The sequence below is a fragment of the Microbacterium sp. NPDC077663 genome (assembly GCF_044542795.1).
Lineage (GTDB): Bacteria > Actinomycetota > Actinomycetes > Actinomycetales > Microbacteriaceae > Microbacterium.
In genome coordinates, this window is record NZ_JBITVE010000004.1 from 1 (window position 1) to 115,343 (window position 115,343).

Consider the following 115,343-nt stretch of genomic DNA (forward strand, 5'->3'; position numbering starts at 1 on the left):
CGGTACTTCAGCACGAGACTGCTGGCACGGTTCACCCAGATCGACACTCGCCCGCTGCCCTCGACCGGCTCCACACCGATCGTCAACATGAACGCCTCACCCCGCCGCAACTTCGCGGTCACCACCGCCTCTACGTGTGACAGCATCCGGTCATCCATCTCGAACACATGGACACGGTGATAGATCAAACGCCCCACAAGGGCACCTCCGGTACGTCAAAGACTCCACCGGGACCCGCGGACCGGGCACAGCAGAGACAGTCGAAACGCAACGGGGCAGTCGAGAAAGCGACCCAGACAGCCTATAGAGACCCTCAGACATCGCGTGCGCGCCGCGAGGTTCAGACATCGACGATGGCGTACAGCGGGAAGATCGACGCAACTCGCAAATGCGTGAGCATACTCCCAATAACCGATGGCCCCACCAGAGGGACTAGTGGGGCCATCTGAGCGGCAACGAACCGCCTATGAGCAACCTATCCGGCTGGGCTATCTCCTCCGGCGAGGCGCCGACTCAGAACGCGAGGCCGATCGAACGAAGTAGCGGCTCGAGGACGGGCGAGTTGCCGATCTGGCCGAAACCTCCCGCCGAGCCGATCGACAGGATCGAGCCATAGGACCCGATCGACAGGAATGAACCGGCGGAGCCAATGCAGAGGGCGGAGGCGAAGGACCCAAACGATGCGAACGAGAAGCCGCTCAACGCCGATAGGGCGGACGCTCCGCTCAGGACAGAGCCGGCACTGAAGAGCGGACCCAGGGAGCGGAACGAGAACAGCGACAGGCGCGAGCGCGAGCTGGTCTTGGAGAAGCTGGTCTGCAGGGCCGAGGCGATGGTGGTCATGGTGTCCTCCGACCGAGATCCCCTTCCAGGTCTCCGACCAGGTCAGTTTCGGAGTGGACGTCGCGACGGGCAATCTGCGTGTGTTTACCCAAACGCTGTCCCTCGTAGGTGTGACCGGTCAGGTGGGTATCGGGCAGACGTACAACTCGTTGAGCACCATCGCGGGCGCGTCGAACACTGCGGCCGCGAACCGGTGGGTTTTCGCCGCGCAGGGTGTGGGGTTCCTCGCGGCCTCGTATGGCGGGGGAGGGTTGACCTACACCTCCGGTGACGGGTCGACCTGGAAGTACACCACCGGCACCGGCAGCGCGTTCACGAGCCCCGCCGGCGCGAAGGCGGACCTGATGTCGATCACGGGTGGGTACAAGCTCACCGACCGGCAGTCGCGTCAGGTGATCACGTTCAACAGCGACGGCCGTGCGACCTCGGTCGCGGACCGTAACGGCAACACCACCACTCTCACCTACGACCCGTACGGGACCGTCGCGACGGTGGTCAGCAGTGCCGGCCCGACCGCGGCCCGCACCGCGACGTTCGCGTACTCGAGCACGACCCGCACCTTGACCGCGTCGCAGAGCTCGGGTGCGTTGTCGCGGTCGGTGAAGTGGGTGAAGGATTCCTCGCAGAACTTGACCTCGATCGTGGATGGGGAGAACAAGACCACCTCGTTCGGGTACACGGGTCAGCAGCTGACGAGCATCACCGGCCCCACCGGCGCGGTCGTCACGATCGGGTACGAGTCGTCGACGTCGTCGCGGGTGGTGTCGGTGTCGCAGGCGAACACGACCGCGGGTCGCCGGGGACGAGCGTGACGCGGTTCGCGTACCCGTCGTCAACGAGCCGGTACCTGGCCCGCCCGAACACAGATCAGGCGTCCGCTGTCGCGTCGGTTCCGCACATCACGTACACGATCAACAGCTCCACCCGTCTGGTGACCAAATCGGTGGATGAGATGGGTCGGGAGAATGCGAAAACCTACACCCCCAACGGGGACACCGCCACGGCAACCTCCGGCACCGGCGCCACCGCCGGCACCACGACCGCAACGTACGGCGAACGGGGGAGACTCGCTCACCTCCCTGCAGGCACCGGGCGGGCAGACCAGCTCGCAGGCGTTCTCCAACACCGCGGCGTCGACGCAGTACCTCGCGTCGTCGTCGACCGACAGTGCGGGGAACACGTCGACGTACACGTACAACGGGTCGGGTAACCAGCTCACCAGCACCGACGCGAACGCGGCGATCGCGACGTTGACGTACGACGCGGACGGGACGGTGGCGACGGCGCTGGCGCCGGGGAACGGGTCCAACAAGACCCTCTACGGGTACAACACGAACAAGCAGCTCACCTCGATGACCCCCGTCACCGGCTCCTCGCTCGGGGCGCGCGCGTTCACGTACGACGACTTGGGCGGCTGAAAACCGCGACCGACGGGGACGGGACGACCACCACGTACACGGACGACAAGCAGGACCGGCTCCTCACGACGGCGTTCTCCGACGGGACCGCGACGGTCACCAACACCTACACCGACCGGGGCCTCCCCGCCACACGTGTCGACGGGAACGGAACCACCACCTCCACCTACGACCAGCTCGGGCGTCTCATCGCCCGGGTGAACAGCTTTTTCGGCGGGACGATCAGCTACGGCTACGACAAGTCCTCGAACCTCGTCACCGTCACCGACAGCCGCGGCACCACCACCAACGCTTTCGACGACGCGGGGGTGCCCACCCAGATCACCTACGGCGCTGGAGACGTTCTTCGGTTCGCCGTCGACGATCAGGGCCGCCGCACGGACTCGTGGCTGCGGACCGATGCGACCAACACCACCTGGACTGCGCACACCCGTCAGGTGTACGACACGTCGGGGCGTGTGTCCCGGGCGATCGGTGAAACCCGGGTCAGCAACGGGACGGTCACCGTCCAGTTCGACACGTCCTACTGCTACAACACCGCCAGCACCTCCTCGTGCGGGACTGCCACGGCGAGCGACCGGGCGAAGCTGCACTGGTCCAAGGACAACCTCACCGGGCAGGTCAACGTCTACGGGTATGACACCTCTGGGCGGCTGACCAGCGTCACCCAGACTGGCGGCAGCAACCCCGCGACCTACACGTACACGTACGACGCGCGTGGGAACAGGCTCACCGCCAACGTCACCGGCGGCACGTCACCGTCGAGCCAGACCCTGACCTTCAACGCGGGCAACCAGCTCACCACGACGGGGTACACGTACGACGGGACCGGGAACCTCACCGCCGACACCGCCGGGACGTATACGTATAACGGTGCACAGCAGATGACGAAGGTCACCAAGCCCGGCGGGAACCAGTACAACTACAAGTACGCCGGGACCAGCCAGGTCGAAGTCCTCCAGCAGGAGTACAGCGCCCGCGACTACAAACTCGTCTACGGCCGCACCAACCAAGTCGGCCTCCCTGTCGTCGAACAAGTCCAAGCCGGGACCACGATGGCGTGGATCGACAACGACCCCGTCACCGGTGAACCGCTCATGCTCACCACCGCCGGAGGCGTCCAAACCCTCTACGTCTACGACGGACTCGGCACCCCCGTCGGGATGCTCACCGACTACGCCACCGTCGCCTACGTCAACACGTTCGACCCCTACGGGACCGGGGTCCTCACTGGCGGCGGGCAAGGCAACGGGTTCCTCTCCAACCCGTTCATGTTCAAGGGCGGCATCCAAGACCGCGCCACCGGGTGGGTCCACTACGGCAACCGGTGGTACAACCCCACCCTCGGCCGCTGGACCCAACAAGACACCCTCGACGCGCCCCTCGACCCCGCAAACGCCAACCGATACGCCTACGCCGGCGCCGACCCCATCAACAACATCGACCTACTGGGACTGGCAATAGGCTGCCTCGAACAGGCGGGGGATGTGATCTTCAACGTCGGCAAAGCCTTCCTTGGCGCCCTGACCCTCGTTGGCGCGATCGTCGCGATCGGGGATCTCATCGCGTACAACCAAGAGATGGTCGATTCAGGTCAGGTCAGCGAGGATGGGTACCTGGTGTGTGACCCCGAGTGGAAGTAGTCCGCGTGTCCTTGATCCAGTTACGTATGCGTATCCGACGCACCATTCTGTGGGGCAGGTTCCTCAGCGTTGCCGGCGCCCTGTTTGGTGTCGGCGGGCTCCTGAACACCTTCTTGACGCCCGGGCGTGAAAATCTCTGGTCTATCATCCTGAGTCTCTACTTCTTGGGCATGGCGGTCTACGGGATCTACCTCTGGCGAAGAGGGCGAGCGCGGCTCATCGCTTTCGAGGCAGAGAACGGCAAGGATGCAGGTCGCCAGACTCCTGTGTAAACGCCGTTCCGTCGCGGATAGGCGCGGTTAGATGGGCGTCAAGCTGCTCGATGTCCGTCCTTGCAATTCTCTTGCTCCTCGCGTCAATGGTCGGAATGGTCATCACCCTGCGTCCGCGCTGAGCCTCGTCAGCTGGGGAGCCGCACAAGGCGACTCCACAGGCGCCGGAGCTGCTTTCGGAACCGGATGTGCAATTGAAAGGTCGATACGTGGCGACTACAACTGAAGATTTCGAGCGGGCTAGCAACCGCCTTCTCACCATCACCGTCACCGGAGTGATTCTTGGAGGTATCGGGATGGGTTTGGTCGGCGGGCTAGCCGACCTGCCGACAGGTGTTGCAATGCTCATCTTCCTGTCGTACGCGATCGGATGCTTACCAGGAGCCATCGCCCTGTACCTGCTCACACAACGGCGCTCAAAAACATCCGACCCTCTGAACTCTTCGGGCACGAACGCGGTATGAGCGCATCCCAGTTTTAGGGGAAGCTCGGACACTTCGCCGGTCAGATTAGGAGTCGGCGGAGGTGACCGGGAGAAGACCTTGTGAGTCGACCCCCGCACGCCCGTGGCGCGACCTAGGGCCGATCAGCGGGTTTGGAGGCCGAGCTATAGACGCCTTAAACCCTGCACACAGCTAACCGATAATCGACGTTATGTCATAGCTCATGCGTGAGCGGCGTGCGGATATCGCAGGATGCGTCAGGCGGCGGTGCCGGAGCGGCGCCTATGGATGCTGCGGAACAGGAACGCGCAGCCGTAGGCGCCGACGGAGAAGCCGATCGTCGCGACGAGGAAGATCGTCGGCGGGAAGACGATCACGAGGCACAGCACGGTGACCGGGATGACGAGCAGGACGAGGGTGCGCAGGGGCTCCGCGGCGGGGAGCAGCAGCGCGTTCTTCAACGTTTGGCGGAACGACGCGCGGTAGGCCGCGACGAGTCCCATCGCGTGCAGGAACGCCGCGACGGCGTAGGCCGCGGCGGCGAACCCGAGCACTGCGAGCCCGGTGAACAGCGGCTCGGGCGACGAGAGCCAGAAGAGTCCGCTGAAGGTGAGGGCGACGGCCGCCGCGAGCAGGACCAGGCTGAGCCCGGTCGCGGGGAGGAAGTTCCGCGCGAATGCGGGGAAGAAGTCGCGCACCGGCCTCCCGCTCTCCTCGTCGGAGTACCGTCGCGTGACCTCGAAGAGCGCGCTCGTCGCGGCGCCGATCGTCACGATCGGGACGCAGCACAGCAGGAACAAGATGTTGAGGACCACGAACTCCACGAAGGAGCTCAGCCCCTGAACGGCGCGGTTCTCCGGGTCGATCCGCATCATCCACCCGTCGGATCGGCGAAGTGCGGCGCGATGAGTTCGGCTCCCGGTCCGCGCGTGCCTCCGATGGCGGCGAGCAGCGCTCGCGCGCCCCGCGCGCCGAGGGTCTCGGCGGGGAGGTCGATGACGTCCGAGACGCCCGGAACGTGCAGGGCGAGTTCGGCTGGGCTGAGAGCGAGGATCTCGACGGGGGCCGCAGCGGCCGCACCCATCAGTCTCGCGGCGATGAAGGGGAGTGCCGCCTCGTTGTGGACGAACAGCGCCGTCGTGTCGGGCGACTCGGCCAGCACCTGGTCGACGACCTCGGTCGCCCCCGCTCCCGACGGGCAGGGGAGGGCCCGCGCGGTGAGGCCGACCGCCTCGCTCGCGGCGAGGAATCCCCGCATGAGCCGGTCGGAGTACGAGGTGTGCCGAGCCTGAACCTGCGGTGGAGCACCCAGGAGGGCTACGGTCCGGTGGCCGCGCTCAGCGAGCCGCTCGGCGGCGAGACGGCCGGCCGCCTCGAAGTCGAAGTCGACGCACACGAGGTCGTCCGCGGCATCCGGCAGTCCGATCAGCACGGCGGGGATGCTCAGCTCCGCCAGCGCGCCCACGCGAGGGTCGCTCGTCTCGACGTCGAGGATCAGCACGCCGTCGACCATGCCCGCCCGAGCGGCACGCTCGACCCCGGCGGCGTCGTCGCTGGTCAGCAGGAGGATGTCGTGGTGATGCGCGCGCGCCTCCTTGAGGGCGCCCGCGACGATCTGCATGACGACGTGCACGTCGACACCGGCGCGGATGGGGGCCTGCAGCCCGAGCACGCTGGTCGAGCGTGACGCGAGGGAACGGGCGCTGGCCTGCGGGCTGTACGAAAGGTCAGCCATCGCCCGCTCGACGCGATCCCGCGTCTCCTGCGAGATGGTGCGCTTGCCGCTCATCACGTACGACACCGTCGAGATCGAGACCCCCGCGGCCTGAGCCACATCCGCGATCGTGGTCATGGACACTCCTTTCCGGGGTCGGCCTCGACACCCGGGTGGGTCGAGCGTATCGGCTCGTCATGAGCGGAGATCGCAGCCCGACCGACCGATGGACACGGTCGTGATCGCTAGTATAGATTGAAATTGTTGAAGCGCTTCGACACCGTCGTCCATATCGCTGAAAGGCCCCCGGTCATGACTTCTGCCGCCGCTGCGTCCTTCGCGGGCCTCACGGCCGACCGCGGCATCCTCTTCGGAGGCGACTACAACCCCGAGCAGTGGCACAGCGACGTCTGGCGCGAGGACGTAGCGCTCATGCAACGGGCCGGGGTGAATCTCGTCACGGTCGGCGTCTTCAGCTGGGCGGAGCTCGAACCGACCCCCGGTGCGCGCGAGTTCGGCTGGCTCGACGAGGTACTCGACCTGCTGCACGCGGGCGGCATCGCGGTGGACCTCGCGACACCGACGGCCTCGCCGCCGCCCTGGCTCGGCGTGCGGCATCCCGAGACGCTCCCGGTCGACCGTGACGGCGTGCGCCTGGTCGCCGGTTCCCGCAACCAGTTCTCCCCCTCCTCGCGTGTCTACCGCGAGGCGGCGCGCGCGATCACGGCGGACCTGGCGGCGCGGTACGCGCAGCATCCCGCCGTCCGGATGTGGCACGTCGGCAACGAGTACGGCCAGATCGACCACGGCGACGAGGCTGCGCGGGCGTTCCGCGAGTGGCTGCTGCGCCGGTACGGATCGATCGAGGGGATCAACGAGGCGTGGGGGACCGCCTTCTGGGCGCAACGCTACGCCGATGTGTCCGAGATCCTTCCGCCGCGACGCGCCCCGTACCTCATCAACCCGACCCAGTCGCTCGACTTCCGACGGTTCACCTCTGACGAGCTGCGCGACTGCTACCGCGAGCTGCGCGACACCATTCGCGCCGCCGGTGCGACGCAGCCGATCACGACGAACTTCATGGGGCCGTTCGCGCACGCCGACTACTGGTCGTGGGCGGGCGACGTCGACGTCGTGAGCGACGACCAGTACCCCGACCCCGCCGACCCGGACAGTCCCGCCGGCATCGCGTTCGCGCAGGACCTCATGCGCGGGCTCGGCGGCGGGGCGCCGTGGCTGCTCATGGAGCAGGCCATCAGCGCCGTGCAGTGGCGCCCGCACAACCTGCCCAAGACGCCCGGGCGCGCGCGGCTCGATTCGCTCCAAGCCGTCGCGCGCGGCGCGGATGGTGTCTGCTTCTTCCAGTGGCGCCAGTCGACCGCCGGCGCCGAGCGGTTCCATTCCGCGATGCTGCCCCACGCGGGCGCCGACACCGAGGTGTTCGCGGGCGTCTGCCGGCAGGGCGCCGACCTGCAGCGGCTGCGCCCGGTCGTCGGGGGGCGTGTCGCCGCCCGCACGGCACTGCTGTTCGACTGGTCGTCGTGGTGGGCCGCCGACGAGCCCGCCCGGCCGACGAGCCGCTTCGACAGCCTCGAGCAGGTGCACCGGTGGTACCGCGCGCTCTGGCGGCGAAACGTGCCCGTCGATGTGGTGCGGTTCGACGCCGACCTCACCGGTTACGACGTCGTCGTGCTGCCGCACGGCTACGTGCTGCGTCCCGGTGACGCCGACCGTCTCGCGGCTGCCGCGGCAGCCGGAGCCCAGGTCGTCGTCGGACCCTTCAGCGGCGTCGCCGACGAGCGAGGTCACATCCTGACCGGTCGCTCCCCGGCGCTCCTGCGCGATCTGATCGGCGCGAGCGGCGAGGAATGGGTCGGGCTGCCGGACGACGAGGTCGCCGTCGCCTGGGCGGACGGGCGACGCCCGGCATCCGTCGCCTCGGTCCTGGCCGAGAAGATGCGCTCCGACGGCGCCGAGACCGTGGTGTCCTTCGCCGAGGGCGACCTGGCGGGCAGGCCGGTCGTCACGCGCCACGGCGACGCCTGGTACGTGGCCGCGGTCGTGGCCGACGACCTGCTCGACGCGATCCTCGGCGACGTGCTCGCGGCGGCCGGGGTCACCGGCGCGGTGGCCGACCCGGTTCCGGATGTCGAGGCGGTGCGCCGTGGCGACGCGCTGTTCCTGCTGAACCGAGGACCTGCGGATGCGACGATCGCACTCCCCGGTGCCTGGGTCGATCTGTTGACGGATGAAGAGATGGACGAGCACGTGACGGTCCCGAGGGGGGACGCGCGGGTCGTGACGGAAAGGCGTGAGACATGAAGTTCACCGACGGCTACTGGCTCATGCGACCGGGGGTGACCGGCCTGTACGCGAGCAGCGTGGACGATGTCCGTGCCGACGCGGCGGCGGGAACCCTCACGGTCTTCGCGCCCACCGCGCAGATCCAGCACCGCGGCGACACGCTCAACCGGCCGCTGATCACCACGACGTTCTCGACGCCGGCGCCCGGCGTCATCCGGGTGCGGGTGCAGCGGCACGCCGGTACGCGGCACCGTGGCCCCGACTTCGCGCTGAACACGGAGGAGGGGTACGTGCCGGCCGTGTCGGTCGACGATGCCGAAGCGGTGCTGGATGCCGGTGACCTCCGCGTCCGTGTGTCGCGCGACGGGGCGTGGCGGGTCGCCTTCGAGCAAGGCGACCGCGTGCTCACGACGTCGCTCCCGCGCTCGATCGGTCACATGAGCGGGCCGGACGGCACCTTCGTGCACCAGCAGCTCTCGATCGAGCCGGGGGAGCGGGTGTACGGCTTCGGCGAGCGATTCGGGGCGTTCACCAAGAACGGGCAGTCGATCGACACGTGGAACGCCGACGGTGGCACCTCGAGCGAGCAGGCCTACAAGTCGGTGCCGTTCTACCTGACGAGTCGCGGGTACGGCGTCTTCGTCGACAGCCCCGACGCCGTCTCGTTCGAAGTGGGCTCCGAGATCAACTCGCGGGTGCAGTTCTCCGTCCCCGGCGAGACGCTCGACTACTACGTGATCGCCGGCCCCGAGCCCAAGGACGTGCTGCGCCGGTACACGGCGCTCACCGGTCGCCCCGCGCGCGTGCCCGCCTGGTCGTTCGGCCTGTGGCTGACGACGTCGTTCACAGCGGCGTACGACGAGGCGAGCGTGACGGAATTCGTCGACGGGATGCGGGAGCGCGAGCTGCCGCTGTCGGTCTTCCACTTCGACTGCTTCTGGATGCGGGAGTTCCAGTGGACCGACTTCACGTGGGATCCGCGCATGTTCCCCGATCCCGACGGCCAGCTCGCGCGGCTGCGGGAGCGCGGTCTGAAGGTCTCGCTGTGGATCAATCCGTACATCGCGCAGCGCTCGGCGCTGTTCGCGGAGGCGGCCGAGAAGGGGTACCTCCTCAAGACCACGGCCGGCGACGTCTGGCAGTGGGACATGTGGCAGGCCGGCATGGCGATCGTCGACTTCACCAACCCCGAGGCATCCGAATGGTTCGCCGAGCACCTGCGCCGACTCGTCCGGCAGGGGGCGGACAGTTTCAAGACCGACTTCGGCGAGCGGATCCCCACCGAGGGCGTCGCCTGGCACGACGGCTCCGATCCGCAGCGCATGCACAACTACTACCCGCAGCTGTACAACGCGGTCGTCTTCCGCGTGCTCGAGGAGGAGCACGGCGTCGGAGAGGCGGTGCTCTATGCCCGCTCGGCGACGGCCGGGGGCCAGCAGTTCCCGGTGCACTGGGGCGGCGACAACGACTCGACCCTGCTGTCGATGGCCGAGACGCTCCGTGGCGGGCTGTCGCTCGCGATGAGCGGATTCGGCTACTGGAGCCACGACATCGGCGGGTTCGAGGGGACCCCGGATGCCGGAGTCTTCAAGCGCTGGCTGGCGTTCGGTCTGCTGTCGTCGCACTCGCGGCTGCACGGGTCGGGCAGTGTGCGTGTGCCGTGGGCGTTCGACGAGGAGGCCGTCGAGGTCACTCGCCTGTTCACGCGGCTGAAGCTCCGCCTCATGCCCTACCTCGCGCGGGTCGCGGAGGAGGCGCACACCGACGGCATCCCGATGATGCGCCCGCTCGTGCTGGAGTTCCCCGAGGACCGCACGACCCACGACGCCGACGTGCAGTACCTGCTGGGCGACGCGCTCATGGTCGCACCGGTGTTCTCCGAGGACGGCGGGGTCGAGTACTATCTGCCCGCGGGGCGGTGGACGTCGCTCCTGACCGGTGACGTGGCCGACGGTCGCCGGTGGCACGCGGAGCGCCATGGCTACGACTCCGTCCCGCTGCGGGTGCGCCCCGGCACGGTGCTGCCGTGGGGTGCCCGTGAGGACCGGCCCGACTATGACTGGGCCGACGGTGTCACGCTGCGCTGCTTCGAACTGCCCGACGGCTACGACGCCGAGACGGTCGTCCCGGGTCACGACGGGGCGCCCGCGACCGTGTTCCGTGTGCGCCGCGAGGGCGGACGCATCACGGCGGACTCCGCCGACGCCCGCGCGCCGTGGAGCCTGCAGGTCGGCGACCGCACGGCATCCGCGACCGGCGCGGGAAGCCTCAGCGTGGAGGCGGCCGGGTGAGCGCCGGGGCGTTCCGTCGCGTCGATCTGCCCCTCGCCGAACGTGCCCGCGACCTGCTCGACCGGCTGAGCCCGGACGAGCGTCTCGCGATGCTGCATCAGGCGATGCCGGCCGTCGAGCGTCTCGGCATCCGTCCCTTCCACACCGGATGCGAGGCGTTGCACGGGCTCGCGTGGGTCGGGGTGGCGACGGTGTTCCCGCAGCCGGTGGGCCTCGCCGCGACCTGGGACACCGAGCTGATCGAGCGGATCGGCGACCTCGTCGCCACCGAGGTGCGCGCCAAGCGCGCGTCGGGTGCCGATGTCGACCTCAACGTGTGGGCGCCCGTCGTGAACACGCTCCGCCACCCCGCGTGGGGGCGCAACGAGGAGGGCTACTCCGAGGACCCGCACCTCACCGGGCAGTTCGGCACGGCCTACAGTCGGGGGCTGCGCGGCGACCATCCGCGCGTGTGGAAGACGGTGCCCTCGCTCAAGCACTTCCTCGGCTACAGCAACGAGACCGATCGGTCGGCGACCTCGTCGGAGATGTCGCTGCGCACCCTCCACGAGGAGGAGCTGCCGGCATTCCGGCCCGCGATCGAGCAGAAGGCCGCCGGGGCGATGATGCTCGCCTACAACCGCGTCAACGGGGTGCCCGCGCACACGCAGCCCGAGCTCGTGGCCGAGGCGCGCACCTGGAGCGACGAGTCGATCGCCGTCGTGTCGGATGCCGGGGCTCCCACGTTCCTCGTCTCGATCCAGCGCGCGCAGCCCGACAAGGTGCACGGCGCCGCAGCCCTCGTGACGAGCGGGATGGACTCCTTCACCGACGACGGACCCGACCCCGCGCCGACCCTCGAGGCCGTCCGCGGTGCGCTCGCCGACGGTCTGTTGACCGACGCGGATGTGGACGCCGCCGTCCTGCGCCTGCTGGAGATGCGGCTGCGCACCGGCGAGTTCGACGGCGACGACGACCCGTACGCCGGCATCGCGCCCGAGGAGATCGACACTCCGGCGGCGCGGGAGCTCGCCCGGGTCGCGGCGGCGCGGCAGGTCGTCCTGCTGCGCAACGACGCCGGCATCCTTCCCCTGGCCTCCCCGTCGGCGGTCGCCGTCGTCGGTCCGATGGCCGACCTCGTCCTCACCGACTGGTACTCGGGAACGCCTCCCTACGAGATCGGGATCGCCCAGGGTGTGCGTGACCGCTACCCGGCCGCGCGCGTCGAGACGGCCACCGGCGCCGACACCGTCGCACTGCGCGCGCCCTCGGGCTACGTCGCGGCGACGACCGACGGTGCCTTCGTCGACGCGACCACCGAGACCCGCACCGATGCGACGCTCTTCGACGTGACGGATTGGGGCGACGGCGTCCTGACGCTGCGCTCGCACGCGAGCGGCCGACTGCTGACCGGTGCCGGCTGGCCGATGCGCGCCGATGCCGTGCGCGTGGGCGGCTGGGTCGTGCAGGAGAGCTTCCGCCGTCACCTCCACGAGGACGGCACGTGGTCGCTCCTGCACCTCGGCTCGGGCCGCTGGGTGCGCGTCGTCCGCGACATCGGGCAGCTCGCGGCCGAGGCCGTCACGCTCGACGAGGCGGCGCGCTTCGAGATCGAGACCGTCGTCTCGGGCCGCGACGAGGTCGCGCGCGCGGCAGCGGCGGCGGACGTCGTGATCGTCGCGGTCGGCAACGACCCGCACCTGTCGGGTCGCGAGACCGCGGACCGCCCGCACCTGCTGCTGCCGACGGCCGCGACCGAGGTGTGGCGCGCCGCCCGCGCGGCGAACCCGCGCAGCATCCTCACGATCGTCTCGAGCTTCCCTTACGTCCTCGTGGACGCCGACGACGCCGAGACGGTCGTGTGGTCGAGCCACGCCGGACAGGAGCTCGGTCACGGTCTGCTCGACGTCCTCAGCGGCGACCGCGAGCCGACCGGCCGCCTCGCCCAGTCGTGGCCCGCGCACCCCGACCAGGCGGGCGACCTGTTCGACTACGACACGCAGCGGCAGCAGGCGACGTACCGGCACCAGCCCGAGCCCTACGCCTTCGCGTTCGGCCACGGTCTGGGCTATGGCGAGGTCGCCTACACGGCGGTGACGGTGGATGCCGCCGAGCTGGCGGCGCCGGCGCCGGGCCACCGGCATCCTGCCCTCGACCCTCGGATCGACGAGAGCGTCGTCGTCGCCACGGTCACGGTCGCGAACACGTCGGCGCGGGCCGTCGAGGAGCTCGTGCAGGTGTACGCCGTCGCTCCGGAGCTGCCCATCGCCGCGCCGCGCCGCCTGCTGCTCGGCTACGCCCGCGTGCGGGTGCAGCCGGGGACGACCCGCACGGTGCAGGTGCCCTTCGCCGTCGAACGTCTCGCGGTCTGGGACGACGAGGTCCGCATCGACGGCGCGCCGACGGACTGGCTGCACGAAGGTGCGCTGCGGGTGCAGCCGGGGGAGTACCGGATCGCCGCGGGGGGCTCGGCGGATCGGCTCGTCGTCGACGCGACGCTGACCGTCACGAGCTGAGCGACGCACCCTCGAGGACGGATGCCGTCGCCAGCCGCGCGTCCTCCGGTCCGATCGCGTACGCCTCGCCGGTGAACTCGATCGACCCCGTCGCATGGCGCTCGGCGCTGGATCCGACCCACAGGTCGACGCGCCCCGGTTCCACCGCGCGCACCCCGTCGCGGCCGGTGTAGGCGAGCCGCGTCGGCGGCACGCGGAACTCCACGGTCGCCGTCTCACCCCCGCCGAGAAGCACGCGCTGGTACGCGAGCAGCTGTGCCACGGGCCGCGTCGTCGTCCCCACGACGTCGTGCCCGTAGAGCTGCACGACATCGGTCGCCGCGACCGCGCCGGTGTTGCGCACCGTGACCGTGGCCGTGATGCCGTCGCCGGTCGCCGCGTGCGAGGCGACCCGCAGGTCCTCGTACGCGAACGTCGAGTAGGTCAGCCCGAACCCGAACGGCCGCACCGGCGTCGGGTCGGCGCTCGTGATGTCGCTCGGTCCGCCCAGCCGCGGATGCAGGTACGTGAACGGTTGCGCACCCGCCGAGCGCGGCAGCGAGACGGGCAGACGGCCGGACGGCACGATGCGACCCGAGACGATCCCCGCCAGCGCGTCCGCGCCCTCCTCGCCCGGGAAGAAGGACTGCACGACGGATGCTGGGCGCACGGCGCCGTCGAGCGCCCATCCGATCGCGTAGGGACGCCCCGACAGGATGAGCAGGACGACGGGCGTGCCCGACGAGACGACCTCCTCGACCAGGCGGCGTTGCACGCCGGGCAGCTCCAGGTCGTCGACGTCGTTGCCCTCGCCCACGGTGCCGCGGCCGAAGAGGCCCGCGCGGTCGCCGACCACGACGATCGCGAGGTCGGCGCGGGATGCCGCGGCCACGGCATCCGCGATCCCGGAGTCGTCGTCACCCTCGACGTGGCAGCCGCGGACCGCCTCGATCCCGGCGGCCGGGTACTCGGCGCGCAGGGCGTCGAGCACCGTCGGGAGCTCGATGCCCGCCGGCGTGCCCGGGTGGTGGGCGAGGACGTGGTTGACGAACGAGTAGCAGCCCATGAGCGCCTCGGACGAGTCCGCATTCGGACCGACGACGGCGATCCGCGCGGGTGCCGCCGCCGGGAGGGTGCCGTCGTTGGAGAGCAGCACCGCGGACTCGGCGGCGAGACGGCGAGCGAGGTCGCGGTGCCGCGGGCCGTCGAGGTCGACGCTCGTGGGCGGCTGCGAGAAGTCCTCGTCGAGCAGGCCGAGGCGCTCCTTCTGCGCGAGCACGCGCAGCACCGCGCGATCGAGGATGCCTTCCGGAGCGACCCCGGAGCGGATGCGGTCGAGCAGGGGACCGGCGAAGGCGTCGAGGGTCGGCAGCTCGACATCGATCCCCGCGCGCAGGGCGAGTTCGGCGGCCTCGCCCAGGTCGGCGGCGACACCGTGGGTGGTCTGCAGGAAGGCGACCGAGAAGTAGTCCGACACGACCGGTCCCTCGAATCCGAGCCGCCCGCGGAGCACCTCGTCGAGGTGGTGCGCACTCGCGCCGACGGGCTCGCCGTCGATCTCGGCGTACGAGTTCATGACCGAGCGCGCGTCGCCGTCGCGGATCGCCATCTCGAACGGCGGCAGGAAGACGTCCGCCAGCTCTCGCGGCCCGGCGTGCACGGGGGCGTGGTTGCGCCCGGCCTGCGAGCCCGAGTACCCGACGAAGTGCTTGAGCGTGGCATCCACCCCGGTCGACTGCAGTCCACGCACGTAGGAGGTCCCGATCGATCCGACGAGGTAGGGGTCCTCGCCGATGCACTCGTCGACCCGCCCCCAGCGGGGGTCGCGGATGACGTCGAGCACGGGCGCGAGCCCCTGGTGGATCCCGAGCTCCCGCATCGACTCGCCGATCGCGGCGCCCACCTCGGCCACGAGGTCGGGGTCGAACGACGCCCCCCACGCGAGCGGCGTCGGGTAGGTCGCCGCCTGCCAGGCCGCGAGCCCGGTGAGGCACTCCTCGTGGACGATGGCGGGGATGCCGAGACGCGTCTCGGTCTGCAGGCGCCGCTGCTCCCGCCAGAGCCACTCCGCCCGCTCGACCGGGTCGACCGGGCGGGTGCCGTAGACCCGGGTGAGGTGGCCGAGGCCGTGGACCGTGGCATCCGCGTACTTCGTCGACGTCGCCATCTCGTCCGCCAGCGGGGCGACGACCTCGCCGCCCTGGTCGACCCAGTAGCCGACCAGCTGCGCCGCCTTCTCTTCGAGGGTCATCTGCGCCAGCAGCTCGCGTACGCGCGCCGAAGCGTGCACCGTCGTGTCGGTCATGTCAGCCCTTCACGGCTCCGGTGAGGCCGCCGACGATGCGCCGCTCGAACAGGCTGAAGAACAGCAGCGCCGGGAGCATCGAGAGCGAGGTGAAAGCGAGCACACGCGCCGTGTCGACGGAGTACTGCGACGAGAACGCCTGCACGCCCAGGGGCAGCGTGAACGAGGCTTCGTTGTTCAGGATGAACAGCGGCAGCAGGTACGCGTTCCAGCTGCCGATGAAGGCGAGGATGCCGACGGTGATCACACCCGGCACCGCGAGCGGCAGCACCATCCGCCAGAAGAACCCGAGTGGGCTGCAGCCGTCGATCGATGCCGCCTCCTGGATCTCGTCGGGGATCGCCCGCAGGAACGGGACGAGGATGATGATGGTCGTCGGCAGCGCGAACGCGATCTGCGGGAGGATGATGCCCGGCAGCGAGTTCATGAGCCCGAGCGAGCGGATCACGATGTACAGCGGCGTGATCGCGACCGTGATGGGGAACATGAGACCCGACGCGAACAGCGCGTAAAGCGCGCCGCGCCCGCGGAAGCTGTAGCGCGCGATCACGTAGCTCGCGGCGAGCCCGAGGGCGACGGCGCCGACCGTCGTGGCGAGGGCGACCATGGTCGAGTTGCCGACCTGGCCCCAGAACTGTCCGCTCGTGACGACGCCCACGTAGTTCTCGAGGTTCCACGGGTCGGGGAAGCCGGCCGGGTCGACCGTGATGGCAGAGTTCGACCGGAAGCCGCCCAGGATGATGTAGATCACCGGCCCGAGCATGAGGGCGATGACGACGAGGGCCACGAAGTAGACGGCGGGCGAGCCCCACGGCAGGGCCTTCCGCGGCGCGCGGCGGGGACGGGTGTCGACCGGCGGCGCCGTGACGAGGGTCATGGTGGCGCTCACTGCACGCCCCTCTCTGTGATCGCTCCGGCCGTGTCGCGGCGGAGCACGACGCGCTGGTAGACGAGCGCGACGATGAGCGAGATGACGAAGATGACGACGGCGACGGCGTTGCCGTAGCCGAAGTTGCCGGCGTTGCGGCCGGTGACGACCATGTAGATCGCCATCGTGTTAGTGCCGGCGACCGACGAGACGTACTGACCCCAGATGATGTAGACGAGGTCGAACAGCTGCAGGGCGCCGATGATCGACAGGAACGCCCAGATGCGCAGCGTCGGGGCGAGCAGTGGCAGCGCGATGCGGCGCTGGATCTGCCAGTACGACGCGCCGTCGATCGCCGCCGCTTCGTAGAGCTCCTCGGGGATGCCCTGGAGCCCCGCGAGGAAGAGGATGACGGCGAAGCCCACGTACTTCCAGGTGAGGATCGCCATGAGGGTCCAGATGGCGATCGCCGGGTCGGCGAGCCAGTCCTGCGCGAGTGCGCCGAGCCCCACCTTGTCGAGCACACCGTTGGCGGCGCCGTTCGTCGACAGCAGCAGGCTGAACCCGGTGCCGACGACCACCTCGGCGATCACGTACGGGACGAAGATGAGGACGCGGATGACGGACTGTCCCCGCATCTTGCGGTTGAGCAGCAGCGCCAGCAGGATCGCGATCGGTCCCTGCAGGACGATCGACATGACGACGATGAAGGCGTTGTGCAGCAGCGCGCTCTGGAAGTTCGGGTCGCTGAAGATCGTGATGTAGTTCTTCAACCCCACGAACTCGGTGGCGGGCCCGAACCCGGACCAGCGGAAGAAGCCGTAGTACGCGGCCATCAGTACCGGCAGGATCACGAACCCGACGAAGAAGACGACGGCGGGTCCGGCGAGCAGGAGCACCTCGAGGCGGCCCGACCAGCCGAGGCCCCGCCGACGGCGGGACCGCGGCAGTGCCGGGGGCGGCGAGTCGCCGCCCCCGGCGTGCGCCGCGAGAGCAGGGGTGTCCGAAGCGGACATCTCGCGAACGGTCATGCTCAGCCCTGCGCGCCTGCGGCGTTGACGGCGGCGATGAACTTCTCGGGGTCGCTGCCTCCCGCGAGCATGTCGACGACCGCGACGTTCAGCGCGTTGCCGACGTTCTGCCCGAGGACGGTGTCGAGCCACTGCGAGACGAACGGAGCGTTGTTGTACGCCTCGAGGATCTGCTGCAGGTAGGGCTCGGTCACGGCCTCCTGTGCGACGGAGTTGACCGGCGGCGACTGGAAGGCCTCGTAGTACTTCGTCTGCTGCTCGGAGCCGGCGATGAAGTTCAGGAAGTCGGCGCACTCCTTCGGAGCCTGCGCCGCGCACGAGTAGCCGTCGACCCCGCCCATCATGGAGCCCGGCTCGCCGTCACCGCCCGATATCTCGGGGAAGGGGAACCAGGCGAGGTCGGGGAGGGGCTTCTCGTCGGGGGTGAGCGACGCGATCACACCCGGGTCCCACGCGCCCATGAGCTCCATCGCGGCCTTGCGGTTGGCGACGAGGCCGGCGGAGCTGCCCGCACCCTGCTGGGCGGCGGTGGTGAGGAAGCCCTCGTTGAACGGGTTGATCGAGGCGAAGTCGGTGAGGTCCTCGGCGGCGCGCGTCCAGCACTCGTCGCTGAAGTCCTTGGAGTCCCCGGTCTCCTCGATCACCTGGGGGCTGCACTCCCGGATGGCGAAGAAGTAGTACCAGTGCGCGGCGGGCCAGGCATCCTTCGCCCCGAGCGCGATCGGCGCGATCCCCGTGCCCTTGAGTGCCTCGACGTCGCTCTTGAGGTCGTCGATCGTGGCGGGGGTGTCGGTGATGCCGGCCGCGTCGAAGGCGTCCTGGCTGTAGAAGAAGCCGCCGGGCAGCACCGACAGCGGCATCGCCCACACCTTGTCCTGGTAGGTCTCCGCGGCGAAGGAGCCCTCCGACACCTCGCTGCGGACGTCGTCCGAGATGAGGTCGGTCAGGTCCATGAGCTGGCCCGCGTTGGCCATCGCGGTCATCTTGCCGCCGCCGCGCTGCAGGAAGATGTCGGGCGGGTCGCCCGCGTTGAGCGCGGTCTGGAGCTTGCCGTCCATGTCCTCGTTCTGGACGGACTGCATCGTGATCGTGACGCCCTCGTTCTCCGCCTCGAAGGCCGCGATCGCGTCCTTCCAGAACTGCTGGCCGGGGCCCGTGGTCGAGTTCTGCCACAGCGTCATCTCGACGTCGCCGCCCTCGCTTCCGCCGCCGGTGCCTGCCGAACACGCGCTGAGCGCGAGGGTCGCTGCCGCGAAGGCCGCGAGTCCCACTGCGAACCGTCTGGTCCTCATGTGATCACCAATCTCCTCATTGAGTGCACGCTCGGTCGTCGAGGTGCGGGTGGTCCCGGCGGTGCGTGCCGGGCTGGCTCCAGTGTCGGAATTGTTGCCGCTGGCGTCAAACGTTTTCGAAAATGTTTTCCATGGGGCTACGCTTCGAGTCATGCGCAGGCGCACCACCATCCACGACGTCGCCGCCGCGGCCGGCGTCTCGGTGGCCACGGTGTCGAAAGCCGTCAACGGTCGCTACGGTGTCGCGCCCGCCACGGTGCAGCGGGTGCTCGGCGCGGTGGAGGAACTCGGATACGAGTCGAGCCTCGTCGCGAGCAGCATGCGGGCACGTCGCACGGGAGTCGTGGGCGTTCTCGTCGCGGATTTCGAACCGTTCTCGGCCGAGGTGCTGAAGGGTGTCGGAGCCGCGCTGCGCGACTCGCGCCTGGACCTGCTCGCGTACAGCGGCTCACGGCAGGTGTCGAGCCAGGGGTGGGAGCGGCGCTCGCTCAGTCGCCTCAGCGGCACGCTCGTCGACGGCGTGATCATGGTGACGCCCACCGTCGTCAACGTCACCGCCGAGGTGCCGGTGGTGGCGATCGACCCGCACACGGGGCCGGCGGATCTGCCCACCGTCGAGTCCGACAGCTTCGCAGGCGCCCGCCACGCGGTGGCCTACCTCGTCTCGCTCGGGCATCGACGCATCGGGTTCGTCGCGGGGCGTCCCGATCTGCGGTCCTCGATGCTGCGCGAGGGCGGGTACCGCCGCGCTCTCGAGGACGCCCGCATCCCGTTCGATCCGAGCCTGGTCGGGGTGGGGGAGTACGTGGAGGACATCTCGCGCGAAGCGGCGACCCGGCTCCTGCGTCGCACGGACCGGCCGACGGCCGTGTTCGCCGCCAACGACGTGTCGGCCCTCACCGTCATCCGCGTCGCGCACGAACACGGCCTGTCGGTGCCCGGGGACCTCTCGGTCATCGGGTTCGACGACGTCCCGGACGCGTCGCAATCGGAGCCGGCGCTCTCGACGGTGCGCCAGCCCATGCAGCGCCTGGGCGCTGAGGCGGTCACGATGCTGCTCGAGCTCATGGGAGGTGCGACCCCGGCGGCGACGCACCTGCGGCTGCCGACGGCGCTCGTGCCGCGGGCGACGACGGCGCCGCCCTCACAGCACGCTCAGAGTGGTTCCCGATAGCGTCGCACCATGTCCACTCCGCTCGAAGAGCAGATCACGGTGTCGGCGTCCTCCCTCCGAGCGATGCGCGACGAGTTCCAGCGGTTCCTCATGGAGTACCGGTTCGGGCTGCAGGAGATCGAGACCAAGATCTCGATCCTCCGCGAGGAGTTCCACGAGATGCACGACTACAACCCGATCGAGCACGTCTCGAGCCGGGTGAAGTCGCCCGACAGCCTGGTCGAGAAGATCCAGCGCCGAGGCATCGACCCCGACTTCGACTCGGTGCGCGCGCACATCACCGACATCGCCGGCATCCGCATCACCTGCAGCTTCGTCAGCGACGTGTACCGGCTGTTCGACCTGCTCACCGCGCAGGACGACATCACGGTGCGCGAGGTCGAGGACTACATCGCGACGCCCAAGGGCAACGGCTACAAGAGCCTGCACGCGATCCTCGAGGTGCCCGTCTACCTCTCGACCGGGCGGGTCGACGTCCCCGTCGAGGTGCAGTTCCGCACGATCGCGATGGACTTCTGGGCGAGCCTCGAGCACAAGATCTACTACAAGTACGAGCGGCAGGTGCCCGAGCACCTGCTGGACCAGTTGAAGGATGCCGCCGACGCGGCCGCCGAGCTCGATGCCCGCATGGCGCGGCTGCACAAGCAGATCCGCGGCGGCGCCGTGTCGGCACCGACCCGACTCGTCTGACGACGATGTCGGAGGCGGCGACCACGGTCGGCCTGCTCGACGCGGCGCGCGCGCGTCTGGCCGGGTCGCCACGGGAGCGTCTGGGCGATTGGGCGGCGAACCGCCGCATCCTCGGGATCGGTCGAGCGCCCCGCATCCTGCCGGTGACCGAGGCGTGGCACGTCGGCGTGCTGCTCATCGGCGACGAGCGCGTCTTCGCCACGGGCGAGGTGCTGCGCGCCCGCCACGACGCGGTCCGCGGGTACACCGCCGAGGCGCAGCGGGCCCGCTCCGAGCGGGCTGCCGCAGCGTTCCGGGGCGGGTTCGCCGAGGGCGAGGTGCTGCACCTGGGCTGGACGGAGATGGATGCCGCCGCCGTCGACCGCGGCGAGAGCTCCGGCATCCTGTCGCCCGTAGGCGGCGTGCCGCACGTCGCGTGGAGCACGACGGGCCCGCCGCGGCCGCTCGCGGACTACCTCGACGACATGCTGTCGCTGCGCTGACCTGTCAAGGGCCCGAGGCTGGAAACCTCGCCTGGGTACTGTTGCCTTCCACCTATCACGGGAGCACGCATGCAGGTTTGGCCCGGTTCCGCTTACCCCCTGGGAGCGACCTTCGACGGCAATGGGACGAACTTCGCCCTGTTCAGTGAGGGCGCTGAGAAGGTCGAGCTCTGCCTGTTCGACGAGGGCGGTGAGGAGACGCGCGTCGAGCTCATCGACGTCGACGCGTTCGTCTGGCACGCCTACCTGCCGTCGGTGCAGCCGGGACAGCGCTACGGCTACCGCGTGTACGGTCCGTACGATCCCGAGAACGGATGCCGCTTCAACCCGAACAAGCTGCTGCTCGACCCCTACGCGAAGGCCGTCGACGGCCAGATCCAGTGGGACCAGTCCGTCTTCAGCTACACCTTCGGCGACCCCGATTCGACGAACGACGACGACTCCGCGGCCGCTATGATGAAGGGCGTCGTCGTGAACCCCTACTTCGACTGGCAGGGCGACCGCCAGCCGAAGACGCCGTACGCCGAGAGCGTCATCTACGAAGCCCACGTCAAGGGCCTCACCATGACGCACCCCGACATCCCCGAGGACATCCGCGGGACCTACAGTGCGATCGCGCACCCGGTCGTCATCGAGCACCTCAAGAAGATCGGCGTCACGGCGCTCGAGCTCATGCCGGTGCACCAGTTCGTCAACGACTCGACCCTGCAGGAGAAGGACCTCTCCAACTACTGGGGCTACAACACGATCGCCTTCTTCGCGCCGCAGAACACCTACTCGTCGGCCGGTGGCGTCGGTCAGCAGGTCCAGGAGTTCAAGGCCATGGTCCGCGCCCTTCACGCGGCGGGCATCGAGGTCATCCTCGACGTGGTCTACAACCACACTGCCGAGGGCAACCACATGGGCCCGACGCTCTCGATGCGCGGCATCGACAACCTCGCGTACTACCGGCTCGAGGACGACGACAAGCGCTACTACACGGACTACACCGGCACGGGCAACAGCCTCAACGTGGGCAACCCGCACACGCTGCAGCTCATCATGGATTCTCTCCGCTACTGGGTGCTCGAGATGCACGTCGACGGCTTCCGTTTCGACCTCGCCTCGACGCTCGCCCGCGAGTTCTACGACGTCGATCGGCTGTCGGCGTTCTTCGAGCTCGTGCAGCAGGATCCGGTGGTGAGCCAGGTCAAGCTGATCGCCGAGCCGTGGGACATCGGCCCCGGCGGGTATCAGGTCGGCAACTTCCCGCCGCAGTGGACGGAGTGGAACGGCAAGTACCGCGACACGGTCCGCGACTTCTGGCGCGGTGAGCCGTCGACGCTCGGCGAGTTCGCGCTGCGCCTCACGGGCTCCGCCGACCTCTACGAGCAGGACGGACGGTGGCCGGTGGCATCCATCAACTTCGTCACGGCACACGACGGTTTCACGCTCCGCGACCTCGTCTCGTACAACGAGAAGCACAACGAGGCCAACGGAGAGGACAACAACGACGGCGAATCGCACAACCGGTCGTACAACCACGGCGTCGAGGGCCCGACCGACGATCCTGACGTCCTGCGGGTGCGGGCGCGGCAGCAGCGGAACTTCCTCGCGACGATGCTGCTGAGCCAGGGTGTGCCCATGATCTCGCACGGCGACGAGCTCGGCCGCACGCAGAACGGCAACAACAACGGCTATGCGCAGGACAACGAGCTGACCTGGATCGACTGGTCCTCGATCGACCAGCCGCTCATCGAGTTCACCTCGGTGCTCGCGCGCCTGCGTCGCGACCACCCCACGTTCCGGCGGCGGCGGTTCTTCGACGGGCGCCCGGTGCGGCGCGAAGAGGGGGCCCCGCTCCCCGACATCGCGTGGATCCGTCCCGACGGCTCCGAGATGCAGCCCGAGGACTGGGACTCCGGCTTCGGACGAGCGGTCGGGGTGTTCCTCAACGGCGACGGCATCCGGGAGCGCGACCGCCGAGGTGAGGAGATCCACGATCGGCACTTCATCGTGTTCTTCAATGCCGGCGACGAGACGATCGACTTCACCCTCCCCGCGGCGACCGCGAGCCCGCGGTGGGAGGTCCTCGTCGACACCGCCGGTGGCGTCGACGAGATCCCGATCGTGGATCCCGGCGGCACCGTCTCGGTCGGAGGCCGCGCGCTCGTCGTCCTGCGCGACCACGAGGAGGAGACCGTCGAGGTCGATTCGTCCGTGTCCGCCTCGCTCTCGGCGATGACCGGGGCGATCGACGTTCCCGGCCAGTCGCAGCAGAGCGAGCTCCCGCACTCATGACCGAGCGGAAGGACACGCCCCGGTCGACCTACCGGCTGCAGATCCGCGCGGGATTCGACCTGGATGCCGCGGCCGAGCTCACCGACTACCTGCGCGACCTCGGGGTCGACTGGGCGTACCTGTCGCCGCTCCTGCAGGCAACGAGCGGCTCGGACCACGGGTACGACGTGACCGATCCGACCGTCGTCGACCCCGAGCGCGGGGGACCGGAGGGGCTGCAGCGGTTCGCCGCCGCCGCCCGCGCGGCCGGTCTCGGCATCCTCATCGACATCGTGCCCAACCACCAGGGCGTCTCGGCGCCGCGAGAGAACCCGTGGTGGTGGGACGTGCTCCGACGTGGTCAGGACTCGCCCCACGCGGCGGCGTTCGACGTCAACTGGGCCCTCGGCGGACGGCTGCGGCTGCCCGTGCTGGGGCGCGAGCTCGAGCAGGCGATCGACGACGGCGAGATCGAGGTCGACGCCGAGGCAGGCGTCGTGCGCTACTTCGACCACGAGTTCCCGCTCGCGGACGGCACGGCCGCGGGCGATGTCCGCGATGTGCTCGCCCGACAGCACTACGAGCTGCTGTTCTGGCGGCGCGGCGACGCCGAACTGAACTACCGGCGCTTCTTCGCCGTCACCACGCTTGCCGGGGTGCGCGTCGAGGACCCGGCGGTCTTCGACCGCTCGCACGTCGAGATCGTGCGGTGGATCCGCGAGGGACTCGCCGACGGGCTGCGTGTCGACCACCCGGACGGCCTGTCCGACCCGGGCGGATACCTCGACCTGCTGGCGGATGCCACCGACGGCGCGTACGTGCTCGTCGAGAAGATCCTCGAGCACGGTGAGGAACTGCCCGCGTGGTGGGCGACGGCGGGCACGACCGGCTACGACGCGATGGCGGCGCTCGACCGGGTGCTGATCGATCCCGCCGGGGAGGAAGGGCTCACCGCCCTCGACACCCGACTGCGCCACGGCGATCCGGGCGACTACGCGGACATGATGCACGAGGCGAAGCTCGCGTGGGCGACGACGGGCTTCCGCGCAGAGGTGGACCGGCTCGCCGCGCTCGTTCCGGACGCGGAGCGGGGCGGTGCCTCCCACGGACAGTGGCTCGACGCGCTCGCCGATCTGCTCGCCGCGTTCCCGGTCTACCGGGCGTACCTCCCGGCCGGCGCCGAGCACGTCGACGCGGCGGTCGCCGCGGCCACGGCGCGCCGGCCGCACCTCGCCGGCGCCTTCGACACCATCGCCGCGCGCCTGAAGGCCGAGCCGGCCTCCGAGTTCACGCGCCGCTTCATGCAGACGACAGGCCCCGTGATGGCGAAGGGTGTCGAGGACACGACGTTCTACCGCTTCACCCGGCTCGGCACGCTCACCGAGGTGGGCGGCGACCCGACGGAGTGGGCGGTCGACGCCGACGGGTTCCATGCGGCATCCGCTCATCGTCAGGCGGCGTGGCCGGCGGCGATGACGTCGCTGTCGACGCACGACACGAAGCGCAGTGAGGACGTGCGGGCACGGCTATCGGTGCTGGCCGAGATGCCGGAGCGGTGGTCCGAGGTGCTCGGAGCCCTGCGCGAGGTCTCCTCGACCGGTGACGGACCGTTCGACAACCTGCTCTGGCAGGCGATCGTCGGTGCGTGGCCCGCGTCGCGCGAGCGGCTGCACGCGTACGCCGAGAAGGCCGCGCGCGAAGCCGGGAACAGCACGACCTGGTCGGAGCCCGACGAGGCGTTCGAAGCGAAGATGCACCACCTCGTCGACGCCGCCTTCGGCGACGCGCGGGTGATCGTCGAAGGGTTCGTCGACGAGATCGCGCAGCTCGGACGGTCCAACTCGCTGTCGCTCAAAGTGCTGCAGCTGGCAGGCCCGGGCGTGCCGGACGTCTACCAGGGGACCGAGCTCTGGGACCACTCGCTCGTCGACCCCGACAACCGGCGCGAGGTCGACTTCGCCGAGCGGCGCCGACTGCTGGCCCGCCTCGACGACGGGTGGATGCCGACGGTCGACGGCTCCGGCGCGGCGAAGCTCCTGGTCGTCTCGCGCGCGCTGCGCCTGAAGCGCGATCACCCGGAGCTGTTCACGCGTTACACGCCGATGACGGCCGCAGGCGAGGCCGCGGGCCACGCGATCGCCTTCGACCGGGGCGGGGTCGTCGCGGTGGCGACCCGTCTCCCCGCAGGACTGGCAGGGCGAGGCGGCTGGGGTGACACCGAACTCCTGACGCGCGCCGGAGCGATGGTCGACGTGCTGACCGGCCGGCGCATCGAGGGCGGCCTCGTGCGCCTGGCGGATCTGCTGGACACCTATCCCGTCGCGCTGCTCGCGCCGGCGGATGACATCGAGGGGGACGCATCGTGATCGAGGTCTGGGCTCCGCGAGTCGAGCGGGTGCGGCTGCGCCGTCCGGGGGCGGACGACGTCGCGCTGATCGAGTCGGGCGACGGCTGGTGGCGTGCGGACGTCGAGCTCGCGGACGGTGAGGAGTACGGCTTCGTCCTCGGTGACGGCGACGATCTGCGGCCCGATCCGCGGTCGCGGCGGCAGCCGCGCGGGGTGCATGCGGCGTCGGCGTGGTTCGACGCGGCATCCTTCCCGTGGACGGATCAGGGGTGGACGGGCCGCCAGCTCGCGGGCGGGCTGATCTACGAGCTGCACCTCGGGACGTTCACTCCCCAGGGCACGCTGGATGCCGCGATCGAGCGGTTCGACCACCTGCTCGACATCGGCGTGACACACATCGAGCTGCTGCCGGTGAACGCCTTCAACGGCACGCACAACTGGGGCTACGACGGTGTGCTCTGGTACGCCGTGCAAGAGACCTACGGCGGCCCCGCCGCGTATCAGCGATTCGTGGATGCCGCGCACGCCGCGGGCCTCGCGGTGATCCAGGACGTCGTCTACAACCACCTGGGTCCGAGCGGCAACTACCTGCCCGAGTACGGGCCGTATCTCCGGGACGGCTCGCGCAACACGTGGGGCGACAGCCTCAACCTCGACGAGTCGGCGGTGCGCTCGTTCATCGTCGAGAACGCGCTCATGTGGATGCGGGACTTCCACGTCGACGGGCTGCGGCTGGACGCCGTGCACGCGTTGCATGAGTCCGGGTCGCAGCCGACGCACATCCTGCAGGAGATCGCCGAGCGGACGGACGCGCTGAGTGCGCACGTCGGACGGCCGTTGACGCTCATCGCCGAGAGCGACATGAACGACCCGGTGATGTTCCTGCCGAGGGAGGCGGGCGGATACGGCCTCACGGCGCAGTGGTCGGACGACTGGCATCACGCGGTGCACGTCGCCCTGACGGGCGAGACGGTCGGCTACTACGAGGACTTCGCCGATCCGCAGGCGCTGCCGAAGGTGTGGACGAAGGGCTTCTTCCACGACGGGACGTACTCGTCGTTCCGCGAGCGCGACCACGGCAAGCCGGTGCCTGAGCAATCGGCATCCTGGCGGCTCGTCACCTATGCGCAGGATCACGATCAAATCGGAAACCGTGCGGCCGGCGACCGTCTGACGGCGACGCTGTCGACGGATCGCCTGGCGGTGGCGGCGGTGCTGACGCTGACGGCGCCGGGCACGCCGATGCTGTTCATGGGGGAGGAGTGGGGCGCGTCTACGCCGTGGCAGTTCTTCACGTCGCACCCCGAACCCGAGCTCGCCGAGGCGACCGCGAAGGGCCGGATCGAGGAGTTCGTGAAGATGGGGTGGGACGAGAGCATCGTGCCGCATCCGAACGATTCCGCGACCTTCGAGCGGTCCAAGCTGGACTGGTCGGAGGTCGAGGTCGGCGATCATGCGCGACTGCTGGATCTGTACCGGCGTCTCGCACGGCTCCGGCGGGATCGGCCGGAGCTGACGCACCCGGGTCCGGGCGGGCGGGATGCCGAGGTGCTGCCGACCGCGTCGGGCCACCGCTACGTGCTGCGCCGAGGTGGGGCGCGCGTGGTCGTGAACCTGTCGTCGGAGCCGTGGGACGTGCCCGGCGGCGAGGTCTGGGTCGCGTCGTCCGAACCCGCCCGCGACGGCGACCGGCTGGTCGTCGCGCCGGACTCGGCGGTCGTCGTCGGGGAGTGATGCCGCGGGGCCGGGCGTCCCGGCATCCGTCTGTCAAGAGCTCGTCGCGGCTCCGCGGTGCGACGTACCGTGGCCGCATGACGAGCTCCACCTCATCCCGCTCCTCCGACCTCACCCGTCAGATCGTCGTCATCTCGGCGGTGACGTTCATGATCATCGCAGCCCTGTTCGGCTCGGGTGTGTTCGGCGGAACGCCGGTGCAGGATCTGCAGGACGGCGCCCTCTCCGCGACGTCGACCGTGCTCGCGCCGGCGAGTTCCGCGTTCTCGATCTGGAGCGTCATCTACACCTTCATGATCGCGTACACGATCTGGCAGGCGCTGCCTTCGCAGCGTGGCAGTGAACGTCAGCGCCGCGTCGGCTACGCGATCGCCCTCACCGCCGTCCTCAACGGGCTGTGGCTGCTCGCGGCGCAGTACACGACGCTCCTGCTCACCGTCGTGACGATCGTCGCGCTGCTCGCCGCGCTCGGCTGGACCATCCGCCTGCTGGTGCTGAACCCGCCGCGCACGCTCGCCGAGACGATCTTCACGGACGTCACCGTCGGCCTCCACCTCGGCTGGGTGACCCTCGCCACGGTCGCCAACACGACGGCCTGGCTGACCGCCGAGGTCGCACCCGAGTCCTGGGGTCAGGCGGCGAACGCGTGGGGTGTCGCCGTCCTCATCGTCGTCGCCCTCATCGCCGCGGCCAGCGCGATCGGCACGGGAGGCCGCCTCGCACCGGCTCTCGCCTCGGCGTGGGGCCTGCTCTGGATCGGCGTCGGCCGCACCGTGAGCGAGCCGCAGTCCACTCCGATCGCCGTCGCTGCCTTCATCGCGGCCGCCGTCGTGCTGCTCGTCCCGATCGCGCTCTGGATCCGCGGTCGCCGGGGCGAACTCGCCCTCGCCCGCGCCTGACGTTCGCACGACCGGCGGGGCCGGTGTCGCCTCAGGCGGCCCGGGAGTGCACACGCGTACCAGGCGTCGTGCAGATGTCGCGCGGTCCGGTCAGAACGACGCGGCGAACCGGCGCAGCAGGCGCTGCGGCTCGTCGAGGTCTGCGGCGAGCACCCGCGCCGCGACGGCGTCGTACTCGTCGGCGTCGAAGTAGCCGTGATTGCGGTAGATCGTCATCCGCTCGGTGAAGGCGACCCCCGTCGGCTCGGGGTGGAACTGCGTCGCGTAGAGCCGATCGCCCAAGCGGTACGCCTGCACGGGACAGTCGTCGTTCGTGGCCAGCAGCACGGCGCCCTCCGGCAACCGCGAGATGCCCTCCTTGTGCGCCGTCAGCGCAGGGAACACCGGCGCGAGGCCGCCGAACAGCGGATCGCGCCGCCCCTCCTCGGTGAGACGGATGCCGGTGGGCCCCGTCCCCTCCGGGTAGTCCCGCGTCACCTCGCCGCCCAATGCGCGTGAGGCGACCCCGATCCCGAAACAGGTGAACAGCGCGGTCGTCACGCCGGACGCCGCGGCCCGTGCGACGGCACCGAGCCCGGCCTCGATCCGCCGCTGCTCGGCCGGTTTGGTCGCGTCCGGATCGGTCGTGTTGAACGGGCTCCCGCCCACGACGAACCCGCGCCAGCGGTGGAAGGCGTCGTCGGGCAGATCGTCCGTGACGAGGTTCCAGCGCTCGAGCCCTGCCTCGTCGACACCCATGGCGTGCTGGAACGACGCGTACTCGCCGTCCGCGGCATCCACCTGCGGGCGCACGCAGAGGTAGACGAGCGGGGCCATCCTCCCAGTCTAAATGCCCGGTCGGAGGCGGAACGTCGTGCGTCAGCGCGACGAGTTGGCAGTGCGGCCCCGCACGATGCCCACGAACGCGTCGACGAGCTCCGTGGTCGCGTCCGCGGGCCAGGCGAGCGCGACAGCGGATGCTGGGGCCCCTGCGAGCGGGCGGGACGTCACATCCTTGCGGTGATGCAGGCGAGCGAGCGACATGGGGACGATGACGATCCCGACCCCGGTCGCGACGGTCTCGATCGCCTGCCCGGTCGTCTCGGGCGGGGCGAAACGCGGCGACTCGGTGCCGGGCACGTCGAACGCCAGCACGTCGTCGAGCGGCACGATCCGCACCTCTCCGGCCAGGTCGTCGGCAGTGAGTTCGTCCGCGGCGGTCAGGTGAGAGTCCGCCGCGCACACGACGACCGTCGTCTCCTCGTAGAGCGGGATCACGTGCAGTCCGTCACGGTCGATCGGCAGTCGCACGATCGCGGCGTCGACCTCGCCGCGCACGAACGCGGTGCGCTGGTGCGCGGCGATCAGCGGCACGAGCTCGAGGGGCGTGCGCGGCATCCGCGTTTTCCACGTGTCGATCCACTTGCCGGGGGTCGCCCCGGCGACCGCCCCCAGGCGGAACGGTCCCGCCGGAGGCGGCGGCACGGGAGCAGGCTTCGGCGTCGGGCGCTGCCGCGCCGGTGCGGGACGGGCGCCCTTGCGCTGGGGTCCGCCGCGTGTCGCCATGCCTGTCAGCGTAGCCGCGCGGCTCTCAGCACGATCCCCATCGGCCGAGCGCCTGCGCCTTCGCGGTCCGCTCGGCGTCGGCGAGCGCGGCCGCGTAGCGGGTGTTGGGCGGGATCCGGAGGGTCTCGGCGTGCCCCTCGGCCACGAGCGCCTCGTTCACGAACATCCCGTCAGGGGTCCACAGGTAACGCAGCGCCCGGTCGTAGCGATCGACGGGTTCACGGTCGCCGATCATCCAGATCCGGCCCCCGTCCGGGGCGAGCTCGCGCAGTCGGGAGGTGGCGGCATCCGCCCCGCACTCGGCTTCGGGCCGGGCCTCGGGGGTGTCGATACCGATGAGGCGCACGCGCACGTCGTCGTCGCCGTCCCGCACGACCAGGGTGTCGCCGTCCACGACGCGCTCCACCGTGTAGGCGACAGCCCCTTCGGGCACACCCGCAGGATCCGGTTCTCGCAGGGATGACGACGCGAGCCACAACCCCGCGATCAGCAGCCCCACGATCGCTGCACCCAGGAGGATGCGACGCGGCCGGGGAACACTCACACGCCGAGGCTAACCGCCCGCGACGACAGACGACCCGGCCGGTGAGGGTCGGGTCGTGTGATCGGGTCAGGCCGCCAGGCGCAGTCCGCGTCGGTCGGTCGCCACGCGCTCGCCGTCGCCGATGCTCTCGTCGTCGCCGATGAGCGACTCGCTCGCCACTCGGGCGCCGGCTCCGACGAAGCAGCGCACGCCGATCTTCGCGCCGGCGCCGATCGCGGCTCCCGGACCGATGTGCGCGTGGGGGGCGATCTCGGCGTTCGGGCCGATCACGGCGTCGGGTTCGATCCAGACGCCGCGTCCGATCCGCGCCCCGGCGGCGATCTGCGCTCCGGGTTCGACGTAGGCGCCCGCTTCGACGACCGCGCTCGGGTGCACCTTGGCTCCGTTCGCGATCAAGCCACGTCCGTTGGCGTGCTTGCGGTAACGCAGCGTCTCGCCTCGGTCGTTCTCGATGTCGATGTAGTTCTTACCCACGGGTCCTCCTTGACGGATACAACGTCCCACAAGGCATTTCATTCCCCCGACAGCACCGAAATCATGGGGTTGACCTCTGCTGGGTAACCTGATTCGGTGACCGTGCCCGCAGACCCGATCGACTCCGACGCCCCTGAGACCGGTCCATCGCTCGTGTTCGAGCAGAAGGCCGCGCCGCATTCGTGGATCGATGACGTCGTGGGGCTGGCGACGGGCACCTTCACCGTCTCGCTCGGCCTGTTCCTGCTGCACCTCAGCACGGCGGTCACGGGCGGCACCGCGGGCCTCTCGCTGCTGCTGAACTACGCCGTCTCGTGGCCCTTCTGGGCGTTGTTCTCCGTCGTCAACCTGCCCTTCGGCATCCTCGCCGTCTGGAAGCGCGGCTGGGACTTCGCGCTGCGGACGCTTGTCTGCATCGGTGCGGTCTCGGGATTCTCGGTTCTCATCGAGCACCTCTTCGTGGTCGAGCGGATCGATCCGATCTTCGGCACCGTGGCGGGGAACCTCCTCGCCGGAATCGGGCTGCTCATCGTCTTCCGCCACGGAGCGAGTCTCGGCGGCGTCAACGTCGTGGCCCTGATCATCCAGGATGCGACCGGTATCCGTGTCGGGTGGACCATGATGGTCTTCGATGTCCTCGTCATCCTGCTCGCCCTCCTCGTCGTCCCGTGGCAGAACGTCCTGCTCAGCGCTGCGGGGGCCGTCGTGCTGAATCTGGTGCTCGCCCTCAACCACCGGCCCGGCCGGTACATCGGTCACTGATGGTCGACATCGGAGGCGTCCGCCTGTCGGGTCGCATGATCTGTCACACGCAAGAAGAAGCGGATGCTGTGCGTCACCACCTCGACGCGCACATCGAGCGCACGCGGGCCGAGCCCGGGTGCCTGCTGTTCGAGATCACCCCGCTCGGCGGGGGGCGCGCGTGGTCGGTGGAGGAGCTCTGGGCCGACGCCCCGACGTTCCGCGAGCACCAGCGGCGCGCCGCCGACAGCGTGTGGGGCCGTGCCACTGCCGGGATCGAGCGTCGCTACCGCGTCGAGGGCCTGCGGCCGGAGGAGTGAGCTCAGACGGTCAGGGCTGGCACACGGGGCACCAGAAGACGATCCGCTCGCTGGTCGCACGGGCGCCGAGCTCGGACCCCTGGATGAGGGTGCCGCACCGACGGCACGGCTTGCCGCCGCGCCCGTAGACCCAGGTCTGCTGGCCGGGGCGGTTGTCGCCCGTGAACGTGCGCCCCTGCCGGTCGCGGTTCGCGCGGATCATGCGCACACCGGTGTCGATGAGCCCGGCGACGTCCACGTCGCGGGCGAGGGCGGTGGGGCGGATGCCGCGCACGAATAGCAGCTCGTTGGCGTACTCATTGCCGAACCCGGCCACGTTCCGCTGGTCGAGCAGCGCGACATGGATGGCGCGCTCGTCCGCGGTGACACGGTGGACGGCCTCGGCGGCGTCCCAGTCCGCGGCGAGTGGGTCGGGCCCGAGATGACCGACGACGCGGCATTCGTCGGCGGTCGGCAGGACCTCGACCATGGCGAGCTCGAAGCCGACGGCATCCGCGGGTCGCGTTCCGACGATCGCACGCGCCTGGAAGGCGGGCGCCCGCCACTTCTGCCCGGGCCGGTAGACGTGCCAGCGACCCTCCATCTTCAGATGCGAGTGCAGGGTCTGCTCGCCGATCCGCATCAGCAGGTGCTTGCCCCTGGGAACGACCTCGCGCACGGTCTCGCCGCGCAGGTCTTCTGTCGCGCTGCGCGGCACGCGCACGTCGAAGCGGATCACCTCGTGACCCGCCAGCGCCTCGTGGAGCTTCCGCGCGGCGCGGAAGACAGTGTCGCCCTCGGGCATCCGCGCCTCCCTACGCCCGCTGCGGCTCGCGGGCGCCACGACGCAGCGTGAGGCCCTTCGGGGACTCGACGAAGCCGGCGTCGCGCAGCGCTCGGCCGGCGGCGGTCGTGTAGACGAAGGCGCCACTCACCTGCTCGATCGTCAGCGTGTCGAGCTTTCGTGCGCGGGACGTCTCGACGAGGCTGCGGGCGGCCGCGGCGAGCACGTCCTCGTCGTCGGTGAAGGCGAGCGCGGTGCGGCCGCCGCGCTCGAGGTAGAGCACGAGGGCGCCGTCGACGAGGACCACGAGGCCGCCGGCCTTGCGACCCGGTCGGTGGTTCACGCCCTCCAGCGACGGCCAGTTCAGCGCCGCCCCATAGGGGTTGGCGGGGTCGGTCGCGGCGAGGGTCCGTGCCGTGAGCGGGGCGGGCTCGGCGACGGAGGCGAACTCTCGCAGCCGGTCGACGGTGGCGGAGGTGGCGAACTGCGCGGCGCCCAGCTTCTCGACGAAGTAGCCGCGGCGGCAGTGCCCGGCATCCTCGAATCCGGCGAGGATCCGGTAGACCTGCGCGAACCCACCGGGCACCCCTTCGGACTGCACCGAGCCGCGCGTGACGACGCCGTAGCGCTCGAGCAGCAGACCCGCCGTGGCGGTCGCCCGCAGCGTGGCGTCGGTGTCGGGGGCCGGCAGCAGAGACCACCGGCCGCCCACCATCGCGGGCCGCTGCGGCGCAGGACGCGCGGTCGCGGCGATCGGGGTGCCGCGGAACATCCGCGTCCGCGGGGTGCGCCGGGTCACGCGGTGAGCCTGCGACCCGCCGCCGAGCAGGCCGCGGACCGGCGCGAAGGTGTCGTTCGTCACGCGCCCCGACCAGGTGAGGTTCCACAGGGCGTCGATGACGGACTGCTCGTTCGGGGAGTCGACCATGCCGGCGAGCTGCGACGCGAAGTACGCGCCGCCCGCGCCGAGCGCGTCGAGGATCGACTGCTCGAAGGGGGTCGGCTCGTCCTCGGGAACCTGCAGGGTGAGAGACGCGACGTCCGCGGGGTGCAGCGCGATCCAGCCGTCGCGGCCGGGCAGCGAGCCGTGACCGGACCACAGGACCTCCCCGGTCGCGGTCAGCTCGTCGAGCAGCGCGGGGGAGTAGTCGCGCACGCGCGAGGGGAGGATGAGCGACTCCCAGGCGCTCGCGGGCAGCGGGACGCCCGCGAGTTGCTCGACGACGGCGAGGACGCCGTCGACACCCTCGAGCGGCCGGGTCAGATGCTGCCAGACCGGCAGGAAGCGGCCGAGCGCGTCGGGTGCGACCGGCTCGACGCTCCCGCGGATCGCGGCGAGCGACCGCATCCGGATGCGCCGCAGCACCTCGCTGTCGCACCATTCGAGGTCGTCGGTGTGGGAGGAGTCGGCGGGCAGGAAGAACCCGCTCGCGAGTCGGCCCTGCGCCTCGAGGCGCTGCAGCGTCTGCCGGGCGACCGCGGCGCCGACCCCGAGCCTGGCCGCGACGTCCGACGTGCGGAACGGGCCGTGGGTGCGGGCGTACCGCGCGACGAGATCGGCCAGCGGGTCGGCGACGGGGTCGAGGAAGGCGGTGGGGATGCCGACGGGCAGCGCCGCCCCCAGGGCATCGCGCAGGCGCCCGGCGTCCTCGATGCCGGCCACGCGGGACGCGCCGCCGAAGGTGACCCGGATGGCGCGGCGCGCCTCGACGAGCTCATCGAGGAGGGCGGCGGCATCCGCCTCGGTCGCCGCCGGTGCGGGCGCGTCGAGGCCCGCGGATGCACCCTCGAGGCGCTCGGCGACCTCCGCCGGCGAGAGCGGGCCGAGCAGGCGCAGCAGGTCGGCGACCCCCTCGACGCCCCGGACCCGTCGGGTCGGGTCGAGCCGCTGCAACTCACGCGCGTACTGCTCGATGACGCCGGGGTCGAGAAGCTCGCGCATCTCGATCTTGCCGAGCAGCTCGCTCAGCAGTGCCGGGTCGACCGACAGTGCGGCGGCGCGACGCTCTGCGAGGGGCGAGTCGCCCTCGTACATGAACGCACCGACATATCCGAAGAGCAGGTCGCGCGCGTACGGCGAGGGCGAACTGGTCGTCGTCTCGACGAGTCGGATGCGGCGGTCAGCGATGCTCCGTGCGATGCGCAGCAGGGCGGGCAGGTCGTAGACGTCCTGCAGCACCTCGCGGAGGGTCTCGAGGATGATCGGGAAGGTCGGGTGCTCCTTGGCGACCTCGAGCAGCTGCGCCGAGCGCTGCCGCTGCTGCCAGAGCGGCGATCGCTTGTTCGGATTGAGGCGGGGCAGGAGCAGCGCCCTCGCGGCGCATTCGCGGAAGCGGGAGGCGAACAGTGCGGATCCGCCGACCTCGGAGGTCACGAGCTGCTCGAGCTCGTCCGCATCGAACACGAACAGCTCCGCGCCCGGCGGTTCGGCGTCGGTGTCGGGCACGCGGGCGATGATCCCGTCGTCGCTCGCGACGGCGGCCCCCTCGACCCCGAGACGTTCGCGGATGCGCGCGTTAACGGCCAGCGCCCATGGGGCGTGCACATGCATGCCGTACGGGGAATGGAGGATGACGCGCCAGTCGCCGACCTCGTCGCGTGAGCGCTCGACGGTGAGCGTCTTGTCCGTCGGAAGGCTGCCGGTCGCCTCGCGCTGCTCGCCGATGTAGGCGAGCAGGTTGCCGATCGCGTTGTCGTCGAGCCCCGACTCGCGCAGCCGTGCGGTCGCCTTCTCGGGCTTCGCCGTCGACAGCTCACGGGAGAACTTGCCCAGCGCCTCGCCGAGCTCGGCGGGGCGACCGAGGCCGTCGCCGTGCCAGAAGGGCAGTTTGCCCGGCTGCCCGTACGCCGGCAGGACGTTGACCCGGTCGTGGGTGATCTCCACGATGCGCCAGCTCGTGGTTCCCAGCGTGAAGACGTCGCCGACCCGGGATTCGTAGACCATCTCCTCGTCGAGCTCGCCGACACGCGCGTTGCGGGCCTCGCCCGAGATGAACACCCCGAACAGTCCGCGATCGGGGATCGTGCCGCCGCTGGTCACCGCGATCCGTTGCGCTCCCGGACGGCCGGTGATCGTGCCGGCATCCCGATCCCAGACCACGCGAGGACGCAGTTCGGCGAACGCGTCGGAAGGATAACGCCCGGCGAGCAGATCCAGCGTCGCCTCGTAGGCCGAACGCGGCAGGGAGCGGAAGGGCGCGGACCGCTTGACGGTCTCGAACCAGCCCTCGACGTCGAGAACGGCCACCGCCGAAGCGGCGATCGTCTGCTGCGCGAGGATGTCGAGCGGGTTCTGCGGCACGGCGATCGCCTCGATCTGGCCCGCCAGCATCCGCTCGGTCACGACGGCGGTGTGGAGCACGTCGCCCCGGTGCTTCGGGAAGAGGGCGGCGCGGCTCACCTCGCCCACCTGGTGCCCGGCGCGGCCGACGCGCTGCAGACCGGATGCCGCCGAGGGCGGCGCCTCGACCTGGATCACGAGGTCCACGGCCCCCATGTCGATGCCGAGCTCGAGGCTGCTCGTCGCGACGACGCAGCGGAGGGCGCCGGACTTCAGCTCGTCTTCGACCTGTGCGCGCTGCTCCTTCGACACCGACCCGTGGTGCGCCTTCGCGAGGATCGCCTCGACTCCGGCGGACGCTCCCGCCTGCGCCATCATCGCCGCCGGAACGGTCGGGTCGGGCACGTCGATCCCGACGCGCTCGGCGTAGATCTCGTTGAGGCGCCCGGTGAGACGCTCCGCGAGGCGACGGGAGTTCGAGAACACGATCGTCGATCGGTGCGCGAGGATGCGGTCGACGATGGCCTCCTCGACGTGCGGCCACACCGATCCCGTCATCTCCGACGACTGCGGCGGCGTGTACCAGTTGCCGCCATCGCCGTCACCGTCATCGTCGTCGGTCGCGACGGGCTGCTCCTCCTCGGGCGCACCGGGCGGGGGAGGCGGGTTCGTGAGGTCGTCGATCGGCACGACGACCGAGAGGTCGAACGCCTTGGTCGCCTTCGGCGCGACGATGTCGACCGGGGCCGCTCCGCCGAGGAAGCGTGCCACCTCGTCGATGGGGCGCACCGTGGCCGACAGCCCGATCCGCTGCGCCGGGGTGTCGAGCAGGGCGTCGAGCCGCTCGAGGCTGACGGCCAGGTGCGCGCCGCGCTTGGTCGCGGCGACGGCGTGGACCTCGTCGACGATGACCGTGTGGATGCCGCGCAGCGTCTCGGCCGCCTGCGAGGTCAGCATCAGGTAGAGCGACTCGGGCGTCGTGATCAGGATGTCCGGCGGGTCGGCGAGCAGGCGGCGCCGGTCCGCGGAGGGCGTGTCGCCCGAGCGGACGCCGACCGTGACGTCCGGGGCCGGCATCCCGAGCCGCCGCGCCGACTGGCCGATGCCGACCAGCGGGGAGCGGAGGTTGCGCTCGACGTCGACGCCGAGGGCCTTGAGGGGCGAGACATACAGGACGCGCGTGCGGGGGGAGGCGGCATCCGCCCGCTTCTTCTTCGGCTTCGCCCCCTCGGGCGGCGGCGCCGAGGCGACGCGGTCGCGGAAGATCCGGTCGAGCGCCCACAGGAAGGCCGACAGCGTCTTTCCCGAGCCGGTGGGGGCGACCACGAGGGCGTGCTTGCCCGCCGAGATCGCCTGCCATGCGCCGGCTTGCGCAGCGGTGGGCGCATGGAAGGCGCCCCGGAACCAGTCCTGCGTCGCAGGGCTGAACCGCTCGAGGACGTCCGCCATCCTCCTATCATCACGCGGACCACCGACATCGGGCCGGGGCTTGCGCCCCGGCCCGTGCGTCACAGCTCCGTCAGGAGCCCGTCCCGCAGCTCGAGGGTGAGGTCCGGGGCGATCCGCTCGAGGAACACGTCGTCGTGACTGACCACGAGCACCGCGCCCCGATAGGCCGAGATCGCGCCGACGAGCTGATCGACCGTGTCGAGGTCGAGGTTGTTCGTCGGCTCGTCGAGCACCAGCAGGTGCGGGGCCGGGTCGGCCAGCAGCAGCCGGGCGAGCGCGACGCGGAACCGCTCGCCACCCGACAGCGCCGACACCGGCCGGAGCACCGTGTCGCCGCGGATGAGGAACCGGGCGAGCCGGTTCCGCAGCTCGACGTCGCCGACCCCCGGCGCTCCGGCGCGGATGTTCGCCAGCACCGACGCGGCCTCGTCGAGGCCGTCGACCCGCTGCGAGAGGTAGCCGATCCGGTCGGTGTGCGCCTCGGTGGTGACGAGGTCGGGTGCCGAGTGCAGGGGCAATGCGGCATCCGACCGCGTTTCGCCGCCTTCGCCGCCGGCTGAACCTGCGTTCGGCACCTGCGGTGCAGGCCCCGCCGACCCGACGAGACGCTCGAGCAGGGTCGTCTTCCCCGCGCCGTTCGGCCCCACGAGCGCGACTCGTTCCGGCCCCTGGATCGTCCAGGACCGCTCGCGGTCGCCGATCGTGGCGATGCGGCGGCCGGTGCCGACGCCGGGGTCGGGCAGGTCGATGTGCACGGTGTCGTCGTCGCGCACGCGCCGCCCGGCGGTGTCGACGGCGGCTCGTGCGGCCTCGACCTTCTCGTTCGCCTCGACACGCAGCTTGCCCGCGGTGACTTCGGCCGAACGCTTCATCGCGCCCAGCACGATCTTCGGCGCCGCCTTTTTCGCGGCGAGCTTCTTGCCGTGCGCATTCCGCATGGCGATCGCCGACTCGACCTGCTGCCGGTCGCGCTTCTCGCGCCGCAGCAGCTGCCGGGCCGCGGTCTCGGCCTGGGCGGCGGCGGCCTGCTCGGTGTCGAGCCAGGCGCGCCACGCGGAGTACGGCCCGCCGAACACCGACAGCTCGTGCTCGTAGAGCTCGGCGGTGTCGTCGAGCTCCTCGAGCAGCGCGATGTCGTGGCTTACCACGATCAGCGTGCCCCGCCACGCGCGCACGAGTTCGTGCACGCGCCTCCGGGCATCCCGATCGAGATTGTTCGTCGGCTCGTCGAGCAGGGCGATCTCCGCTCCCCGCAGACGGACGCCCACGAGCGCGGCGAGCACCGCCTCACCGCCGGACAGTTCGCCCACGCGACGGTCGAGCGCACCGTCCGGCAGGCCGACCTCGGCGAGGGCGGCCGTCGCACGTGCCTCGACGTCCCAGTCGTCGCCGACCGTGTCGAAGTGGCGCTCGTCCACGTCGCCGGCTTCGATCGCCCGGACGGCGTCGAGTACCGGCGCGATGCCGAGCACATCGGCGACCCGTCGCCCGGTGTCGAGCGTCACCTGCTGCGGCAGCAGGTCGACGGTCCCGGCCGTCGTGATCGATCCGGATGCCGGGTGGAGAGTCCCGGCGATGAGCTTGAGCAGCGTCGACTTGCCGCTGCCGTTGCGGCCGACGAGTCCGGTCCGTCCGCCGCCGAAGGCCCCGGACACGTCACTCAGTGCGACGGTGCCGTCGGGCCAGGTGAAGGTGACGCGGTCGAGGGTGACCGCGGAGGTGAGAGTGGTGGGCATGAGCGCCTCCCTGAAGAGGGGTGCGCGGACGCCTGCGTCGACCTTTCGGGTGCAGCGCTTCATGCATCCGGGCAGCACGAGGTGCCGTGGTCGAAGGAGGACGGTCCGCGCCGGTCGGTGAATCGATCACCGGGCGGACCGTCGGAATCGTCCTCGAGGAGGGTCGACGGGTCAGCGCGGGATCACAGCGCGATCGCGTCGACAGCCTTCAACGGCTCTTCCTCACACTCGGGACGGGGACCCGCCCATGGTAGCCACGAAAACGAGCGGATGCCAGAGGGCATCAGCCCGCGCGCTTCGCGACCTGCTTCTCGAGGAACACGCGCACGTCGGCGAGCTCCTCGGCCGACACGCTGTGCGCGAGGTCCGGGTAGACGCGTCCGCTGAGGTCGACGTGCCCGGGGAGCCACTGCGCGGTGTGGTCGATGAACCGGGGCGGGATGACCTCGTCGCGGGCGCCGCGCCCCCAGAACACCGGCGGGCGCACCTCGGCGAGCTGAGCGTCGCCGTCCGCCGGCTCGGGGAACGCGTAGCCCGCGAGGTTCACCGCGAACGCCGCGTCGCGCGGCCGCATCCGCAGCATCTGCAGCGCGATGACGCCGCCCTGCGAGAAGCCCAGAAGACCGACGGATGCCGCCGCCCCCCGCACGGCGTCGACCCAGTCCCAGACCGCCTCGGCCGACGCGACGACCTCGTCGTGATCGCGGCTCTCGACGCCGTCGATCGTGAACCAGGAGTAGCCGGGCATCGGAAAGCGCGGTGCGAGCGGGGCGCGCACCGCCGCCGCCACGAACTCCGGCGGCAGGTGCGGCACGAGCCCGAAGAGATCGCCCTCGTGCGAGCCGTAGCCGTGCAGCAGCACGAGCAGCGGCCGCTCGCCGCGCTCCTCGGCGGGCGCGGACCACAGCACGGCGTCGGGATCGAGCGGGGAGGCGGCGACCATGCGTCCATCCTGCACCAGGGCGCCGACACCCGCGCGGGTCGGCGAGGGCGCGCGCCGGGCGGCGCGGCATCCGCTCGGGTATACATGGAGGCATGGCCGTCCGCACTCCCGACCCCGACCCGAACGAGCAGGGCGACGAGGGCGCCGCGCGCGATCCGCTCCGCGGGCTCGGCGCGTCGATGGGCCGCCCCGGCTCCGCGGGGAACCCCGCGTGGTTGAGCGACGTCGAACTCGCCGAGGCGCGGCGCCGCCTGCCGATGCTGTACGTCGAGGCCGTCCCGGTGCGACTGGACGGCATGGGCGCGGTGACCGAGGTCGGCATCCTGCTGCGGGCGACACCGATGGGCGAGATCTCGCGCACGATCGTGTCGGGACGCGTCCGCTACGGCGAGACCGTGCGCGACGCCCTGTTCCGCCACCTCGAGAACGACCTGGGGCCGATGGCCTTCCCGCTGCTCCCGCCGCAGCCGGCGCCCTTCACGGTCGCCGAGTACTTCCCCATCCCCGGGGTGAGCGCGTTCCACGACGACCGCCAGCACGCCGTGTCGCTCGCCTTCGTCGTGCCCGTGACGGGCACGTGCGAGCCGCGTCAGGACGCGCTCGAGGTCACCTGGATGTCCCCCGAAGAAGCAGCATCCGACGCCCTCGCCGCCGAGATGGAGGGCGGCCGCTCGACGCTCGTGCGCCAGGCGCTCGCCTCGGTCGGCGCCCTGCGCTGACCCCGCGCGAGCCTCAGTCGCGCGTCAGGCGCGACAGTTCGGCGACGAACGCGTCGACGTCGGACTCGGCGGTGTCGAACGAGCACATCCAGCGCACCTCGTTCTTCGAGGCATCCCAGTCGTAGAAGCGGAACGACTCGCGCAGGCGGTCGGCGACGCCGTCGGGCAGGATCGCGAAGACGCCGTTCGCCTGGGTCGGCTGGCTGAACCGCACCCCTGAGATCGACCCGTCCGCGAGTCCCGCCTCGACGGCCGACCGCAGCCGCGCCGCCATCGCGTTGGCGTGCCGCGCGTTGCGCAGGTAGAGGTCGTCCTCGTAGAGCGCGATCAGCTGCGCCGAGACGAACCGCATCTTCGAGGACAGCTGCATGTTGAGCTTGCGCAGGAAGGGGAGCCCGGTGGATGCCGCGGGGTCGAGCACGACGATCGCCTCGGCCGCGAGCGCGCCGTTCTTCGTGCCGCCGGCGCTCACGACGTCGACACCCGCATCGCGCGTGAAGGCCCGGATCGGCAGGTCGAGCGCGGCAGCGGCGTTCGAGAGCCGCGCGCCGTCGAGGTGCAGTCGCATGCCGCGCGCGTGCGCGTGGTCGGCGAGGGCGCGGATCTCGTCGGGCGTGTAGAGCGTGCCGAGCTCGGTCGACTGGGTGATCGAGACGACGAGGGGCTGCGCCCGGTGCTCGTCGCCCCACCCCCACGCCTCGCGGTCGACGAGTTCGGGAGTGAGCTTGCCGTCCTCGGTGGGCACGTTCAGGATCTTGATGCCCGCGACCTTCTCGGGAGCGCCGCCCTCGTCGACGTTGATGTGGGCGGTGGATGCCGCCACCACCGCACCCCATCGCGGCAGCATCGACTGGAGCCCCGTGACGTTCGCCCCGGTGCCGTTGAACACGGGGAACGCCTGCGCGGCGTCGCCGAAGTGACGCGCGAACACGTGCTGCAGGCGCTCGGTGTAGACGTCCTCGCCGTAGGCGATCTGGTGCCCGTCGTTCGCCGCGGCGAGCGCGGTGAGGACCTCGGGGTGGACCCCGGAGTAGTTGTCGCTGGCGAAGGAACGGACCGTCGGGTCGTGGAGCGTCGTCACCCCTCCAGCCTAGGTCGCCGAGGCGCCCCTTTCCCGTGTCGGGGGTCGGCGATACCCTCGCCGCATGAGCGACGCGACGCCGGCATCCCGCACCGTCCCGCCGGGCGGCATGCGGACCTTCCTGCACGTGCTGGTGAACACGGCCGTCGCGAACATCACGACGAGCTTCCTCTGGTTCGCTCTGACCTTCTGGGTGTACCTGCAGACGGAGTCGGTGCTGGCGACCGGCATCATCGGCGGCGCGTACATGCTGCTGCTCGCGATCTTCGGCATGGTGTTCGGCACGCTCGTCGACCGCTTTCGCAAGCACGCCGTCATGGTCTTCTCCGGCGTCTTCACCCTGGCCGCCTTCCTCGCCGCCGGCGCGATCTACCTCGCGCAGCCCGAGTCCGCGATCCTCGACCTCGGCGGGCCCTGGTTCTGGATGTTCTCCGGCATCATCCTGATCGGCGCGGTGGTGGAGAACCTCCGCAACATCGCGCTGTCCACGACGGTGACCCTCCTGGTGCCGACGGAGCGCCACGCGAACGCGAACGGGCTCGTCGGCACCGTCCAGGGCATCGCGTTCATCGTGACGAGCGCGCTGTCGGGCCTCGCGATCGGGCTGGTCGGCATGGGGTGGACGCTCGCCGTGGCGATCGCCTTCACCGCCGTGCCCCTCGTCCACCTGCTGTTCGTCCGCATCGCCGAGGACGCGCCCGTGCCGGATCCGGGCTCGAAGATCCTCGACATCCGGGGTGCCGCCGCGGCCATCCGCGCCGTTCCCGGGCTGTTCGCGCTCATCCTCTTCTCGACGTTCAACAACCTCATCGGCGGCCTCTACATGGCGCTGATGGATCCGTACGGCCTGGATCTGTTCGACGTCAAGCTCTGGGGCGTCGTGCTGGCCGTGACCGCGACAGGCTTCCTCATCGGCGGCGGCATCGTCGCGGCGAAGGGCCTCGGCAAGAACCCGATCCGCACCCTCCCTCCTGGCCGTCGCCGTCATGGGTCTCCTGGGCGCGGTCTTCACACTCAGAGAGTGGTGGTGGCTCTACGCGGTCGGAATCTGGGCATACATGACGCTCGTCCCGGTGATCGAGTCGGCCGAGCAGACCGTCATCCAGAAGGTCGTTCCGTTCGAGCGGCAGGGGCGGGTGTTCGGCGCCGCGACGGCCCTCGAGGTGTCGACCGGCCCGATCACGTCCTTCGCGATCGCGCCGATCGCCGAGTTCTGGGTCATCCCCTACCTGCGCACCGACGAGGGCCGGCGCACCTGGTCGTGGCTGCTGGGAGAGGGGGAGATGCGCGGGATCGCGCTCATCTTCCTCGTCGGAGGGCTGATCATGGTGGCTGCGGCGCTCGCCGCGTTCCTCACGCGCTCCTACCGGACGCTGTCGGCGGAGTACCGCCAGGCGCCCGAGACGACCGAAGCGGATGCCGGGGGTCCCGGCATCCCGTCCTCGTCCCGCGAAGCCGCCGGCGGCGTCGCGGGGGACTGACGACGCCGCGGTGCACTGACCCGCGGCGACCGGCATCCCCCCGACGCCGGCCGCCGGCGGGTCAGGCGTCGGTGGCCCGGATGCCGGCGACGCCGGCGATCACGGGGCGCATCTTCTTCTCGAGGGCCTCGAAGAACATCGAGAGCGGGAACTCGTCGTCCATCACCGCGTCGGTGTATCCCTTCGGCGGTCCCGCGAGGATCTCGTCGGGCAGACCGCGCGCCCACTGCGAGGCGGGGTGGGGCGTGACCGTCTGGCGCACGAGGTCGTAGGCGGCGAGCCAGTGCGCGACCTTCGGGCGGTCGATGGACTCCCAGTAGAGGCGGTCGATCGCGTCGCTCAGTGCGATGACGGCGTCTGCGACGCGGTCCCACTCGAAGGCGAGCGAGGTGTCGGTCCAGTGGAGCACGCCGCGCTGGTGCAGCCACGCGAACAGCAGCTGCCCGCCGAGGCCGTCGTAGTTGCGTACCCGGGTGCCGGTGATCGCGAAGCGGAAGATCCGGTCGAAGATGACGGCGTACTGCACGAGGCCGGCGTGCTCGAGCATCTCGGTCTCGGCATCCGTCAGCTGCGCCTTCGCCGACAGGTCCTTCTCGATCGCGACGCACTCGCGGAATGCGGTGAGGTCGCACCGCAGCTCTTCGAGCGAGTACAGGAAGAACGGCATCCGCTGCTTGATCATGAACGGGTCGAACGGCAGGTCGCCCCGCATGTGGGTGCGGTCGTGGATGAGGTCCCACATGACGAACGTCTTCTCGGCCAGGCGCTGGTCGTCGAGGAGTCGTGCGGCGGCGTCGGGCAGCTCGAGTCGGGTGATCTCGGATGCCGCGCGCACGACGCGCCGGTAGCGCGCCGCTTCGCGGTCCTGGAAGATCGCGCCCCACGTGAAGGTCGGAACCTCGCGCATCGCGACCGTCTCGGGGAAGAGGACCGCCGAGTTGGTGTCGTAGCCGGGGGTGAAGTCGAGCAGGCGGAACGAGACGAACAAGCGGTTCGTGTAGGTCTGCTCGAGCTCTGCGATGAACTCCGGCCAGATCGTCTCGACGAGCACCGCCTCGACTTTGCGGTCGCGCGTGCCGTTCTGCGTGTACATCGGGAAGACGACCAGGTGTCGCAGCCCGTCGATGCGGTGCTGCTGCGGCTGGAAGGCGACGAGCGAGTCGAGGAAGTCGGGCACGCCGAACCCATCCGAAACCCAGCGGTCGAAGTCGGCGACGCTCGCGTCGAGGTAGGCGGCGTCGTGCGGGAACGCGGGGGCGAGGGCGCGGATGCCGGCCGTGATCGCCTCGACGTGTGCACGGGCGGTGTCGTGGTCGGCGGCATCGGGCACCGAGCCGTCGGTGACTTGCAGGTCCTGGAGGGCGGTCGCGGCATCCCGCAGCATCGTCCATGCGGTGGAGGTCTCGGCCTGGCGGGCGTCTTCGACGACCTCGGGCATTCCGATGATCGTCGACGTGCTGACGGTGCTCATGGTGGACCTCCTATCGGTTCCTCACGGTTTCCTCGCGATACGGCGAGAATATTTCCTGTGATATCAGCCTAAGGCCGTAAGGATCGCGTGTGCAAGACGGCTGCGGTAGCGTCGGAGCGTGCCCGCAGACGAGACCGACCCCGCCGATTCCGCGATCATCACCGCGCTGTCGGCCAACGCCCGCGCCACGCTGGCCGAGCTGTCGGGCGTCGCGGGGCTCTCGGTCTCGGCGACGCAGGCGCGGGTGCGTCGCCTCGAGGCGAGGGGTCTGATCTCCGGCTACCGCGCGGTGATCGACCCGGAGGTCGCGGGCAAGCCGCTCGCGGCTTTCGTCGAGATCACGCCGCTCGACCCGGGCCAGCCCGACAACGCTCCTGAGCTGATCGCACACCTCGACGAGATCGAGGCCTGCCACTCGATCGCGGGGGATGCCGCCTACATGCTGTTCGTGCGCGTGGCCACCCCGCGCGACCTCGAGCGGCTGATCCGCGACATCCGTTCCGCCGCCTCGGTGAACACGCGCACGACCGTCGTCCTGCAGACCTTCTTCGAGCACCGCCCCCTCTCTCCGGCCTGACCCGCCCCGCGCGCGGGGGGGTGTCAAGGGGAGGCGGCCGGCGCGGTCGCCGCCTACCGTGGCAGGATGAGCGACCACCCGATCGGTTCCGAGGTCTTCGTCGTCGCCAACGCCCGCTCGGGCGCCTCGCTGGGGCGACCCGACCGCGTCCCCGATGTGCAGCGGCGGATGCCGGGCGCCACCGTCCATCGCCTCGGTGAGGACGAGACCCTCGACGAGGTCGTGGCGGCGGCTGTGGCCGGTGACACCCCGCCGCAAGTCCTTGCGATCCTCGGCGGCGACGGGTCCGTCTCGCGAGCCGCGCACCTGGCACGACGCCACGACCTCACGCTGCTCGTCCTGCCGAACGGCACGTTCAACCACTTCGCGCGCTCGGCGGGCATCGACGACGTCGACGCGGGGCTCCATGCGTATGCCGCGGGACACGTGCGGCCCGTCGCGGTCGCCGAGGTCTCGGTCGACGACGGCGACGCGATCACCGTGCTCAATGCCGTCTCGCTCGGCGCCTATCCGGAGTTCCTCGCCGAGCGCGAGCGCCGCACAAGCCTCGGCAAGTGGTGGGGCGGCGCCGTGGCCGCGTGGCGCGAGGTCCACGGCGCGCACCCCGTCGACGTCGCGCGCGGCGGTAAACGAGCCCGGGTGTGGTCGGTGTTCGCCGGGGTGGGCCGCAACGACCCCGGTCGGATCGCGACGATGCAGCGGGCGACGCTGCACGACGCCGTCATCGACGTCCGCGTGCACCACGCGCGTGGCTCCCGGCTGCGCGCCGTCGCCTCGCTCGCCTTCGGGAAGAACACCGTGAAGGTCCTCCGCGCCCTCCGGGTGATGCCCCCGGCATCCGATCTGGAACGCATCCTCGACGACGACTTCGTCCTCGAGGTAGGCGCCGGGAGCGCACCCGACATCTGGGTCCACGACGGCGAGCTCGAGGAGGTCGGCAGCGACGGGTTCCGGATGCGGGTGCGCGCGGTCCACGGCGGGCTGCGCGTCTACCTCCCCGCCGCACGCGACTGACCCCGGGATACATCCTGCGGCGGATGCCGCGGCCCGCCCGACCGCGTAGCGTCGGGGGAGTGTTCCGCCCGCTCCGTCCCTACCAGGCCGCCGTCGACGCGGCTCTGGCGGTGCTGTTCGCGCTGGTGTCGCTGCCCTACGAGCTGAACAGTGCGACGGGTCCGTCGCTTATCGGCGGATGGTCGGCGATCCCCGTCGTCTTCCTCATGTCGATCGCGCTCGGCCTGCGTCGGTACTCGCCGGGCCTCGCCCTCGCCGTGGCGTGGATCGGTGCCATCACGCAGATGGGCTTCGGTCGCGGCCCCGGGTTCTCCGACATCGCGATCTTCGCCGTGCTCTACGCCACGGCGGCCTACGGCTCCCGCCTCGTCTTCTGGCTCGGGCTGTCGTCCGTGGTCGTCGGGTCCGGCACGATCACGATCTACCTGTTCCGGTGGGCGTTCCTCGGTTCGGGATCGCTGTCCGACGTCCCGACGCTGATCTTCGTGCTGCTCGCCGCGCTGTTCGCCCTCGGGCTCAGCTGGACGGCCGGCGCCCTCGTCCGCACCGCCCTCCGGGCGCGGGCCACGCGCGTGGCTCAGACCCGGGCCGAGGCCGAGACCGCCGCCGAGCAGGAGCGCACCCGTATCGCCCGCGACATGCACGACATCGTCGCGCACTCGCTCGCCGTGATCATCGCGCAGTCCGACGGGGCGCGGTACGCCGCGGCATCCGATCCGCAGGCCCAGTCCGAGGCGCTCGGGACGATCTCGGCGACGGCGCGTGCCGCGCTGTCGGACGTGCGCCTGCTCCTGACCCAGATGCGCCATTCGCAGGCCGAAGGGCCGCAGCCGACCCTCGCCGACCTCGAGCAGTTGTACGCGCAGGTGCGGGCTGCCGGCACCCCGCTGCGGGTCGACGTCGACCCGGCACCGCGGGCCGAGATCCCCGCCTCGGTCCAGCTCGCGGTGTACCGCATCCTGCAAGAGGCGCTCACCAACGCCCTCCGCCACGGCGGGCCCGGCGGCGTCGACGTCTCGCTCTCGTGGCACGCCGATCGTGTCGACTTCTCGGTCCGCAACGACCTGCCCCCCGATCCGTCGAGCGAGAAGCGCGCCCCCGGGCACGGCCTCATCGGCATGCGCGAGCGGGCGCAGCTGATCGGCGGCCGCGTGGACGCCGCCCCGGCCGGGTCGTCGTTCCTCGTGTCCGGATCGCTGCCGATCGGCGCGCCCGCCGCATGACCCCCTCTGGAGACCCCGCATGACCCCGATCCGCGTCGTCCTCGTCGACGACCAGGCCCTGTTCCGCGCCGGCATCCGCATGGTCGTCGCCTCGCAGCCCGATCTCGAGGTCGTCGGCGAGGCGTCCGACGGGGCGCAGGCGATCGAGGTCGTCCGCGCGACGCATCCCGACGTGGTCATGATGGACATCCGGATGCCGGTGATGGACGGCCTGGCTGCGACCGAGGCCCTGCTGGCCGACCCCGACCCGCCCAAGGTGGTCATGCTGACGACGTTCGACCTCGACGAGGCGGCCGCCCGTGCCATCCAGCGCGGCGCGAGCGGGTTCCTCCTGAAGGACGCCGATCCCGAGTTCCTGCTCGCCGCGATCCGCACCGTCCACGCCGGATCGTCCGTCATCGCCGCCGCCGCGACCCGCGACCTGTTCGCCTCGCTGGGCGAGCCCGCCCGTCCCGTCCCGCCCGCCTTCGGTGCGCTCACCGACCGCGAGCGGGAGATCTTCGCGCTCGCCGCGCGAGGGCTGTCCAACGCCGAGATCGCGGCGCGGGAGTTCCTCTCCGAGGCCACCGTGAAGACGCACGTCAGCCGCATCCTCGCCAAGCTGAGCCTGCGCGACCGGGTGCAGCTCGTGGTCTTCGCCTTCGAGCACGGGCTGGCCTGACCGCACGCCCCGCGAGGGTGGATGCCGGATCATCCTCGCGATGTACGCGGAGGCGCCGTCAGGCCGACGCGGCGGTGGGGGCCTGCTTCGTAGCGTCGAAGGCATGGAGATCACGACCACCGACCTGGGCCTCGCCGCCCGCGTCCAGCACCTGACCAAGACCTACGGCGGAGGCGAGTCCGCCGTCCGCGCGCTCGACGACGTGACCGTCGGCATCCGCCGCGGCGAGTTCACCGCGATCATGGGCCCGTCGGGCTCGGGCAAGTCCACCCTCATGCACATCATGGCGGGACTCGACGCCCCCGCCGCCGGCCGCGTCTGGATCGGCGACACCGACATCACGACGCTCTCGGACGTCGAGCTCACCATCCTGCGCCGGCGTCGAGTGGGCTTCGTCTTCCAGTCCTTCAACCTGGTTCCGACCCTCGACGCGATCGGCAACATCCTGCTGCCCTTCGACCTCGACGGCCGACGTCCCACGTCGCAGGAGCGCACCCGCATCGACGGCCTCGTCGAGACGTTGGGTCTCGGTCCGCGCCTGCGGCATCGGCCCCACCAGCTCTCGGGCGGTCAGCAGCAGCGCGTCGCGATCGCCCGGGCGCTCGCCACCGCCCCCGACCTCGTCTTCGCCGACGAGCCGACCGGCAACCTCGACTCGCGGAGCGGACGCGAGGTGCTCTCCCTTCTCGCTGCGGCGAGCAGGGAGCACGGGCAGTCCATCGCGATGGTCACGCACGACCCGGTCGCCGCCTCGTACGCCGACCGCGTGCTCTTCCTCGGCGACGGCCGCATCGTCGCCGACAAGCCCCGTCAGAGCGCCGAGCAGATCTCGGCCCACATGCTCAGCGCGGAGGTGACCGCATGACCACCCTGACCGCTCCGGTCGCGCCCGCACCCGCCGTGCCCGACACCGCTCGCTCGTCCCGCCTCGCGTGGCTGCGCGAGCGGGGGATGGGGGCGACGATCCTCATCTCGGCCATCTCGACCGCCTTCGGTGTCGTCCTGCTCTCGGCGACCGGCTACATCTCCGCGGTGCTCAGCGCCAACCCGATGTACGGGTCGTCCGACACGATGACCGCCGTGCTGGTGCTGCTGAGCGGCATCCTGCTCGCGGTGGCCGTCTACGTCGCCGCCATCGTGACGGCCAACACGTTCTCGACGATCATCGCCGGCCGAACCCGGCGGATCGCCCTTCTGCGCCTCATCGGCGCGACCGCACGTTCGCAGCGCAGCGAGGTCGCGCGGCAGGGACTGATCGTCGGTGCGATCGGCGCCCTCCTCGGGCTCGTCGTGACGACCCTCGCGATGGTCCCCGCGATTCCCTTCCTCGATCGGGCCCTCGGGGTCACCTCGGACTGGTCGCCCCTGCAGCCGGTGCTGCTCCTGCCGACGATCGCGGTCGCCCTGACGACGTGGGTCGCCGCCTGGTCGGGGTCGCGTCGTGTGCTCACCGTCACGCCGCTCGAGGCCCTCGGCGGATCCGTCGAGCGCTCCCGCGAGCAGATCGCCGAGGGTCGGGGGCGGAAGGCCGCGGCCATCGTGCTGGGTGCGCTCGGCGCCGTCCTCCTCGGCGGGGGACTGCTGCTCGGTCTGCTCAGTCCGGTCGGCGTGCTCGTCGCGTTCTTCGGCGGGCTGTTCAGCTTCACGGCCGTCGCGATCAGCGCGGTCTCGATCATGCCCCCGCTCCTGCGGGCGACGGGTCGGTTCTTCGGACGGTCGGTCACCGCGCGTCTGGCCGCGGAGAACGCGGTCCGCTATCCGGAACGTTCGAGCCGCATGGCCATCGGTGTGGTCATGGGCGTCGCCCTCGTCGTGATGTTCGCCGTCGCCGCCGAGTCGGTGAAGGCCCTCGTCACCGCCTCGGGCGGCGGCGAGCCCGACCCGGCCTTCAACGAGATGATGGACGTGTTCTCGACGGTCATGATGTGCCTCGTCGCCGTCAGTGCGATCATCGCCGCCGTCGGCCTGGTCAACCTCCTCACGATCGGTGTCGTGCAGCGCAAGCGAGAGCTGGGTCTCCTGCGTGCGCTGGGCCTGACGTCAGCGCAGATCCGCCGGATGGTGCTCATCGAGGCTGCGCACGTCACGATCACGGCGCTGCTGTTCGGGCTCACCCTGGGCGTGCTCTACGGCTGGGTCGCGGCGCAGTCGCTGCTCGGATCGGTCGCCGTGCCGCCGCTGTGGATGTCGCCGACCTTCGTCGCGCCGGCCGTGCCCTGGCTCCCGGTGGTGATCGTCGTCGTCGCGACGGCCGCTCTGACCCTGGCCGCCGCGGTCGCCCCCACGCGGATCGCGACGCGCACCGCTCCCGTCGAGGCGCTGTCGGAGTGAGACCGCCGCCCCTCCGCGTGACCTGTCCGGGTCACGCGGAGGGGCGGCATCCGTTCGTCACGCCTCGTCGGCGGCGGGTGGGTCGTACGACCAGGTGGGCGCGAGCGCACGCAGGCGGATGCCGCGGTACTGCCACGCCGCCCACAGCAGCGGCCACAGGGGCACGGCCGCGGCGCCGCCGATCGTGAGGCGGTCGCGCCACAGCGTCTTCGACGGATCGCCCGGCAGGGCACTCACCGCCATCTGGTGGTCCCAGACGTCGAGCGCCGCGAGCGGGCCGGTGAGCGGGATGCCGCTGTCGCGGAAGATCCGCACGGGTCCGTTGGCATCCTCGGTCTGGCGGTCGCTGGCGTGGATGAGCTGCTGGCCGACCGGGATGAGGCCCAGTGCGCGGATCTCGACGGGCACGTCGGCTCCCGCCTCGAACGAGGTCGGCAGCGCGGCGGCCATGGGTCCCATCTCGAGGAGCGGGCCGTACAGTTCGGTCACCGCGCGGGGGGAGTGCAGCGCGCGCCAGGCGGCGTCGGCGGTGCAGTCGAGCTCGAGCTTGAGGAGGATCCGCATGCGTCCACTCTCGCATTCCTCGAGGGCGGACAGGCGCGGTTCCGCGCTCGCGGCCCTCTCGTCACGCGACGTCACGCCCGTCGGCGACGCTCGTACGCTGGAAGGATGACCGCGAGCCCTTTCGATCAGTCCCGCTACCAGCTGCGCTTCGACTGGGGGCAGGAGGGCCTGCGCCGACTCGCCCCGGCCGACGTCGTCGTGGTCGTCGACGTGCTGCGGTTCTCGTCGACGGTGTCCGCGCAGGTCGCGGGCGGCGACGCCGTGCCGCACGACGAGGCCGCGCACGCCGTCTCCCGAAACGGCGCCGCCGTCGCGTCCGCTGCGGCGGAGGCCGGCGCCGTCGTCCTCCTCGGGTGCCTCCGAAATGCGACCGCGGTCGCCCGCGCGGTGCTCGCCGAGCAGAACCGTCGTGCGGCGCGGACGAGCGTCAACGTCATCGCCGCCGGCGAGCTGTCCGGGCCGGCGGATGCCGCGCTCCTCCGCTTCTCCGTCGAGGACCAGCTCGGTGCCGGCGCGGTGTTCGCCGCCCTCGAGGCGCTCGGGCTCGACCATTCGTCGCCGGAGGCGGCCGCGGCATCCGAGTCGTTCCGCGGGCTGCGATCCGCCGTCCGTCACCTGCTGACGGCCAGCGGATCGGGTCAGGAGCTTCTCGAGGTCGACCGTCGTGCCGAGGTGCTCGCCGCTGCGGTGCACGACGCCGACGACGCGGTCCCGGTCCTGCGAGACGGCGCGTGGCGCGCGTACGAGGCGGTCAGCGCGGGGTGAGGGCCGCCCGCCGGGTCTCGGCGGTGATCTCGCGGCGGCGCCACGTGATGAGGTGGCGCTCGTCGAACGTGGGCGCGCAGCGCGCGCACGAGGTCGCCCGGGTCGCCTTGCGGTGACGGTAGGCGACGTGGCCGGCCGGGCAGACACCGACCCAGGGCGCGAGCTCCGTGGCCGTCTCGCCGCGGTGCGTCACCCCGCCGGTGTAGCCGAGCGAGCGCGCGACGCGCTTCCAGTCCGCGCCGTGACCGGCGGCGGCGCCGGCGATGGCGTGCGCGATCTCGTGCAGGATCGTCTGCCGGTTCGTCTCGGCGTCGTAGCGTGCAGCCAGGTAGCGCGACAGGGTGATGCGCTTGCGCAGGTAGTCGCACGCGCCCGCGCGACGCTTGGCGTTGTCGAACGAGAAGCTCCACGAGTCGTCGAGCAGCTGCCGCAGCAGGGCTTCCGCCTCGCGGCGGACGTCGATCAGATCGCTCATGGCAGCACGATAGAACGCATGTACGACACTCGCCGGTAACGGCTCAGCTGGCGACCGTGGATCGGTTGCGGCGCCGGTCGACGGCATCGATCGCCAGCAGCGTGGACTCCAGCTGCTCCTCGGGCGCGCCCGCCTCCTGGCGCAGGAAGAGGGCCTTCTTGAAATCCGCGCGCGCGGCGGCGTCGTCACCCGCGTCGAAGTGCACCTTGCCGCGGTGCTGGCAGCCGAAGGCGGCGACCGCGGCCCAGCCCTGGCCCTCGGCCTCCTCGACGCACGTGTTGAGCTCGTGGATCGCCGCGGCGTAGGCGCCGCGGAACTGCTGGACGGTGGCGTGCAGCATCCGAGCCCGCAGCAGGTCCTTGCGGGTGCCCGCCATCCGCGCAAGGCGGACCGACTCCTCCGAGACGACGAGTGCGTCGTCGAGACGCCCGGTCACCTTGAGGAGCCACACCTTCTCGAGCATCGCCGCGAGGCTGCGCTGCTCGCCGAGCTCGACGAGCCGAGCCTGGCATTCGTCGAGGTCGACGATCTCTCGGAGTGTCTCCGGGTCGTATCCCTTGATGAAGCCCACGGCCAATCCTTCCCACCCAGCGACGTGTGCCTCCAGTGTCGCCGCGCTGTGCCCGGAATCGGCTGAGGGCGCGCCGTGCGTCGTGGCCTCAGCGGTCGAAGACGGATGCCGCGGGCTTCGGCGAGGGGGTGGCGTCGGCATCCGTCATGATCCGCGCGTCGCGCGCGAACGCCTCGAGCTCCGCACCGTGGGCGACCTTCGCGGGGTGCGGGCCCGCCGCCATGAGACGCGGCAGCCAGTCCATCGGCAGGGGCGCGGGGGAGGCGGCGATGACGATGTTGCCGAATCGGCCGCTCTTGAGCGTGCCGACCTCGGCGAGGATCACGACGTGCTCGAGCACTGACCGCACGGTCGCGACCTGGCGCCTCGCGAAGGCGAGCCCGCTGCCGTCGGCGATGTTCACAAGCAGGATGCCGGTGGGGGCGAGGAGTCCCGCGAGGATGCGGTAGTACTCGACGCTCGTGATGTGCGCCGGGGTCTGCGCGCCCGCGAAGACGTCCGAGACGACGAGGTCGACGTTGCCCACGATGCCCGCCGGCAGGCGTGCCGCGACGTCGCGCGCGTCGCCGATGCGCACCCGCAGCTGACCCGTGCGCGGGAGCGGCAGGTGCTCGCGGACGAGGTCCACGAGCGCCTGCTCGAGCTCGATGACCTGCTGGCGCGATCCCGGTCGGGTGTGCTCGACGTAGCGGGGGAGGGTCAGGGCGCCCGCACCCAGATGCACCGCCGTGAGGGGCTCGCCCGGCATCCCGATCTGGTCGATGACGGCACCCATGCGGGCGATGTACTCGAAGTGCAGGTGCGACGGATCGTCGAGATCGACGTGCGACTGCGGGGTGGTGTCGACGATCAGTTCCCAGCCGCCGGCGAAGCGCCCCGGCACGATGCGTGCCTGCCGCCCGTCGGACAGTCTCGCGACAGGCGGATCGATCGGGTCGCGGGAGCGGGCCATTCGTCTACGGTAGCCCGCAGGAAGAAACACGATCGAGATGCAGATGTAACCGCTTGCCCGCAGTGCGGCAGGTAGCGTCAGCGGCATCCCTTCGGCAGCGCCGCCCACCAGGCGTGCTGCCGACGAGCCTCATCGGAAGGTGCACAGCAATGCTCCCCATTTCCAGGAAGCGGGTGGTCGCGGGCGCCGCGGCCCTCGTCATCGGTGCGCTCGCGCTCAGCGCGTGCGCCAGTCAGCGCGGCGAAAGCGGCGAAGGCGAAGGCGCGGCCGACGTCGACGGCACGTTCGTCTTCGGCGCGTCGGCCGACCCGGCCAGCCTCGACCCCGCCTTCGCCCAGGACGGCGAGACCTTCCGTGTCTCGCGCCAGATCTTCGAAGGCCTGGTCGGCACCGAGCCCGGCACCGCCGACCCCGCACCGCTGCTCGCGGAGTCGTGGGAAGCCTCCGACGACTCGCTGAGCTACACGTTCGCCCTCAAGGAGGGTGTCACCTTCCACGACGGCACCCCGTTCAACGCCGAGGCCGTCTGCTTCAACTTCGACCGCTGGTACAACTGGGAGGGCCTGGCCGCCAGCGAGGCGCTCGGCTACTACTACAACAAGCTCTTCAAGGGCTACGCGTCGAGCCCCGACACCGCGGTCTACGACTCCTGCACCCCTGATGGAGACACCTCGGTCACCATCGCCCTGAAGAAGCCGTTCGCCGGCTTCGTGGCGGCGCTCTCGCTCCCGGCCTTCGGGATGCAGTCGCCGACCGCCCTCGAGGAGTACAGCGCCGACGAGGTCGGCGGCACCGCCGAGGCTCCGACCCTCAGCGAGTACGCGATGGGCCACCCCGTCGGCACGGGCCCCTACAAGTTCGACGAGTGGGCGCCGGGCGAGCAGCTCACGCTGAGCTCGTACGAGGACTACTGGGGCGACGCGGGCCAGATCGACGAGATCATCTTCCGCGTCATCGACGACCCGACCGCACGCCGCCAGGCGCTCGAGTCCGGCTCGATCGACGGCTACGACCTCGTCGGCCCCGCCGACACGGCCGCCCTCGAAGAGGACGGCTACACCATGGTGTCGCGCCCTCCCTTCACGATCCTCTACCTCGCCTTCAACCAGGCGGTCCCCGAGCTGCAGGACCCGAAGGTCCGCGAGGCGCTCTCGTACGCGGTCGACAAGGACGCGCTGATCTCGCAGGTCCTCCCCGAGGGCACCGAGAAGGCAACGCAGTTCATGCCGCCGACCGTGAACGGCTGGAACGCCGACGTCACGACGTACGACTACGACCCCGAGAAGGCGAAGGAGCTCCTCGCCGAGGCCGGCTACGACGAGTCGAACCCGCTGACGCTGACCTTCAACTACCCGGTCAACGTCTCGCGTCCGTACATGCCGGACCCCGAGCAGATCTTCACGGTCCTGTCGTCGCAGCTGAACGAGGTCGGCGTCGAGACCACCCCGCAGTCGAACGAGTGGGGCGAGTACCTCGACCTCATCACCGGCGGCACGGACCACGGCATCCACCTGCTCGGGTGGACGGGTGACTACAACGACACCGACAACTTCCTGGGCGTCTTCTTCGGCCAGAAGTCGGCGGAGTGGGGCTTCGACAACCCCGAGCTGTTCGAGGCGCTGACCGATGCCCGCGGTATCGCCGACCTCGATGAGCAGACCCAGGTCTACTCCGACATCAACGAGCAGGTCGCCGAGTTCATCCCCGGTGTCCCGCTCGCCCACCCGGCTCCCACCCTGGCCTTCGACCCCCGCGTCGAGAGCTACCCGGCGAGCCCGGTGAACGATGAGGTGTTCAGCGAGATCGTCCTCACGAAGTAAGCCGATCGAGGTGGCTTCGGCCGCCTGACCGGTGCGGGGCGGGAGATCCTCCCGCCCCGCACCGACCTCCACGAAAGCGACACCCGTGCTGCGAACCATCGGCAAGAGACTTCTGCTGCTGATCCCCACCCTCCTCGGCCTGAGCATCCTCCTGTTCTGGTGGGTCCGAACCCTCCCCGGCGGGCCCGCGCAAGCCCTGCTCGGCGAGAAGTCGACCCCCGAGGCGGTCGCCCGCATCAACGAGCTCTACGGCTTCGACCGGCCGCTCCTCGAGCAGTACTTCACCTGGATCGGCAGGCTCCTCTCCGGTGACTTCGGCAGCTCGCTGCAGACCAGTCGTCCGGTGCTCGAGGAGTTCCTGCGCCGCTTCCCCGCGACGATCGAGCTCTCGATCGCCGCTCTCATCATCGCCGTCGGCGTCGGTGTGCCCCTGGGTTACTGGGCGGCCCGCCGTCACGGCAAGGCGGCCGACAGTGCCGCGGTCGTGTTCAGCCTGCTCGGCATCGTCGTGCCGGTGTTCTTCCTGGCCTTCATCCTCAAGTACGTCTTCGCGGTCCAATTGGGCTGGCTGCCCTCGGACGGGCGGCAGAGCCCCCGCATCGACGCGACGCACTACACGAACTTCTACGTGCTCGACGGTCTCATCACGGGGGAGCTCGACGCCGCGTGGGATGCCGTCCTGCACCTGATCCTGCCCGCGATCGCGCTCGGCACGATCCCCCTCGCCATCATCGTGCGCATCACCCGGGCATCCGTCCTCGAAGTCCAGAACGCCGACTACGTGCGCACCGGCAAGGCGAAGGGCGTGCCCGGGGCGCTGCTGCGCAACCGCTTCATCCTGCGCAACGCGATGCTCCCTGTCATCACGACGATCGGCCTGCAGGCGGGCCTGCTGCTGTCGGGGGCCATCCTCACCGAGACCGTCTTCGCGTTCCCGGGCATCGGGTCGTTCCTCGCCGGTGCGATCTTCAACCGCGACTTCCCCGTGCTGCAGGGCTTCATCATCTTCATCGCGATCGTCTACGCGCTCATCAACCTGCTCGTCGACGTGTCGTACAGCCTGATCGACCCGAGAGTGAGGGTCTCATGAGCACCGTCCTTCCCCCCGCCGCCGGCGGCAGCCCCGCCGAAGACGCCACCGCCGTCGACCTGAAGGCCGGCAGCGGCGGCGCGCCGCGCGGCGGCTTCTGGCACGACGTCTTCCGCCGTCTGCGCCGCAGCCCCACCGCCTGGGCGGGCCTGGCCATCGTGCTGCTGTTCGTGATCGTCGCACTGGCGGCGCCCCTGCTCGCGCCCTACCCCGAGACGGCCCTCCCGGGTGCGCGCGAGATCACCCCCACCTTCATCCCCGGACCGGGCGAGATCGCGTCGTTCCCCCTCGGCCTCGACCGCTTCGGCGGCGACGTGCTGTCCAAGCTCATCTGGGGAGCGCAGTCGTCACTTCTGATCGGAGTCGTCTCGACGGCCTACGGACTGATCGGCGGGATGCTGCTGGGCCTCATCGCCGGCACGTTCGGCGGCTGGGTCGACAACGTCATCATGCGGCTCGTCGATATCCTGCTCTCGGTGCCGAGCCTGCTGCTCGCCGTCTCGATCGCCGCGATCCTCGGGCAGAACCAGAACTCGGTCATGATCGCGATCGGTGTCGCGCAGGTGCCGATCTTCGCGCGCCTGTTGCGCGCCTCGATGCTGCAGCAGCGCTCGGCGGACTACGTGCTGTCGGCGCAGACCCTCGGCCTCGGCCGCGGGCGCATCACCATGACCCACGTGCTGCCCAACGCGGTCGGCCCGGTCATCGTGCAGGGCACGCTGTCGCTCGCGACCGCCGTCATCGACGCCGCTGCACTGTCGTTCCTCGGCCTCGGCGGCGGCCGCCCCGAGACGGCGGAGTGGGGGCGCATGCTCACCTACGCGCAGGCGGAACTCGCCATCGCACCGTGGCTCGCCTTCCTCCCGGGCATCTGCATCGCGATCACCGCGCTCGGGTTCACGCTCTTCGGCGAGGCCCTGCGCGAAGCCATGGACCCCCGGACCCGCGGGCGCTGAGCATGACCCGGCGGGTCCTGATCGCCGTGATCGTGCTGCTCGTCGTCGTGGTCGCGGGGCTCGTCGCGGGGTACCTGCTCGGCGGGTTGGGCAACGCGGCGGTTCCCTGACTGCTCGGGGGTACCGCTGCGCGATCCCGGCGGGTCGGACAACAGGGCCCCTTCCCCGTCTGTCCGGCCCACCAGGATCGCTTCGCTGCCCGGGCGCGCGGGCGGCGGCGGCTCGAATTCAGTCTGCGAGGGGTGCGGTGTGCGGGATTCCGCGCCCTGGGGTCCTGAGAGGCTCTCGCGAGACTGAATACGGAACGCGGGGGCGGCTCAGCGAGGCGTCGAAGGGTCGCCGGCGGGCGGGTCAGACGGCGATGTCGAGCTCGTTGCCGGGGATCGAGGCGAGGAGGTTGCGCGTGTACGGGTCGCGCGGGTTGGTGAAGATCTCCTCGCTCGAGGCGGCCTCGACCAGCGCACCGTCCTTCATGACGCAGACGTAGTCGCTGATCAGCCGCACGACGGCGAGGTCGTGCGAGATGAAGAGGTAGCTCAGGCCGTACTCGGTCTGCAGGTCGCGCAACAGGGTGAGGATCTGATCCTGCACGAGCACGTCGAGCGCCGACACCGGCTCGTCGCAGACGATGAGCTCCGGCGAGAGGGCGAGGGCGCGGGCGATCGCGACGCGCTGACGCTGACCGCCCGAGAGCTCCGACGGGTAGCGCCGGAGCGTCGACTCCGGCAGGGCGACGTCGTCGAGCAGCTTCCGCACGCGTGCGGCGCGGTCCTTCGCGGAGCCGCGGTTGTAGAAGTCGAGAGGCTCCTGCACGATCCGTTCGATCGTGAACATGGGGTTCAGCGACGAGTACGGGTCCTGGAAGATCGGCTGCACCTTCTGCCGGAACTCCCGCAGCTGACGACCCTTGAGGGATGCCACGTCGGTGCCGTCGAAGCGCATCGTGCCCTCCGTCGGGTCGACGACCTTGAGCAGCATCCGCGCGGTCGTCGTCTTGCCCGAGCCCGACTCGCCTACGATCGCGACCGTCTCGCCCCGCGGGATCGAGAACGACACGTCGCGGACGGCGGCGAAGTCCTCCTTCTGCCCGCGGACCTTGTAGAGCTTGGTGAGCCCCTCGACCTCGACGATGTTGTCGACCGGCTTCGGCGCGGCATCCGGTGTCGACGCCGTGAACGCCTCGGGGCGCAATCGCGCGACGGCGACGGACGGCGCCGCCTTGACGAGGGACTGCGTGTACGGATGCTGCGGCTGTTCGAGGATCTGCCGGGCGGGGCCCTGCTCGACGATGCGGCCGCGGTGCATGACGACGACGCGGGCGGCGCGTTCGGCGGCGAGCCCGAGGTCGTGCGTGATGAGGAGGACGGAGGTGCCGAGCTCGGTCGTCATCCGGCCGAGCTGGTCGAGGATCGTCTTCTGCACCGTCACGTCGAGCGCGCTCGTGGGCTCGTCGGCGATGAGCAGGCGGGGGTTGCAGGCGAGGCCGATCGCGATGAGGGCCCGCTGGCGCATGCCGCCCGAGAACTCGTGCGGGTACTGCTTCGCCCGCTCCTCGGCGTTCGGCAGACCCGCCGCGGCGAGGGTCTCGACGACCTTGCGGTCGACGTCCTTCTTGGTCGCGAGCCCGTGCGCCAGCAGGGTCTCGGCGACCTGCGTGCCGATCTTCGACGTCGGGTTGAGGTTCGACATCGGGTCCTGCGGGACGAGTCCGATCTGGGCTCCGCGGATGCCGCGCATCGTCGCCTCGGACGCTCCGACGAGCTCCTGCCCGTCGAGGCGGATGCTGCCCTCCGCGACCTTGCCGTTGCCGGCCAGCAGGCCGACAACGGCCATCGCGGTCGTCGACTTGCCCGAGCCGGATTCGCCGACGATCGCGACCGTCTCACCCGCGGCGAGGTCGAGGTCGACGCCCTCCACGGCGCGCACCGGTCCGTCGATGGTCTGGAACTCGACCGCGAGGTCGCGCACCTGGAGCAGGGGCGCGCCGGCGGCGGGGGTGGTGGCGAAGGGCATGGGTCCATCCTGCCCTCCACCCGCCGCGGGTGCACGGGTGGATCGCCGGCTTTACCGAGCCGTAACGCCGGTCAGCCGTCGCGGCGGGCGCCCTCGGACGGTCGCACGGTGAAGACGTGCGGCTCGGTGTAGCCGGCGGAGGCGAACGCCGCGAGCACCGCGTCGCGCACAGCCGGCACGGCGGAGCGCTCGACGAGCGCGATCGCCGAACCGCCGAAGCCGCCGCCCGTCATCCGTGCGCCGATCGCGCGGTGCTCGCGCGCCGTCTCGACGGCGAGGTCGAGCTCGGGCACCGAGATCTCGAAGTCGTCGCGCATCGAGGCGTGCGAGGCGTAGAGCAGCTCGCCGATGGCGCGCGGTCCGTGCTCCCGCAGCGTGCGGACGGTGTCGAGCACGCGCTGGTTCTCGGTCACGATGTGGCGCACACGACGGTAGGTCACCTCGTCCACGAGCTGTTCGACCTGCGGCAGCTGGTCGACGCGCACGTCGCGCAGGGCGGGAACGCCCATCGCCGCGGCTCCGCGCTCACACGCCTCCCGGCGTTCGCGGTAGCCGCCGGTCGAGTGTGCGTGGGCGACGCGAGTGTCGATCACCATCAGCTCGAGCCCCGCGGCGTCGAAGCCGAGGGTGACCACCTGCGCGTCGAGGCTGCGGCAGTCGAGAAAGGTCCCGGCATCCGTCTCACCGAGCATCGACGCCATCTGGTCCATGATCCCGGTCGGGGCGCCGACGGCCTCGTTCTCGGCGCGGCGTCCGGCCTGCGCGAGGGTGACTCGGTCGAGACCGAGCCCCCACACGTCGTTCAGGGCGGAGCCGGTCGCGCCCTCGATGGCGGCGGAGGACGACAGGCCGGCGCCGACGGGCACGTCGGAGGCGAACACGAGATCGACGCCGGTGACGGATGCGGCATCCGTCCCGGTCGCCTGCAGCAGCGCCCATGCGACGCCGAGCGGGTAGCGCGCCCACTCGACGACCTCGCCGCGGCGCTCCGGGAAGAGCGCGTCGAGGTCGGCGAGGGCCACCTCGACCGGTGCGGTGTCGAAGGTCGACACCACGCGGATGCGGCCGTCGGAGCGACGGCCGAGCGCGATGTGCGTGCGGTGGGGGGTTGCGAACGGGAAGACGAAGCCGTCGTTGTAGTCGGTGTGCTCGCCGATCAGGTTGACGCGCCCCGGCGCCGACCAGAGTCCGACCGGCTCGCTGCCGGTGAGGGTGGAGAAGAGGCCGTGGGCCTCGCCGGCAGCGGTCACAGGGTGATCCCTTCGATGGCGGTGCGGAGGCGCGCGGCGGCGTCCTCCGGCGGGACGTCGCCGATCCAGGCGCCCATGGCGGCCTCGGATCCGGCGAGGAACTTGAGCTTGTCGGCGGCGCGGCGGGGGCTCGTGAGCTGCAGGCTCAGGCGGACGGTGTCGCGGCCGACGCGGACCGGCGCCTGGTGCCAGGCGGCGATGTAGGGGGTCTCGGACTCGTAGAGCGCGTCGACGCCGCGCAGCAGGCGCAGGTAGAGCGGCGCGAGCTCGTCCTTCTCGGGCTCCGAGAGCGTCGCGAAGTCGGCGACGTGACGGTGCGGGAGCAGGTGGATCTCGAGAGGCCAGCGCGCGGCGAACGGCACGAAGGCCGTCCAGTGCTCGCCGCGCAGCAGAACGCGGGGGCCGGCCTGCTCGAACTCGAGGATGCGCTGGAACAGGTCGGGCGCCGTCCGGTCGATCGAGTCCAGCAGGCGGGTGGTGCGCGGGGTCACGTAGGGGTAGGCGTAGATCTGACCGTGCGGATGCTGCAGCGTCACCCCGATCGCCTCGCCGCGGTTCTCGAAGGGGAAGACCTGTTCGATGCCGGGCAGGGCCGACAGGGCGGCGGTGCGGTCGGCCCACGCCTCGATGACGGTGCGGGCGCGGGTGACGGTCTGGGTGCCGAAAGAGCCGGTGCGCTCGGGCGAGAAGCAGACGACTTCGGTGCGGCCGACGCTCGTGCGGGTGCGGCCGAGGCCGAGGTGCGCGATGTCGTCGAGCCCGCGCGGCGGGTCGATCGCGGCGGGGACGTCGTCGGTCGCCTCGGCGAGGGCGGGCCCGAACGAGGGCGACTTGTTCTCGAAGACGGCGACGTCGTACACCGAGGGGATCTCGGACGGGTTCGACGGCGACTGCGGGGCGAGCGGGTCGAGCTCGGCGGGCGGGAGGAACGCGCGGTTCTGGCGATTCGCGGCGACCGAGACCCAGTCGCCCGTCAGGACGTCCTGCCGCATCGTCGCCGTCTCGGGGCGGGGGTCGAGGTCGCGGGTGTCGACGGCGCGCGCGGTGCCGAGGGCCGTCCCGGGGTCGTCGAAGTAGATCAGCTCGCGGCCGTCGGCCAAGCGCGTGCGGCGCTTGACGACGCCGGCACCGAGCTCGGTCGTCTCGGCGGGGGTGGGCTCGAACTCCGTCGTGTTCACGTCAACACGGTAGCTGAGAGGCGTGTTATCGTCAACATCACGCGGATCTCCGGAGTGATGCCGGGGCCGCACCGGGGGAGGATGCCGTGCAGCGACGCGTCTCGATGGCCGACGTGGCCGCGGCCGCGGGTGTGTCCGGCCAGACCGTGTCGCGTGTCGTCAACGGCAGCCCGCGGGTCGATCCCGAAACCCGGGCCCGCATCGAGGCCGCGATGGCCGAGCTCGGCTACCGGCCGCACCGCGCCGCGCGCGCCCTGCGGACGGGGCGCTCCGGCACGATCGGCGTCATCGTCGCGACCCTTTCGACCGTCGGCAATTCGAGGATGCTCGAGGCCGTGGCATCCGCCGCCGCCCGGCGCGACCTCGCGGTCACCCTCATCTCGCTCGCCGAGCGCGCGGACATCGCCGACGCGTTCGACCGTCTGCACGACCTCGGCGTGGACGGGGCGATCGTCCTCAACGAGGCGACCGCGATCGCCGAGGGGGCCACCCCGCCGCCGGATCTCGCGCTCGTCGCGGTCGACTCGCCCGGTGGAGCATTCGCGACCGTCCAGTCCGACCACGCGGGCGGGGCCGAGGCGGCCACGCGCCGGCTGCGGGATGCCGGTCGCCGCGCGATCGCGCACGTCGCCGGCCCGGTGGGCTCGTTCGCCGCCGCGGAGCGGGAGCGGGGCTGGCGTGCGGCGCACGACGGCTCGACGTCGCGGGAACCGCTGCGCGGGGACTGGGGCGCGGCATCCGGCCACGCGGCGGGCGTCGTCCTCGCCGCCGAGCCCGACGTGGACGCCGTGTTCGCCGCGAACGACCAGATGGCGCTCGGTGTCCTGCGCGCGCTCGCCGAGGCGGGCCGCGACGACGTCGCCGTCATCGGGTTCGACGATGTGGCGGATGCCGCCGACTACCGCCCGCCGCTGACCACCGTCCGACAGGACTTCGCCGCCCTCGGCGAGGCCGCGGTGGCCGCGCTCACCGCGACGCTCGACGGCGCCGCGCCCACGCGCACCGTGGTCCCGACGACGCTCGTCGCCCGCGCGTCCGGCTGACGCGCGCGCCGTCGCCCGCGGGCCGTCGCCCGCGCGAAGCGCCCTCTCCTGGCGAGAGCGCCCGTCCGAGCGCGGCAGCAGGCGGCGCTTTCGGCACGAACGCACGCTCTCGCGAACACGGGCGCAGCGCGCCCAGGCGGCTCAGCCCGCGGTGCGGCGGGCGTCCCAGCCGGTGCGCACCATCTCGTCGACGGTGTAGCGCATCTTCCAGTCGAGGTCGCGGGCGGCGAGCTCGCCGGTCGCGACGATGCGGTCGGGGTCGCCTGCCCGGCGCGGTGCGATCTCGGGGGTGAACGGGATGCCGGTCACGCGAGCGACGGCATCCATGATCTCGCGCACCGAGAGGCCGTTCTGCGAGCCCAGGTTGTACGCCGGTTCGACCGACTCGCCGGCGAGCAGGCGCTGCGCCGCGACGACGTGGGCCGCGGCGATGTCGGCGACGTGGACGTAGTCGCGGACGTTGGTGCCGTCGGGGGTGTCGTAGTCGTCGCCGTTGATCCGCGGGGTCTCGCCCTTCAGCAGCATCTCGAAGACGATCGGGAACAGGTTGTGGGGGCTCGTGTCGTAGACCGTCGGGTCGCCCGACCCGACGACGTTGAAGTAGCGCAGCGAGGTGTGACGCAGGGGCGCATCGGATGCCGCGGTCGCGACGCCCTGCGCCGCGATGAGCCACTCGCCGATGAGCTTCGACTCGCCGTAGGGCGACGCGGGGCGCTTGGGCAGGTCCTCCGTGACGAGCGGGACGTCGGGAGTGCCGTAGACGGCAGCGCTCGAGGAGAACACGATGTTCGTGACCCCGGCATCCGCCATCGCAGCGAGGACGACGCGCGTGCCTTCGACGTTCTGCTCGTAGGTGTGGAGGGGGCGCTGCACCGAGACGCCGGCGTACTTGAAGCCGGCGACGTGGATGACGCCCTCGACACCGTGGCTCCGAAGGGTTTCCGCGACGAGCGCCTGGTCGAGGATCGTGCCCTGCACGAAGGGAACGCCCTCGGGGACGAACGGCGCGTGCCCGCTCGACAGGTCGTCGAGGACCACCGGGTCGAGTCCCGCCTCGGCGAGAGCGCGGACGATGTGCGCGCCGATGTACCCGGCGCCTCCGGTGACGAGCCAACTCATGGTCCCGAGCCTACTGGCGTGGAACCGGCCGACCCGACCGACGGCGTCTCAGGACCCCAGCGCCGCGGCGACGACCTTGCGGGCCTCCTCCTGCACCTGCGCGAGGTGCTCGGGGCCCTTGAGGCTCTCGGCGTAGAGCTTGTACACGTCCTCGGTGCCCGAGGGGCGGGCGGCGAACCAGGCGTACTCGGTCTGCACCTTGAGTCCGCCGATCGCCGCGCCGTTGCCGGGCGCGTGCGACAGCTTCGCCGTCACCGGGTCGCCGGCCAGTTCGCTCGCCGAGACGGCGTCGCCCGACAGCTTCGACAGCGCGGCCTTCTGCTCGGGCGAGGCGGGCGCGTCGACGCGCTGGTAGGCGGATGCCCCGAACTCCGCTTCGAGCTCGGCGTACCGCTGCGAGGGGGTCTTGCCCGTCACGGCGAGGATCTCGGCGGCGAGCAGGCACAGGAGGATGCCGTCCTTGTCCGTCGTCCAGACCGTGCCGTCGGTGCGGAGGAACGAGGCGCCTGCCGACTCCTCGCCGCCGAAGGCGACGGAGCCGTCGAGCAGGCCCGGCACGAACCACTTGAACCCCACGGGGACCTCGAGCAGGGTGCGACCGAGCGACGCCGCGACGCGGTCGATGATCATCGACGACACGAGGGTCTTGCCGATGGCGGCATCCGCCGGCCACTGCGGTCGGTGCGCGTAGAGGTAGTCGATCGCCACGGCGAGGAAGTGGTTCGGGTTCATCAGGCCCGCATCCGGGGTGACGATGCCGTGGCGGTCGGCGTCGGCGTCGTTGCCCGTGAGGATGTCGAACTCGTCTCGGCGGGCGACCAGGGCGGCCATCGCCGAGGGGGAGGAGGGATCCATGCGGATCTTCTCGTCCCAGTCGAGCGTCATGAACTTCCAGGTCGGGTCGACCTCGGGGTTCACGACCGTGAGGTCGAGGCCGTAGCGCTCGCCGATGAGGGCCCAGTACTCGACCGAGGCGCCACCGAGCGGGTCGGCACCGATGCGCACGCCCGAGCGCGCGATCGCGTCGACGTCGATGATGGACGCGAGGTCGGCGACGTATCCCTCGCGGAAGTCGTACTGGCCGAGCGTCGCGTCGTCGATGTCCGCGTGACGGACGCGCTTCACGCCCTCGAGCCCGGCCTCGATCAGCTGGTTCGCGCGGTCGGCGATCCAGCCGGTCGCATCGGTGTCGGCGGGGCCGCCGTGCGGCGGGTTGTACTTGAACCCGCCGTCGCGCGGCGGGTTGTGCGAAGGGGTCACGACGATGCCGTCGGCACGACCGGCATCCGACTCGTCGCGCCCCTTGTTGTAGGTGAGGATCGCGTGGCTGAGCGCCGGCGTCGGCACCCACGAGTCGCGGCTGTCGACGCGCACGTCGACACCGTTCGCGACCAGGACCTCGATCGCGGTGTGCTCCGCGGGCAGCGACAGTCCGTGCGTGTCGCGACCGAGGAACAGCGGACCGGTGATGCCCTGCGCCGCGCGGTAGTCGACGATCGCCTGCGTCGTCGCGAGGATGTGGTCCTCGTTGAAGCTGCGCGACAGCGACGAGCCGCGATGGCCGCTCGTCCCGAAGGCGACCCGCTGCGATGCGACGGCGGGATCGGGCTTCAGGTCGTAGTAGGCGCCGATGAGGGCGTCCACGTCGACGAGGTCAGAGGCTTCGGCTGGCTGTCCTGCGCGGCTCATTCGCCCAGTCTGCCAGGGAACACCGCCGTCGGCGGCCGCGTGTCGCGGATCGACGGGGAGCGCTCAGGCGGGCAGGCGTCCCGTGTCGGTGACCATGTCTCCGGCGCGCTCGGTGAGGGCGTCAAGAACCGCGCGCAGCGCCGGCGAATCCGACATCGTGCGCCGATGGATGACCGAGACCGCCCGCGTCGATTCGGGCGAGGCGGTGGGCACGGCGACGAGGTCGGGGCCGAGCGGCGGGCGGCCGAGCCGCGGCACGAGGGCGACGGCGATGCCCGCGCGAGCGATCTCGAGGTGGTTCTCGAACTCCATCGACTCGTGCACGATCCGCGGGGCCCCGCCGACGCCGTCGAACAGCCGCCGCAACCACTGCCGACAGATCGTGGACTCGAAGGTCGCGACCCACGGTTCTCCGCCGATGTCCTCCGGGCGCAGTTCGGCGCGGCCCGCCAGCGGGTGATCGCGGTGCAGGATCACGTCGGCGACGTCGGTGAACAGCGGCACCTCGACGAGGTGGTCCGGGATCGCCAGGGCGACGTTGCCCCAGCGGTGCACGAGTCCCACGTCCCGCTGCCCCGAGGCGACGAGGGCGATGGTCTCCCAGGGTTCGCTCTCGCGCAGCGGCAGTCGCAGATCCGGATGCCGTTGGCCGAGGTCCGCGAGGACCGGGACCATGACCCCGCGCACCACGGTCGAAAATGCGGCGATGTGGATCTCGCCCGAGACGCGGCCCGGATCCGCGCCGCCGTGCAGGTCGGCGCGCACCCGCTCGAGGTCGGCGAGGATCGGCGTCGCCGAGACGACCAGCCTGGTCGCCGCCTCTGTCAGCACGACACCGCGTCCGACCCGTTCGAGCAGGGCGACGCCCGTGTCGCGTTCGAGCCGCTTGATCTGCTGCGACACGGCCGACGGCGTGTACCCGAGGGCGTTCGCGGCGGCGGCGACGCTGCCCTCCGTGGCGACACTGCGCAGCGAGACGACGGCCTCGAGATCGATCATGAAGCGATGCTACCGAGTCATGTCATCGAATGATCGCTTGTCCTTCATGGATGCCGCGCGCTGGACTGATCCCGTGACCCGACGTGACATGCTCCTCGCCGCCCTTGTCGCCTCGCTGTGGGGCCTGAACTTCGTCGTGATCGACTGGGGGATGAGCGGCATCCCGCCCCTGCTGTTCGTCGCGATCCGCTTCGCCGTCGTGGCGCTCGCCGCCGTCGTGGTGCCACGACCCGCGACCGGCTGGCGCGTCGTGGTCGGTGTCGGGCTCTTCATGAGCCTCGGCCAGTTCGCGCTGCTCTACTCCGCGCTCGCGCTCGGACTCAGCCCGGGGCTGGCGGCTCTGCTGCTGCAGGCGCAGGCCGTGTTCACGATCGTGCTGGCCGCGGCCGCCCTGCGCGAGCGCCCGTCGGTGCCTCAGGCGGTGGGCGTGACCCTCGGCGTCGTCGGTCTCGCGATCGTCGCGGTGTTCCGCGGCGGCGACGCGCCCGTGGTCGCCGTCTGCTTCGCGCTGGCGGCGGCGCTGTCGTGGGCGGTCGGCAATGTCATCTCGCGCCGCGCGGGCGTCGTGACCGGGGTCGGGCGCGGCGGCACGCTCTCGCTGACGGTCTGGTCCTCGCTCGTGGTGCCGGTCCCGGCCGTCGCGCTGTCACTGGTGGTCGACGGTCCCGCCGCGATCACCGCGGGTCTTGCCGCCATCGGCCCCGCGGCGGTCGTGTCGACGGTCTACACCGCCGGACTCTGCACCCTGTTCGGGTACGCCGTCTTCAACGGACTGCTCGGCCGCAACCCGTCGGCCGCAGTCGTCCCCTGGATCCTCCTCGCCCCCGTCGTCGCGATGGCTTCCGCCGCTGTGCTTCTGGGCGAGACGCCGAGCGTCGGTGAGGTCGTCGGCGGAGCCGTGCTCGTCGCGGGCGTGCTGGTCACCGGCATCCGTCGTCGGGCCCAGACGGCGCGGCCGGTGTCGAAAGGGGCGCCCATTAGGCTGTCGGCGTGACACCCGAGCCCCCGGCCACTCCCACTCGTCGCACGTACAGCTTCCTGGGACCCGCCGGAACCTTCACCGAGGCCGCCCTCGCGCAGGTCCCCGAAGCCCGCGACCAGAACTGGCGCCCCGTCCGCAACGTCGGCGAGGCGCTCGCCGACGTCGTCGAGGGCAGGTCGGATGCCGCGATGATCGCGATCGAGAACTCGGTCGACGGCGGCGTCTCGACCACGCAGGACGCCCTCGCGACGGTGCCGGGTCTGCGCATCGTGGGGGAGTACCTCGTCCCCGTCGAGTTCGTGCTGGTCGCCAAGCCCGGCGTGCGGCTCGAAGACGTCTCGCTGATCGCCGCGCACCCCGTCGCCTACGCGCAGTGCCTCACGTGGCTCACGCAGGCGCTGCCCGAGCACGCGCACATCCCGGCCTCGAGCAACGTCGCCGCCGCGGTGGGTCTCATCGACGGCGGGATCACCGCGGATGCCGCGATCGCGCCCCCGGGCATCCTGAAGCTCCACGATCTCGACCTGCTCGCCGAGAAGATCGGCGACAACCCGCACGCCGTGACGCGGTTCGTCCTCGTCAGCCGGACGGCGCCGCCGCCCGCGCCGACCGGGGCCGACAAGACCTCGCTCATCGTCGAGCTGCCCGAGGACCACCCGGGCGCCCTGCTCGAACTGCTCGAGCAGTTCGCCACCCGCGGCATCAACCTCTCGTTGCTCGCCTCGCGCCCGATCGGCGACGAGCTCGGCCGGTACCGCTTCGTCATCGACGCCGACGGGCACATCGAGGACGAGCGGATGGCCGACGCCCTCCTGGGGCTCCGCCGCTTCTCGCCGCGGGTGCTGTACCTCGGCTCCTACCCGCGTGCGGACCGCGCGATCGTCCGCTACCCCGAGCGATACTCCGACGAGGTCTTCGTCGAGGCGCGCGACTGGTTGCGCGGCCTCGTCTCGGGCGAGCCCGAGGCCTGACCCGCCTCCCGCGCGGTCAGGCGGCCAGCAGCTCCAGCGTGCGGATGCGGGAGGGCGCGGCATCCATCGGCTCGTCCTCGGTCGCGGCCGCGACGGGCGAGACCATGACTTCGTCGACGCCGTGACGGGCCGCGAACGCGGCGAGCTCGGCGCGCACCTCGGACCCGGTGCCCACGAACCAGCGGGAGAGCATCGCGTCGAGGAGGGGACCGGCGAGCCCGTCGGATGCCTCGGCCGTCGCGGCCTGCTCGACGGTCTCCAGTGCGGTGAGGGGCTGTCCCGACCGCAGTCGGGACATCATCCGAGCCTGCGGCAGGGCCGCGGCGCGCGCCTGCTCGTCGGTCTCGGCGACGACGGCGTTCGCCGTGACGAACGTGCGCGGCTCGGCGAGGGTCTCGGACGGCTGGAACTGCCCGCGGTACAGCTCGAGCGCCCGCTCGAGGCCGTCGCCGGAGAAGTGGTTCGCGAAGACGTAGGGCAGGCCCATCCCCGCCGCGAGCTGCGCGGAGTAGTCGCTCGACCCGAGCAGCCAGACCTCGGGGGCTCCCGTCGATGCGGGGGTCGCGCGCACGTCGTACGTGCCGCCCGACGTGAACCGCAGCGTCGCGCCCTCGGCGGACACGAGCGAGCGGATGTCGGTGATGTGGTTCGGGAACCGTTCCACGTCGCTGGTGGTGCCCGACTGCCGCAGCAGTTGGGTGATCACGGGGTCGGATCCGGGCGCGCGCCCGATGCCGAGGTCGATGCGACCCGGGGCGAGCGCCTCGAGGGCCGCGAACTGCTCGGCGACCACGAGCGGCGAGTGATTGGGCAGCATGACGCCGCCCGATCCGACGCGGATGCGGCGGGTGCGTGCGGCGGCGGCGGCGATCAGCACGGGGGGAGTGGTCGAGGCGACCGCGGGCATGTTGTGGTGCTCCGCGAACCAGTAGCGGAGGTAGCCGAGTTCGTCGGCGCGCTGGGCGACGGCGAGCGAGGCGGCGATCGCCTGGCTGCTGGTCTGCCCCGTGCGGACGGGGACGAGGTCGAGGACGGACAGTGCCGGGATCGCGGTGCTCATATCGCACACTGCAACCGGCGCGGCTCGCCGCGCATTCCGAGCTGCGGTCGATCAGGCCGAGTCGCGCCAGACGACCGGGCACGCAAGGACCGTCCCGCCGGCATCGGGATCCTCGCCGCGCAGCTGTCGCAGCACCGACTCCGCCGCGGCGCGGCCGAGGTCGCCGGCCGGCTGGTGCACGGTCGACAGCGGCGGATCGCAGCGCAGCGCCCAGGAGCTGTCGTCGAAACCGACGATGCCGATGTCCTCGGGGATGCGCCGACCGGCGGCCTGGAGGACGTCCATCGCGCCGGCCGCGACGGCGTCGCTGGAGGCGAACACCCCGTCGATGTCCGGGGCGCGATCGAGGAGAGCCCGCATCCCGGCCTGTCCGTCGGAGTAGGAGTACAGCGGTACCGATTCGACGAGGCTCGGCTCGAAGCGGGAACCGAGGGCGTCGACGAATCCGGCGAGGCGGTCGGACCCCGAGTCGCGGTCGAGGGCGGAGGCGATCATGCCGATGCGCTTGCGGCCGGTGGCCGCCAGGCGCGTCGTGATCTCGCGCGCGGCTCCGCGGTTGTCGATCGCGACGTAGGCGGCGTCGCCGATGTCGCGGGGATGGCCGACGAAGGCGGCCGGCAGTCCCAGGTCGGCGACCGCGCGCGTGATGGGGTCGCCCACCCGGGCCGAGACGATGATGACCCCGTCGATGAGACCACCGCTGAGGTAGCGGGCGAGGCGTTCGATGTCGCGGGTGGTGTCGGCGATCATGAACGACAGCTGGTAGTCCGCCTCCGAGAGGGCGGCATTCGCGCCGAGCAGGATCGACCCGATGTTCGGGTCCTCGACGAAGAGCGAATGCGGCTCGTGGACGATGAGGCCGATCGCCTGCGAGCTCTGCATCACGAGGCTCCGCGCGGCGCGGTTCGGAACGAACCCGACCTTTGCGATCGCCGCCTCGATGGCTTCACGCGCTTCGTCCGAAACGTAGGGCTGACCGTTGAGCACACGGCTGACCGTGCCGCGCGAGACGCCCGCCTCGGTCGCGACGTCCTTGACCGTCGCACGCCGGCGTCGTCCCACGGTGTCTGTGCGATCGATGCTCACGCGTTCATCGTATGTGCACGCACACAACGCCGATATCCCCGGCGATGTCGTAATTGACAGGCATCCACCGGCGATCTACTCTGTACACGTTCACAGAGCCTCAACGCGGAGGAACACCGCGCAGACCTGTGCACGTTCACAGGATCCAGAGGAGAACATGTCGGTCCCGGCCCGCCCCTTCGAGCACGACGGCATCGCGTTCGGTTGCGACTACAACCCCGAACAGTGGACGCCGGACGTCTGGGACGAGGACATCGCGCTCATGCGCGAGGCCGGCGTCGACCTGGTCGCGATCAACATCTTCGGGTGGGCGCACATCCAGCCGCGCGCGGGGGAGTACGACTTCGCCCGCCTCGACGACATCATCGCCAGACTGCACGCCGCCGGCATCCGCATCAACCTCGGCACCGGCACCGCATCGACGCCCGCGTGGCTGACCACGGCGCACCCCGAGATCCTCCCCGTCGTCGACGACGGCACGCGGCGCTACCCCGGCGGTCGCCAGGCCTGGTGCCCGAGCTCGCCCCGCTACCGTGAGGCGGCCCTCGCCCTCGTCGACGCCGTCGCCGCGCGCTACGGCTCGCACCCGGCCGTCGCGCTGTGGCACGTCTCGAACGAACTCGGATGCCACAACGCGCTGTGCCACTGCGACGAGAGCGCCGGCGCCTTCCGCACCTGGCTGCAGGCGCGGTACGGCACGGTCGCCGAGGTCAACCGCGCGTGGGGCACCGCGTTCTGGAGCCAGACCTACTACGAGTGGGACGAGATCCTCACCCCGCGGGCGACCCTCTCGAGCCGCAACCCCGGTCAGGTCCTCGACTTCCACCGATTCAGCAGCGACGCCCTGCTCGAGCACTACCGCGCCGAGGCCGACGCCATCCGTGCGCACAGCGACGTGCCGATCACGACCAACTTCATGGTCACGGCGCACATCGAGAACCTCGACTACTGGTCGTGGGCGGACGAGATGGATATCGTCGCGAACGACCACTACCTCGACCACCGCCTCGGCGACCCGCGCTCCGAGCTCGCGTTCGCGGCCGACCTGTCGCGCGGTCTCGGCCAGGGGGCTCCGTGGATCCTCATGGAGCACTCCACCGGCGCCGTCAACTGGCAGCCGCTCAACAAGCCCAAGGCGCCGGGCGAGATGATCCGCAACTCGCTCACCCACGTCGCGCGCGGCGCCGACGGCGTCTGCTTCTTCCAGTGGCGCGCCTCGGTGCAGGGCAGCGAGAAGTTCCACTCCGCAATGCTGCCTCACGCCGGCACCGACTCCGCGGTCTGGCGCGAAGTGGTCGAGCTCGGCGGCATCGTCGACCGGATCGGCGAGATCGCGGGCTCGCGCGTCGAGAGCGACGTCGCGCTCCTCTTCTCGTGGGAGTCCTGGTGGGCGAGCCAGAGCGAGACCCGTCCGACCCAGTCGCTCGGCTACCTCGACCAGGTGCACGCCTCGTACCGCGCCCTCCACGCGAACGGTCTGACCGTCGACGTGGTCGCCCCCGGCGCCGACCTGTCCGCGTACCGTTTCGTCGTCGTTCCGGGCCTGCACCTGATGGCAGAGGCGGATGCCGCGGTCCTCACCTCCTGGATCGCCGCCGGTGGCACGGCCCTCATCACGTTCTCGACCGCCATCGTCGACCATAACGACCGCGTCTACACCGGCGGCTACAGCGGACCGCTGCGCGAGGCCCTCGGCCTGCACATCGAGGAGTTCGCCCCGGTCGCACCCGAGGCCGCGCTCACCCTGAGCGACGGGTCCACCGCGCGGCTGTGGTCCGAGCGCTCGCGCGCGACGACCGCCGAGGTCGCGGCATCCTTCACCGACGGCCCCGCCGCGGGGATGCCGGCGCTCACCCGCAACGCCTGGGGCGGCGGGACCGCGCACTACCTCGCGACCCTTCTCAGCGACGCCGACTACCGTGACCTGGTGTCGCGCCTCGCCGCCGACGCAGGCGTGGCGCCCGCCGCTCCCGCCCAGTCCGGCACCGGCGATCTCGAGATCGTCCGGCGCCGCGGTGAGAGCGCGTCCTATCTCTTCGTGATCAATCACGGCGAGACCGATGTCCACGTCGACTCCGACGGCGTGGACCTCGTGACCGGCGCAGACGTCGCCGGCCACGTCACCGTGCCCGCGGGCGCGGTGCGCATCATCAGAGAGGAGGCGGCCGCATGACCGCCACGGAACTCCTCGTGACGCGTTCGTCGGCGAAGCCGTCGCGCGCGAAGCGGATCCCGCGGGCGAAGACCCCGCACAAGGGGGCTATCGCGGTCTTCACCGGACCGTTCGGCATCCTCTTCCTGCTCTTCTACCTGATCCCGATCGGCTATGCGATCTGGCAGTCGCTCCTGGTCGTCCAGCGCGACGGGCTCTACGGCGAGCCCACCGAGGTGTTCGGCGGGCTGACGCAGTACATCCAGGTATTCCAGAACGCGCCGTTCTGGGAGTCGGTCGGCCGCGTGCTGCTGTTCGGCGTCGTGCAGGTCCCGGTCATGCTCGGCCTCGCGTTGCTGTTCGCGCTGCTGCTCGACTCGCCGGTCCTGAAGGGCAAGCGCTTCTTCCGCCTCGCGTTCTTCGCGCCCTACGCCGTGCCCGGCGTCATCGCGGCGATCATGTGGGGCTTCCTGTACTCGCCGAACCTGTCGCCGTTCACCGACGTGACGCGCAGCGTCGACTTCCTCTCGCCCGAGATGGTGCTCTGGTCGATCGCGAACGTCGTGACCTGGGTCTTCGTCGGCTACAACATGCTGATCATCTACTCGGCGCTGCTGGCGATCCCCGCCGAGGTGTACGAGGCGGCACGCCTCGACGGTGCCGGTCAGATCCGCATCGCCTGGTCGATCAAGATCCCGATGGTCGCCCCCGCGATCATCCTGACCGCAGTGTTCTCGATCATCGGCACCCTGCAGCTGCTCGCAGAGCCCCAGGTGTTCCGTTCGTTCAGCTCGGCGGTCTCGTCGACCTACACCCCGAACATGACGATCTACGCGACCAGCGCCGTCCCGAACCCGTACCTCGCAGCGGCCTTCTCGGTCGTGCTGGCGCTGGCCACCTGCATCCTGTCGTTCGCGTTCTTGAAGCTCACCCAGCGGAAGGCCGAGCAATGAGCCTCCTCACCCGTACGAACGGCGCACTGGCGACGGACCTGCCGAAGAGCCGGGGGCCGCGCGAGAGCATCCTGTCGCGCACCGCCGCACTGCTGGTCATGGGCGTGTTCACGCTCTACTTCCTCGTGCCGATCTGGTGGCTGTTCATCGCCTCGACCAAGGACCGCGGTCAGCTCCTCACGACCAACGCGCTCTGGTTCGCCGATGGGAACCTGTTCGCCAACATCGGCGACCTCGTCTCGTACAACAACGGCATCTACTTCCGGTGGCTGCTGAACAGCCTCGCCTACGCCGGTCTCGGGGCGCTGCTGGCCACCGTCTTCGCCGGCATGGCCGGATACGCGCTCGGCAAGTACAACTTCCGCGGCCGGGAGGCGTTCTTCAACATCGTGCTCGGCGGTGTCCTGGTCCCCGCGACCGCCCTCGCCCTCCCGCTGTTCCTGCTGTTCAGCCAGGTGAACCTGACCAACACGTTCTGGTCGGTGCTGCTGCCCAGCGTCGTCAGCCCGTTCGGGGTGTACCTCGCCCGCATCTACGCGTCGTCGTCGGTGCCGGACGAGCTGATCGAGGCCGCCCGCTTGGACGGCTCCGGCGAGGTGCGGACGTTCTTCACGGTCTCGTCGCGTCTCATGGCGCCCGCGCTCGTGACGATCTTCCTCTTCCAGTTCGTCTCCATCTGGAACAACTTCTTCCTGCCGCTGATCATGCTGCGCAGCCAGGAGCTGTTCCCGGTCACCTACGGCCTCTACACGTGGAACACGCAGCTCAACCAGATCCCCGAGCTGCGCACCTACGTCCTGGTCGGCGCGTTCCTGTCGATCGTGCCGCTCATCGTCGCCTTCCTCTTGCTTCAGCGCTTCTGGCGCAACGGACTCGGCACCGGTTCCGTGAAGTGAGTTCCCGCCGCGGGCGGACCCCGCGGCATCCCTGCAGTACCTGTTCCTGTCACACCCGATCAACGATCAGATTGGAAATCCCATGCAGCACACCAAGAAGGCAGTCGTCGCCGGCGTCGCACTGCTCACGGCGTTCACCCTGGCCGGCTGCGCCGGCGGCAACGGCGGCTCCGGCACCGGCAACGGCGGCGCTGCCGACCCCGCGGCCTGCGCCCCGTCGGACGGCGAGGTCACTCTCGACTTCACCTCGTGGATCCCCGGCATCGAGGACGTCGTGAAGATGTGGAACGACGAGAACCCCGACATCCAGGTCAAGGTCCAGACCGGCCCGAACGGCAACTCCGGCACCTACTCGAGCTTCTTCAGCCAGCTCGAGGCCGGCAATGCGCCCGACCTCGGTCAGATCGAGTACGACGCGCTGTCGAGCTTCCGCGTGCAGGACGGTCTCGAGGACCTCTCCGCGTGCGAGGATGTCGCCGCCGCAAAGGACGAGTTCATCCCGTGGACCTGGAACCAGGTCACCCTCGGCACCGACGGCGTCTACGGCATCCCGCAGGACTCCGGCCCCATGGCGCTGTTCTACCGCTCCGACCTGTTCGAGCAGAACGGCATCGACGTCCCGACCACGTGGGACGAGTACAAGGAGGCCGCCAAGAAGGTCCGCGAGGCCGGTGGCTACATCACCAACTTCTCGACCGCCGACATCAACCAGTTCGCCGGCTTCGTCTGGCAGACCGGCGGCGACTGGTTCTCCAACGACGGCAGCTCGTGGAAGGTCAACCTGACCGGTGACCAGTCCAAGACGGTCGCGGACTACTGGCAGGAGCTCATCGACGAGGACCTCGTCTCGACCTACCCGGCCTGGACCGAGGAGTGGAACAACGCCTACAACTCGGGCGAGGTCTGGACCTGGAACTCGGCCGTGTGGGGTGCCAACTCCATCTCGTCCGGCGCTCCCGACACCGCCGGCAAGTGGTCGGTCGCCCCGTCGCCGCAGTGGGAGGCGGGCGAGAAGGCCGCCGGCAACTGGGGCGGATCGTCGATCGCCGTCTTCAAGGGCACCGAGCACCCGTACGAGGCCGCGAAGTTCGCGCTGTGGCTGAACACGTCGGACGAGGCGCTCACCGCCCTCAACGAGTCGGCGAACATCTACCCCGCCACGACGAAGGGTCTGACCCTCCCGTCGCTGCAGGAGGGTGTCGAGTTCTACGGTGGCCAGAAGATCTACGACGTCTTCGCCGAGGCCGCGGCTCAGGTCAACCCCGACTTCGTGTGGGGCCCGACCATGACGCAGACCTACGCCGACGTCTCGGACGGCTTCCAGAAGGCCGCCACCGGCCAGGGCACGCTGTTCGAAGCGCTCGAGGGGGCGCAGACCAAGACGGTCGACGCCCTCAAGGCGCAGTCCATCCCCGTCTCCGAGTGACCGCTCGCTGACACAGGTTCACGGACACCACGCATCCGCGCCGCGGGTCGGGCCTTCGGGCTCCGATCCGCGGCGCGGTCGCGTGCAGGCTCAGGACTCGCGCGAAGCCTGCTTGACCTTCTCGTAGGCGTCGAGCGCGTTCTGCCGGGTCGCCTTCAGATCGACGATCGGCTGCGGCGGCTGCCCGTCGGCATCCCGGTACTCCGGAGCCCACCGGCCGATGTACTCGCGCTGCTTGTCGAACTTGTCGGCCTGCAGCTCCGGGTTGAAGACGCGGAAGTATGGCGCCGCGTCGGCACCCGAGCCGGCGACCCACTGCCAGTTGAAGGGGTTGCTCGCCTCGTCGGCGTCGACGAGGCAGTCCCAGAACCACTCCTCGCCGCGGCGCCAGTCGATCATCAGGTTCTTGATGAGGAAGGATGCCGTGACCATCCGCACGCGGTTGTGCATGTAGCCCGTCTCCCAGAGCTCCCGCATCCCGGCATCCACCATCGCGTACCCCGTCCGGCCCTTCTGCCACGCCTCCAGCGCGGTCGGCTTCAGACGCGGCCAGGGGAAGGCGTCGAACTCCCGTCGCAGGTTCTTCGTCGCGAGGTCGGGGAAGTGGTACAGCGTGTGCCAGGCGAACTCGCGCCAGCCGATCTCCGACAGGAACTGCGACGACCCCGACGTCTCCACGGCGGCGTGCCAGACGGTGTGAGGGCTCAGCTCGCCCCAGCGCAGCCGAGGCGAGAGCATCGAGGTCGCGCCCGCGGCCGGGCGGTCCCGCGCCGAGCCGTAGTGGCCCAGGTCTTCGTCGAGGAACTCCCGCAGACGGCGTCGTGCCGCAGGTTCCCCCGGCTCCCAGGTGTCGCGCAGTCCCTGCGCCCAGTCCGGGGCGGTCGGCAGCAGCTGCCAGTCGTCGAGGTCGTCCGAGGCCGGGTAGCGCGAGGGCCCGGGCACCTCGCGCGGCTCGGGAAGGGGAGCGCGCGGGGCGGGCTGCGCGAGGCACGCCCGCCAGAAGGGACTGTAGACCGAGAAGTGCCGGCCCGATCCGGTCTGGATGGTCCACGGCTCGAACAGGACGGATGCCGCGAACGACGCGGCCTCGACGTCACCCTCCCGCAGGTCCGACTTCAGCCGGGCGTCGATCTCCCGTTCGGAGCCGCCGTAGCGCCGATTCCAGAAGACGGCGCCCGCTCCGATGTCGCCGACGACGTCGCGGACGACCCGATCGGCGGGTCCGCGGCGGAGGATCAGCCGCGACCCGCGCTCCGACAGACGCTCCGAGAGCGACGCGAGCGAATGGTGCAGCCACCAGCGCGCCGCTCCGCCGAGGGGACGGATGCCGTCGGACTCCTCGTCGAGCACGTAGAGGCCCACGACGGGCTCGCCGCGGTCCAGTGCGGCACGGAGAGCGGGGTGATCCGCGAGCCGCAGATCGTCGCGGAACCAGACGAGGGAGGGGGACGCCATGCCTTCATCCTGGTCACCCCGGGCAGGCCGCCGCCGCCCCTTGCATTCCGGCGCGGAATGTCTCAGACGGCCTCGACGGAGTGCCCGCTCGGGATGGCGAGGGTGAGGCCGCCCGCGATGACGCGGACCGCGATCCGGGTCGCCTCGCCGAACTCGTCGCCGTCCAGCTGCACCGGGTGTGCTTCCTCGGCGGCCAGGTCGATGCCCTTGCCGCGGGAGTAGCGGACCGAGTTGTCGGCGGTCCGCAGCGAGAGGATCTTGCGGCCGGTGCGGAACTTGCGGAGCACACTGTTGTCCCACGCCAGGCGCCGCCAGACGAGCAGCCAGCCGAACGCGGACCGCGGCTGCAGGATGGCGACGTCGAGCTCGCCGTCGGTGATGGATGCCTCGGGGATGAGTTCGAGTCCCGCCTGCAGCGAGCCGCAGTTGGCGAAGAGCACACTCTGCACGTCGGCGCGGTGGATCCGGTGCCCCGGCACCTGATAGACGACGGGGAACGGTTTGGCCTGTGCGATCGACCGCGCGGCGCCGTCGACGTAGGCGACCCAGCCGACCTTCTTCTTGAGGTCGCTGTTGGTGTTGGCGATCATCGCGGCGTCGAGGCCCATGCCGCCCATGACGACGAACGCGTGCTCCGCGGTCTCGCCGTCGGGTCGGCGCAGCTGGGCGAGACCCACGTCGATGGCCAGGGTGTCCCCGTCGAAGGTGGCGGCGATCATCGCGGCGGGGTCGTCGAGGGGGAGGCGGAGGTTCCGGGCGAGGAGGTTGCCGGTCCCGCTGGGGACGATCGTGAGCGGAACGGGCGAGCCGGTCATCGCTTCGCTCACCGCGCGGACGGTGCCGTCGCCCCCGGCGACGAGGACCGCATCGACCCCTTCCTTCAGGGCCTGGCGGGCGACGTCGTCGCCCAGGTCGTCGACGGTGGTCTCGTAGAAGAGGGGCTCGGACCAGTCGGCATCCTTCGCCATCTGCGCGACCTGCTCGCGCAGGGCGTCGCCGTCGACCTTGATGGGGTTGTAGACGAGCGCCGCCTTGGGGCTCGGGCGTCCCTCCTCGTCGGGCATGGGCTCGGTCGACCCACGGCGATCGACACGGCGGGCCTCGCCCGACTCGTCGCTGTCGGTGTCGGCCGGGATGTCCTCGGGCTGTCGGATGACGCCGTCGGGTTCGGCCGCAGCCGCCGGGTCGTGCGCGTCGTCGGAACCGTGCGTCGTGCCGGGGTCGGTCGCCATGCGTACAGGATAGGGCCCCGCGCCCATGCGCCCGTGCCCCCTTGCGCTCGCACGATCCCCGCACCAGGACAGGGCTCGCGGACCCCACGACTAGACTCGAGGGGTGATCGATCTCGCACTTCTCCGTGACGCCCCGGACCTCGTCAAGCGCTCGCAGGAAGCCCGTGGCGAGTCTCCCGACACCGTCGACGCCGCCCTCGCTGCCGACCGCGAGCGCCGTGCCGCGATCACCGCCTTCGAAGAGCTGCGTGCGGAACAGAATGCGCACGGCAAGCGCGTCGCGAAGGCGCCGAAGGAGGAGAAGGCCGCCCTCGTCGCCCAGGCGAAGGATCTCAGCGAGCGGGTCAAGGCCGCGCAGCAGGCGGTCACCGTCGCCGAGGAGGCAGCCTCGGCCGCCCTCGCACGCATCGAGAACATCGTCATCGACGGCGTGCCCGCCGGGGGTGAGGACGACTTCGTCACCCTCCGAACGCACGGCGAGCCCGTGACGTTCGACTTCGAACCGCGCGATCACCTCGCCCTCGGCGAGATGCTCGGCGCGATCGACACCGAGCGCGGCGCGAAGGTGTCTGGCGCGCGGTTCACGTTCCTCACCGGCATCGGTGCACGCCTCGAGCTCGCCCTCATGAACCTCGGCCTGCAGCGTGCGCTCGAGGCCGGTTTCATCCCGATGATCCCGCCGACGCTCGTGCGCGCCGAGGTCATGCGCGGCACCGGATTCCTCGGCCAGCACGCCGACGAGGTCTACCACCTCGACGACGACGACCTCTACCTCGTCGGCACCAGCGAGGTGCCCCTCGCGGGGTACCACATGGACGAGATCCTCGACCTCGAGAAGGGCGCGAAGCGCTACGCCGGCTGGTCGACGTGCTACCGCCGCGAGGCGGGCTCCTACGGCAAGGACACCCGCGGCATCATCCGCCTGCACCAGTTCAACAAGCTCGAGATGTTCGTCTACACGACACCCGACGACGCCGAGGCGGAGCACGTGCGTCTCGTCGAGATGCAGGAGCGGATGCTGCAGGACCTCGGGCTCTCCTACCGCGTGATCGACGTCGCCGCCGGCGACCTCGGCTCCTCGGCCGCCCGCAAGTACGACGTCGAGGCGTGGGTCCCGACGCAGGGCGCCTACCGCGAGCTCACGTCGACGTCGAACTGCACCACGTATCAGGCGCGTCGCCTGGACATCCGCTACCGCCCCGAGGGCGGACGCACCGCTCCCGTGGCGACTCTGAACGGCACCCTCGCGACGACCCGCTGGATCGTCGCCCTGCTCGAGACGCACCAGCGCGAAGACGGCTCGGTCGTCATCCCCGAGGTCCTGCGCCCCTACCTGGGCGGCCTCGAGGTGGCGGAGCCGATCGCGTGAGTGCGGACGACGCCCCGCTCACCGGCGAGGTCAGCGCGGTTCCCGCTGAGGACGCCGCCGACGTCGTCGACCAAATCGCGACGGATGCCGCCGAGCCCCCGCGCGAGCGACTGCTCATCGCGCTCGATGTCGACGGGACCATCCTGCTCGAGGACGAGACCTACAGCCCGGGCGTGATCGACGCGGTCGCCGACGCGCAGCGTGCCGGACACGAGGTCATGCTCGCGACGGGACGCTCGTGGGAGGGCACCCGTCACGTCCTGGAGGCACTGGCGCTGACGCCCGAATACGTCGTGTGCTCCAACGGTGCCCTCATCCTGCGCCGCACCGGGCCCGCCGGGAGCATGGCGTACGAGCGGTTCCACACCGAGGAGTTCGACGCGACCGAGGTCCTGACCCTCTTGCGCGACCACCTCCCGACCGCCCGCTACATGGTCGAGCTGCCCGACGGGCGACGGCTCTACACCGACCGGATGGACGAGTGGAACGTCTCGCGCGCCGAGCAGGTCCCGTTCGAGGAGCTGTCCGCGCAGCCCGTCTCGCGCGTCGTGGTGGTGTCCGAGAAGGGCACCGACCAGGACTTCCTCGACCTCGTGTCGCGGATCGGCCTGAACGAGGTCTCCTACGCCGTGGGGTGGTCGGCGTGGCTCGACATCGCGCCGCAGGGCGTCGACAAGGCGACGGGTCTCGAGATGGTGCGCGGCTGGCTCGGCGTCGCGCCGTCGAACGTCGTCGTCATCGGCGACGGGCGCAACGACATCGGCATGTTCCGCTGGGCACGGGCCCACGGCGGCCGCGCGATCGCGATGGGGCAAGGCCCCGACGAGGTGACCTCAGAGGCGTCGGAGCTCACGGCATCCGTCACCGAGGGCGGCGTCACGGCGGTGCTGAAGGCCCTCTGACCGGCCCGTTCAGGCCCTATCCAGGCGCGCCCGCGAGAATGGACGGGTTCTGGGGTCGGTTAGACTCGGCCTGTTCGACCGAGGCCAGCTGCGCGGTCGGGAGGGTTGTCCGAGCGGCCGAAGGATCCGGTCTTGAAAACCGGTGGGCAGCAATGTCCCGTGGGTTCGAATCCCACACCCTCCGCACTGTCCGAAAGGTGATCCGTGAGCGCAAGGCATGACGCGAAGGCGACGAAGTTCCGCCGTCAACCCGTCGCCCGTCACGGAGCGCTCACCTCACCGCATCCGCTGCGCCAGGTCTTCACGATCCTCGCCGCGTTCGTCGCCGTCGTGCTGGTCAGCACCGTTGCGATCGGCGGGTTCTACGTCTGGGATGCCGCGCGCAGCCTCGACGAGAACGGCGTGACGATCGGCGACGACGCGCCGCTGCCGCCCCACATCGGTGAGATCGAGGGCGGCGTCAACATGCTCATCGTCGGCACCGACTCGTGCGAGGGTCAGGACCTGAAGCTCTTCCCGCGCTGTGCGCACGACGACGGCGGCGAGCGCAACGACGTCACGATGCTCGTGCACATCAGCGACGCTCCTCGCCGCGTGACCGTCGTGTCGTTCCCGCGCGACATGATCGTGCCGATCCCGGCGTGCGAGCAGCCGGACGGCAGTTCGTCCTCCCCGATGAGTGCGCAGATGATCAACACGTCGTACAGCTACGGCGGGCTGAGCTGCTCGGTGGCGACGGTCGAGGAGCTGACCGGCGTCGACATCCAATTCGCCGGCGCCATCCGCTGGACCGGTGTGATCAACATGTCCGACGCGATCGGTGGTGTCGATGTGTGCCTCAGCGACGACATCAAGGACAGCCACACCGGCCTGGATCTCGCGGCCGGTGAGCACACCCTCGTGGGCGCCGAGGCGTTGCAGTTCCTCCGCATCCGTCACGGCATCGGCGACGGATCGGACCTCGGTCGCATCTCGAACCAGCAGCAGTTCATGAGCTCGCTCGTGCGCAAGCTGCAGTCGGGCGAGGTGCTCTCGAACTACCCGGCCCTTCTGAACCTCGCCAACACCGCGCTGCGTCAGGTCAATGAGAAGCAGCTGATCCTCAGCGAGTCGCTCACCAACCCGCAGCGGATGGTCCAGATCGCGATGGCCGTGGCGGACGTGCCGTACAAGGACATCGTGTTCGTGCAATACCCGACCGTGTACGCACCCGGCGGTGCCCGCGTGCTGCCGGTGACGTCGGCAGCCGACGTGCTCTTCACGGCGCTCGCCGAGAACAAGCCGATCCGCATCACGGGTGCGGCGAGCGGCGGGAACGGCGTGGAGGTCGTCGGCGAGGCCGGCGATCCGAACGCGACACCCGACCCGACGGGTACGGCGACCCCTGGTGCGACGGAGACCCCGCCCGCGGGCGAGGACGGCACCGTCGACCTGCCCGGCGAGATCACGGGCCAGTCGGCCAACGAGGTCACCTGCACCGTTGCGCAGCGCTGAGCCCGGTTCGGCGGCGCGTCGCGGAGCGGTTATGCTTGCGTGGTGCATCCGCGCCGCCCGCGGTCGGATGCCTGGAGACGTCGCATAGTCAGGCCTAGTGCACCACCCTGCTAAGGTGGAGTCCCCTTTAGGGGACCGAGGGTTCAAATCCCTCCGTCTCCGCCACGATTTTCGGCCAGAGATCGTTGATTTTCCGCGGTTCTCAGTTCGGCCATCATGGCGAGTATGGCGCTTATGCCCACGTTTTGCCCACATTTGGGTAACTCCGAGCTGATCTGGCTGATGTTCTGGCCGGCATCTCCCGCATTCTTTGACCTGTCCGGCTGTCGAGGATACTTCGGCTCCACGTCGGGCCAACGGCTTTCGCGGCATGTCCTCCCTCGCCGCGCTCACTCTGACCGGCCCCTGGGGTGCAGCCGAGAGGAAAGCCGCGATGCGCACGTGACGGTCGCCGGCCTTCCAGGCTGCATTGGCGCAGCTTCGGCGACCGCGGCGGCGGCCGCAGCGACGGCGGCAGCCGCGTCGACCTCGGCGGCGGTCGAATCGGTGCGCTAGTCATCACGCGCCGAAGAGGCCCGCAATGAGCTCGACGATGCGCGCGGCCGTCTCGATGCTCTCCACGATGCTCGTCGTGGCCGCCTTGAGGTCGCTCAGCGTCGTCTGGACCTGGCGCATAGTGTCCCTCAGGAGTGCGGCCGCCTGCGGTGCCATGAGGATGAGCGCAGGGACAGTCCAGCGGGAGTGCCGCGGGTCTCCGTCCCGGCGTTAGTTAGGACGTTCGTTGGGGTTCAGGTTCGTAGTCGTCGAGGCCCCTATGCGCGAGGTCTCAGAAACCGTGAACGAAGGGCTCGGTGTCCCAGGGTGGGACAGTTGGCCCGCTGCGCACCGAGGAAGGGAACGCAACCGAAAAGGATCGTTTTCGAGCGCACAGCGAGACTGACAGTGAATCGCACGCCAAAACGTCGGTCAGAATCCGGTTTCGGCGTGGGTTATCGGCGGGGAACTGAGGCGACAAAATGACTACGCTGTGGCTTGGCTGACGGACTAAGGCCTGGGTCGTCGTAGGTGCCCCGCGGTGACGTTTAGGACGCTGATGCGTAGCCGCGGTTGAGAACGAATCGCTGTAGTGCCGGGACCGCGGCACCGCGGCACCATTCTTCGTTCGAGTCGGTGGCAATGGTCACAGGGACGTGGGATGCTCGGGGGTCCCGGTGCTGGAGGATTCCTGCTTCGACAGTAGGGAGAGTGGCTTTGATGAGCCCAACTCCCTCACCTCCGACTATGACAAGCTCCGGTGCCGTGAGGTTCGCGACAGCCGCGACGAGTTTGCCGAAGGCCAGCGCGGCGCGCGCGAAGATGGTCCTGACTGCCTCGTCATGTTGGTTATGGAGTTCGAGCAGGCTGTGCCAGGGCTGATGTTGTCCGAGAGCTTCCGCTGCTTGGCGCTCAATGAACGGCGTGGTCAACATCGATTCGGCACACCCACGGTGTCCGTGACTGCAGATGGGGCCGAGGGGATCCAATGGCCAATGGCCGACGAGGCCGACCCCCGAGTCGGGGGAGAGAAGCGGAGCGCCGTTCGCGACGCACCCGTAGCCCACGCCGACGCCCAGAGTCAGGACGGCGAAGCTATTGTGTCCCGAGCCTTCTCCGAACCAGTGCATCGCACGCGTGTAGGCCTCCAGGTCGTTCGCACACGCGGTTCGCAGTCCGCTTGCATCCTCGACCATGGCGGCGAGGGGAACTGCGCTCCACTTCAAGAACGGCGCGGATTCGATGAGGTCATCGTCCCCCACCACCCCGCCGACGGCGATCCCGACGCCATCGAGCACAAACTCGTTAGAGAAGTCTGAGGCGAGACCGACGACGCCGTCCGCGACCTCCTGAGGGTCACCGTTGTGCTTCAGGATCCGTATCGGGGTCACCGATTCCCCTCGTAAATTCACCACCACCGCGGTCAACGTGTCCACAGACACCTTGACGCCCAAGAAGTGATGTGAGCCGGCAACCACGTCGAGGAGCGTGGACGGCCTTCCTCGACCCTCCACGATCTGACCAGACTCCACCAGCAACCCCCCGGCGATCAGCTCTGAGCTCGCCCGCGTCAGGGTGGCCGGCGCAAAGTTCAACCGCCGGGCAATGTCGGTTCGGCTGAGCGGGCCATGGAGAAGCACCTCTAGGGCGACTTCCTGTGCTGCTCTATCGCGCGGGTCCCAGACCATCGTTTCTTCGTCCGTGAAGCAAATGTTGTCGAAGCCGACGATACATCAGGTACTTGCGTAGCTTTAACTTCATATGTTCAAATAATTGAGCGGTCCAGTAACCGCCCGAAATGGAGACTGCAATGAGGCAAACACGTTTCGCTTCCGCCGGCGCGCTCGTCGCTGTGGGAGGCATCATCCTCGCTGGATGTTCGTCTGCGAACGCGCCGTCTGAAGACATCACGCTCACGTTCTGGGGGACGTACGGCAACGGAGGCAACAGCGCTCAGACGGAGGTGTTGGAGAACGAGCTGATTCCCGCGTTCGAGGAAGCCAACCCGGGCGTGTCGGTGAACTATGTCGACATGCCGTACGACGGTCTCAAGCAAAAGCTGACGACCAGCGCAGCCGGGGGAGAGCTACCGGATCTGATCCGCTCTGACATCGGCTGGGTGTCCCAGTTCGCCGAGCTCGGCGTATACCGCAAGCTCAATGGCGAGATGCCGGACTTCGAGAAGCTGGCCGCCGAGGTCTATCCAGGCACGCTTGAAACGACAGCGTGGAACGGCGACTACTACGGCCTCCCGCTAAACACCAACACCCGCGTCCTGGTCACCGACAAGTCCGCGCTCGAGGCCGCCGGGATCGATGCACCCCCGGCGACCTTCGACGACCTCCGCGAGATGGCAAAGGCTCTGGAAGGAACGGACGTCGCCGCGTTCGCGGACAGCGGGCTCAGCGCGTGGAACGTCATGCCATGGATCTGGTCCGCCGGGGGAGACATCGCCGATCCCGACCTGACCAAAGCAACCGGCTACCTGGACAGCCCCGAAAGCGTGTCGGGTGTGCAGCTCTTGGTGGACCTGTACCAAGCAGGACAGATCCCCAACCTGATCACCGGCAACACAGGTGCAACGTCCACCAGCGACGGGCTCCCGACGAACGCCTACGCGAGCATTCTGGACGGTCCTTGGATGCAGGACATCTGGGCAGGACAGTACCCCGACTTCGAGCCGATCTACGCGCCCGTGCCCGCAGGCGACGGGGGATCCATCAGCGTCGTTGGCGGCGAGAGCATCGTCGTGACGGAAGGCACAGCCCATGCTGACGCGGCGTACGATTTCGTCGCCTTCACCCAGTCGGAGGAGTATCAGCTCGGGATGGCTCAGGCGGGCCAGATGTCGGTCAAGCCGTCGCTGGCGGAGAAGCAGGCCGAACTCGTGCCCTACTTTGACGCATTCGCGGACCAGCTTGAAACCGCACGGGCTCGACTCCCGATCCCGCAGGCCGGGGAAGTAGACACCATCCTCAACACGGAACTCGTCCCCGCCTTCGAAGGAACGACCACAGTGGAGGCGGCCCTCGCCTCGGCCGCGGCGCGAATCGATGAGCTACTCGCGGAGAACCAGAACTAGTGACCGCTCTCACCGCTGAGCGGGAGGCGCGCGTCGCCTCCCGCTCAGTTCCCACAAGGCATCGTCGACGACGCTTCGACGCTACGCCGTGGCTGTTCATCCTGCCGGGCGCGATTCTGTTCGCTGTCTTCATCGTCTATCCGATGATCCAGGCCGCCCAGATGAGCCTCTACGACTGGAACATCCTCCGCGGAGCTGCGAGCGAGTTCGTCGGCTTCGACAACTACATCCGCGCCTTCGACGACGACCGGTTCTGGTTGAGCCTGGCGAACAGCGGGATCTACATGCTGTTCACCGTGCCACCCCAGATCATTCTCGGGCTGGCGATCGCCATGCTGCTGCGATCCAAAGCACCAGCACAGCCTCTCTTCCGTGTGCTGTTCTACCTCCCGGTGGTGACGAGCTGGGTCGTCGTGTCTTTGCTGTTCAAGTACCTGTTCGCCGACCAGGGACTAGTGAACTTCGTGCTCGGGTCCGACACCTCGTGGCTCTCGAACCGGTGGACTGCGCTCGTCGCCATCTGCGCGCTGGGCGTATGGAAGGGCATCGGCTGGTCGATGATGATCTTCCTAGCAGCGCTCCAGGGTGTCCCGCAGTCGCTGGAGGAAGCGGCAGCGCTTGACGGTGCGAACTGGTGGCAGCGGTTCCGAGCGGTCACCGTACCTGCCATCTGGCCGGCGATGCTGTTTGTCATCGTCATGCTCGTCATCGGAGGATTCAACGTCTTCACATCCGTCCTGCTGATGACCGCAGGGGGCCCGGGCGGCCAGACGGAGGTCCTGCTCACCTTCATGTACCAGCAAGCCTTCTCGAACCTCGACTTTGGCTACGGAGCAGCTCTGGCAGTTCTCCTCACCCTCCTCGTCTTCATCTTCTCCGTCATCCAGCTGAGGGTCTTCCGTGACCGAACCGACGAGGAACTGTCATGAGCCGCCGGCAACAGGGGGCCCGTGCGCTCACAGCCCTTCGCGTCGCTGCGCTGATCGCGGGTGCGACGGTGATGACAACGCCGTTCCTGTACATGCTGTCGACGTCCTTCAAGCCGCAAGCATTCGTGCTCACGACACCGCCGCAATTCATCCCGGACCCCTTCACCTGGGGCAACTACGCGCAGGCATGGACGACGCAGGACTTCGCTCGCTACGCCGCCAACTCCGTCATCGTCGCCGTGGTCTCGACGGCACTGTCCGTGCTGATCAGCTCGATGATGGCCTACGGATTCGCACGATTTGAGTTCCGGGGCCGCGAAGTGCTGTTCCGGGTCCTCCTGATAGGACTCATGGTCCCGGCGATGATGCTCATCATCCCGCAGTTCGTGCTGGCGAAGTACTTCAACCTTCTCGACTCCCTCGCGGGGCTCATCGTGTTCTACGTCGCAGGGTCCCTTGCCCTCAACGTGTTCCTCCTTCGAGGATTCTTCGCCGCGCTTCCTGGAGAACTCGATCAAGCAATGCAGATCGACGGCGCGAACGCGTGGACTCGCTACTGGCGGCTCGCGATCCCGCTCGCGCGACCGGCGCTAGCAACCGCGACGATCTTCACGTTCCTGGCGAGCTGGGACGAATTCGCGTGGGCTCTCACAATCATCAACAACCCCGACAACCGGACGTTGCCGATAGCGATTCAACTTTTCCAGGGACAGAACGCCACCCAGTGGGGCCTCGTCTTCGCAGCTTCGGTGATCGCCATCGTCCCTGTGATCGTCGTCTACCTCGTGTTCCAACGCCACTTCGTACAAGGCCTCACCTCGGGGGCCGTCAAAGGATGACCATGTCAGACATCACCCTGCTGCCCACACGGGCAACCTATGCTCCGAGCCAGGGCATCACTATCGATATCGAGCGGCCCGAGTCCGGCCGTTACTCGGGCGAGGTCTCCGTGTGGAAGCTCGGTGAGATGGTCTCGCGCTCTCCCGTCGCGAACGTCTCTCGCTGGGAAGGGCCAACACTGCCCGAGGGCTCCTACGGCATCGAATTGACGATCGATGGTGAGCTCTGTGCTCGAACGGCGGTAGAGGTCACTTCCACTCCCCGCGCTCGGCTGCGGTACGGCTTCGTTGCGAGCTATCTCCCCGAGAAAGATCCGACTGCCTGCGCCAAACTCGCCCGACGTCTGCACCTCAACGGCATCCAGTTCTATGACTGGGCCTACCGGCATGCCGATCTCATGGGTGGGGGGGAGAGCTACGCGGATGCCCTCGACCAGACGATCAGCCTGGACACCGTCCGAAGCCTGATCGCGGCTTACCGCGACGTCGGCACTGACTCGATCGGATACGCAGCCGTCTACGCGGCCGGCCCAGAAGAATGGCCGACCTGGAAACAGCACGCTCTTCTCCGACCGACCGGAGAACCTTACGCACTCGGTGACTTCCTGTTCATTCTCGACCCCGCCGCGCCGGAGTGGCTCTCTCATTTCCGTGCCGAACTCAGCCGCACGAGCATCGCGCTCGGCTTCGACGGGTACCACCTGGATCAGTACGGCTACCCCAAGTTCGCGGCCACACCAGGCGGGACTGCGGTAGACGTCGCCGAGTCGTTCGCCACACTCATCACCCAGGTCCGTGACGAACTACCTGACGCCCGACTCATCTTCAACAACGTCAACGACTTCCCAACCTGGCGCACCGCATCGCTCCCTCAAGACGCCGTCTACATCGAGCCGTGGGAGCCCAACCTCACGCTCGAGTCCCTCGCCCACATCACGAGCCGCGCGCGGTCTACTTCGGCTGGGCAACCGATCGTGCTCGCCGCCTACCAGCACATTTATGACAGCGTCGACGCCCAGACAGGCGACCGTTCAGCGGCATTCACGATGGCCACCCTCTTCTCCCACGGTGCGACTCAATTGCTCGTCGGGGAGGGTGGGAATTTGCTCGTCGACCCGTACTACGTGCGCAATCAGGAAGCGTCGGAGGAGACCTTGTCCTTCTTGGCTCGATGGTACGACTTCCTCGTCGAGCACGACGAGATCCTCATGGGCTCCGACCTGCACGAGGTGACATCGTCGTACGTGGGGGAGTACAACGGTGACCTCGACGTCACCTACCCCTCGGCCCCCGTGGCATCAGACCCGACGAGCGGCGCGGTTTGGCGTCGAGTGGTGTCGTACGGGTCCGACCTGATCGTCCACCTCATCAACCTCGCTCAGCAGACCGACACGCAGTGGGATGCCGTTCGCGAGCAGCCCGTCGCGGTCGACGGTGGCGTGCTTCGCATGCGACACATCCCCGGTCGCACACCCCGCATTCGTGTCGCCGACCCAGACGGCACCTCCCGCCTCATCCAGGTTCCCGTTCGCATCGACGGTGACTACGCCATCGCCGAGCTTCCTCCTCTCCACATCTGGCAGGTCCTGCATGTCACTTACTGACCTCACTCCCGCTGTCCTCGCTGGGTCCAACACGGACTGGTGGAAAAGCGCGGTCGTCTACCAGGTGTACCCGCGGAGCTTCCAAGACTCGAATGGCGACGGCATCGGAGATCTGCGAGGCGTCCTCGGCCGCCTGGATCATTTGGAGCGCCTCGGAGTTGACGTCATCTGGCTGTCACCGATCTACCGCTCACCGCAGGCGGACAACGGTTACGACATCAGCGATTACGAGCAAATCGATCCCGTCTACGGGACACTGGCTGATTTCGACGAACTCCTTGGAGAAGCTCATCGTCGAGGCATCAGAATCGTCATGGATCTGGTGGTCAACCACACCTCTGACCAGCACCCCTGGTTCATAGAGTCACGGTCCTCGATCAGCAACGCGAAACGCGACTGGTACATCTGGCGGAATCCACGCCCCGGCACCACTCCGGGACGCCCCGGAAGCGAACCCACGAACTGGAAGTCATTCTTTTCGGGATCCACCTGGGACCTTGATGCGACCACGGGCCAGTACTACCTGCACCTGTTCGACCGCCGCCAGCCTGACCTCAACTGGGAGAACGAGGAGATGCGCGCGGCGGTGTACGCGATGATGCGTCGCTGGTTGGACCGTGGAATCGACGGCTTCCGAATGGACGTCATCAACCTCATATCGAAAGACCCCACCTACCCCGACGCCCCCGGTGACCTCGACACCTACGGCGATGGCTTCCCCTTCTACGCGCACGGCCCCCGCCTGCATGAATACCTACAGGAGATGAACCGGGAAGTCTTTGCGGGGCGCGACGGCATGCTGACCGTTGGCGAGATGCCCGGGGTGACGCCCGCGCAGGCGAAAGCGTTCACGGACCCTGCGAGACACGAGCTCAACATGGTCTTCCAGTTCGAGCATGTGGGGCTCGACCACGGCGAGGGCTCGAAGTTCACGCACCGACCCCTGCGTCCGGGTGATCTTGCCGAGTCATTCACGACATGGCAAGACGCTCTCGCCGAGACCGGATGGAACAGCCTCTACCTCTCCAACCATGACCAGCCCCGCCCTGTCAGCAGGTTCGGTGACGACAAGACCTGGTGGAGAGAGTCGGCGACTGCACTCGCCACCATCCTCCACATGCAACGCGGAACGCCCTACATCTATCAGGGCGAAGAGATCGGAATGACGAACCACCCATTCTTGACCACCTCCGCGCTCCGCGACATCGAAAGCCTCAATCACCTCTCCGTAGAGATTGAAGCGGGCATCACGGAGGACCTGGTGCTGAGCGACATCCGCCGAGTAGGACGCGATAACGCTCGCACACCCGTCCAGTGGACCAGCCATCCCCTCGCAGGGTTCACAGAGGGCACGCCGTGGATCGACGTCAACCCCAATACTTCGTGGCTCAACGCAAAAGCGCAGTACGGACGGGCCGGCTCCGTCTTCGAGCACTACCGAGCGCTCATCGCACTCCGACATGAGCTCCCCGTTGTCGCTCTCGGATCCTTCCGACGGATCGACGCCGATTCGAGGGCGGTCTTCGCCTTCGAAAGGCAACTCGACGCAACAACCCTGGTCGTGGTGGCGAACCTGTCCTCGTCGAACACCAAGGCCGACCTCCAGGACGACCACCCCACCATCTGGTCCGGTCGTCTCCTACTCACCAACTGGGCGAACGAAGAGGCGACGGGTCCACAGCTCCGCCCCTGGGAAGCGCGCATTTACAGCCTCTGATCGCCCTCTTCCGCGGGGTGGGCACCCGACAACGTAGTCAGGAGAATGAACGTGAGAAGATCCGTCAATCGGTCGCTCGGCATTACCGCCGCCGCGGTCCTCGTCGCCGCAGGAGTTGTGCTTCCAGCGCTCCCAGCCACCGCCGCAACGGTGAGCGACGCGTGGACTGATAAAGCGCGATACGCCCCCGGCCAACAGGTCACCGTAACCGCCGAGGTCGCAGGAACCGGCGCCGTCAGTTTCTCACTTGTGCACCTTGGTGTCGTCGTGCAGACGGGAACTGTCCAGGCCACCGGAACCGGAACTGTCAACTGGACCGTCACGCCACCAACATCCGATTTCACCGGGTACATGGTGCACGTCGACGCGGGGACCACTGCAACCCAAACAGCGATCGATGTCTCTAGCACCTGGACACGATTCCCGAGGATGGGCTACCTCGACGAATACCCCGCCGGAATGACCGCGGCTGAGCGGGAAGAAGTCGTTGCCGAGCTGTCTGAGAAGTACCACCTCAACGCTTTGCAGTATTACGACTGGATGTGGCGCCATGAGGCGCCCATCGAGCGCGACAGTTCAGGCGAGCTCGTCGACTCATGGACCGCGTGGAATGGCGACGTCATCGCTCCCTCCACCGTGTCCGGACTCATCGACGCGGGACACGACCTCAACATGGCTGCGCTGCCGTACTCCATGAGCTACGCCGCTCTCGAGGGATTCACCGCGAATGGCGTCAGCGCCGACTGGCGTCTGAAGTATGCGAAGAATGGCACCGACTGGAAGTTCCAGATGCTGCCGAATCGGCCTGACACCAACTTGTGGATCATGGACCCAACCAACACCAATTGGCGGGACCACATCACTTCGCAGTACTCGGATCAGATCGACACGTTCGACTTCGACGGCACCCACATCGACCAGCTCGGCAACTGGGGCGACGGTGCCTCCAACGGCGGCATGACCGATGCCGCCGGCAATCCCATCGACATCCCCATCGGCTTCCGTGACCTCGTCGCAGACACCCGTGAGGAAACGGGCAAGCCCGTCGGTTTCAACGCCGTCGACGGGTTCGCCGGCTCATCCCTCGCGAGCTCCGACAGCGACTACCTCTACACCGAGTTGTGGGAGAACCACGAGACCTACGCCGAAGTCCAGGATTACCTCGCCACCCAGCGAGCGCAGTCCGGAGGGAAAGCAGCTGTGACCGCTGCATACCTGAACTATCGAAGCAACACCGGCGACCGCTACGAGGCGGAAGCAGGAGCCCGAGTCGGCGTAGGCACCAACACCAATCACTCCGGCTACTCGGGAGCCGGGTTCATTGACCAGTTCGGTGACACCGGCGACAGCGTCACCCTCAGCGTGAACGTGCCGGAATCGCGCCGGTACGGGATCGTGCCCGCATGGACCAACGGGACGGGGAACACCGCCACCAGAACAGTCTGGGTCGACGGTGTGAAGAAGGGCACGCTGAGGATGTCCCCGACCAACGGCTGGGGCGCCTGGAACACTGAAGCCGGCTTCGGCACCTACCTTTCAGCCGGGAACCACACCATCAAGGTGTCCGTCGAATTAACAGACACCGGATTCGTCAACCTCGACAGCATCACCCTAGGAACCTTCAACACCCCCTCGGTGCAGCTCGCGAACGCCGCACTCGCCGCCAACGGAGCCACACACATCGAGATGGGCCAGGGCGACCAGATGCTTGTCGCTCCCTACTTCCTGGACGACTCCAAGCAAATGAGCAACGAACTCCAGAAATGGATGGAGTCCTACTACGACGTAATCACGGGCTACGAGAACCTGTTCTACGGACCCACACTGCGGCAGCTTCCGAACACAGTCCAAGTCACGGGCCACACTGTCAGCGATGACGGGACCGCCGACACCATCTGGGCTACGCCAATGAGGAACGACGGACGGGACATCCTGCACCTCATCAACTTGAAGGGCAACGACGATCGCTGGCGCGAGCCCGCTGCGTCCGCACCCACGCTGACGAACCTGCCAGTCAAGTACTACTTGGACGACAAGCCGTTCCCGTCCACCATCCGCGTCGCAAGTCCCGACAACGGCGGGCGTTCTCAGACTCTGAACTTCACTACGGGCACAGACGGTGGCGGCAGGTTCGTCTCTTTCACCGTCCCCCAGCTCAAGAACTGGAGCTTCGTCTACTTCGGAGACTCAACGCGTGACAACGGCAACGTCGTGACGCAGGCGAGCAAGTGCTTAGACGTCGCAGGTGGGGGCACCGCCAACGGCACCGCAATCCAGGTGTGGGACTGTGCGAGCGTCCCCGCAATGGCCTGGACCTACTCAAACAACAAGTTGCAAGCCCTCGGCAAATGCCTCGATCTGGTCGCAGGGGGCACCTCGAACGGAACGCTCGCCCACCTGTGGGACTGCTCCTCGGCCACCAGCCAGACCTGGGAACGCACAGGGCAGAGTCAGTACCGTAACCCCGCCAGTGGCAAGTGCCTCGACATCGTGGGCGGATCGCTCGCGAACGGCACCCGGGCGCACCTCTGGTCATGTCACGCCGGCGCGAGCCAGAAGTGGACTACGCCGCAGTAATGCGCAAACCTCCGGTGGGGCCGCTTACGGCCCCACCGGACGTCGCAGATGCAGATATCAGCCGCATGTCGGCGTTGCTTCTAAGGCTCAGCTGACTTTCTCCGCCTCTAACGGGGCCTTCGCTTGGTGGGACCAATCCGCCTCGAGCTCCCGGACATCACTGCGGGAGCTTGATCAATTTTTGGCTACGGACACCCTTGCCGAAAACGATCGTTTCCGGCGGATCCGGAGAGTGCCGTGAGGTTGTCGGCGTTGGCGCTCTTGCTGCACGCGATGTCCTCGACGACTGAGTGGTGATGAGATCTGAGACTCGCCCCGCGGGGAAAATCTTCATAGGAAAACGAAAGATTCGGTCAAAACTGCGTTAGCTCTCGTCTCCGAGTCTGGATCCGTTCCCGAACAATCGGGACAGACTTGAAGGAGATTCGAGATGTCCCGTATTCCCGAGCCCGATCAGACCCCAGCCGGCCCGTCTTATGAGGGGCGGTTGCTCGACCGGCCAGATGACGAGGTGGTGGATCAGGGTGCCGGTTTTGACATCCGGACCCTCGTCAGCCGTCGTAGTGTGCTGAGCCTTGTCGGTCTGGGTGCGGGGACCGTTGCTCTCGCGGCGTGCTCGGCGACCGTCGGAGCCTCCTCCGCATCGTCATCGCCCGGGACCTCCGGCGCGACTTCGAGCACAACCCCCTCCGCATCTTCGAGCGCCGCTGCGGCGACAACGGAGATCCCAGACGAGACGAACGGGCCCTACCCCGCGGATGGCACGAACGGTGTGAACGTTCTCGAGGAATCGGGGATCGTCCGCAGCGACATTACGTCGAGCCTGGAGGGTGGCAACACCGTCGAGGGCGTTCCACTGTCATTCACCTTCACGATCAGCGACCTCGCGAATGGGAACGTACCGTTCGAGGGGGTGGCGGTGTATGCGTGGCAGTGCGATGCGAACGGTCTTTACTCGATGTACTCCGAGGGGGTGGAGGACGAAACCTACCTCCGTGGCGTGCAGGTTGCCGACGCGAACGGTCAGGTCACCTTTCAGACCATCGTCCCCGGTTGCTACACCGGAAGGTGGACGCACATCCACTTCGAGGTCTACCCCGACGCCGCCTCGGCCACCGAAGGTTCGAACGCGATCGCCATCTCGCAGGTCGCATTCCCTGAAGACATGCTCGACAAGATCTACAAGCTCGACGCCTACCCGGGGTCGGCGCAGAACCTCGCCGGCGTGGGCGGGCTCGACAGTGACAACGTCTTCAGCGACGGTGCTGACTTGCAGATGGGCACGTTCAGCGGGGATCCCGCGAGCGGGTACGTGGGTGCGCTCAGTGTCGCCGTCGACACGACAACCGACATGACACTTTCCGAGGCGCCCAGCGGAGGGGGCATGGGCGGCGGCCCTGACGGAATGGGCACGCCCCCCGACGGCGGTTCGCGCCCATAGCCATTCCCACGACAACCAACAACGAGACAGGAACCATCGCTCATGCTGCAAAACCTCACGGGCTGGCACGCCCTCATCATCCTCGCCATTGTCCTCATCATCTTCGGCGCCGCCAAGCTGCCGGCACTGGCCCGGAGCGTCGGACAATCCGTTCGTATCCTGAAAGACGAGGCAGCCGACTCGGCTACCGAGCCAGCGGCAACCGCGGATGGGAGATTCGCCACGAATGATGCCGTGCCCGCTTCGCCTCTCACGACCGCACCCGCCGCGGCATCAGAACCGACCACCCTGGCAGTCCCACTGTCGAGCCCGCGAGCATCGTGACCGCCGCCACCGCCGCGCGAGGGGACATGCCTCTCGGAGCGCATCTCAAAGAGGCGCGCGGGCGCACCCTCCGCGCAGCGGTGGCCCTCGTCCTGGCGACGGTCGCCGGCTTCGCCTTTTCGGACCAGATACTCGACATACTTCGCGTTCCGATCGAGCAGATCGCGGCCTCCCGCGACGCGAGCCTGAACTACGACAGCGTCACCGGCGCGTTCGACCTCAAGGTTCGCGTCGCCGTCGTCGCTGGCATTGTGATGGCGAGCCCGGTCTGGCTGTTCCAGCTGTTCCGCTTCCTCTCGCCCGGGCTCACACCCCGAGAACGCCGGTACACCTTCGGATACACGCTGACCGCGATCGTGTTGTTCATTGCCGGCTGTGCCCTCGGATTCACCGTGTTCCCTCACATGGTCGAGCTGCTCACCTCGTTCGCAGACACCGATGACAGCACGATCCTCACCGCCTCGACGTACGTCGACTTCGTGCTCAAGACCGTCGTCGCCACGGGGATCGCGTTCGTTCTCCCTTTGCTCATCGTGCTACTCAACGCCGTCGGGGTGCTGAGCGCCGCCACCATCACACGCAGCTGGCGGTTCGTCGTTGTCGGGATCACGGTCTTCAGCGCACTCGTCACGCCCGCTGCCGACATCATGTCCATGTTCCTCATCGCCATACCAATGTCAGCCCTCTTCGCAGGCGCGGTCGGCATCGCTCACCTCCATGACCGCCGTATCGCGCGCCGCATCGGTACATCTCCCGGACTGGCCCAGAAGAACGGATAACACAGTGTTCGGACTCAGCCTCGAAAAGCTCATCGTCCTCGCGATCTTCGCGGGTCTTATCATCGGCCCGCACAGGCTCACATCCGCCACGCGCACGCTCACCGACACGGTCCGCTCACTGCGCGCATACGTCGATACCGCACGATCTCGAGCCGTCGACGAGTTGGGCGTGCCCCTCACCCGCACCGAGTGGAACGACCTCAACCTGCATCGATTCGATCCGCGCCACCTCGTCAGAGAAGCGCTCAGTGAACCGGCCACCGCCGCAACATCGACCCCCGCCGAGCAACAAGCCCCCGCCTCCCCACTGGAAACTCCCGACGGGGAGGATCTTGCGGTGGGCGGAGAAGACCGCATCCGTCCCGGCCAGCGCTACATCACAACGGGCGACGCCGCCCACCCGCGCCGCATCCTCATCAGCGATCTTGCCCCCGACGACCCACGACGGCTGCAAGCAGAGACGATCGATCGACAGCGAATTGTTCTCGAAACCGCGACGTTGCACCGAACCGATACGGGACCCACGCCGACGGTCTGAGCCCCACCGGAAACAATCGTTTTTGGCCGCACCGCGTGAAGGCTGCTGAGGTGCATGTCGGAAACGTGGATCAGAACCTGGTTTTGGCGGGGGTTTTCGGCGGGGTCGAAGACCGCTACAGAACTACCGAAGCGATGAGCAGTACCGGTATCGACCCGATGGTGGTGATGAAGATGCTGTCGCTTGTAACGGCGACCGAAGCGTCGTACTGCTGAGCGTTATTGAAGACGTTTTGCGCAACCGGGAGCGCGGCCATGACCACAACGGCTCGAAGCACCTCGGGCGGGAGTGCGAAGGCTGAGCCGATTACCCAGGCGACGAGCGGCATGAGCAAGACCTTGATGACTGATGCGATCAAGACACTTTGTCAGTAGATCCGGGAGCCAGCACTCGCTGGCCGTGCAGAGAAATACCGAAACCGATGAGCACAGCTGGCACCGCGGCGGCACCCACGAGTTTGAGCGGCTCCATCATGACGCTCGGGAGTTCGATTCCCGTCACCGCGAGGAGCACGCCAACACCGAGGCGATGACTATTGGGTTCTTCACCGGCTGCAGCAGGATGCGTCCGACTCGAGCTTCACCGCTGGTTGCGATGTCGAGGACGGTCAGTGCAATCGGTGCCAGGAGCAAGACTTGGAGCAGGACGATCGGAGCCGGCGATGACGATCACAATGATCGCGAACCCGGTGAGCACGTCCAGCACATTCCGAAGAGTAACGGGCTCGTTGCGGCGCACGATCACGACCGAGCTCGCGAAGGCCCTCTAGGACCTGCCGAAAATGATCGCTTTCGGTGGTTCCGACGAGAAGGGTGGCGCGGATCGTCGTATTACCTCCGGGAGTCGAGCCGCAGACGCCATCACACACTCGCCTCGATTGCACGCCCCGGTGAGCGTCGGAGATTAAACGACGAAGGTAGCGGCCGATACCCGTTGAGGGCCCGTTTGGGGGCAGGGTTCTCCGAGGCTTTGCTGGGGTACCGCGTATGGGGACGCGTCACCGAGCGGGATCCGCTGCGATGCATCGCAGCACTGTTCGGCAGGCAGACCCCCGTTCTGCCTGCCGAGCAGTCGCGCCGCCCATCCGCCGGGGAATAGGGAAGCCGAGCCTAACCGAAGGGCGCCGCGGAATGGTAGCGCTTCCACCTCGTGAGGGCGAGGGGTTCAGAATCGCCCCAGCCATTCCCTATGTTTCAAATGTCGACATGCCCCCAACGCGTCGACACTGCGGGCGCAGCACCCCGGGTGAAATTGTGCACGCCTGGGGGCGGCTTCCACCGAGTAATGCTCGATGTGGAGGCCGCCCTTCCTTCCACGGGTCCCTCCGGCCCCAGAGACGGCAGTTCCCCGGGCCTCTGCTTTCCCCGCATGCTCAGACGACGTCCGCACCCTCCTCGCCCTCATGTTTCAGAGAGTGCTGGTGACGTCGATCAGCGTCGTCAGCATCGCCTCGAGGTCGTTAACGGCGGACCCGGGGGAGTACCCGTTCGCGCGCTACGCCTTCGAATGACTCCGCGCCACCGAGCTGTGAGGGTTCGCCCCCGGGGTGCACGCGCAGGTGCCGGATGATCGCGACCTTTGCGGGGCTGCCGAATGCCGTCACTGCGTCGGCGATGTCGTCGGCGCCGGTGGGGTGGGCGTAGCGCGGCGTGGGCTGATCCTCCACGGGGGGGGCATCCGGCACGTGGTGAGCGGGGCACCGCCGGCTTTCACCATATCCCTGGGACGGGGGGCGCCTCACCTGGGGGTGTGGACCAGGTGAGGCGTCGGCGGTGTGTAGAAGACCGCCGCGTGCAAGCTACACCCGGCCCGGCTGCACGCACCAGGGATATGGTTCTCGCAGGCGGTTCGATGTCGCTCAGACGGCCCCGCGGGCTCCCTCCGGCGGGGCCGTCGCATGCGGGGGTATCACCGGGAGGTTGCTGATGGGTCGTCTGATGTACGAGGGGCACACGGTGCTCGAGGTCGACGACCGGACCCTTGCGCATCTGGAGGTCCTGATCGGAACAAAGCTGCGCCGGGGTGAGCCGTTCATGTTCATGTGGGACGACGAGTCGCACATCGGCGGGGGCAGGTCGACGGTGTGGGTGCACAGCCGCTCCTCGCTCGTGTACCGATACCGGGGCCGCGTCGATCAGATCAACCCAGCATGGGTGAGAGCACTCGCGTCCCGAGCGAACAGCCCGGCCGGTCTGGTCACCGTCGACGAGCCGGCTCCGAGCGGCCCTACTGGCTGATGAGGTCCAAGAGCTCCCTCAAGCTCAGGCGGTTCCGCTGCGTATCCGGTGGAACCGCCGCCACAGTCAGAGATTTTGCGTCACTGGCTGCCTCGGGGTCCGACGTCTCCTCGGCGTCTTCCTCGCGCCCAATTGAACGCGCTTCGAGGTACGTGCAGAGCCGTGCGGCGACGGACAGCTCCGCGGAGAGGGTGTGGAGCTGTTCACTGCTGAGGTCGGTGTCGTTCAGGGCGGGGACGATCGTGACACGCCGCTTTGCTTCCCCGATCTCAACCGGTTGCATGTAAAGCGACGCGGCGGCGCTTCCTAACTGCATGATCACCAGGCCGGTGTCTGCTCCGTCAGAGCCGTCTTGGAGGATCACACGGATGTGGTCACCAGCAACGTTGGCGTTGCGAAAGTCGGTGAGCCAGTTTTCGAGTGTCTGCTTGCTGCGGAACGGCATCAGACCTTCTTCGTCGGGTCGCTGCACAAAGTGCGCGCGGCCGGCCCCGAACGCTCTCTCATTATCGACTGATCCGCACAGTTGACGAACTAGGCGGCGCCGTTCCGCTCCGAGGATCGGTTCGAGACAGTGCCAGCAGAATGACATCTCGCGAGGTGGCGGCTGTCCCCGTGGTTTTCGCAGCGAGCCGGACCAAGATTCGGCACACACAACGGGGGTTCATCTGCCGAACCTTGGTCTGTACGCCACGGCTTCGACAGGTCCCCACATCTGATTCCGGCGCGCAACTGCACCCCCAAAGTGCAGACGTACCCAGCGAGCGTAGAACGATTCATGTCGGAAAGGAGCTTCGTGAGGAAGACCTCATGGGATGGAGGGTGAGGTGACCGTGTCGCCCGTCCCCTAAATCGATCATCGGACCGGTCGCTCGTTCCGGTGTGGGGACCTTTGTCGGTCTTATCTCTGGGATGACGTACGGTTCGTCTATCTGGGCCTGAGTGGCTGGAGGAGGGTGGGGCGAGGATGCCTTTATTTGAAATGGAAGCGAGTCGACGTGGTCGGCTTCGTGTGTTCATGCGGGCGCAGTTTCCGTTTGCGGTGGGGACCGCGTTTATCGGGGTTGTTGCTGGTGTCGCACACCCGACCGGTTTGCTCACGCCTGTTGTTCTAGCGGGATTCCTGTTGACGGCGATCGCGACCATCGCGGGCGTAGTCCTTCCGTGGGAGAAGGTGGCGCCTTCCTGGTTGATCCCCGTTGCAGTGGTCGATCTCATCGCGGTGGCGTTGCTGCGTGCGGAGCTCATGACGTACGTGCCTGCCGTGACGGTCCTTGCCCTCTTCCCCATCTTGTGGCTCGCCTACGGGTTCCCCTGGTACGGGATCGTGGTCGCCGTGATCGGTGCAGCGCTGGTGACCTCGTACCGCTTCGTATATCTGGGTGAGTGGCCTGAAACCGGGGCCGCGTGGGCCACTGTGGTTGCTTTCCCTGTTCTGGTGATCGGGATCGCAATCATTGTGTTCGTCGCTGCACGTCACTTGCGACGCAACGCGCAGCGGCTCGCAGCGGCGTCTCGCGCGCAGGCGGCAGCGCTGCGGGAGGCGAAGGACGCAGAAGCGATCGCGCTCGGGATTCTCAACACCGTCAACGCGGGTGTCGCGTTCTACGACAACGAAGGCAAGCTCGACGTCGCCAACCCTCTCGCCCACCAGATGGTGGAAATGGTCGGGTTCAAGCTCGACCAGCCACCCTACGCAGGCGACAACGTTCTAGCCGCCGACCGTATGAGCGCGATCCCGTACAACCAGCAGATCATCCCGCGCGCTCTGCGCGGAGAAACAGTCACCAACCACGTCGAATGGTTAGGGCCCCCGGACGCTCAGGTCGCAATTCTGGCTTCCTCTGGACGCGTTCATCGCGAGGACGGTCAGCTTCTGGGCACTGTTGTCGTGGCGTATGACGTGACCGAGTTGGCAGATGCTGTCGAGGTCCGTGAGCAGTTCCTGCGCACCGTGTCACACGAGTTGCGAACTCCCATCACGAGCATCACCGGGTTCCTCGACCTCATCGCCGACGCCGCAGATCCAGCCGACGAGAAGCTCCGCGGTTACGTGGAGATCGTGACCCGCAAGACAAACGACCTGTTCAACCGCGTGGGAGATCTCCTGCACGCCAACGACAGTGAGAAGACCCTCAGGATCAGCGTCCTGGACGTCGGGAGAGTCGTGCAGGCCGCAGCGGGCAATGTGACTCCGTTCGCGGCTGCTCGAGGTATGCGGATCGACATCGTCGGTCCGGGACCCGCACGTGCGCATGCGGACGGGGATCAGCTAGTCATCGCAGTCTTCGAGCTCCTCACCAACGCGGTCAAGTTCGGTGCGCCCGAGAGCGCCGTGACGCTCAGCTACCGTGCGCGGGGAAACCGGATCGAGATTGCGGTCACCAATGTGGGTCCGGGTATTACCCATGCGGAACAGCGTCGCGTGTTCGACCGGTTCTACCGCACCCCCTACGCGCGCTCGCGCGAGATCCAAGGGTTCGGCCTCGGACTCACCAACGTCCGTGCGATCGCCCTCGCACACGACGGTCACGTTCACATCGACAGCCTCCCTGGCAGGCACACCACCATCACCATCGATATCCCCACCGCCCAACCACCGCGCTGAGCTTCACGCTCGGAGGCGGATCACGCCAGGCTGCCACGAAGCCCGCAGTTGGAAACGCTTAGAACTGGTGCCAGCTCCAACGCGTGACTACGACACCGCCGCCACAGACCTTGAAGGAGTAGCTACCGGACGTGCTAACGACCAGCGTGCTGGACTTGATGAGATCCCGGCAGAGATAGCTGACGTTGATGTACGCACGGCCTCGGCACGAGAACACGATGTTCCCCGAGGTTGTCCCGGTTGGAGCGCCTGAGCATGGTGCCGCAACTTTCGCCGCCACGCTCGGAGTGGCGGGTACCACAACCGACGCCACAGCGAGGCCGGCAGCGACCGCCGCTCCCACAAGAAGTTTCCTCACGCCCACTGCCAACAGTTCCTCTCCAATCGTTGCGCCCAACCAGATCTGGTACTGCCCAGTTAGGACGCCGCGGAGGATCTCGTCAAGGATTTCCCCATGGGCTGGATAAAATAGAAGCTGTCAGCTGCGATTGCGCATCGAACAGGGCTCTATGAGGAAGACCTCATCGACGGTCCGATCCGCACGGCCTTCGCGCAGGAACACTCATTCGTCATGGGGGACAGCCTCAGCCATACTCTTCGCCGCCCGCGCTCGCTGACGGCGGAGAGCGACGAGCAGAACGACGCCGACGAGTGCGACAGCGCCCACCAGCAGTGCGTAGAGCGACCACGGGACAGCGGGGAACGCGACATCGACGGAGATGGGCGCGACAGCGCCCGCGCCAAGCCCGATGCCTTCCGGGCGGACGGTGAGTGTGGTGCTGAGCCACCCGATCGAGGTCGCCTCGATGGTGCGCTGCATCTCAACCGTCGAACCGGGGATCACCTCCGGAAGGCCGGCCGTTCCAGCGTCGGTTCCGAGGAGACCGAGCGGCCCGGCCACGGAGACCTTTTCCACGCCTGTGATGCGGGTATTGCCGGTGTTCTCGAGGGCATAGGTGACGGTCACGACTCCGGTGTCGAACGGATTCCACGACGGCTCGTAGGATGCGGTGGCCTGCGTGATCTGCGCGGAGGGGATGAGGGCACCGGCGACGCGGGCGTTGATCCGCGTGCCGAGCCGGCGGTCCACCGCGAGGGTCTGGGACGCGTCCGACGTGACGAGCGAAGTGACGATCCCGGCGGCGTGGTCGCCGGGTCGGGCATCGTTCGGCACGGTGATGGTGAAATCGATCTCCGTGTGGGCGCCGGGGGAGAGCCGGACGGATGACTTCTCGATCTCCACCCAGGTGCCGGCGCCCTCACTGGTCGTGCCGTCAAGCAGGACGTCGACATCGCCACCTGAGGTGGTGAACGCGTCCGCGGCGTAGACGTCGAGAGGAAGCTCGACCGTGCCGGTGTTGACGACGATCATCGAGTCGCGGATCACTTCGCCCGGTGCCACGTCGTACCCGAAATTGCCGCGGCCGCTGCCGAGGTCGTTATCCGCGGTCTCCACGGTCCACCCAACGACATCCTGCGTGGCGGTATCCGCCATCGCTATCGACGGTGAGGCGAGCACAAGCAGACCGGCCGCCAAGAGCGGGGTGGCGACAGCGGCGGGAAATGAGAGCGGCACGGGTGGTCCTTCTGATGAGAGGGGGAGGGGCCCGGCGCGCGCCGGGCCCCTCCCGCGGTGTCACTGCAGCGCGGTGACGGTCAGCTTGCTCGTGTACGCGCCGGCAGCGATGTCGCCGGGCAGGACGAGCGAGAGGTCGGCTCCGACGACCGCCGCTGCCGCCGTCGACGACGCGGCCAGGACCCGGGAGCTGCTCAGGCCCTGTCCGCCGAGGCGAGAGGAGGTGACCTCAGCGCCCTTCGCGATCGAGACGCCGCCCTGCACCACCTTCGGGGTCCAGCCCAGATACCCGGCCGAGAAGGACTGGCCTGCTGCGGAGGTGAAGTCGCTTGCCTGGCCGGAGATGCTCCAGCTGTACGGGGTCGTCCCGCCCGTCCGAGTGTCGGTCACGATGATGTTGGTGAGGGTGCCGTCGGCGACGAAGGTGTCGCCTTCCTGCACCGCCGTGCCGAGATCAGCGGGGCTCGCGTTGGCGAACGTCCAGCCAAAGGATCCGGACGGCTCCTCCACCTGATCGGGAACCTCCACGACGACGTCCTCCGCACCGGCGAAGGCGACTGGGTTGAACGACTCGAACGGCGCGTAGGTCGCGCCGCTTCCGGCGTACGTGTAGATGCCGTAGCGACCGGCGAGCAGGTCTCGCTCCGCGGTCGTCGACACGTTCAATGTGGCCGTGAACGACCCGTCGGCATTGAGCGTGATGGCGCCGCCCGCTGAGCCGCCGACCGCCGCGTGGCTCTCTGCAGGGAGTGCCCACTTCGTGTCGAACCGCTGGCTGCGTGTCGCTGCCGCAGCGCCCGTCGACGGCTGCCACGCCTCAGCGAATTTGCCGAAGGCGACATATGCGCCGACGAACTGGTTCTGCAGCGGCGGACGGCTGCCGGTCGTGGCAGCGCCGGCGGGAAGGAACCCCGTGCCGGTGACTGTGATCGACTCACCGGAACGCGCGATGCCAGCGGTCTTCGAGACCGTCACCGTCGGAACGGACGGCTGTGCGGCGGCGGTGTAGGACACGCTCAGCGGGCTGGCGGGCTTGCGTGCGTCGGCAGCGCCGCCGGAGGAGTACCAGTAGCTGCCCTGGCCGGTGAGGACCTGGAAGTCGACGAACGACTGCGGGAAGGCGCCCGCGTTTGCCCCGCCGGTCACCTGCGGCGTGCCCGAACCGGTGTTCACGGTCTTCCCGAGGTATTCCGGGGTCACGGTGAACCCATCCGCGTCGACGTCCACACCGGTGAGCGTGGCAACGACAACGTCGTCGACTGGGGCGAGCTGCTCGAACTGATCCGGGTCGTCCATCGAGGTGCCATATCCACCCAGCGTGGCGGTGATGGTTCCGGTGCCATCTGCGGCGACGCTCAGATGCGGGTCAGTGATCCACGATCGCGTCATGCCCGAGTAGAACGCAGAGGTGAACGTGCCCTGCCACTGGATTTCCGCGGTCCCCGCTGCCGGGTCGACCGTGCCGGTACCCCCGCCGATACGCACGACGTGGCCTGAATTGTTGCCCGCACCCGTGCTCAGGCGGGTGCCGTTCGCATCCGTGCTCAGACCGGCGAACGTCGCGTCCGCGAAGCTGCCGTCTGCCTGACGCTTCAAGATGTCGACGTCGCCCTCGGTCTGCTTCCAGTTCGTCGCCGTCACCCGGTCGCTGGCGGAGGTAGCGGTGACGATGCCCGCGCTGAGCAGGTTGTAGGTACCGGGGGCGAACGCCGCAGCATTCGCCTCAGCGTTGATCCCCCACTCGAACACGGCACCCGTGACACTCGTCTGCACAGCGCTCGCCGGCGTCGCGGCTGCAACCGCGCCCAGCGCGAGCACTCCCGCGGTGGCGACGGCGACAACGGTGCGCGTCCGACGACTTCGGAGCGCGATCGATCTGTCCATTGATGATCCCTTCGGGTTCCGCCCTCCCGTCACACGGTCATCGGGAACCGGCGCATTCATCCGAGCGGATGTGGGAACATAGGCAAGCCTTACCTAAGCATGACCAATGAGAATCGTGCAATATGGGAGTAAGGCTGCCCTAACTTCCCGAGGTGACATGCGCTCCCGACTCTCTCGCGCTCCAATCGTGCTCGCGCTCACGACCGCACTGTTCGCTGCGCTTACCGCATGCCAGGTGCAGGGTGGCGGCGACGCCTCTGGCCCCTCCGCTTCCCCCGCTCTTGCTGACGTGCAGGTGCTCGCTGACCCGCTCGGCTGGGAGGGGCCGTCCACGGCGGTTGCCGCGCAGTCCTCGATCGAGCCGCTGACCGGCGCGGAACCCGCGCTCCCGGCCACGGTGGTCGACGCGCAGGGCACGCAGGTGACGGTCACCGACACGTCCCGCATCCTCACTCTGGACATCTACGGCTCGCTCTCGCGCATCGTGTTCGAACTGGGCCTCGGCGATTCCGTAGTGGCCCGCGATACCTCGACAGCGTTCCCTGAGGCCTCGAATCTGCCGGTGGTGACCGAGAACGGGCACGATCTGAACGCCGAGGCGATCCTCGACGCGGCTCCGAGTGTCATCCTGACGGATACGAGCCTCGGGCCCTGGGACACGATCCTCCAGATGCGTGACGCCGGGATCCCGGTCGTCGTCGTCGAGTCGCACCGGTCGCTCGAGAACATCGATGACCTCACCGAACAGGTGGCAGCCGCGCTGGGGGTGTCCGACCGCGGGGAGGAACTTGCTGCACGGTCCACGGCCGCCGTCGAGGCTAAGATCGCCGAGATCGCCGAGGTCGCACCGACGAGTCCGAACGAGCGTCTGCGGATGATGTTCCTGTACGCCCGCGGTCAGTCCGGGGTGTACTACCTCTTCGGTGAGGAGTCCGGTGCCGACAGCCTCATCACCGCCCTCGGTGGAGTCGATGTGGCAGCGGAGATCGGGTGGCAGGGCATGCGGCCGGTGACCGACGAGGCCCTCGTCGACGCCAACCCCGACCTGCTCATCATGATGACGAAGGGCCTCGAGTCCGTCGGGGGTGTGGACGGTCTGTCAGAGCATCTGCCGGCAGTTGCCCAGACGGATGCCGGTCGGAACCGGCGCATCGTGGATATGTCCGACGCGACGGTGCTCAGCTTCGGACCCGCATCCGCAGACGTGCTCGACGCCCTCGCCGTCGCGATCTACGCGCCCGAGGCCGTCGGGTGACCTCCGCCGTCGCTGAGCGACCCATGCTCTCTCCCCCTCGTGTCGCAGTTCCGGCGCGCCCTCGTACGCTGGCAATCGCCGTCCAGGCCGCCATGGGGCTCGCACTGATCGTCCTTCTTGTCGTATCGGCGGGAACGGGTCAGCTCGCCATCCCGCCCGACCAGGTCGTCGGCGCATTCATCCGCGGGTGGAACGACGCCCTGTCAGCGATCGGCTGGGACGCGCTGGCGCTCCCACCGGGCGCGGCCATGGCGCACGTGAACGGAGAAGCGACCCTCTGGCTGATCCGGATGCCGCGGCTGTTCATGGCCGTCCTCGTCGGTGCGACACTGGCCGTCGCCGGTGTCGTCATGCAAGGCGTCTTCCGCAATCCACTGGCCGAGCCCGGTGTCATCGGCATCTCCTCAGGTGCGGCGGTCGGCGCCGCAGCCGCCATCGTGTTCGGCCTGTCGTTCGCGGGTCCGCTCACCTTGCCCCTCCTTGCCTTCGCCGGCGGACTGGCCGCCACGGTCATCGTCTACTCGGCGTCGCGCGCCGACGGGCGGACGGAGGTGGTCACACTCGTGCTGACGGGTATCGCCGTGAACGCCGTCGGTGGCGCGATCATCGCCCTGTTCACCTATCTCGGCTCGACCCAGGAGCGCGAACAGATCGTGTTCTGGCAGCTCGGGTCTCTCAACGGCACCCGGTGGCAGGATCTCGCGATCGTCGCCCCACTCGCGATTATCGGCATCATCGCGTGCACCCTCTTCGCGCCGAGTCTCGATCTCCTCGCACTCGGCGAGCGGCAAGCCGAGCACCTCGGCGTGCGCGTGGAGGGACTCCGGATCGCGGCCATCATCGTCATCGCGCTCCTCACGTGCGCGGCAGTGGCATTCGTGGGGATCATCGGATTCGTCGGCCTCGTCGTCCCGCACCTCATGAGGATGATCCTCGGACCTGCACATCGCCTCCTCCTTCCCGCATGTGCGCTGGGCGGGTCGCTCCTACTGGTGGCCGCCGATCTCGTCGCCCGCACCGCCATCGCCGGGTCAGAACTCCCCATCGGAATGATCACGGCCCTCATCGGCGGACCATTCTTCTTTTGGCTCCTCCGCCGCACCCGCCGCAGATCCGGAGGCTGGGGATGACCGTCGTCCTGCGCGCACGCGGACTCACCGTGAACGCCGGCGGCCGCCGCCTGCTCGATGACGTCGACCTCGACCTGCACGCCGGGGAAGTCCTCGCGCTCGTCGGACCGAACGGGGCGGGCAAGTCCACGCTGCTCTCTGTCCTGGCCGGAGACCGAGCGGCCGCCGGGTCCGTGGAGCTCAGCGGGCGAGCCCTCGAATCGTGGACGGCGTCGCAACGAGCACGGCGCCGGTCCGTCCTCACGCAGAGCAACGAGGTGTCCTTTCCCTTCCTGGCCGTCGACGTGGTCCGCATGGGGAGGGCGCCATGGCGCCGACGCGCCGAAGCGGCCCGCGACGAGACAGCCGTCGCTGAGGCGCTAGACGCGGGTGAGGTCACGGCGTTCGCGGAGCGCCCGGTGACCGCGCTCTCCGGCGGCGAACGAGCGCGCGTCTCCTTCGCCCGGACGGTCGCGCAGGAATGCCACATCGCGCTGCTGGACGAACCGACAGCGAGCCTGGACATCCGACACCAGCACCGCGTGCTCGCAAAGACCCGCGAACGGACAGTCACGGGAGGCGCGGCCGTGGTCGTCCTGCACGACCTCGTCCTCGCCGCCGCCTACGCCGACCGCATCGCCGTGCTGGATCGCGGCTCGATCGCCGCGATCGGGACGCCCCGAGAAGTGCTCGACCCCGTCCTCCTGACGAAGGTCTACCGTCACCCCGTCCACGTCGTCGAAGGGCCGCACGGCGGCCTCGTCGTCCTCCCCGAACCCGCCGGTGCGCTGCCCAACGCCCTGGCAGAACCCGCCCAGGAGCACTCCTCATGACACCCACACATCGGTTCATCGCCGCGGCCGCGACGCTGACCGTCAGTTTGATCGCCGCCCTCGCCCTCGCGCCCGCCGCCTGGGCTGCGGCCTCCGTGTCGGTCCGAACAGCCGACGGCGCGGCGCCCGCGGCCGACGCGGCGACCAGCATCACGGTCTCGGGAACGGGATTCCAATCCATCGTCGGCGGGTTCGGGGGTGTCTACGTGCTCTTCGGCTGGGTGGACGGCGACGCGTGGCAGCCGAGCGCGGGCGGGGTCGTCGGAGACGACTATCGCTACGTGCCGGACGCGGAGGCCGCCGAGAACAACGGCTACCAACGCTTCATCGCCTTCCCCGGCGGGCAGACAGAGGAGTCCGCCAATGCGGTCCTCGCCGAGGACGGCTCCTGGTCGATCGACATGGTCATCCCGGGAGCGTCGTTCGACAGCCGCGACCGCGACGGCAGCGTGAGCGCGGTCGACTGCCGACAGGTCACGTGCGGCATCATCACCATCGGCGCGCACGGCGTGAAGAACGCGAACAACGAGACCTTCACGCCGATCGCCTTCACCACGGACGACAAGCCGGCGACGTCAGAAGAGGCGCCCGCGGAGAGCCCAGTCGCCGCGGCGGGAGACGTCCGTGTCGGCGTGGAGTCCACGACCGTGCAAGCGGGTGCCGCCATCGTCTTCACCGGGCGCGGCTTCACCGCCGGCGAGCAGGTCGTCGCGTCGCTGGACGGCGGACTTGCCGCGGTCGGTCCCCTCACGGCCGGTTCGCAGGGCGAAGTCGCTGCGGCCGTGCAAGTTCCACGCGAAGTGCGAGACGGCACGCACCTGCTCACCCTGCGCGGTGCCGGATCAGGAGCGGTTGCCGAAGTCGAGGTGAGCGTCACCGGCGGAACCGCCGTCGCGGCCGTTGCCGCCGTCGAACAGGCGCCGTCCTGGGCCATCATCCTGATGCTCGTGGCGAGCGCGGTCTCGATCCTCCTCATCGTCGCCAGTCTCATCACCGCCATCGTGCGTGCAGGTCGCCGGCGTCGAGAGCGGCGGTCTCGCTCCGTCGCGGAGGTCTCGGCGTGAGGGGCATCCGATCGGCCGCGACGGCGCTGCGCGCGCTTGCCACCCTCGTCCTGGTGGGTGGCACCGTCGGGGTGCCGGCCGCTGCCTTCGCGACGGCACCGGACGACATCGTCGTGGTCGTCCCCGAACGCGACGACCAGTCAAATCCGCCAGAGGGTGGCCTCGTCCTCGACGACGCGCAGCTGAGATGGGGCCTGAACGCCGAGTCCGGCAGCGGCGCCTTCGCGGGTGGTTGCAACTTCCTCAGCGCCGGGCAAGCGGGCGACACCGGTGGTGCCCGCGTCTGGACGGAAGCAGACGGGTTCTACCGCGCCGAAAGCGGCTCGGTCCGCATCGAGAAGCCAACCGGCGACGGAGCGTGGGAGGCCGCGAGCTGGGCCACGAAGTGCCTCGACCCCTCGGGCGCGCCGGTCACGGCATCCTCCACCTCGAGCGCGACCGGCAATCAGGTCGTGATGGATGCTGGCGTGGGCACGCGATCCGACAGCGGACTCGAGATCCGGTGGAGCGGATCGTTCTCGGTCGTCTTCTACGGGGGTATGACGTACTGGAGCGTGAGCGACCCCGTCCTCACACTCGACGAGAAGGGTTCCGGTCGCCTCACCGCGACCGCGAGCGGCTTCGCGACCTCGATGGAGGACCTCACCAACTGGCAGCCCATCGCAGCCCGTCAGATCGTCCTCGCCGACATCCACGGCGCGGATTCACAGGAGGGCGAAGGCTTCACGGTCACCCCCGAGTACCTGGGTGTGACGAGTCGAGGCTCAGGTCAGATCGACCGCGGGTCATCGGACGCATCCATCTGGGGCTCGTTCCCGCAATCGTTCGTCGACTTCCACCGGCTCACCGGGCAGCAGGGATACTGGGTCACCACCGGCGGGATTCGGGATGCCGCGAAGCCGGCCTCTCCGCTCACGGTCAGCTTCGACGCTGCCGCTCCGATCGACGTACCGCCTCCCACCACAGGCACAGCCTCCGCCGGGTCGCCGGCGAAGACGCAGCGCCCCGCGCTGCCGCTGCCCGCGCCGATCGCGGCACCTCTCGCCGAGGTCGTGGCCGCGAACGCGCCGCTGGTCACGCAGCTGTTGCCGCCAGGTCTCATCCCGCAGGCGGCAGCCGGGCTTCCGGCTCTTGTCCTGCCGCTGCTCGGGACCGGAGCCGCGTTCGGTCTGGGAATCGTGGCAGTCCTCAGCCTCCTGAGGCTGCTTCCGTGGCAGACGACAAGCCGGGTAGGCATCGTTCCCGGACAGGATGGAACCCCCGTCGATTCCGCGTAGCGCCGCGGACGATCGGCGTCAGGGTTCGTGACGTTCTTCGAGAAGCGTGTGGATGAGCACATCGCTGGCGAACTGTTCGATGTCGTCGGTGCGCCAGTGCCGTTCGATGGCGAAGAGACGCCAGAGGTCGGGTCTGAGGATGCCGTGAACGATGTCCGCGGCCTTCTCCGGCGACACGGTCAAGCCCCGCACCAGGTGCACAAGCGTGCGCTGATCGCGATGTCGTCCAGCTTCGAGCTCACGGACGTCCGGTTCGAGCTCCGAGTCGTGCGCAGCAGCATCCGCGAATACCTGCCAGATCGGGTACGAGCGCTCCGCGAGGCGGAGCGACTCCGACACGAGGGTGCGAATCTGCACCCGGGGGTCGGGCTCGGCTGCGAACGTCGACACCCAGGGCAGATCGGGAACTGATGCCGCGTTCCCGGATCCGACGACCGCGTTCCGTCCGACGTCTCGGAGCAAGTCTGCCTTCTGCCCGACGGCGAGATAGATCGTCTGCACGGACACGCCCGCCGCCTGGGCGATGGCTGCCACGGAGGTATGCACGTACCCGTCAGCGAGGAAGGCGTCGCGCGCCGCGGCGACGATCCGCTCTCGCGTACGAGCTCGCTCGCGGAGAGCGCGTTGCTGTCGAGCGGTGGCGTCGTATCGACGACGCGCTTGGGGATCGGCGTCCGTCATGGCTATATTCTAACTTGAACCGGATTCCATTGTGAATGGAGGGAGCGTCGTGGCCACTGTCATCGCAGCGTGCGCACCGTTGCGAGGCCATGTAGATCCAGTCCTTGGAGTGGTGCGTGGCCTGGTCGCGGACGGGCATCGCGTTGTCATGACGACCGGATCACGCTTTGAACCCCTCGTGCGGTCCGCGGGCGCAGAGTTCGTCGCGCTGAGCGGGCGAGCGGACTTTGACGAGCGTGATCTTGATGCCTACTTGCCGGATCAGCACCGCTATCGGGGCGTCGCTCTGTCGCAGTACCAACTGCAGCACACCTTCATCCATCCGCTTCCGGACCAGTGGGCGACCATCCGAGATCTGCTGGGATCGACGAACGCCGACATCGTGATGGTCGATCATCTCTTCGCCGGAGTCACGCCGCTGCTCGCGCTTCCGACGGATCAGCGTGTGCCGGTCGTCGGGTTGGGGATCGGCCCGTTGGCGCAGTTGAGCGCCAATGCTGCGCCGGCGGGGATGGCGTTGCAGCCGTCCTGGACCGCGGTCGGCCGGCTGCGGAATCGTCTGCTCAACACGGTCGCCACGCGGGTCGTGTTCCGAAAGACGCAGGGGCTCGCGCGGCGCCTCTTCGCGGAGGCGACCGGGCACCCGCTTCCGTCCGACTTTCCATTCATTCTCGATCTCACCTCCCGCTTCGACCGGCTCCTGCAGCTCGGACCGCGCGAGTTCGAATATGCGCTCACCGATCTCGCCGCGGGGGTGCGCTTCGTCGGTCGACCCGCGGGCGCCCTCGCGGAGGTTCCGCTCCCGGACTGGTGGGACGAGGTGAACGACGGTCGCCCGATCGTCCATGTCACGCAAGGCACGCTGGCAAATGGTGACTTCACCGCGCTGCTTGTCCCTGCCCTGGAGGGACTGGCGGACCTCGATGCGCACGTCGTGGTGAGCACTGGCGGTGCGGACGTCGCCGCTCTCGGCGCGCTGCCCGCCAACGCAAGAGCGGCCGCGTTCCTGCCGTACGATCGCCTGCTGCCGCGGCTGCATGCGCTGGTGAGCAACGGAGGCTTCGGAACGGTCCTCGCGGCGCTGGGCCACGGTGTTCCCGTCGTGATCGCCCCCGGGGCGGAGGACAAGCCGGAAGTAGCAGCCCGCGTCCAACACTTCGGCGTCGGCATCAACCTGCGCACCTCCCACCCGACCGCCGCGCAGATCGCCTCGGCCGTCGATACGGTCCTCAACGAACCTCGCTATCGCGCAAACGCCGTCGATCTGGCTGACGCCATCACTCGATACGAACCGCGCCTTGCCGTGCGCAAAGAGGCGGCCGCGCTGCTAGGGGGCTGAGATTCACAGGCCGGGTGCTGGCGCCATGCTGGGGGGCCGGCGTCAGCACCCACTTCTCCAATGCAGACGTGCTATAGATCTTCGATCTGCTCCGCGATGAACTCCGCCATCGCGTCAGCTCCGTCATGGTCGTCCGCGGTGACAGTGACGACTGCGTTCCCGGCGAAGATCACGAGCTGTCCGTACGCGCCGTGCAGCCGCCACGCCGCCCCGGGACCGCCCCACCCCGCGAGACCATACCGGCTGTAAGAGGGCCCGGTGCCGGCGACCACCGTCTGCGTGTGCATCAGGTCGATCCATTCCGCCGACAGGAGGCGCTGCTCTCCCCATACGCCACGGTCGCCGATCAGTCGACCCACCCGGGCGAGCTCCTCCGTGCGGAGATGCAGTCCGCCACCCGCGGCGATGAAGCCGCGCGGGCACCTGTCCCAGGTGACATCACGGATGCCCAGGGGTTCCCACAGCCGAGGTTCCAAGAAAGCGGGAATGTCGCCGACCCTCACGTGGAGCACACGCATGGCGGTGTACGTGCTCGCGTTCGAATACTGAAACTGACGGCCGCGCGACGGTCGACGGAGATACTCCACCGCGAGGTCGGGATGGTCCGTGAGCAGCGTCTCAGACCAAGGGAAATCGACGCCGGTGGTCATGGTGAGAAGATGCCGGAGGGTCACCAACTCGGTGCCGGAGCCGACCTCCGGAACCTCGAGGTACTCCACAATCGGTGTATCGAACGAGAGGAGGCCCTCGTCGGCGGCCATGGCCGCAGCAAGTACGCACACGCCCTTTGACACCGAATGAATGTCTTCCCTCGTATCGGGCGTCCATCGGTGAACGGCCTCATCGGAACCGACCCGGACATGGACCCCGCGTGCGCGGAAACCCGACGCCGCGACTCGGGCCGTGATGGCGTCGCGAACCGTCGCAGCGATCATCAAGGCCCTCCCAACGTGCATGTCCGACCGGGGGAGGGCGAACGCAGCGTTCCGCGCACGCCTCCGGCTAGGTAAGGCTACGCTTACCTCTCGTGGACACAGAGCTGCGCGGTGATGACCTCGTCCTCGCTTATGGGCGCCAAGAGGTGGTGCACGGGGTGTCCGTGCGCATCCGCCCGGGCATCGTCACAGCGCTCATCGGCCCGAACGGCAGCGGCAAGTCGACAGTGCTCCGCGCACTCGCGCGTCTCCACGAACGCACGTCCGGCGAGGTCCAGGTGCGCGAAGGCGACGCTGTGTTGTCGCCGCTCTCGGCTCGAGACTTCGCGCGCCACGTGACATTGCTGTCCCAGTCCCGACCCCACCCCTCCGGTCTCTCCGTTCGGGATGTTGTCGCGTACGGCCGGCATCCGCATCGTCGCCGGTTCGCCGCCATGACGCAGGGGGACCTCGATGCGATCCATCGCTCCCTCGAGCTCACCGGTCTCGGTGCGATGCAGGGCCGTGCCGTCGATCAGCTCTCCGGCGGTGAACTGCAGCGCGTCTGGCTCGCGACCTGCCTCGCCCAGGACACCGGCGTCTTGCTGCTCGACGAGCCCACCAACCACCTCGACCTCCGCTACCAGGTCGAGACGCTCGATCTCGTGCGCGAACTCGCCGACGAGCACGGCACTGCCCTCGGGATCGTCCTCCACGACCTGGGCCAGGCCGCGACCGTCGCCGACGAGGTCGTGCTGCTGCACCAAGGCCGCGTGGTCGCGCACGGTGCCCCTGAGCACGTGCTCACCTCCGGCCACCTCAGCGAGGTGTACGGACTGCGGATCGAGGTCGACCGCGATCCTGCGACCGGCTTCATCCGCGTGCATCCGCGAGGTCGTCATCA

At 69.2% G+C, this 115,343-nt stretch carries 95 protein-coding genes, 2 tRNA genes and 1 pseudogene (1 of these 98 running past the window's edge); 59 read left to right on the forward strand and 39 right to left on the reverse strand.

Features of this window, described 5'->3' with window-relative positions; genetic code table 11:
• Positions 1–513: 513 nt before the first annotated feature.
• Complete coding sequence (locus ACIGEP_RS15940; protein WP_396662624.1) at positions 514–843, reverse strand: hypothetical protein; 330 nt, start codon at positions 841–843, stop codon at positions 514–516.
• A gap of 110 nt (positions 844–953) precedes the next feature.
• On the opposite strand from ACIGEP_RS15940, the gene ACIGEP_RS15945 reads away from it, so the two are divergent.
• The 4 genes from ACIGEP_RS15945 (at position 954) to ACIGEP_RS15960 (ending at position 4,640) form a co-directional block, all read left to right on the forward strand.
• Positions 954–1,655 carry a hypothetical protein gene (locus ACIGEP_RS15945; RefSeq protein ID WP_396662625.1) on the forward strand — a complete coding sequence of 234 codons (702 nt, stop codon included), beginning with the start codon at positions 954–956 and terminating at the stop codon, positions 1,653–1,655.
• A gap of 153 nt (positions 1,656–1,808) precedes the next feature.
• Positions 1,809–2,261, forward strand: coding sequence for a hypothetical protein (locus tag ACIGEP_RS15950; protein WP_396662626.1), 453 nt, complete (start codon positions 1,809–1,811; stop codon positions 2,259–2,261).
• A 197-nt stretch (positions 2,262–2,458) separates the two neighbouring features.
• Entirely contained in the window at positions 2,459–3,904 is a 1,446-nt protein-coding gene (locus ACIGEP_RS15955; protein ID WP_396662627.1) for an RHS repeat-associated core domain-containing protein, read from the forward strand.
• Between the two features lie 481 nt (positions 3,905–4,385).
• Entirely contained in the window at positions 4,386–4,640 is a 255-nt protein-coding gene (locus ACIGEP_RS15960; protein WP_396662628.1) for a hypothetical protein, read from the forward strand.
• Between the two features lie 236 nt (positions 4,641–4,876).
• On the opposite strand, the gene ACIGEP_RS15965 is transcribed toward ACIGEP_RS15960, so the two are convergent.
• Positions 4,877–5,491, reverse strand: a complete 615-nt coding sequence (locus ACIGEP_RS15965) for a YesL family protein (protein ID WP_396662629.1) — start codon at positions 5,489–5,491, stop codon at positions 4,877–4,879.
• Positions 5,491–6,471 carry a LacI family DNA-binding transcriptional regulator gene (locus ACIGEP_RS15970; RefSeq protein WP_396662630.1) on the reverse strand — a complete coding sequence of 327 codons (981 nt, stop codon included), beginning with the start codon at positions 6,469–6,471 and terminating at the stop codon, positions 5,491–5,493. Before ACIGEP_RS15970 ends, ACIGEP_RS15965 begins: the two co-directional genes overlap by 1 nt.
• Before the next feature lie 174 nt (positions 6,472–6,645).
• Between ACIGEP_RS15970 and ACIGEP_RS15975 the strand changes: the two genes are divergently transcribed.
• From ACIGEP_RS15975 to ACIGEP_RS15985, 3 genes are read left to right on the forward strand one after another with little or no spacing between them, the layout of a single operon-like run.
• Complete coding sequence (locus ACIGEP_RS15975; protein ID WP_396662631.1) at positions 6,646–8,655, forward strand: beta-galactosidase; 2,010 nt, start codon at positions 6,646–6,648, stop codon at positions 8,653–8,655.
• Positions 8,652–10,928 (forward strand): alpha-xylosidase, encoded by a 2,277-nt coding sequence (gene yicI, locus ACIGEP_RS15980; protein ID WP_396662632.1) that lies wholly within the window; start codon positions 8,652–8,654, stop codon positions 10,926–10,928. The genes ACIGEP_RS15975 and yicI overlap by 4 nt, the downstream gene beginning before the upstream one ends.
• Positions 10,925–13,423, forward strand: a complete 2,499-nt coding sequence (locus ACIGEP_RS15985; RefSeq protein WP_396662633.1) for a glycoside hydrolase family 3 C-terminal domain-containing protein — start codon at positions 10,925–10,927, stop codon at positions 13,421–13,423. Before yicI ends, ACIGEP_RS15985 begins: the two co-directional genes overlap by 4 nt.
• Here the strand turns inward: ACIGEP_RS15985 and ACIGEP_RS15990 are convergent.
• The 4 genes from ACIGEP_RS15990 to ACIGEP_RS16005 are packed head-to-tail and all read right to left on the reverse strand — an operon-like array spanning position 13,413 to position 18,898.
• Complete coding sequence (locus ACIGEP_RS15990) at positions 13,413–15,707, reverse strand: glycoside hydrolase family 3 N-terminal domain-containing protein (protein ID WP_396662634.1); 2,295 nt, start codon at positions 15,705–15,707, stop codon at positions 13,413–13,415. The two genes, ACIGEP_RS15985 and ACIGEP_RS15990, sit on opposite strands and share 11 nt — an antisense overlap.
• Before the next feature lies 1 nt (position 15,708).
• The gene (locus ACIGEP_RS15995) at positions 15,709–16,584 is read right to left on the reverse strand and encodes a carbohydrate ABC transporter permease (protein ID WP_396662721.1); all 876 of its coding nucleotides are present in this window, start codon (positions 16,582–16,584) and stop codon (positions 15,709–15,711) included.
• A gap of 8 nt (positions 16,585–16,592) precedes the next feature.
• Positions 16,593–17,591, reverse strand: a complete 999-nt coding sequence (locus ACIGEP_RS16000; RefSeq protein ID WP_396662635.1) for a carbohydrate ABC transporter permease — start codon at positions 17,589–17,591, stop codon at positions 16,593–16,595.
• A gap of 17 nt (positions 17,592–17,608) precedes the next feature.
• Positions 17,609–18,898 carry an ABC transporter substrate-binding protein gene (locus tag ACIGEP_RS16005; RefSeq protein WP_396662636.1) on the reverse strand — a complete coding sequence of 430 codons (1,290 nt, stop codon included), beginning with the start codon at positions 18,896–18,898 and terminating at the stop codon, positions 17,609–17,611.
• Between the two features lie 151 nt (positions 18,899–19,049).
• On the opposite strand from ACIGEP_RS16005, the gene ACIGEP_RS16010 reads away from it, so the two are divergent.
• From ACIGEP_RS16010 to ACIGEP_RS16040, 7 genes are all read left to right on the forward strand, one after another.
• Positions 19,050–20,072 carry a LacI family DNA-binding transcriptional regulator gene (locus ACIGEP_RS16010; protein WP_396662637.1) on the forward strand — a complete coding sequence of 341 codons (1,023 nt, stop codon included), beginning with the start codon at positions 19,050–19,052 and terminating at the stop codon, positions 20,070–20,072.
• A gap of 9 nt (positions 20,073–20,081) precedes the next feature.
• Positions 20,082–20,762: a GTP pyrophosphokinase family protein gene (locus ACIGEP_RS16015; protein WP_396662638.1), complete on the forward strand. Its 681-nt coding sequence runs from the start codon at positions 20,082–20,084 to the stop codon at positions 20,760–20,762.
• A 5-nt stretch (positions 20,763–20,767) separates the two neighbouring features.
• A complete protein-coding gene (locus ACIGEP_RS16020; RefSeq protein WP_396662639.1) occupies positions 20,768–21,244 on the forward strand; it encodes a glutaminase in 477 nt (158 codons plus the stop codon).
• Between the two features lie 69 nt (positions 21,245–21,313).
• Positions 21,314–23,524 (forward strand): glycogen debranching protein GlgX, encoded by a 2,211-nt coding sequence (glgX, locus tag ACIGEP_RS16025; RefSeq protein ID WP_396662640.1) that lies wholly within the window; start codon positions 21,314–21,316, stop codon positions 23,522–23,524.
• Positions 23,521–25,869, forward strand: a complete 2,349-nt coding sequence (treY, locus tag ACIGEP_RS16030; RefSeq protein ID WP_396662641.1) for a malto-oligosyltrehalose synthase — start codon at positions 23,521–23,523, stop codon at positions 25,867–25,869. The genes glgX and treY overlap by 4 nt, the downstream gene beginning before the upstream one ends.
• Positions 25,866–27,584: a malto-oligosyltrehalose trehalohydrolase gene (gene treZ / locus ACIGEP_RS16035; RefSeq protein WP_396662642.1), complete on the forward strand. Its 1,719-nt coding sequence runs from the start codon at positions 25,866–25,868 to the stop codon at positions 27,582–27,584. The genes treY and treZ overlap by 4 nt, the downstream gene beginning before the upstream one ends.
• Positions 27,585–27,661: 77 nt before the next feature.
• Positions 27,662–28,483 carry a tryptophan-rich sensory protein gene (locus tag ACIGEP_RS16040; protein WP_396662643.1) on the forward strand — a complete coding sequence of 274 codons (822 nt, stop codon included), beginning with the start codon at positions 27,662–27,664 and terminating at the stop codon, positions 28,481–28,483.
• A 90-nt stretch (positions 28,484–28,573) separates the two neighbouring features.
• Here the strand turns inward: ACIGEP_RS16040 and ACIGEP_RS16045 are convergent, their stop codons facing one another.
• The 4 genes from ACIGEP_RS16045 to ACIGEP_RS16060 all read right to left on the reverse strand — a co-directional run bounded on the left by ACIGEP_RS16045 (position 28,574) and on the right by ACIGEP_RS16060 (position 31,046).
• Entirely contained in the window at positions 28,574–29,299 is a 726-nt protein-coding gene (locus ACIGEP_RS16045) for a GMP synthase (RefSeq protein ID WP_396662644.1), read from the reverse strand.
• 42 nt (positions 29,300–29,341) lie between these two features.
• On the reverse strand, positions 29,342–30,028 hold the full coding sequence (locus tag ACIGEP_RS16050) for a LysR substrate-binding domain-containing protein (protein ID WP_396662645.1): 687 nt from the start codon (positions 30,026–30,028) through the stop codon (positions 29,342–29,344).
• Positions 30,029–30,053: 25 nt separating this feature from the next.
• The gene (locus tag ACIGEP_RS16055; protein ID WP_396662646.1) at positions 30,054–30,572 is read right to left on the reverse strand and encodes a thermonuclease family protein; all 519 of its coding nucleotides are present in this window, start codon (positions 30,570–30,572) and stop codon (positions 30,054–30,056) included.
• A 66-nt stretch (positions 30,573–30,638) separates the two neighbouring features.
• Positions 30,639–31,046: a transferase gene (locus ACIGEP_RS16060; RefSeq protein WP_396662647.1), complete on the reverse strand. Its 408-nt coding sequence runs from the start codon at positions 31,044–31,046 to the stop codon at positions 30,639–30,641.
• Between the two features lie 102 nt (positions 31,047–31,148).
• Here ACIGEP_RS16060 and ACIGEP_RS16065 point away from each other — a divergent pair, with 102 nt between their 5' ends.
• Positions 31,149–31,808, forward strand: a complete 660-nt coding sequence (locus tag ACIGEP_RS16065; RefSeq protein WP_396662722.1) for a YitT family protein — start codon at positions 31,149–31,151, stop codon at positions 31,806–31,808.
• A complete protein-coding gene (locus ACIGEP_RS16070) occupies positions 31,808–32,107 on the forward strand; it encodes a putative quinol monooxygenase (RefSeq protein WP_396662648.1) in 300 nt (99 codons plus the stop codon). Before ACIGEP_RS16065 ends, ACIGEP_RS16070 begins: the two co-directional genes overlap by 1 nt.
• 10 nt (positions 32,108–32,117) lie before the next feature.
• Here the strand turns inward: ACIGEP_RS16070 and ACIGEP_RS16075 are convergent, their stop codons facing one another.
• The 4 genes from ACIGEP_RS16075 to ACIGEP_RS16090 all read right to left on the reverse strand — a co-directional run bounded on the left by ACIGEP_RS16075 (position 32,118) and on the right by ACIGEP_RS16090 (position 40,278).
• Complete coding sequence (locus ACIGEP_RS16075; RefSeq protein WP_396662649.1) at positions 32,118–32,891, reverse strand: DNA-formamidopyrimidine glycosylase family protein; 774 nt, start codon at positions 32,889–32,891, stop codon at positions 32,118–32,120.
• Positions 32,892–32,901: 10 nt separating this feature from the next.
• On the reverse strand, positions 32,902–37,599 hold the full coding sequence (locus tag ACIGEP_RS16080; RefSeq protein ID WP_396662650.1) for an ATP-dependent helicase: 4,698 nt from the start codon (positions 37,597–37,599) through the stop codon (positions 32,902–32,904).
• Positions 37,600–37,658: 59 nt separating this feature from the next.
• Positions 37,659–39,335 (reverse strand): ABC-F family ATP-binding cassette domain-containing protein, encoded by a 1,677-nt coding sequence (locus ACIGEP_RS16085; RefSeq protein WP_396662651.1) that lies wholly within the window; start codon positions 39,333–39,335, stop codon positions 37,659–37,661.
• 283 nt (positions 39,336–39,618) lie between these two features.
• Positions 39,619–40,278, reverse strand: a complete 660-nt coding sequence (locus ACIGEP_RS16090; protein WP_396662652.1) for an alpha/beta hydrolase — start codon at positions 40,276–40,278, stop codon at positions 39,619–39,621.
• 92 nt (positions 40,279–40,370) lie between these two features.
• Between ACIGEP_RS16090 and ACIGEP_RS16095 the strand changes: the two genes are divergently transcribed.
• On the forward strand, positions 40,371–40,997 hold the full coding sequence (locus ACIGEP_RS16095; RefSeq protein ID WP_396662653.1) for an NUDIX hydrolase family protein: 627 nt from the start codon (positions 40,371–40,373) through the stop codon (positions 40,995–40,997).
• A gap of 13 nt (positions 40,998–41,010) precedes the next feature.
• Here the strand turns inward: ACIGEP_RS16095 and ACIGEP_RS16100 are convergent, their stop codons facing one another.
• On the reverse strand, positions 41,011–42,078 hold the full coding sequence (locus ACIGEP_RS16100; protein WP_396662654.1) for a threonine aldolase family protein: 1,068 nt from the start codon (positions 42,076–42,078) through the stop codon (positions 41,011–41,013).
• 64 nt (positions 42,079–42,142) lie between these two features.
• Here ACIGEP_RS16100 and ACIGEP_RS16105 point away from each other — a divergent pair.
• Positions 42,143–43,559: pseudogene (locus tag ACIGEP_RS16105) on the forward strand (MFS transporter).
• Between the two features lie 61 nt (positions 43,560–43,620).
• On the opposite strand, the gene ACIGEP_RS16110 reads toward ACIGEP_RS16105, so the two are convergent.
• Positions 43,621–45,030 (reverse strand): DUF6421 family protein, encoded by a 1,410-nt coding sequence (locus tag ACIGEP_RS16110; RefSeq protein WP_396662655.1) that lies wholly within the window; start codon positions 45,028–45,030, stop codon positions 43,621–43,623.
• 118 nt (positions 45,031–45,148) lie between these two features.
• On the opposite strand from ACIGEP_RS16110, the gene ACIGEP_RS16115 reads away from it, so the two are divergent.
• From ACIGEP_RS16115 to ACIGEP_RS16140, 6 genes are all read left to right on the forward strand, one after another.
• Positions 45,149–45,607 (forward strand): Lrp/AsnC family transcriptional regulator, encoded by a 459-nt coding sequence (locus tag ACIGEP_RS16115; RefSeq protein ID WP_396662656.1) that lies wholly within the window; start codon positions 45,149–45,151, stop codon positions 45,605–45,607.
• A gap of 66 nt (positions 45,608–45,673) precedes the next feature.
• Positions 45,674–46,621, forward strand: a complete 948-nt coding sequence (locus ACIGEP_RS16120; RefSeq protein ID WP_396662657.1) for a diacylglycerol/lipid kinase family protein — start codon at positions 45,674–45,676, stop codon at positions 46,619–46,621.
• A gap of 59 nt (positions 46,622–46,680) precedes the next feature.
• Positions 46,681–47,844, forward strand: coding sequence for a sensor histidine kinase (locus ACIGEP_RS16125; protein ID WP_396662658.1), 1,164 nt, complete (start codon positions 46,681–46,683; stop codon positions 47,842–47,844).
• A 19-nt stretch (positions 47,845–47,863) separates the two neighbouring features.
• Positions 47,864–48,505: a response regulator gene (locus ACIGEP_RS16130; protein ID WP_396662659.1), complete on the forward strand. Its 642-nt coding sequence runs from the start codon at positions 47,864–47,866 to the stop codon at positions 48,503–48,505.
• A gap of 103 nt (positions 48,506–48,608) precedes the next feature.
• The gene (locus ACIGEP_RS16135; protein WP_396662660.1) at positions 48,609–49,370 is read left to right on the forward strand and encodes an ABC transporter ATP-binding protein; all 762 of its coding nucleotides are present in this window, start codon (positions 48,609–48,611) and stop codon (positions 49,368–49,370) included.
• Positions 49,367–50,836 carry an FtsX-like permease family protein gene (locus ACIGEP_RS16140; RefSeq protein ID WP_396662661.1) on the forward strand — a complete coding sequence of 490 codons (1,470 nt, stop codon included), beginning with the start codon at positions 49,367–49,369 and terminating at the stop codon, positions 50,834–50,836. The genes ACIGEP_RS16135 and ACIGEP_RS16140 overlap by 4 nt, the downstream gene beginning before the upstream one ends.
• A 57-nt stretch (positions 50,837–50,893) precedes the next feature.
• On the opposite strand, the gene ACIGEP_RS16145 is transcribed toward ACIGEP_RS16140, so the two are convergent.
• Positions 50,894–51,400 carry a hypothetical protein gene (locus tag ACIGEP_RS16145; RefSeq protein WP_396662662.1) on the reverse strand — a complete coding sequence of 169 codons (507 nt, stop codon included), beginning with the start codon at positions 51,398–51,400 and terminating at the stop codon, positions 50,894–50,896.
• Positions 51,401–51,505: 105 nt separating this feature from the next.
• Here ACIGEP_RS16145 and ACIGEP_RS16150 point away from each other — a divergent pair, with 105 nt between their 5' ends.
• On the forward strand, positions 51,506–52,165 hold the full coding sequence (locus ACIGEP_RS16150) for a 2-phosphosulfolactate phosphatase (protein ID WP_396662663.1): 660 nt from the start codon (positions 51,506–51,508) through the stop codon (positions 52,163–52,165).
• On the opposite strand, the gene ACIGEP_RS16155 is transcribed toward ACIGEP_RS16150, so the two are convergent.
• The 3 genes from ACIGEP_RS16155 to ACIGEP_RS16165 form a co-directional block, all read right to left on the reverse strand.
• The gene (locus tag ACIGEP_RS16155; protein WP_396662664.1) at positions 52,152–52,640 is read right to left on the reverse strand and encodes a SprT-like domain-containing protein; all 489 of its coding nucleotides are present in this window, start codon (positions 52,638–52,640) and stop codon (positions 52,152–52,154) included. The two genes, ACIGEP_RS16150 and ACIGEP_RS16155, sit on opposite strands and share 14 nt — an antisense overlap.
• A gap of 43 nt (positions 52,641–52,683) precedes the next feature.
• The gene (locus tag ACIGEP_RS16160) at positions 52,684–53,211 is read right to left on the reverse strand and encodes a hypothetical protein (protein WP_396662665.1); all 528 of its coding nucleotides are present in this window, start codon (positions 53,209–53,211) and stop codon (positions 52,684–52,686) included.
• Between the two features lie 88 nt (positions 53,212–53,299).
• Positions 53,300–54,163: a spermidine synthase gene (locus ACIGEP_RS16165; RefSeq protein WP_396662666.1), complete on the reverse strand. Its 864-nt coding sequence runs from the start codon at positions 54,161–54,163 to the stop codon at positions 53,300–53,302.
• A 149-nt stretch (positions 54,164–54,312) separates the two neighbouring features.
• Between ACIGEP_RS16165 and ACIGEP_RS16170 the strand changes: the two genes are divergently transcribed.
• The 3 genes from ACIGEP_RS16170 to ACIGEP_RS16180 all read left to right on the forward strand — a co-directional run bounded on the left by ACIGEP_RS16170 (position 54,313) and on the right by ACIGEP_RS16180 (position 58,029).
• A complete protein-coding gene (locus ACIGEP_RS16170; protein WP_396662667.1) occupies positions 54,313–55,983 on the forward strand; it encodes an ABC transporter substrate-binding protein in 1,671 nt (556 codons plus the stop codon).
• An 85-nt stretch (positions 55,984–56,068) separates the two neighbouring features.
• Positions 56,069–57,073, forward strand: coding sequence for an ABC transporter permease (locus ACIGEP_RS16175; RefSeq protein WP_396662668.1), 1,005 nt, complete (start codon positions 56,069–56,071; stop codon positions 57,071–57,073).
• A complete protein-coding gene (locus ACIGEP_RS16180) occupies positions 57,070–58,029 on the forward strand; it encodes an ABC transporter permease (protein ID WP_396662669.1) in 960 nt (319 codons plus the stop codon). The genes ACIGEP_RS16175 and ACIGEP_RS16180 overlap by 4 nt, the downstream gene beginning before the upstream one ends.
• Positions 58,030–58,380: 351 nt before the next feature.
• Here the strand turns inward: ACIGEP_RS16180 and ACIGEP_RS16185 are convergent, their stop codons facing one another.
• The 3 genes from ACIGEP_RS16185 to galT form a co-directional block, all read right to left on the reverse strand.
• A complete protein-coding gene (locus ACIGEP_RS16185) occupies positions 58,381–60,042 on the reverse strand; it encodes an ABC transporter ATP-binding protein (RefSeq protein ID WP_396662670.1) in 1,662 nt (553 codons plus the stop codon).
• A 71-nt stretch (positions 60,043–60,113) separates the two neighbouring features.
• Complete coding sequence (galK, locus tag ACIGEP_RS16190) at positions 60,114–61,292, reverse strand: galactokinase (RefSeq protein ID WP_396662671.1); 1,179 nt, start codon at positions 61,290–61,292, stop codon at positions 60,114–60,116.
• The gene (galT, locus tag ACIGEP_RS16195) at positions 61,289–62,470 is read right to left on the reverse strand and encodes a galactose-1-phosphate uridylyltransferase (RefSeq protein WP_396662672.1); all 1,182 of its coding nucleotides are present in this window, start codon (positions 62,468–62,470) and stop codon (positions 61,289–61,291) included. The genes galK and galT overlap by 4 nt, the downstream gene beginning before the upstream one ends.
• A 104-nt stretch (positions 62,471–62,574) precedes the next feature.
• Between galT and ACIGEP_RS16200 the strand changes: the two genes are divergently transcribed.
• Entirely contained in the window at positions 62,575–63,513 is a 939-nt protein-coding gene (locus tag ACIGEP_RS16200) for a LacI family DNA-binding transcriptional regulator (protein WP_396662723.1), read from the forward strand.
• A 141-nt stretch (positions 63,514–63,654) separates the two neighbouring features.
• Here the strand turns inward: ACIGEP_RS16200 and galE are convergent, their stop codons facing one another.
• From galE to ACIGEP_RS16215, 3 genes are all read right to left on the reverse strand, one after another.
• Entirely contained in the window at positions 63,655–64,632 is a 978-nt protein-coding gene (gene galE / locus ACIGEP_RS16205) for a UDP-glucose 4-epimerase GalE (RefSeq protein ID WP_396662673.1), read from the reverse strand.
• Positions 64,633–64,680: 48 nt separating this feature from the next.
• Entirely contained in the window at positions 64,681–66,321 is a 1,641-nt protein-coding gene (gene pgm, locus ACIGEP_RS16210) for a phosphoglucomutase (alpha-D-glucose-1,6-bisphosphate-dependent) (protein WP_396662674.1), read from the reverse strand.
• A 63-nt stretch (positions 66,322–66,384) separates the two neighbouring features.
• Positions 66,385–67,320 carry a LysR family transcriptional regulator gene (locus tag ACIGEP_RS16215; RefSeq protein ID WP_396662675.1) on the reverse strand — a complete coding sequence of 312 codons (936 nt, stop codon included), beginning with the start codon at positions 67,318–67,320 and terminating at the stop codon, positions 66,385–66,387.
• Positions 67,321–67,393: 73 nt separating this feature from the next.
• Between ACIGEP_RS16215 and ACIGEP_RS16220 the strand changes: the two genes are divergently transcribed.
• Positions 67,394–68,314 carry an EamA family transporter gene (locus ACIGEP_RS16220; RefSeq protein WP_396662676.1) on the forward strand — a complete coding sequence of 307 codons (921 nt, stop codon included), beginning with the start codon at positions 67,394–67,396 and terminating at the stop codon, positions 68,312–68,314.
• Positions 68,311–69,273, forward strand: a complete 963-nt coding sequence (gene pheA, locus ACIGEP_RS16225) for a prephenate dehydratase (RefSeq protein WP_396662677.1) — start codon at positions 68,311–68,313, stop codon at positions 69,271–69,273. Before ACIGEP_RS16220 ends, pheA begins: the two co-directional genes overlap by 4 nt.
• Before the next feature lie 16 nt (positions 69,274–69,289).
• Here pheA and ACIGEP_RS16230 read toward each other — a convergent pair whose 3' ends face one another.
• A complete protein-coding gene (locus tag ACIGEP_RS16230; RefSeq protein ID WP_396662678.1) occupies positions 69,290–70,333 on the reverse strand; it encodes an LLM class flavin-dependent oxidoreductase in 1,044 nt (347 codons plus the stop codon).
• A 51-nt stretch (positions 70,334–70,384) separates the two neighbouring features.
• Entirely contained in the window at positions 70,385–71,419 is a 1,035-nt protein-coding gene (locus ACIGEP_RS16235) for a LacI family DNA-binding transcriptional regulator (RefSeq protein ID WP_396662679.1), read from the reverse strand.
• Positions 71,420–71,576: 157 nt separating this feature from the next.
• Here ACIGEP_RS16235 and ACIGEP_RS16240 point away from each other — a divergent pair, with 157 nt between their 5' ends.
• From ACIGEP_RS16240 to ACIGEP_RS16255, 4 genes are all read left to right on the forward strand, one after another.
• The gene (locus tag ACIGEP_RS16240) at positions 71,577–73,592 is read left to right on the forward strand and encodes a beta-galactosidase (RefSeq protein WP_396662680.1); all 2,016 of its coding nucleotides are present in this window, start codon (positions 71,577–71,579) and stop codon (positions 73,590–73,592) included.
• Complete coding sequence (locus ACIGEP_RS16245; RefSeq protein ID WP_396662681.1) at positions 73,589–74,524, forward strand: carbohydrate ABC transporter permease; 936 nt, start codon at positions 73,589–73,591, stop codon at positions 74,522–74,524. The genes ACIGEP_RS16240 and ACIGEP_RS16245 overlap by 4 nt, the downstream gene beginning before the upstream one ends.
• Positions 74,521–75,420, forward strand: coding sequence for a carbohydrate ABC transporter permease (locus ACIGEP_RS16250; protein ID WP_396662682.1), 900 nt, complete (start codon positions 74,521–74,523; stop codon positions 75,418–75,420). The genes ACIGEP_RS16245 and ACIGEP_RS16250 overlap by 4 nt, the downstream gene beginning before the upstream one ends.
• A gap of 82 nt (positions 75,421–75,502) precedes the next feature.
• The gene (locus tag ACIGEP_RS16255) at positions 75,503–76,846 is read left to right on the forward strand and encodes an ABC transporter substrate-binding protein (RefSeq protein WP_396662683.1); all 1,344 of its coding nucleotides are present in this window, start codon (positions 75,503–75,505) and stop codon (positions 76,844–76,846) included.
• A gap of 90 nt (positions 76,847–76,936) precedes the next feature.
• Here the strand turns inward: ACIGEP_RS16255 and ACIGEP_RS16260 are convergent, their stop codons facing one another.
• Positions 76,937–78,301, reverse strand: coding sequence for a cryptochrome/photolyase family protein (locus tag ACIGEP_RS16260; protein ID WP_396662684.1), 1,365 nt, complete (start codon positions 78,299–78,301; stop codon positions 76,937–76,939).
• 62 nt (positions 78,302–78,363) lie between these two features.
• Positions 78,364–79,533, reverse strand: a complete 1,170-nt coding sequence (locus ACIGEP_RS16265; RefSeq protein WP_396662686.1) for a diacylglycerol/lipid kinase family protein — start codon at positions 79,531–79,533, stop codon at positions 78,364–78,366.
• Positions 79,534–79,636: 103 nt separating this feature from the next.
• Here ACIGEP_RS16265 and serS point away from each other — a divergent pair, with 103 nt between their 5' ends.
• The 5 genes from serS to ACIGEP_RS16290 all read left to right on the forward strand — a co-directional run bounded on the left by serS (position 79,637) and on the right by ACIGEP_RS16290 (position 83,463).
• On the forward strand, positions 79,637–80,902 hold the full coding sequence (serS, locus tag ACIGEP_RS16270) for a serine--tRNA ligase (protein WP_396662687.1): 1,266 nt from the start codon (positions 79,637–79,639) through the stop codon (positions 80,900–80,902).
• A complete protein-coding gene (locus ACIGEP_RS16275; RefSeq protein WP_396662688.1) occupies positions 80,899–81,804 on the forward strand; it encodes an HAD-IIB family hydrolase in 906 nt (301 codons plus the stop codon). The genes serS and ACIGEP_RS16275 overlap by 4 nt, the downstream gene beginning before the upstream one ends.
• Positions 81,805–81,903: 99 nt before the next feature.
• Positions 81,904–81,988, forward strand: a tRNA-Ser gene (locus ACIGEP_RS16280).
• A 20-nt stretch (positions 81,989–82,008) separates the two neighbouring features.
• The gene (locus ACIGEP_RS16285; protein WP_396662689.1) at positions 82,009–83,298 is read left to right on the forward strand and encodes an LCP family protein; all 1,290 of its coding nucleotides are present in this window, start codon (positions 82,009–82,011) and stop codon (positions 83,296–83,298) included.
• Positions 83,299–83,371: 73 nt separating this feature from the next.
• Positions 83,372–83,463: transfer RNA gene (locus tag ACIGEP_RS16290), tRNA-Ser, on the forward strand.
• A gap of 917 nt (positions 83,464–84,380) precedes the next feature.
• On the opposite strand, the gene ACIGEP_RS16295 is transcribed toward ACIGEP_RS16290, so the two are convergent.
• Positions 84,381–85,520: an ROK family protein gene (locus ACIGEP_RS16295; protein WP_396662690.1), complete on the reverse strand. Its 1,140-nt coding sequence runs from the start codon at positions 85,518–85,520 to the stop codon at positions 84,381–84,383.
• A gap of 122 nt (positions 85,521–85,642) precedes the next feature.
• Here ACIGEP_RS16295 and ACIGEP_RS16300 point away from each other — a divergent pair, with 122 nt between their 5' ends.
• The 10 genes from ACIGEP_RS16300 (at position 85,643) to ACIGEP_RS16345 (ending at position 97,662) form a co-directional block, all read left to right on the forward strand.
• Entirely contained in the window at positions 85,643–86,914 is a 1,272-nt protein-coding gene (locus ACIGEP_RS16300; protein WP_396662691.1) for an extracellular solute-binding protein, read from the forward strand.
• Complete coding sequence (locus tag ACIGEP_RS16305; protein ID WP_396662692.1) at positions 86,914–87,843, forward strand: carbohydrate ABC transporter permease; 930 nt, start codon at positions 86,914–86,916, stop codon at positions 87,841–87,843. The genes ACIGEP_RS16300 and ACIGEP_RS16305 overlap by 1 nt, the downstream gene beginning before the upstream one ends.
• Positions 87,840–88,682, forward strand: coding sequence for a carbohydrate ABC transporter permease (locus tag ACIGEP_RS16310; RefSeq protein WP_396662693.1), 843 nt, complete (start codon positions 87,840–87,842; stop codon positions 88,680–88,682). The genes ACIGEP_RS16305 and ACIGEP_RS16310 overlap by 4 nt, the downstream gene beginning before the upstream one ends.
• Before the next feature lie 2 nt (positions 88,683–88,684).
• Positions 88,685–90,286, forward strand: coding sequence for a glycoside hydrolase family 66 protein (locus ACIGEP_RS16315; protein ID WP_396662694.1), 1,602 nt, complete (start codon positions 88,685–88,687; stop codon positions 90,284–90,286).
• Complete coding sequence (locus ACIGEP_RS16320; protein ID WP_396662695.1) at positions 90,273–92,003, forward strand: alpha-glucosidase; 1,731 nt, start codon at positions 90,273–90,275, stop codon at positions 92,001–92,003. Before ACIGEP_RS16315 ends, ACIGEP_RS16320 begins: the two co-directional genes overlap by 14 nt.
• A gap of 51 nt (positions 92,004–92,054) precedes the next feature.
• Complete coding sequence (locus ACIGEP_RS16325) at positions 92,055–94,580, forward strand: glycoside hydrolase family 66 protein (protein WP_396662696.1); 2,526 nt, start codon at positions 92,055–92,057, stop codon at positions 94,578–94,580.
• Positions 94,581–95,010: 430 nt separating this feature from the next.
• The gene (locus ACIGEP_RS16330) at positions 95,011–96,021 is read left to right on the forward strand and encodes an intradiol ring-cleavage dioxygenase (RefSeq protein ID WP_396662697.1); all 1,011 of its coding nucleotides are present in this window, start codon (positions 95,011–95,013) and stop codon (positions 96,019–96,021) included.
• Positions 96,022–96,063: 42 nt separating this feature from the next.
• Entirely contained in the window at positions 96,064–96,345 is a 282-nt protein-coding gene (locus ACIGEP_RS16335) for a twin-arginine translocase TatA/TatE family subunit (protein ID WP_396662698.1), read from the forward strand.
• On the forward strand, positions 96,342–97,124 hold the full coding sequence (gene tatC / locus ACIGEP_RS16340) for a twin-arginine translocase subunit TatC (RefSeq protein ID WP_396662699.1): 783 nt from the start codon (positions 96,342–96,344) through the stop codon (positions 97,122–97,124). The genes ACIGEP_RS16335 and tatC overlap by 4 nt, the downstream gene beginning before the upstream one ends.
• Positions 97,063–97,662: a hypothetical protein gene (locus ACIGEP_RS16345; protein ID WP_396662700.1), complete on the forward strand. Its 600-nt coding sequence runs from the start codon at positions 97,063–97,065 to the stop codon at positions 97,660–97,662. Before tatC ends, ACIGEP_RS16345 begins: the two co-directional genes overlap by 62 nt.
• Positions 97,663–97,777: 115 nt before the next feature.
• Here ACIGEP_RS16345 and ACIGEP_RS16350 read toward each other — a convergent pair whose 3' ends face one another.
• Entirely contained in the window at positions 97,778–97,990 is a 213-nt protein-coding gene (locus ACIGEP_RS16350) for an AEC family transporter (RefSeq protein WP_396662701.1), read from the reverse strand.
• Positions 97,991–99,121: 1,131 nt separating this feature from the next.
• Positions 99,122–99,346, reverse strand: a complete 225-nt coding sequence (locus ACIGEP_RS16355; protein WP_396662702.1) for a hypothetical protein — start codon at positions 99,344–99,346, stop codon at positions 99,122–99,124.
• Positions 99,347–99,587: 241 nt separating this feature from the next.
• Between ACIGEP_RS16355 and ACIGEP_RS16360 the strand changes: the two genes are divergently transcribed.
• The gene (locus ACIGEP_RS16360; protein ID WP_396662703.1) at positions 99,588–99,899 is read left to right on the forward strand and encodes an ATP-dependent DNA ligase; all 312 of its coding nucleotides are present in this window, start codon (positions 99,588–99,590) and stop codon (positions 99,897–99,899) included.
• Here the strand turns inward: ACIGEP_RS16360 and ACIGEP_RS16365 are convergent.
• Positions 99,889–100,344, reverse strand: a complete 456-nt coding sequence (locus ACIGEP_RS16365; protein ID WP_396662704.1) for a hypothetical protein — start codon at positions 100,342–100,344, stop codon at positions 99,889–99,891. The two genes, ACIGEP_RS16360 and ACIGEP_RS16365, sit on opposite strands and share 11 nt — an antisense overlap.
• Positions 100,345–100,866: 522 nt before the next feature.
• Between ACIGEP_RS16365 and ACIGEP_RS16370 the strand changes: the two genes are divergently transcribed.
• Positions 100,867–102,507, forward strand: coding sequence for an ATP-binding protein (locus ACIGEP_RS16370; protein ID WP_396662705.1), 1,641 nt, complete (start codon positions 100,867–100,869; stop codon positions 102,505–102,507).
• A 562-nt stretch (positions 102,508–103,069) separates the two neighbouring features.
• On the opposite strand, the gene ACIGEP_RS16375 is transcribed toward ACIGEP_RS16370, so the two are convergent.
• Entirely contained in the window at positions 103,070–104,083 is a 1,014-nt protein-coding gene (locus ACIGEP_RS16375; protein ID WP_396662706.1) for a DUF916 domain-containing protein, read from the reverse strand.
• A 60-nt stretch (positions 104,084–104,143) separates the two neighbouring features.
• Positions 104,144–105,967: a hypothetical protein gene (locus tag ACIGEP_RS16380; protein WP_396662707.1), complete on the reverse strand. Its 1,824-nt coding sequence runs from the start codon at positions 105,965–105,967 to the stop codon at positions 104,144–104,146.
• 157 nt (positions 105,968–106,124) lie between these two features.
• Here ACIGEP_RS16380 and ACIGEP_RS16385 point away from each other — a divergent pair, with 157 nt between their 5' ends.
• Genes ACIGEP_RS16385 through ACIGEP_RS16405 form a run of 5 tightly spaced genes read left to right on the forward strand, consistent with a single transcriptional unit; the run spans position 106,125 to position 111,505 of the window.
• Positions 106,125–107,222, forward strand: coding sequence for a hemin ABC transporter substrate-binding protein (locus ACIGEP_RS16385; protein ID WP_396662708.1), 1,098 nt, complete (start codon positions 106,125–106,127; stop codon positions 107,220–107,222).
• A 23-nt stretch (positions 107,223–107,245) separates the two neighbouring features.
• A complete protein-coding gene (locus ACIGEP_RS16390; protein WP_396662709.1) occupies positions 107,246–108,352 on the forward strand; it encodes a FecCD family ABC transporter permease in 1,107 nt (368 codons plus the stop codon).
• Positions 108,349–109,164: a heme ABC transporter ATP-binding protein gene (locus tag ACIGEP_RS16395; protein WP_396662710.1), complete on the forward strand. Its 816-nt coding sequence runs from the start codon at positions 108,349–108,351 to the stop codon at positions 109,162–109,164. The genes ACIGEP_RS16390 and ACIGEP_RS16395 overlap by 4 nt, the downstream gene beginning before the upstream one ends.
• Positions 109,161–110,228, forward strand: a complete 1,068-nt coding sequence (locus ACIGEP_RS16400; protein ID WP_396662711.1) for a hypothetical protein — start codon at positions 109,161–109,163, stop codon at positions 110,226–110,228. Before ACIGEP_RS16395 ends, ACIGEP_RS16400 begins: the two co-directional genes overlap by 4 nt.
• Positions 110,225–111,505, forward strand: a complete 1,281-nt coding sequence (locus tag ACIGEP_RS16405) for a hypothetical protein (protein WP_396662712.1) — start codon at positions 110,225–110,227, stop codon at positions 111,503–111,505. Before ACIGEP_RS16400 ends, ACIGEP_RS16405 begins: the two co-directional genes overlap by 4 nt.
• A gap of 18 nt (positions 111,506–111,523) precedes the next feature.
• Here the strand turns inward: ACIGEP_RS16405 and ACIGEP_RS16410 are convergent, their stop codons facing one another.
• Positions 111,524–112,186, reverse strand: coding sequence for a TetR/AcrR family transcriptional regulator (locus ACIGEP_RS16410; protein WP_396662713.1), 663 nt, complete (start codon positions 112,184–112,186; stop codon positions 111,524–111,526).
• Positions 112,187–112,235: 49 nt separating this feature from the next.
• On the opposite strand from ACIGEP_RS16410, the gene ACIGEP_RS16415 reads away from it, so the two are divergent.
• Positions 112,236–113,525, forward strand: coding sequence for a nucleotide disphospho-sugar-binding domain-containing protein (locus tag ACIGEP_RS16415; protein ID WP_396662714.1), 1,290 nt, complete (start codon positions 112,236–112,238; stop codon positions 113,523–113,525).
• Positions 113,526–113,596: 71 nt separating this feature from the next.
• On the opposite strand, the gene ACIGEP_RS16420 is transcribed toward ACIGEP_RS16415, so the two are convergent.
• Positions 113,597–114,460, reverse strand: a complete 864-nt coding sequence (locus ACIGEP_RS16420) for a serine hydrolase domain-containing protein (protein WP_396662716.1) — start codon at positions 114,458–114,460, stop codon at positions 113,597–113,599.
• A gap of 92 nt (positions 114,461–114,552) precedes the next feature.
• On the opposite strand from ACIGEP_RS16420, the gene ACIGEP_RS16425 reads away from it, so the two are divergent.
• A protein-coding gene (locus tag ACIGEP_RS16425; RefSeq protein WP_396662717.1) for an ABC transporter ATP-binding protein crosses the window boundary here: on the forward strand, positions 114,553–115,343 show its 5' portion. It continues 19 nt past the right edge of the window; the window shows 791 of its 810 coding nt (coding positions 1–791); its start codon is at positions 114,553–114,555; its stop codon lies beyond the right edge, outside the window.

Coding starts and splice junctions, on each gene's coding strand:
- ACIGEP_RS15940 (WP_396662624.1), bottom strand. CDS start 843: ATGACCACCATCGCCTCGGCCCTGCAGACCAGCTTCTCCAAGACCAGC.
- ACIGEP_RS15950 (WP_396662626.1), top strand. CDS start 1,809: ATGCGAAAACCTACACCCCCAACGGGGACACCGCCACGGCAACCTCCG.
- ACIGEP_RS15965 (WP_396662629.1), bottom strand. CDS start 5,491: ATGCGGATCGACCCGGAGAACCGCGCCGTTCAGGGGCTGAGCTCCTTC.
- ACIGEP_RS15970 (WP_396662630.1), bottom strand. CDS start 6,471: ATGACCACGATCGCGGATGTGGCTCAGGCCGCGGGGGTCTCGATCTCG.
- ACIGEP_RS15975 (WP_396662631.1), top strand. CDS start 6,646: ATGACTTCTGCCGCCGCTGCGTCCTTCGCGGGCCTCACGGCCGACCGC.
- yicI (WP_396662632.1), top strand. CDS start 8,652: ATGAAGTTCACCGACGGCTACTGGCTCATGCGACCGGGGGTGACCGGC.
- ACIGEP_RS15990 (WP_396662634.1), bottom strand. CDS start 15,707: ATGACCGACACGACGGTGCACGCTTCGGCGCGCGTACGCGAGCTGCTG.
- ACIGEP_RS15995 (WP_396662721.1), bottom strand. CDS start 16,584: ATGACCCTCGTCACGGCGCCGCCGGTCGACACCCGTCCCCGCCGCGCG.
- ACIGEP_RS16000 (WP_396662635.1), bottom strand. CDS start 17,591: ATGTCCGCTTCGGACACCCCTGCTCTCGCGGCGCACGCCGGGGGCGGC.
- ACIGEP_RS16005 (WP_396662636.1), bottom strand. CDS start 18,898: ATGAGGACCAGACGGTTCGCAGTGGGACTCGCGGCCTTCGCGGCAGCG.
- ACIGEP_RS16010 (WP_396662637.1), top strand. CDS start 19,050: ATGCGCAGGCGCACCACCATCCACGACGTCGCCGCCGCGGCCGGCGTC.
- ACIGEP_RS16015 (WP_396662638.1), top strand. CDS start 20,082: ATGTCCACTCCGCTCGAAGAGCAGATCACGGTGTCGGCGTCCTCCCTC.
- ACIGEP_RS16020 (WP_396662639.1), top strand. CDS start 20,768: ATGTCGGAGGCGGCGACCACGGTCGGCCTGCTCGACGCGGCGCGCGCG.
- glgX (WP_396662640.1), top strand. CDS start 21,314: ATGCAGGTTTGGCCCGGTTCCGCTTACCCCCTGGGAGCGACCTTCGAC.
- treY (WP_396662641.1), top strand. CDS start 23,521: ATGACCGAGCGGAAGGACACGCCCCGGTCGACCTACCGGCTGCAGATC.
- ACIGEP_RS16040 (WP_396662643.1), top strand. CDS start 27,662: ATGACGAGCTCCACCTCATCCCGCTCCTCCGACCTCACCCGTCAGATC.
- ACIGEP_RS16045 (WP_396662644.1), bottom strand. CDS start 29,299: ATGGCCCCGCTCGTCTACCTCTGCGTGCGCCCGCAGGTGGATGCCGCG.
- ACIGEP_RS16050 (WP_396662645.1), bottom strand. CDS start 30,028: ATGGCGACACGCGGCGGACCCCAGCGCAAGGGCGCCCGTCCCGCACCG.
- ACIGEP_RS16070 (WP_396662648.1), top strand. CDS start 31,808: ATGGTCGACATCGGAGGCGTCCGCCTGTCGGGTCGCATGATCTGTCAC.
- ACIGEP_RS16075 (WP_396662649.1), bottom strand. CDS start 32,891: ATGCCCGAGGGCGACACTGTCTTCCGCGCCGCGCGGAAGCTCCACGAG.
- ACIGEP_RS16080 (WP_396662650.1), bottom strand. CDS start 37,599: ATGGCGGACGTCCTCGAGCGGTTCAGCCCTGCGACGCAGGACTGGTTC.
- ACIGEP_RS16085 (WP_396662651.1), bottom strand. CDS start 39,335: ATGCCCACCACTCTCACCTCCGCGGTCACCCTCGACCGCGTCACCTTC.
- ACIGEP_RS16090 (WP_396662652.1), bottom strand. CDS start 40,278: ATGGTCGCCGCCTCCCCGCTCGATCCCGACGCCGTGCTGTGGTCCGCG.
- ACIGEP_RS16095 (WP_396662653.1), top strand. CDS start 40,371: ATGGCCGTCCGCACTCCCGACCCCGACCCGAACGAGCAGGGCGACGAG.
- ACIGEP_RS16110 (WP_396662655.1), bottom strand. CDS start 45,030: ATGAGCACCGTCAGCACGTCGACGATCATCGGAATGCCCGAGGTCGTC.
- ACIGEP_RS16120 (WP_396662657.1), top strand. CDS start 45,674: ATGAGCGACCACCCGATCGGTTCCGAGGTCTTCGTCGTCGCCAACGCC.
- ACIGEP_RS16130 (WP_396662659.1), top strand. CDS start 47,864: ATGACCCCGATCCGCGTCGTCCTCGTCGACGACCAGGCCCTGTTCCGC.
- ACIGEP_RS16135 (WP_396662660.1), top strand. CDS start 48,609: ATGGAGATCACGACCACCGACCTGGGCCTCGCCGCCCGCGTCCAGCAC.
- ACIGEP_RS16140 (WP_396662661.1), top strand. CDS start 49,367: ATGACCACCCTGACCGCTCCGGTCGCGCCCGCACCCGCCGTGCCCGAC.
- ACIGEP_RS16145 (WP_396662662.1), bottom strand. CDS start 51,400: ATGCGGATCCTCCTCAAGCTCGAGCTCGACTGCACCGCCGACGCCGCC.
- ACIGEP_RS16150 (WP_396662663.1), top strand. CDS start 51,506: ATGACCGCGAGCCCTTTCGATCAGTCCCGCTACCAGCTGCGCTTCGAC.
- ACIGEP_RS16155 (WP_396662664.1), bottom strand. CDS start 52,640: ATGAGCGATCTGATCGACGTCCGCCGCGAGGCGGAAGCCCTGCTGCGG.
- ACIGEP_RS16165 (WP_396662666.1), bottom strand. CDS start 54,163: ATGGCCCGCTCCCGCGACCCGATCGATCCGCCTGTCGCGAGACTGTCC.
- ACIGEP_RS16170 (WP_396662667.1), top strand. CDS start 54,313: ATGCTCCCCATTTCCAGGAAGCGGGTGGTCGCGGGCGCCGCGGCCCTC.
- ACIGEP_RS16180 (WP_396662669.1), top strand. CDS start 57,070: ATGAGCACCGTCCTTCCCCCCGCCGCCGGCGGCAGCCCCGCCGAAGAC.
- ACIGEP_RS16185 (WP_396662670.1), bottom strand. CDS start 60,042: ATGCCCTTCGCCACCACCCCCGCCGCCGGCGCGCCCCTGCTCCAGGTG.
- ACIGEP_RS16200 (WP_396662723.1), top strand. CDS start 62,575: ATGGCCGACGTGGCCGCGGCCGCGGGTGTGTCCGGCCAGACCGTGTCG.
- galE (WP_396662673.1), bottom strand. CDS start 64,632: ATGAGTTGGCTCGTCACCGGAGGCGCCGGGTACATCGGCGCGCACATC.
- pgm (WP_396662674.1), bottom strand. CDS start 66,321: ATGAGCCGCGCAGGACAGCCAGCCGAAGCCTCTGACCTCGTCGACGTG.
- ACIGEP_RS16215 (WP_396662675.1), bottom strand. CDS start 67,320: ATGATCGATCTCGAGGCCGTCGTCTCGCTGCGCAGTGTCGCCACGGAG.
- ACIGEP_RS16230 (WP_396662678.1), bottom strand. CDS start 70,333: ATGAGCACCGCGATCCCGGCACTGTCCGTCCTCGACCTCGTCCCCGTC.
- ACIGEP_RS16240 (WP_396662680.1), top strand. CDS start 71,577: ATGTCGGTCCCGGCCCGCCCCTTCGAGCACGACGGCATCGCGTTCGGT.
- ACIGEP_RS16245 (WP_396662681.1), top strand. CDS start 73,589: ATGACCGCCACGGAACTCCTCGTGACGCGTTCGTCGGCGAAGCCGTCG.
- ACIGEP_RS16250 (WP_396662682.1), top strand. CDS start 74,521: ATGAGCCTCCTCACCCGTACGAACGGCGCACTGGCGACGGACCTGCCG.
- ACIGEP_RS16255 (WP_396662683.1), top strand. CDS start 75,503: ATGCAGCACACCAAGAAGGCAGTCGTCGCCGGCGTCGCACTGCTCACG.
- ACIGEP_RS16260 (WP_396662684.1), bottom strand. CDS start 78,301: ATGGCGTCCCCCTCCCTCGTCTGGTTCCGCGACGATCTGCGGCTCGCG.
- ACIGEP_RS16265 (WP_396662686.1), bottom strand. CDS start 79,533: ATGGCGACCGACCCCGGCACGACGCACGGTTCCGACGACGCGCACGAC.
- ACIGEP_RS16295 (WP_396662690.1), bottom strand. CDS start 85,520: ATGGTCTGGGACCCGCGCGATAGAGCAGCACAGGAAGTCGCCCTAGAG.
- ACIGEP_RS16300 (WP_396662691.1), top strand. CDS start 85,643: ATGAGGCAAACACGTTTCGCTTCCGCCGGCGCGCTCGTCGCTGTGGGA.
- ACIGEP_RS16310 (WP_396662693.1), top strand. CDS start 87,840: ATGAGCCGCCGGCAACAGGGGGCCCGTGCGCTCACAGCCCTTCGCGTC.
- ACIGEP_RS16315 (WP_396662694.1), top strand. CDS start 88,685: ATGTCAGACATCACCCTGCTGCCCACACGGGCAACCTATGCTCCGAGC.
- ACIGEP_RS16320 (WP_396662695.1), top strand. CDS start 90,273: ATGTCACTTACTGACCTCACTCCCGCTGTCCTCGCTGGGTCCAACACG.
- ACIGEP_RS16330 (WP_396662697.1), top strand. CDS start 95,011: ATGTCCCGTATTCCCGAGCCCGATCAGACCCCAGCCGGCCCGTCTTAT.
- ACIGEP_RS16335 (WP_396662698.1), top strand. CDS start 96,064: ATGCTGCAAAACCTCACGGGCTGGCACGCCCTCATCATCCTCGCCATT.
- ACIGEP_RS16345 (WP_396662700.1), top strand. CDS start 97,063: ATGACCGCCGTATCGCGCGCCGCATCGGTACATCTCCCGGACTGGCCC.
- ACIGEP_RS16350 (WP_396662701.1), bottom strand. CDS start 97,990: ATGCCGCTCGTCGCCTGGGTAATCGGCTCAGCCTTCGCACTCCCGCCC.
- ACIGEP_RS16360 (WP_396662703.1), top strand. CDS start 99,588: ATGGGTCGTCTGATGTACGAGGGGCACACGGTGCTCGAGGTCGACGAC.
- ACIGEP_RS16365 (WP_396662704.1), bottom strand. CDS start 100,344: ATGCCGTTCCGCAGCAAGCAGACACTCGAAAACTGGCTCACCGACTTT.
- ACIGEP_RS16370 (WP_396662705.1), top strand. CDS start 100,867: ATGCCTTTATTTGAAATGGAAGCGAGTCGACGTGGTCGGCTTCGTGTG.
- ACIGEP_RS16380 (WP_396662707.1), bottom strand. CDS start 105,967: ATGGACAGATCGATCGCGCTCCGAAGTCGTCGGACGCGCACCGTTGTC.
- ACIGEP_RS16385 (WP_396662708.1), top strand. CDS start 106,125: ATGCGCTCCCGACTCTCTCGCGCTCCAATCGTGCTCGCGCTCACGACC.
- ACIGEP_RS16390 (WP_396662709.1), top strand. CDS start 107,246: ATGCTCTCTCCCCCTCGTGTCGCAGTTCCGGCGCGCCCTCGTACGCTG.
- ACIGEP_RS16395 (WP_396662710.1), top strand. CDS start 108,349: ATGACCGTCGTCCTGCGCGCACGCGGACTCACCGTGAACGCCGGCGGC.
- ACIGEP_RS16400 (WP_396662711.1), top strand. CDS start 109,161: ATGACACCCACACATCGGTTCATCGCCGCGGCCGCGACGCTGACCGTC.
- ACIGEP_RS16410 (WP_396662713.1), bottom strand. CDS start 112,186: ATGACGGACGCCGATCCCCAAGCGCGTCGTCGATACGACGCCACCGCT.
- ACIGEP_RS16420 (WP_396662716.1), bottom strand. CDS start 114,460: ATGATCGCTGCGACGGTTCGCGACGCCATCACGGCCCGAGTCGCGGCG.